Below are 115343 nucleotides of genomic sequence, written 5' to 3' on the forward strand. Positions count from 1 at the left end.
AAACCCCTTGAAGCCTTTCTCGACCAGGAATGCGGTCATCCCGCGCGGGCCGGCCGCCAGGTCGGTTTTCGCGTAGACCACCAGCGTATCGGCATCCGGGCCGTTGGTGATCCACATCTTGGTGCCGTTCAGCACGTAGCGGTCGCCCCGGCGGTCGGCACGCAGCTTCATGCTGACGACATCGGAACCCGCATTCGGCTCCGACATCGCCAGCGCGCCGACATGCTCGCCGGAGAGCAGCCTGGGCAGGTACTTGCGCTTCTGCTCTTCATTGCCGTTGCGCTTGATCTGGTTGACGCACAGGTTCGAGTGGGCGCCATACGACAGGCCCACGGACGCCGAGGCGCGCGAAATCTCTTCCATCGCCACGATATGGGCCAGGTAGCCCATGTTCGCGCCGCCGTACTCTTCGCTGACGGTAATGCCGAGCAAGCCCAGCTCGCCCATCTTGCGCCACAGGTCCATCGGAAACTGGTCGGTACGGTCGATTTCCGCCGCGCGGGGCGCGATTTCCGCCGTGGCGAACTGCTGCACGGCTTCGCGCAGCGCGGCGATATCCTCGCCATGGTCAAAGGTCAGGCCTGGGAGATGCAGCATGTCTTCCTCGTCTTCTCGTTGGGTTACGGATGGCGCCCGGTGACGTCGATCGTGTGCGGTAACGCGAATCCACGGTCATCGGCGCAAGTTACGCTTTTTATTCGTTTATTTACGTTAACGTAAACGTAAAGCGCCGCGCAGGCAAGGGCCTTGTGGCCCCGGCCGTTTACTTGGCGGTGGATTCCTGTGCCGCCAGCAAGCGCCGGCATTCTTCCTCGTGGGCGGCGATCTCGGCCAGCGACATCTCGATATCCTCGCGCTGCTGTTCCAGCGTTTCGCGGTGCTGCGCCAGCACGGTGAGGAAACGGTGCATCTGCGCCGCCGTGTCCTTCGGCGATTCATACATGTCGACCAGGCTCTTGATCTCGGAGAGCGACAGGCCGAGGCGCTTGCCCCGCAAGGTGAGTTTCAGCCGGGTGCGGTCGCGCGCGATGTACACGCGGTTGCGGCCGCCGGCGCCTTCGCGCGACGGCGACAGGATGCCCTGGTCTTCATAGAATCGGATGGCGCGGGGCGTGATGTCGAACTCGCGCGCCAGCTCGGTGATGGTATAGGTTGGCATGGCTTACGTTGGCATGGCTTACAATGGGTGACTTCCGTTTACGTTACGTAAACCCGGTGCTATCCATTGTAGCGCACCGCCATCCAGGAGAATCATGAACCCGCTCGAAGCCCAGTTGCAGTATCCGTTCGGCGACACCGTGCCCGCACCCGGCGATGCCATCGCCGTGGGGACCGGCATCCGCTGGCTGCGGATGCCGCTGCCGTTCGCGCTGGACCACGTCAACCTGTGGCTGCTCGACGACCTGGAAGACACCCTGGCCGTCGTCGATTGCGGCGCCGCCACCGATGACAGCCGCGCCGGCTGGGAAAAGGTGATGGACGGGCACTTTGGCGGCAAGCCGCTGGCCCGCGTGCTCGTCACGCATTGCCACCCCGATCACGTGGGGCTGGCCGACTGGCTGTGCACGCGGTGGGGGGCGCCACTGGCGATGACGGCTGGAGAATATGGCTTTGCGCGGATGATGGCGGCCGCGCTGCCCGGCGTCGACGGTACCGGTGCCGTCGCGCATTTCCGGCGCCACGGCCTGAGCGATCCGGACATGCTGGAAAAAATGCAGAGCCGCAAGAACTACTACCCGTCGCTGGTGCCGGCCGTGCCGCAGTCGTACTACCGGCTGGAAGATGGTCACGAGGTGGAAATCGGCGGCCGCCGGTGGCGCGTGATCACCGGTTTCGGCCATTCGCCCGAACATGCGTCGCTGTACTGCGCCGGGTTGAACGTGCTTATTTCCGGCGACATGGTGTTGCCGCGCATTTCCACCAATGTGTCGGTCTTCGCGATCGAGCCGGAAGGCAACCCGCTGCAGCAGTACCTCGACTCGCTCGAACGCTTTGCCGATCTCCCCGACGATGTGCTGGTCCTGCCGTCGCACGGCAAGCCGTTTCGCGGCCTGCACACACGCATCGGACAGCTGCGCGACCACCATGCCGCCCGGCTGGCGGAGGTGGTGGCGGCCTGTGCCGAGCCGCGTTCCGCGGCGGACATCGTACCCTTGATGTTCCGCCGCCCGCTCGATGCCCATATGCTCAGCTTTGCACTGGGCGAGGCCCTGGCGCACCTTCACAAATTGTGGCGGGATGGTATCGTGCGCCGTGAAACGGACAGTGGCGGCATCATACGTTTTCGTACCAAGTACTGACAAAGTAACGGTATCTACCAGGGATGCACGAGACGAGATAGTGGGCGTAGACACTTCTCGACTTCGGGGCGTCCCTTTTGTTGTATCCGTTATATTTCGTCGTGTCGCGTTCGTTGTTTATAAAATATCAGTTGTGTCTGTCACTTCAGGGAAGAGTTCCAGTTCATTTGCGCAACATATGTACTGAAAGGGCGCTTCGGGACTGGCCGCGGTGATTGATTGGAGGTTACAATGTTAATTGTGAACTCATCCAATTTGTCACAATTGGTCTGAGCACACTTGAGACTGACATTCAGGTCGTGACGTGAAATAGTGCAACTATGAATTCTTCGAACGAACGCGAAAGCTTCAGCCAGCGACTCCAGCAGGCTTTAAAAAATGCTCATTATTCCCCAGACAGTCCAACCAGGCTGGCGCGGGAATTCAACATCCGGTTCGAAGGGCGGCCGATCACCGTGCACGCGGCACGCAAATGGCTGGTAGGCGAGGCAATTCCCACCCAAGAGAAGTTGCGCATGATCGCCCAGTGGCTGGGCGTGCCGGCGGAATGGCTGCGCTTCGGTGGGCCGGAAGCGGCCGCGCCGGCCGGCGAGGGCGCCAATGGCTTGTCGCGATTTGAATCGGCGGATGTGAAGCTGATCGCGGACCTGCAGCGCCTCGACGAACATCACCGGCAGATCGCGCGCGAATTCATCCGCATGCTGGTACGGGTCAATTATCAGAAGTAATCCGGCGGGGTGATCCGGCCGTGTCGATACGGTGATAAGCCGACCTCGGCTGCTCATCGGCTGCTCATCGTCCACTGATCGGCCGCTGGCCGAACCTTCCGGTCAGCCGCCCAGGCCGTTCCAGCGCGGCGCCGCGCCGCTTTCCATTTCCACGCCGACCAGGTCGAGCACCCGTGCCACCGTGTGGTTCACGAGATCGTCGATCGTCTGCGGCCGGTGATAAAACGCCGGCAGCGGCGGGAACACGATGCCGCCCATCTCGGTCACGGCCGTCATGTTGCGCAGGTGCGCCAGGTTGAAGGGTGTTTCACGCACCATCAGCACCAGCCGGCGGCGCTCTTTCAGCATCACGTCCGCGGCGCGCGCGATCAGGTTGTCCGCCAGGCCATGGGCCACGGCAGCCAGTGTCTTCATCGAACAGGGAGCGATCACCATCGCGTCCGTCAGGTAGGAACCGCTGGCGATCGAGGCGCCCACGTTGTGGGCCTTGTGCACGATATGCGCGAGTGCTTCCACTTCGCGCCGGGCCAGGCCCGTTTCCTCATGCAGCGTCAATACCGCGGCGTCTGAAATCACGAGATGCGATTCGACGCCGGGCAGGCCTTGCAGCGTCTGCAGCAGGCGCACGCCATACACGGCGCCGGTGGCGCCCGTGATGGCGACGACGATCCGCCGTGGGCGCCCGCTCATGACTGCCCGGTCCGCTTCTAGTCAGCCTTGCTGTCCAGCAGCGTTTTCAGTTCGCCCGACTCGTACATCTCGTTCATGATGTCCGAACCGCCGATGAATTCGCCGCGCACATACAGCTGCGGAATGGTCGGCCAGTTCGAATATTCCTTGATGCCCTGGCGCACTTCCGGATCTTCCAGCACATTGACGGTAGCGATGTTGTCCACGCCGCATGCCTTCAGGATCTGGATCGCACGGCCGGAAAAACCGCACTGCGGGAATTGCGCGGTGCCTTTCATGAACAGCACCACCGGGGTGCCGGACACGGTTTCCTTGATCCACTGTTGTACATCACTCATAGCTGCCTCGAAAAAGAAATGTCGGAATAGCGGCATTTTACAGGCATTCATGCCCCTCCTGCAGGATGTGGCCGCGTGCGAAGCCGATGGGCCGAACCCATGCGCCAACACGTCCACACCACAGCTTTTGTGCTGCAGTGCACAGTTGCTGCCGTGCTACCATATTCCGCTGGTAGCGCTCTCCAATTCGGCATCGATATCGGCACAGGAGGAACTCGGATGGACGGGAACCGGGGAACCAGGCGGGTCAGGAAATTCAAGCTGGGCGCGGCCTGGCATCCGGAACGCATCGAACGGTGGCTGGAAACCCAGTCCGCCGAGGGATTGCACCTGGAATCGGTGGCGCCGTTCGGAATCTACACCTTCATTGCGGACTTGCCCGAGCCGCACGATTACCGGATCGACTTCGCTTCCACGCGGGAAGTCGAAGACCCGCATTACGCGGAAGCGCCCACCGCCGCCGGCTGGAAGCTGGCCGGCCATTCGATGAGCTGGATGCTGTGGCGGGCGCCGAAAGGCGAGGCGCGCGACATCTTCACCCATGCGCCGGCGCGCGTGTCCACCTACCGGCGCCAGGCCATCGCCATGCTGATCATCGCCGCCATCCAGGTGCCGCCGCTGGTCAGCGGCACGATGGCGTTGCGCCGGCACGACGAACTGGCCTGGGCCAGCGTATTGATCCTGTCTTCCGCCGTGATGTCGCTGGCGCTGTATGCGCTGGCCCGCGTGGCGGGCCGGCTGCTCAAGGTGAAGGATTCCTGATCAGCCGCGCAGCTTGGCGAACGCGGCCGCCATCGAACCGGCCACGGCCGGCTCGCGCGACGCGCTTTTCTGCTGCTGGCCCATGGCGCGGCGGTCGTTGCGGTCACCGCGTTGTTCCGGCTTCGAACCGGCCGCCGGCGCACTGTCCGTCAGGCGCATGGTGAGGGCGATGCGCTTGCGCTTCGGGTCCACCTCCAGCACCTTCACTTTCACGACCTGGCCGGCCTTCACCATGGTGTGCGGGTCCTTGACGAACGTGTTCGACAGCGCCGAAATGTGCACCAGGCCATCCTGGTGCACGCCGATGTCGACGAACGCGCCGAATGCCGCCACGTTGGTGACCACGCCTTCCAGGATCATGTCCGGCCGCAGGTCGGCGATCTCTTCCACGCCTTCCTTGAACGTGGCGGTGGTGAACTCGGGACGCGGATCGCGGCCGGGCTTTTCCAGTTCCTTCAGGATGTCCGTCACTGTCGGCACGCCGAACTTGTCATCGGCATACTTCGCCGGCGACAGCGTCTTGAGCACCGCCGCCGCGCCGATCACGGACTTGATGTCCTTCCTGATGTCGGCCAGGATCTTTTCCACCACCGGATACGATTCCGGGTGCACGGCGGACGCGTCCAGCGGATTGTCGCTGTTCATCACGCGCAGGAAGCCGGCGGCCTGCTCGAACGTCTTGTCGCCCAGTCGCGGCACCTTCTTCAAAGCCGCGCGCGACGTGAACGCACCCTTCAGGTCGCGGTAGCTGACGATGCTCTGCGCCACGCTGGCCGACAGGCCGGAAACCCGCGCCAGCAGCGGCGCGGAAGCCGTATTCACGTCCACCCCCACCGCGTTGACGCAATCCTCGACCACCGCATCGAGCGTGCGGGCCAGCTGCGTCTGGCTCACATCGTGCTGGTACTGGCCCACGCCGATCGATTTCGGGTCGATCTTCACCAGTTCGGCCAGCGGATCCTGCAGGCGGCGCGCGATCGATACGGCGCCGCGCAGCGACACGTCCATGTCCGGCAGTTCGCGCGACGCGAACTCGGAGGCCGAGTAGACCGACGCGCCGGCCTCGGAGACGACGATCTTCGTCAGTTTCAGGTCGGCATGGCGTTTGATCAGGTCCTGCGCCAGCTTGTCCGTCTCGCGGGAAGCGGTGCCGTTGCCGATCGAGATCAGCGACACGTTGTGCTTCGCGGCCAGCAGGCCCAGCGTGTGGAGCGTGCCTTCCCAGTCGTTGCGTGGCTGGTGCGGATACACGGTGGCGGTATCGGCCACCTTGCCGGTGGCATCGACAACGGCCACCTTCACGCCGGTGCGCAGTCCCGGGTCCAGGCCCATCGTCGCGCGCGGGCCGGCCGGCGCGGCCAGCAGCAGCGCCTTCAGGTTGGTGGCGAACACGCCGATCGCGTCGAGCTCGGCCTTGTCGCGCAGCGCTCCCATCAGTTCCGTTTCGAGGTGCATGAAGCTTTTCACGCGCCACGTCCAGCGCACGGTGTCCGTCAGCCACTTGTCGGCGGGGCGCCCGGCGGATTTGATGCCGAACCGTGCGGCGATGCGGCTCTCGCACGGGTTGTGCGGCGCATCCCACTTCGGTTTCTCGGCTTCGGTATCGAGGCGCAGCGTCACGTCCAGCACGCCTTCGCGGCGGCCGCGCATCAGCGCCAGCGCGCGGTGCGACGGCACCGTGGCCAGCGGCTCCGAATAATCGAAATAATCGGCGAATTTCTCGCCCGCCTCCTGTTTGCCTTCGACAACCTTCGATTCCACCACGCCATGATCCTGCACGTATTCGCGCAGCGACTGCACCAGGTTCGCGTCCTCGGCGAAGCGCTCCATCAGGATCTGGCGGGCACCGTCCAGCGCCGCCTTGGCGTCGGGCACGCCGGCGTTGTTGCCGTCCGGCGTCGCGAAGGCTTCGCGCAGGTAGCCGGCCGCCACGGTTTCCGGATTCAGGGACGGGTCGGCCAGCAGGCTGTCCGCCAGCGGCGCCAGGCCGGCCTCGATGGCGATCTGCGCCTTCGTGCGGCGCTTTTGCTTGTAGGGCAGGTACAGGTCTTCCAGCCGGGTTTTATCTTCGGCAAGCATGACGGCCTGCAGCAGTTCCGGCGTCATCTTGTTCTGTTCGGTAATCGATGCCACGATCGTGGCGCGGCGCTCTTCCAGCTCGCGCAGGTAGCGCAGGCGCTCTTCGAGCAGGCGCAGCTGGATGTCGTCGAGCCCGCCGGTGGCTTCCTTGCGGTAGCGGGCGATGAAGGGGACGGTGGCACCCTCGTCCAGCAGGGCGATCGCGGCGGCCACCTGGGCCGGCCGGGCGGCCAGCTCGGCGGCCAGGCGTTGTTCGATGGAAGGCAGCATGTGTTCAGTTCTCAACAGACAGGCCGTAAATCATACATGACGCCACACCGCCACGGGGCATGGGCCGATAAGTTAGAACATAAGCAAACACAGAAAGGCTGTTGGCGGATAATATTGCATGTTGCTGTTTTTGAACCGTCCTGAATACACCGATGCGACCAATGGATTTGACCCGCGACGAAGCTCCTGCAACTCCTGCTGCCCCTGCCACCGTTCCCGCCAGCCCGCCGGCGACCCAGTTGCCGTACGCGGTCGCCATCTGGCTGCAGCGCGTGGATGCGGCCGCGCACCCGAAAGCCAAGCTGGCCCCGGTCGATCCCGATCCGAAGCAGACGAGCTACAAGCTGATCTATGTGCTGGCCCCCACGTCCGGCGGCCGCCATGTGGCGCTGGCGCTGTACAAGGCGCGGCTGCGTCCGAGCGGCGACGTGGCCGCCGCCAGCCCCGTGAACGAAGTGTTTTCGCTGCTGTCCGCGCCGCCACCATTCCTGGAACCGGGCGATGAAGACCTGGTGCGCTTCTTCGTGGCGATGCGCAGCGGCCCGAATTCGCCGACCGGCAGCGCGACCGAGCCGCGCGGCAAGATCGGCGCGGCCCTGTTGCAGATGTTATCCGAGCAAGAGAAGCTGCTTTGGGCTAACTCATGGGCCGACGTCGGCAATGGCCTGGTCTACCCGATGAAGGCCGGCCAGGGGCGCACGGCCAACCTGGCATGGCGCGAAGAGGGCAAGGGACTGCGGCTGGGCTGGAAGGTGGAAGCCCCGGAAAATACCCGCCACGCGGGCGCCGACCAGATCGACTACATGTTGCCCACGGAACCGCCGTGGTATATCGACAACCTGTCCTGCGGCGTGCTGCACCTGAACCAGGGCGGCGCCGATATCCCGCTCGCCGAGCTGCAGGCATTGGTTGCCCAGGCTCCATTGTTGATGCCCAACGATAAGATGCGCGTGTCGCAACTGCTGCTGGCGCACGGCCTGCAGCAGCTGATGCCGTTGCCGCAGCCATTGCCCCAGCGCTTGCGCGAAGACGTCAAGCCGCGGCCGATCCTGGTGCTCGACTCGGCGCAGCTGGCGGATGGTTCGGCGCAGAAGTGGCACGATTACGCCGTGCTGTCGTACGACTACGACGGCGAGCGCGTGTCGTTCGACCCGTCGCAGCGCGTGGTGCGCCAGCGCGGCGAAGTCACAGAGATCATCGTGCGCAACGAGGCGCTGGAAACGGCGGCGCTGGAAACCCTGACCGACCTGGGCTTCCGCAAGCCGACCGCGCTGCCGCTGTCGAGCGTGCGCGGCGGCCTGCTGCTGGCCAGCCAGGCCGACTGGATCCGCTTTGCCGAATCGGGCATCGAAGCGTTGCTGGCGAACGGCTGGCAGGTCGAGAAAACCCCGAAATACCGCTACGACTTCACCGCGGTCGACGAGTGGTACGCCGAGATCGAGGAAGAGGGCCCGGAGACGGGCAATGCGTGGTTCGAGCTGGAACTGGGCATCACCGTGGGCGACGAGCGGGTGCCGCTGCTGCCGGTGCTGGTGCAGATGATCCGCAACATGCCGAACGATTTTTCCGCCAAGGCGCTGTCGGTGCACGGCGAAACCGACCAGATGCTGGCCACGCTGCCGGGCGGCACCCGCGTGGCGCTGCCATGGGCGCGCGTGAAGCCGATCCTTGGCACGCTGGGCGAGCTGTACTTCAACGACAAGATCCGCCATGCCGTGCGCATGAGCACGCTCGACGCGGCGCGGCTGGATGAACTGGCCCGTACGGGCGAGTTCAACTGGACGGGCGGCGAGGAAGTGCGCGACATGGGCCGCCGGCTGAACCAGTTCTCGTCGGTCAAGCGGGTGGCAACCCCGGCCAGCCTGCAGGCCACGCTGCGCGATTACCAGTCCGAAGGCCTGGCATGGATGCAGTTCCTGCGCGAATACGGCCTGGCCGGCATCCTGGCGGACGACATGGGCCTGGGTAAGACGGTGCAGACGCTGGCGCACATCCTCGTCGAGAAGGAATCGGGCCGGATGACGCATCCGACGCTCGTCATCGCGCCCACTTCGCTGATGGGCAACTGGCAGGACGAATCGGCCCGTTTCGCGCCCAGCCTGAAAGTGCTGCTGCTGCAGGGCAAGGACCGCGCCGAGATGTTCGACAAGATCCCGGAAGCGGACCTGGTGCTGACCACCTATGCGCTGCTGCCGCGCGACGAGGAAAAGCTGCGCGAGCACGACTTCCACCTGGTGATCCTGGACGAATCGCATTACATCAAGAACACCCGCTCGAAGGCTGCGCAAAGCGCCGGGCTGCTGCGCGCGAAACACCGGCTGTGCCTGTCCGGCACGCCGCTGGAAAACCACCTGGGCGAGCTGTGGTCGCAGTTCCACTTCCTGCTGCCGGGCCTGCTGGGCGACGAAAAGGCGTTCAACTCGCAGTTCCGCCACCCGATCGAGCGGCAGGACGACCCGCTGCGCCGGATGCTGCTGAATCGCCGGATCAAGCCGTTCCTGCTGCGCCGCACGAAGGACAGCGTGGCCAAGGAGCTGCCGCCGAAGACCGAAATGGTGCGCAAGGTCGAGCTGACCGGCGCCCAGCGCGACCTGTACGAAACCGTGCGGCTGGCCATGGACCAGAAGGTGCGCGAGGAAATCGACCGCAAGGGCGTGGCGCGCAGCCAGATCGTGATCCTCGAGGCGCTGCTGAAACTGCGGCAGGTATGCTGCGACCCGCGCCTGGTGAAATCGCTGTCCACGCGCAAGCAGCAGGCCGCCGGTTCGGCCAAGCTGGCCGACCTGATGCAGATGCTGGAAGACTTGCTGGAAGAAAATCGCAAGATCCTCGTCTTCTCGCAATTCACGTCGATGCTGGAACTGATCCAGGAAGAGCTGGACTCGCGCGACATTCCGTATGCGTTGCTGACCGGCGAAACACGCGACCGCGGCGCCCAGGTGGCCGCGTTCCAGCAGGGCGCGGTGCCGATCTTCCTGATCAGCCTGAAGGCCGGCGGCGTGGGCCTGAACCTGACCGCGGCGGACACGGTGATCCACTACGACCCGTGGTGGAACCCGGCCGCCGAACAGCAGGCCACCGACCGCGCCTGGCGCATCGGGCAGGACAAGCCGGTGTTCGTCTACAAGCTGATCGCCAAGGGCACGCTGGAAGAAAAGATCCAGGTGCTGCAGCAGAAGAAGGCCGACCTGGCGCAATCCGTGCTGGCCGAGGGCGAATCGCAGAAGATGGCGCTGACGCAGGAAGACCTGCAGCAGATCTTCGCGCCGCTGGCCGACTGATGCAGCAAGCCGATGGACGGGGCCGATGAAAAGAGCTGATGAATAAAGCCGATGAATAAAGCTGACTACGAGCTGCTGCTCGAGCATGGCACCGACATCCACTGGATGCTCGACTGCGCGACGGGGCAGCTGCTGTATGTGAGCCCGGCCGCCGCGCGGCGCTTCGGCTGGCCGCCGGAAGAAATGCAGGCACGCGCCCAGGCGCTGGCCGGGCCGTTGCTGCACGACCTGCCGGAGCGGCTGGCGCGCTTCCGGCAGGGCGACGGCAGCCGCCATACCGTGCTGCGCGAAGCGGAACTGGAAGGCATTCCCGTCGAGATCGAATCCACGCTGGTGGACCAGGGCAGGCTGGTCGGCGTGGTGCGCGATGTCAGCGCCCGGCGCGCGTTCGAGCAGCAGCAGAAAAAGTTCGCGTCGATGCTGTCGCATGAATTCCGCTCGCCGCTGGCAACGATCGACGGCGCGATCCAGCGCCTCGTGATGACCGACAAGGGGGCCGACGAAGGCGCCACGAAGCGTTATCACAAGATCCAGTCCGCGGTGGACCGACTGCTGGGCATGGTGGACGAATACCTGTCGCCGGACCGGCTGGCGTCGATCGGGCGCCGGCGGCGCGAGAACGGCATCGCGCCCGCCGCGTTGCTGGAAGCGGCCGCCGCGCAGGCGCGCACCCGGCGAGCCGGCATCACCGTGCTGGCCGGCGACGCGCCGCCATGGGTGCGTGCCGATCCGGACGGCATGCGGATGTGCCTCGATGTGCTGCTCGATAACGCGATCAGGTACACTCCGCCGGACGCGCCGATCGAACTATGGGCAGGCAAGGTCGCCACGGGAGGCATCGAATTCACGGTGACCGATCGTGGCCCGGCGATCCCGGAAGGGGAGGTCGGCCGGCTGTTCGACAAGGGTTACCGCGGCAGTGCGGCCGCCGGCATTCCCGGCTCGGGCATTGGCCTGTACATGGCAAAAGCGGTGATCGAAGTACATGGCGGCACGCTCAGCGCGCAAAACTTGCCTGAAAGCGGCAAGAAGTTCCGGATTTGGCTTCCTGTCGCCGTGTAACGCTTGCACCAGGACGTTACTCCCGTGATAATTCTTTGAGTAACGAAACAACACTTAATGGCCATCGATGACGCAGATATTGATCGTGGAAGACAACCTGGAATACGCCGAGGAAATGGCGGATTACCTGGGGGAAATGGGACACGATGTCAGCATTACCAACAACGCGGGCGAGATGTGGTCCGCGCTGAGCCAGGGTAACGTCGGCGTCGTCGTGCTGGACCTTGGTCTTCCCGACGAGGATGGTATCAATGTGATACCGAGGATGCGACAACTGTATCCCCAGATCGGACTGCTCGTGCTGACGGGGCGTGTCAATTTCGACAGCCGCATTCTCGGGCTGCGCCTGGGCGCCGATCATTACCTGACGAAACCCATCAAGTTCCCGGAGCTCGCGGCCCATATCGAGGCGCTGGACCGGCGCGTCGGTCCGCAGGAAGCGGCGCCCGTACTGAGCAAATGGACATTGCGGCTTTCGGCCCGCCAGCTCGAACTGCAGGGCCAGGCCATCACGCTGACGGAAAAGGAATGCAATTTCCTGCACTTGCTGACGATTAACACGCGGCCCGTTCCCCGGCAGGTGATCGTGGCCGGTATCGGCGGCGACGATCCGGATGCCGGCCGCCGCGTGGACATGCTGGTTTACCGGCTGCGCAAGAAGGCCCGTACCGGGCTGGGCCAGGATCTGCCGCTGCGCAGCGCGTATGGCGAGGGGTACAGCCTGTCCACCAGTTTCAACTTGTCCTGACCCCCGCTTCAATCGGGGACAGAGTCGCCGGGAAATTTTAATTTCCTGAAATAATTGGGGACAGGGTCGTTGCCGGCGGGGTATCATCGTTCCTTCGCCCTTTGCCGCATTGTCGACCGATCCAGCATGGCCCGCCTGCCCCGTCTCATCGTTCCTTCCCAGCCCCATTACATCATCCAGCGGGGCCTCAACGGCCAGCCGGTATTCCAGGACACGGACGACTACACCACGTTCCTCGGATGGCTGCGCACGGCCGCGCGCACGTACAAGGTGGCCATCCACGCCTACGCGCTGCTGCCGGACCAGCTGCACATGCTGGCCACGCCGTCCGACGAGGAGGGCCTGGGCCAGATGATGCAATGGCTGGGCCGCTGCTATGTGCCGTACTACAACCAGAAGTACGGCCGCGCCGGCACGCTGTGGCATGGCCGATTCAAGACATCGGTCGTCGATGCCGCCAACTTCCTGCTGGTATGCAGCCGCTACATCGAGCTGGCGGCCGTGCGCGCCGGGTTGTCCCCTGCGGTCGAGGAATATCCCTGGTCCAGCTACGCCCACCACGCCGGCATCCGTCCGGACGGGGTCGTGACCGACCACCCGGCGTATTGGTCACTGGGCAATACGCCATTCCAGCGCGAGGCCGCCTACATCGAACTGTCGGGCCAGCACCTCTCCGCCGCCCAGATCGCCACTGTCGAGGCCGCCGTGCTGAAAGGCTGGCCCTTGGGTACCGACCAATACAAGAAGGACCTCGAACAGAAAGCCAGGCGGCAGGTGCTGCCCGCCAAGCGCGGGCGGCCGTTCAAGCAGCCGTAACCTGTCCGGCTCGTCAACCAGCGTTGTATTACAACCAGCTCAGCCACGCCTGAAGCGACATAACCCCTTGATTCATCACGTATTGCCAAAAATCGGGGACTGTCCCCGATTTTTTACAACGTTTTTGATCAGCATCTGTCGGCTGCAAAGCTTGAGCAATTTCTGACTGCTTTTTGCGCAGGAACGGCGCTTTCGCGCAATCTTTTGCACCAGAATGACTCTGTCCCTATTTAAAATTTTGCGTAAAAAAGGTGCAATTAATTCGACTCCGACCCTAATTAATTAAGTTGAGTTTTCTGGTGCGATGCACTACTCTCACTTTTCAATTTGCAAAACCGGAGCCATGCGTACCCGCCACGGTAGGTGTTCAGGGCTCTTTGCTTCGGAGAAAGCCATGAACGCGCAAGGTTTGTACGACCCAGCCAACGAACACGACGCCTGCGGTGTCGGCTTCGTAGCCCACATCAAAGGCCAGAAAAGCCATTCCATCATCGAACAGGGTCTGCAGATCCTGAAGAATATCGATCACCGCGGCGCCGTTGGCGCCGACAAGCTGATGGGCGATGGCGCCGGCATCCTGATCCAGGTGCCCGACCAGTTCTACCGCGACGAGATGGGCAAGCAGGGCGTCGAACTGCCGCCGCCGGGCGAATATGGCGTGGGCATGGTCTTCCTGCCGAAGGAAAGCGCCTCGCGCATCGCCTGCGAACAGGAAATCGAGCGCGCCGTGCGCATCGAGGGCCAGGTCGTGCTGGGCTGGCGCAACGTGCCGGTGGACAGCGAAATGCCGATGTCGCCGCTGGTGCGCGCGAAAGAGCCGGTGATCCGCCAGATCTTCATCGGCCGCGGCGCCGACATCATGGTGACCGACGCACTCGAACGCAAGCTCTATGTGATCCGCAAGTCGTCCGGCCACGCGATCCAGGCATTGAAGCTGCAACACGGTAACGAATTCTTCGTGCCGTCGATGTCGGCCCGTACCGTGGTCTACAAGGGCCTGCTGCTGGCCGACCAGGTCGGCGTGTACTACCGCGACCTGCAGGATCCGCGCTGCATCTCCGCGCTGGCCCTGGTGCACCAGCGCTTCTCCACGAACACCTTCCCGGAATGGCCGCTGGCCCACCCGTACCGCCTGATCGCGCACAACGGCGAGATCAACACCGTCAAGGGCAACTTCAACTGGATGCGCGCCCGCGAAGGCGTGATGAAATCGGCCGTGCTGGGCGACGACCTGCAGAAACTGTTCCCGCTGATCTATGAAGGCCAGTCGGACACCGCCTGCTTCGACAACGCGCTGGAACTGCTGCTGATGGCGGGCTACCCGCTGGCCCAGGCGATGATGATGATGATTCCGGAAGCGTGGGAAAACCACACGCTGATGGACGACAACCGCAAGGCGTTCTATGAATACCACGCCGCGATGATGGAGCCGTGGGACGGCCCCGCCGCAATGGCGTTCACCGACGGCCGCTACATCGGCGGCACGCTGGACAGGAATGGATTGCGGCCTGCGCGTTATATCGTGACGGACGACGACCTGGTGGTGATGGCATCGGAATCGGGCGTGCTGCCGATCCCGGAATCGAAGATCATCCAGAAGTGGCGCCTGCAGCCGGGCAAGATGTTCCTGATCGACCTGGAAGCGGGCCGCATCATCGATGACAAGGAACTGAAGGATACGTACGCCAACGCCAAGCCGTACAAGGCATGGATCAACGCTGTCCGGATCAAGCTGAACAGCCTGAAACTGGCTGAAAGCCAGCTGCACCAGAACGTGAATAAATACGGTGCCGCCAAGCCGGGTCAGGCCACGGGCGAGAAATTGCCGGCATCGCTGCTGGACCGCCAGCAGGCGTTCGGCTACACGCAGGAAGACCTGCGCTTCCTGCTCGCGCCGATGGCGCTGGCCGGCGAGGAAGCCACCGGCTCGATGGGCAACGACTCGCCGCTGGCCGTCATGTCCAACAAGCTCAAGCCGCTGTACAACTACTTCAAGCAGCTGTTCGCCCAGGTCACGAACCCGCCGATCGACCCGATCCGCGAAGCGATGGTGATGTCGCTGGTGTCGTTCATCGGTCCGAAGCCGAACCTGCTCGATACCAACAACGTCAACCCGCCGATGCGCCTCGAAGTGTCGCAGCCGGTGCTGTCGTTCGACGACATGACGCGCCTGCGCCACATCAGCGGCCATACCGGCGGCAAGTTCAAGTCGTACGAGCTGTCGATCTGCTACCCGCTGACGTGGGGCAAGGAAGGCGTCGAAGCGTCGCTGGCCTCGCTGTGCGCGGAAGCGGTCGACGCGATCAAGTCCGGCCACAATATCCTCATCGTGTCCGACCGCGCCGTGTGCGCCGACCGCGTGGCGATTCCGGCGCTGCTGGCAACGTCCGCGATCCACCAGCACCTGGTCAGCAAGGGCCTGCGCGCTTCGGCCGGCCTCGTCGTCGAGACCGGTTCGGCGCGTGAAACGCACCACTTCGCGCTGCTGGCGGGCTATGGCGCCGAAGCCGTGCACCCGTACCTGGCGATGGAAACGCTGGCCGAACTGGCCCACGCGATGCCGGGCGACCTGACGCCGGAGCAGGCGCTGTACAACTACACCAAGGCCGTCGGCAAGGGCCTGATGAAGGTGATGTCGAAGATGGGCATCTCCACGTACATGTCGTACTGCGGCGCCCAGATCTTCGAAGCGATCGGCCTGAACAAGGCAGTGGTCAACAAGTACTTCAAGGGCACCGCGTCGAACGTCGAAGGCATCGGCCTGTTCGAGATCGCCGACGAAGCGCTGCGCCTGCACAACCTGGCATTCGGCAACGACCCGGTGCTGGCCGAGTCGCTCGATGCGGGCGGCGAATACGCCTACCGCGTGCGCGGCGAAGACCACCTGTGGACGCCGGACGCGATCGCCAAGCTGCAGCACTCGACCCGTGCGAACAACTTCAACACGTACAAGGAATACGCGCAGATCATCAACGACCAGAGCCGCCGTCACCTGACGCTGCGCGGCCTGTTCGAGTTCAAGATCGATCCGGCCAAGGCGATCCCGCTGGAAGAAGTGGAACCGGCCAAGGAAATCGTCAAGCGTTTCGCCACCGGCGCCATGTCGATGGGTTCGATCTCCACCGAGGCGCACGCCACGCTGGCCATCGCGATGAACCGCATCGGCGGCAAGTCGAACACCGGCGAGGGCGGCGAAGATCCGAACCGCTTCAGCAACGAGCTCAAAGGCATTCCGATCAAGGTCGGCCAGACGATGGCCGACGTGATCGGCAAGGACCAGGTCGTGGTCGACATCCCGCTGCAGGATGGCGATTCGCTGCGCTCGCGCATCAAGCAGGTCGCTTCCGGCCGCTTCGGCGTGACGGCGGAATACCTGAACTCCGCGGACCAGATTCAGATCAAGATGGCGCAGGGCGCCAAGCCGGGCGAAGGCGGCCAGCTGCCGGGCCACAAGGTTTCCGGCTACATCGCCACGCTGCGTTTCGCCGTGCCGGGCGTGGGCCTGATCTCGCCGCCGCCGCACCACGACATCTACTCGATCGAGGATCTGGCACAGCTGATCCACGACCTGAAGAACGTCAACCCGCGCGCTTCGATTTCCGTGAAGCTGGTGTCGGAAGTGGGGATCGGCACCGTGGCGGCCGGCGTCTCGAAAGCCAAGGCGGACCACGTGGTGGTGGCCGGCCATGACGGCGGCACCGGCGCCTCGCCACTGTCGTCGGTGAAGCATGCCGGCACGCCGTGGGAGCTGGGCCTCGCCGAAACGCAACAGACGCTGGTGCTGAACGGCCTGCGCAACCGGATCCGCGTGCAGGCCGACGGCCAGATGCGTACCGGCCGCGACGTGGTCATCGCCGCGATGCTGGGCGCCGACGAAATCGGCTTTGCCACGGCACCGCTGGTGGTCGAGGGCTGCATCATGATGCGCAAATGCCACCTGAACACCTGCCCGGTGGGCGTGGCCACGCAGGATCCCGTGCTGCGCGCCAAGTTCCAGGGCAAGCCGGAACACGTGGTGAACTACTTCTTCTTCGTGGCCGAGGAAGCGCGTCAACTGATGGCGCAGCTGGGCATCCGCACGTACGACGAACTGATCGGCCGTGCCGACCTGCTCGACAAGTCGAAGGCGATCACGCACTGGAAGGCGCAGGGCCTGGACTTCTCGGCGATCTTCTACCAGCCGAAGGTCGATGTCGGCCTGTGCATGTACCACAACGAGGAGCAGGAACACGGCCTGGAGAAGGCGCTCGATCACAAGCTGATCGCGCAGGCCAAGGCCGCACTGGAGAAGGGCGAACGCGTGTCGTTCATCTCGCCGGTGAAGAACCTGAACCGCACCGTGGGCGCGATGCTGTCCGGCGAAGTGGCGGCGCGCTACGGCCATGCCGGCCTGCCGGACGACACGATCCACATCCAGCTGCAGGGCACCGCCGGCCAGTCCGCCTGCGCGTTCCTGGCGCACGGCATCACGATCGACCTGGTGGGCGAGGGTAACGACTACGTGGGCAAGGGTCTGTCGGGCGGCCGTATCATCGTGCGTCCGAACACCGAATTCCGCGGCTGGGCCGTGAACAACATCATCATCGGCAACACCGTGCTGTATGGCGCGATCGCCGGCGAAGCGTTCTTCAACGGCGTGGCCGGCGAGCGTTTCGCGGTGCGTAACTCGGGTGCCACGGCGGTGGTCGAAGGCACCGGGGATCACGGCTGCGAATACATGACCGGCGGCACGGTTGTCGTGCTGGGCGGCACCGGCCGCAACTTCGCGGCGGGCATGTCGGGCGGCATCGCCTACGTGTACGACCCGGACGGCGATTTCGAGAAACGCTGCAACCTGTCGATGGTCAGCCTGGAAGAAGTGTTGCCGGCCTCCGAGCACGACGACAAGTCGACCTGGCACGCGCAACACCGCAACGGCACGCCGGAGTCGGACGAAACGATCCTGAAGCGCCTGATCGAGCGTCACTTCAAGCACACGGGCAGCACCCGTGCCCGCATGTTGCTGGACAACTGGGCGGAGAGCCGCGGCAAGTTCGTGAAAGTGTTCCCGAACGAATACAAGCGCGCTCTGATCGAGCTGTCCGACAATGCCGCGATCGAAGCGGAAACCCAGGCGATCGCCGCTTAAGGAAAGATAGAGAAAATGGGAAAAATCACCGGTTTCATGGAATTCCAGCGCCAGGACGAAAGCTACCTGGCCCCGGAATCGCGCCTGAAGAACTACAAAGAGTTCGTGCTCAAGCTCACGGACGACCAGGCCAAGGTGCAGGGCGCACGCTGCATGGATTGCGGCATCCCGTTCTGCAATACGGGCTGCCCGGTCAACAACATCATCCCGGACTGGAACGACCTGGTGTACCGCCACCACTACCGCCAGGCGCTGGATGTGCTGCACTCGACCAACAACTTCCCGGAATTCACTGGCCGCATCTGCCCGGCGCCGTGCGAAAGCGCCTGCACGCTGGGCATCAACGACGATCCGGTGGGCATCAAGTCGATCGAGCACAAGATCATCGACGAAGGCTGGGAACACGGCTGGGTCAAGCCGCAGCCGGCCGATCACAAGACGGGCAAGAAAGTGGCGATCATCGGTTCCGGCCCCGCCGGCCTGGCGGCCGCCCAGCAGCTGGCGCGCGCCGGCCATGACGTGACCGTGTTCGAGAAATCGGACCGTGCCGGCGGCCTGCTGCGCTACGGCATTCCCGACTTCAAGCTGGAAAAGTTCCACATCGACCGCCGCGTCGAGCAGATGGAAGCGGAAGGCGTGAAGTTCCGCATGTCGACGCTGGTGGGCAAGGACTTCCCGGCCAACGTCAACAACTGGGCCAAGGAAACCATCTTCCCGGAAGACCTGGAGAAGGAATTCGACGCCGTCGTCATCGCTGGCGGCGCGGAACAGCCGCGCGACCTGCCGGTGCCGGGCCGCGAGCTCAAGGGCGTGCATTTCGCGATGGACTTCCTGCCGCAGCAGAACAAGATCAACGCCGGCGACAAGGTCAAGGACCAGATCAAGGCCACCGGCAAGCACGTGGTGGTGATCGGCGGCGGCGATACGGGCTCCGACTGCGTGGGCACGTCGAACCGCCACGGGGCCGCGGCCATCACGCAGTTCGAACTGATGCCGATGCCGCCGGAGCAGGAAAACAAGCCGATGGTGTGGCCGTACTGGCCGACCAAGCTGCGCACCTCGTCGTCGCACGAAGAGGGCTGCGAGCGTGACTGGGCGGTTGCCACCAAGCGCCTGGAAGGCAAGAACGGCAAGGTCGAGAAGCTGATCGCCTGCCGCGTGGAGTGGAAAGACGGCAAGATGGCCGAAGTGCCGAACTCGGAATTCGAAATGAAGGCCGACCTGGTGCTGCTGGCGATGGGCTTTGTGTCGCCGGTACAACAGGTGCTGGAAGCTTTTGGCGTGGAAAAAGACGGCCGGGGCAATGCCCGTGCCGCCACCGAAGGCAGCAATGCCTACGTCACCAGCAAGCCCGGCGTCTTCGCCGCGGGCGACATCCGCCGCGGCCAGTCGCTGGTCGTGTGGGCCATCCGCGAAGGCCGCCAGTGCGCCCGCGCGGTCGACGAGTACCTGATGGGCCACTCCGTCCTGCCACGCTGATTCCCTGGCGCACCCTTAAAGCCCGCCCGGCCCGCCGCGGCGGGCTTTTTGTTGCCAAGTTGAACAAGATTTCCTGAAACCGGGGTCAGACCCCAAATTTAGGCAATATTTCTCGCCAGCCCCGGTTTTTTGGCGATGTTTTTGTTGCGCAAGTGAGAAATATTTCTTGGAACTGGGGTCTGACCCCGGTTTTTGGCGATGTTGCCTTGCACAAAATTAACACAGTTTGCCAAATGTAAATTACTGACTCGGCGGTTATTAGTGTTGTATTATTCACTACTTAACCTGAGCCATATAAGCCTCTCCAGAGTGGCTGCCAGCAGAGTATGGGATTTCTGCATTACAATATGGCATTAAAAAATAAAGACTCTCTGCCGTGGCAAACCTCGTAGAAATCCGTGACTTGCACTTCTCGTATGGGAAGCGCCCCATCCTGGCAGGGCTGAACATGGACTTTCCAAAGGGGAAAGTCATTGCGGTCATGGGCGGTTCGGGCAGCGGCAAGACGACGGTATTGCGCCTGATCGGCGGACAGATCCGCCCCAGCAAGGGCCAGGTCAGCGTCGACGGCCAGGTCGTGCACAAGCTGAAGACCAACGATCTGTACTTGTTGCGCCGCAAAATGGGCATGCTGTTCCAGCATGGCGCACTGTTCACCGACCTCACCGTGTTCGAGAACGTGGCGTTTCCCCTGCGCGAGCATACCGACCTGCCGGAAGAACTGATCCGCGACCTCGTGCTGATGAAGCTGAACGCGGTCGGCCTGCGCAATGCGGCGCCGCTGAAGCCGGGCGAGATTTCCGGCGGCATGGCGCGCCGGGTGGCGCTGGCGCGCAGCATCGCCCTCGACCCGCAACTGATCATGTACGACGAGCCGTTCGCCGGCCTCGACCCGATTTCGATGGGCGTCACCGCGAACCTGGTCCGCAACCTGAACGATGCGCTGGGTTCCACCAGCATCCTGGTGTCCCACGACGTCAAGGAGTCGTTCACGATCGCGGATTACGTGTATTTCCTGTCGCAGGGCAAGATCGTTGCCCACGGCACCCCGGCTGAAATGATGGTATCGACCGATCCTTACGTAAAACAATTCGTGCACGCCGAGGCGGACGGCCCGGTGCCGTTCCACTACCCCGGCAAATCGCTCGCCGACGACCTGGGCCTGGGAGCGCGGAAATGATCGGCCGCCGCGTTCTTGCCGGCGTCGGCAACACCGTACGGGACTATGTGGAAAGCGTCGGCTACGCCACCCGCACCTTCTTCACGATGATCGGCCTGTCGCCGGGCATGATGCGCCGTCCGCGCCTCGTCATCGAGCAGCTGCACTTCATCGGCAATTATTCGCTGCTGATCATCACGCTGTCCGGCCTGTTCGTCGGCATGGTGCTGGGCCTGCAGGGCTATTACACGCTGAGCAAATATGGTGCTTCCGAGTCGCTCGGCCTGCTGGTGGCGCTGGGCCTGACGCGCGAACTGGGCCCCGTCATTACCGGCCTGCTGTTCGCCGGCCGCGCCGGCACGTCGTTGACCGCCGAGATCGGCCTGATGAAGGCGGGCGAGCAACTGTCGGCGATGGAAATGATGGCCGTGAACCCGATCCAGCGCGTGCTGGCGCCGCGGTTCTGGGCCGGCGTGATCGCCGTGCCGCTGCTGGCGTCGATCTTTTCCGCGGTCGGCATCTTCGGCGGCTACCTGGTCGGTGTCGGCCTGATCGGCGTCGATGCCGGCGCGTTCTGGTCGCAGATGCAGTCCGGCGTGGACCTCTGGAAGGATGTGTTCAACGGCTTCGTCAAGAGCGTCGTGTTCGGCATAGCGATCACGTTCATCTCCCTGTACCAGGGCTACGAAACGCGGCCCACGCCGGAAGACGTGGCCGGCGCCACGACCCGCACGGTGGTCGTGTCGTCGCTGATGATCTGGTGGCTCGATTTCATGCTGACCGCCCTGATGTTCAGTAAATAATTCCTTGCGGGAACGCTTCGGCGTGCTTATAGAAAAACAGATAGGATAAGTAAAAATGCAACGCAAATCTCTGGATGTGTGGGTCGGCCTGTTCGTCGTGTTCGGCGTCGCGGCGCTGATGTTCCTGGCTTTGAAGGCCGGCAACAGCGGCACGTTCTCGCTCGCGAAGACGTACGAAATCACCGCCAAGTTCGACAATATCGGCAGCCTGCGGCCGCAGGCAGCCGTGAAGGCGTCGGGCGTGGTGGTGGGGCGCGTGGCGCGCATCGCGTTCGACGACAAGTCGTACAAGGCGGCCGTGACGCTGGAGATGGATGCGACGTACAAGTTTCCTAAAGACAGCTCGGCCAAGATCCTGACCGCCGGATTGCTGGGCGAGCAGTATGTGGGTATCGAAGCCGGTGGCGACGAGAACAACCTGGCGCAAGGCGACAAGATCGCCCGTACGCAATCCGCCGCGGTGCTGGAAGACCTGATCAATCAATTTATCTACAGCAAGGCTGCTGAAGGAAAGGACTCCAACTGATGCGCCGTTCTACCACCCCTGTTCTGCTGGCAATCGCTGCCGCAGCCACCCTGTCGGGCTGCGCCGTCGGTCCCGACAAGCGCGATCCGATGGAAAACTGGAACCGCGCCGTCTTCAATTTCAACGACAAGGTCGATACCTACGCGCTGAAACCCGTGGCGACCGGCTACAAGAATGTCACGCCGTCGTTCGTGCAGACGGGCGTCAACAATTTCTTCGGCAACCTGCAGGATCTCTGGACCGGCGGTAACAACCTGCTGCAAGGCAAAGGCGGCGATGGCGTGTCCGACCTGGGCCGCTTTGCGCTGAACTCCACCTTCGGCGTGCTGGGCCTGTTCGATATCGCTTCGGAAGCCGGCCTGCGCAAGCACAAGGAAGACTTCGGCCAGACGCTGGGCCGCTGGGGTGTGCAGTCGGGCCCGTACGTGATGCTGCCGCTGCTGGGCCCGTCCACGTTGCGCGACACCGTCGGCCTGCCGCTCGACATGGTGGCCGATCCATGGAGCTACAAGGATCCGATCAACGTGCGCAACATCGGTGCCGGCGTGCGCGTGATCGACCAGCGCGCCGCCCTGCTCGATGCGTCGTCGCTGCTGGAAGATGCCGCGCTGGACCGCTACGAATTCGTGCGCGACGGTTTCCTGCAGCGCCGCCAGAGCCAGGTCTATGACGGCGACGTGCCGCAAACGAAGGAAGAGGAAAACGTGCCGGAACAGCCGGCCGTGAAACCGACCGGCGATGGCGCCTTGCCGCCAGCCACCGCGCCGGCCACCTGAGTTACATCTCGGCACACAGTGGCCGGATTGGCGCTGCCGGTGACCGCTATAATGGGTTCACCGGCTGTGCATGCCGCCAGCCAGTGCCCGCAACGAATTCCGGTACAACCACACAGGGTAAAACCACATGAAACTGATTAAACAACTGATCGCCGTCGCCGCCATCGCGTTCGCCACCACCGGCTTCGCAGCGGCCCAGGGCACGAACGAAGCGCCGGACCAGCTGGTCAAGCGCATCAGCTCCGACGTGCTCAACGTCGCCAAGACCGACAAGGATATCCAGGCCGGCAATACCCGCAAGGTGATGGACCTGGTGGAAACCAAGATCCTGCCGTACGTGGACTTCGAGCGCATGACCGCGCTGGCCGCCGGCCGCTACTGGCGCGAAGCCACGCCGGAACAGAAGCGCGCGCTGTCGACCGAATTCCGCACGCTGCTGATCTACACGTATTCCGGCGCGCTGTCCCAGGTGCGCAACGAGACGATCGAATTCAAGCCGCTGCGCGCCGATGCCACCGACACCGAAGTGGAAGTGCGTTCCCAGGTCAACATGACCCGCGGCGAACCGGTGCTGCTGAACTATCGCGTCGCCAAGGGCGCCGATGGCTGGAAGATCTATGACATCAACGTGCTGGGCGCCTGGCTGGTGGAAACCTACAAGGGCACCTTCAACACCGAGATCAGCAAGGGCGGCATCGACGGCCTGATCAAGACGCTGGCGGCGAAGAACAAGCAGCTGGCAAGCAAGCCGCTGGCAACCGCCAAGAAGTAATCATCCCTGGGGCCGGGAGCACGCTTCCGGCCCATTGCACGCCTTCATCCTGCGAAAACATGTCCGATTCCCCGAACAACATGCTGTCCCTTACCGCGCTGACCGTCGATAACGCCACGGCGGCGCTGGAGCACGGCCTGGCCGCGCTGCGCGCGGGGCAGACGGAATTCGACATGCGCAATGTGGTGGCAGTCGATTCGGCCGCCGTGTCGGTGATGCTGGCGTGGCAGCGCGCCGCGCATGCGGAAGGCGTCAAGCTGCGCCTCGTGAACCTGCCGCCGATGCTGTTAAGCCTGACCAAGCTGTATGGTGTCTGTTCGCTCGTGTCGCCGGAAGTGGCCGATACCGAACTGCACCACCATTGACCCCCGCCTCGCCCCCTCGCACGCAGTAAATCCGCCGATCCGCCGCCCCCCGCGGCATGGCTGGACCGAAATTCCCCTATAATTGACCGTTGCTCCAGCCGGAATGGCGCGAGCGCCCGCAATAACAGGCCCGGTGCGGGTCCAGTGCGCCGGTCCGGCGCCAGTGCGGACCCCCGGCGCAACGGCCGGCGTTGCAAAGAACACATACAAGCCAAGCATGACAGCAATCCAAATCAGCAATGTCGAAAAGCGCTACCAATCGCTGCAGGCGCTGGGCGGCGTGTCGCTCTCGATCGAGGAAGGCGAGTTTTTCGGGCTGCTCGGGCCGAACGGCGCAGGCAAGACCACGCTCATTTCCATTATCGCGGGCCTGATCCGGCCGGATTCGGGCACCGTCTCCATCCATGGCCACGACGTGGTCTCCGATTTCCGCGCCGCCCGCAAGAAGCTCGGCGTGGTGCCGCAGGAACTGGTGTTCGACCCGTTCTTCACGGTGCGCGAGACGCTGCGCCTGCAGTCCGGCTACTTCGGCCTGCCGAACAACGACAAGTGGATCGACGAGGTGATGGACAACCTCGACCTGACGAACAAGGCCGATACCAACATGCGCGCGCTGTCCGGCGGCATGAAGCGCCGCGTGCTGGTGGCGCAGGCGCTGGTGCACAAGCCGCCCGTCATCGTGCTCGACGAACCCACCGCCGGCGTGGACGTCGAACTGCGCCAGACGCTGTGGAAGTTCATCTCGCGCCTGAACCGCGAAGGCCATACCATCGTGCTGACCACGCACTACCTCGAAGAGGCGCAGGCGATGTGCAAGCGCGTGGCCATGCTCAAGCTGGGCAAGGTGGTGGCGCTGGACACGATGTCGTCGCTGATCCGCCGCATTTCCGGCTCGCAGCTGATCGTGCACCTGAAAGCCGGCGAGCTGCCGCAGTCGCTGCGCCACCTGGTGCTGCACGACGAGCCGGTTGCGCAGTTGCCCAACGCCGGCCGCAAATACAGCCTGAAGGTCAACGAATACATGGAAGTGGAAACCATCCTGGCGCGGCTGCGCGAAAGCGGCGCCGTCATCGACGAGATGCAGCTGCAGCAGGCCGACCTGGAAGACATCTTCCTGGAGATCACGGGCAACGGAGGCCCGCAATGATGTCGATGGGCTTCCGCACGCTGGTCTACAAGGAAACGCTGCGCTTCTACAAGGTGGCCACGCAGACGGTCGCCGCGCCGATCCTGACCGCCATGCTGTACCTGCTGATCTTCGGCCATGTGCTCGAAGGCCGCGTGCAGGTCTACCCGGGCGTATCGTACACGGCGTTCCTGATTCCCGGCCTGGTGATGATGAGCGTGCTGCAGAATTCGTTCGCGAACTCGTCGTCGTCGCTGATCCAGTCGAAGATCGCCGGCAACCTGGTGTTCGTGCTGCTCACGCCCCTGTCGCACTGGGAAATCTTCTCGGCCTACACGATCGCCGCGATGGTACGCGGCCTCACGGTAGGGCTGGGCGTGTTCGTCGTCACCGCCTGGTTCGCGCACATGACGTTCGCGTGGCCGCTGTGGATCGCCGTGTTCGCGCTGCTGGGCGCCGCTATCCTCGGCACGATGGGCCTCATCGCCGGTATCTGGGCCGAGAAATTCGACCAGCTGGCCGCGTTCCAGAATTTCCTGATCATGCCGCTCACGTTCCTGTCCGGCGTGTTCTATTCGATCCACTCGCTGCCGCCGTTCTGGCTGACCGTCTCGCACCTGAACCCGTTCTTCTACATGATCGACGGCTTCCGCTACGGGTTCTTCGGCCAGTCCGACATCAATCCCTGGACCAGCCTGGCGATTGTCTCCGCCTTCCTGGTGGTGCTCGCATTGCTGGCCATCCGGCTGCTCAAGAGCGGCTACAGACTCAGACACTAAGAGGTACCCAACATGACCACGACTCCCGAAGCAATCCACGGCTACATCGCCGCCGGCCTCGAATGCACCCACCTCGAAGTGGAGGGCGACGGCCAGCACTTCACCGCCGTCATCGTCTCGCATGCGTTCGCGGGCAAGCGTCCGATCCAGCGCCACCAGATCGTGTACGCGGCACTGGGCGACCGCATGCGCGAGGAAATCCACGCGCTGTCGATGAAAACGCTGACTCCCGAAGAATTCGGCGCCAAGGCATAAGGAATAATCGCATGGACAAACTGCTCATCACCGGCGGCAAGCGCCTGGTCGGCGACATCCAGATCTCCGGCGCGAAGAACGCGGCACTGCCGATCCTGTGCGCCGGCCTGCTGACGGCGGGCGACCTGCAGCTGTCGAACGTGCCGAACCTGCACGATGTGTCGACGATGCTGAAACTGTTGCGCCAGACCGGCCTGTCGGTCGAGCAGAACGGCGACCAGGTCACGCTGAACGGCGCGAAGATCGACAAGCTCGAAGCGCCGTATGAAATGGTGAAGACGATGCGCGCGTCGATCCTCGTGCTCGGCCCGCTGCTGGCCCGCTTCGGCGAAGCCAAGGTGTCGCTGCCGGGCGGCTGCGCGATCGGTTCGCGCCCCGTCGACCAGCACATCAAGGGCTTGCGCGCACTGGGCGCCGAGATCTCGATCGATGCCGGCTACATCTACGCCAAGGCGAAAAAACTGCAAGGCACCCGCATCGTTACCGACATGATCACGGTGACCGGCACGGAAAACCTGCTGATGGCGGCCACGCTGGCCGAAGGCGAAACGGTGCTGGAAAACGCCGCGAGCGAGCCGGAAGTGACCGACCTGGCCAACCTCCTGGTGGCGATGGGCGCGAAGATCGACGGCATCGGCACCAGCCGCCTGGTGATCCAGGGCGTGCCGGCGCTGAACGGCGCCGCCCATGCCGTGATCTCGGACCGCATCGAAGCGGCCACGTTCCTGTGCGCCGTCGCGGCCGCCGGTGGCGACATCACGATCCGCAACACCCGTACCGACATCCTCGACGTGGCGCTGGACAAGCTGCGCGAGATGGGCGTGCGGCTGACCGTGGGCGATACGTGGATTCGCGCGCAGATGGATGCGCGGCCGGCGCCGGTGTCGTTCCGCACCACCGAATATCCCGGCTTCCCGACCGACATGCAGGCGCAGTTCATGGCCGTCAACACGGTTGCCAGCGGCCACAGCAGCGTGACGGAGACGATCTTCGAGAACCGCTTCATGCACGTGCAGGAAATGAACCGGCTGGGCGCGCAGATCCGCATCGATGGCAACACCGCGTGGATCGACGGCGTGCCCCAGCTGATCGGCGCGCCGGTGATGGCCACCGACCTGCGCGCCTCGGCATCGCTGGTCATCGCCGGCCTCGCCGCCAAGGGCGAAACGCTGGTCGACCGCATCTATCACCTGGACCGCGGCTACGACCGCATGGAAGTGAAGCTCTCCGCCGTCGGCGCCAACATCACCCGTATCAAGTAATCATGTCGACATTACCAAGCCAGGCCACCGACCGCTCGCAGCTGATCCTCGCCCTGTCGAAGGGCCGGATCTTCGAGGACACCTTGCCGCTGCTGGCCGCCGCCGGCATCACCGTCACGGAAAATCCGGAAACCTCGCGCAAGCTGATCCTGCCGACCAACGACCCGAACGTGCGCGTGCTGATCGTGCGCGCCACCGACGTGCCCACGTACGTGCAGCATGGCGCCGCCGACTTCGGCGTGGCCGGCAAGGACGTGCTGTTCGAGCACGGCGGCGAAGGCCTGTACCAGCCGATCGACCTGAACATCGCGCGCTGCCGCATGTCCGTCGCCGTCAAGGCCGGCTTCGATTACGAGACCGCGGTGCGCCAGGGCGCGCGCCTGCGCGTGGCCACCAAGTTCACCGAGATGGCGCGCCAGCACTTCGCCAAGAAGGGCGTGCACGTGGACCTGATCAAGCTGTACGGCTCGATGGAACTGGCGCCGCTGGTCGGCCTGTCCGATGCGATCGTCGACCTGGTCAGCACCGGCAGCACGCTGCGCGCCAACAACCTGGTGGAAGTGGAAGAGATCTGCGATATCTCGTCCCGCCTGGTCGTCAACCAGGCCGCGTTGAAGCTCAAGCGCGCCCGCCTGCAACCGATCCTCGAGGCGTTCGAACGCGCCTCCCAGTCAGCCTAGTCGGCAACAATCCCGCACAATCAGCATAGCAAGCCAGCCACCATGATCCAGATCCGCAAGCTCGACTCCACCGCCATCGACTTCCAGGAAACCCTCGACGCGCTGCTCGCGTTCGAAGCGGAAACCGATTTCGCCATCGAACAGGCCGTTACCGGGATCATCGCGCAGGTGCGCGCGCGCGGCGACGAAGCGGTGGTCGAGTACACCAACAAGTTCGACCGCATTCCCGATGGCGGCGCCGCCGATCTGGGGGCCTTCGAGATCGGCCAGGCCGAACTCGATGCCGCGCTGACGGCACTGCCGGACGCGCAGCGCGCCGCGTTGCAGACCGCGGCGGAGCGCATCCGCGTATTCCACGAGCGCCAGAAGCAGGAACTGCAAGGTTTTACCTACACGGAGGCGGATGGCACGGTCCTCGGCCAGCGCATCACGCCGCTGGACCGCGTGGGCATCTACGTGCCGGGCGGTAAAGCCGCGTATCCGTCGTCCGTGCTGATGAATGCGATCCCGGCGAAGGTGGCCGGCGTCGGCGAAATCGTGATGGTGGTGCCGACACCGGACGGTATCAAGAACCGGATGGTGCTGGCCGCCGCCGCGATCGCCGGCGTCGACCGCGTGATCGGCATCGGCGGCGCGCAGGCCGTGGCCGCGCTGGCCTACGGCACCGAGTCGATCCAGCCGGTCGACAAGATCGTCGGCCCCGGCAATGCCTACGTGGCGGCCGCCAAGCGCCGCGTGTTCGGCACGGTGGGCATCGACATGATCGCCGGCCCTTCCGAGATCCTCGTCGTATGCGACGGCACCACCGACCCGGACTGGGTGGCGATGGACCTGTTCTCGCAGGCCGAGCACGACGAGCTGGCGCAGGCCATCCTGCTGTGCCCGGACGCGGACTACATCGCCCGGGTGGAAGCATCCATTCAAAGACTGCTGCCGACGATGCCGCGGCAGGAAACGATCCGCACGTCGCTGACCCACCGCGGCGCGCTGATCAAGGTGCGCAGCATGGAAGAGGCCTGCGAGATCGCCAACGGCATCGCCGCCGAGCACCTGGAAATTTCCGCCGAGGAACCGCAGCAGTGGGCCGACAGGATCCGCCACGCCGGCGCGATGTTCCTGGGGCGCTTCTCGTCCGAATCGCTGGGCGACTATTGCTGCGGCCCGAACCACGTGCTGCCCACGTCGCGCACGGCGCGTTTTTCGTCGCCGCTGGGCGTGTACGATTTCCAGAAACGCTCGTCGGTGATCCAGGTCAGCGAAGCCGGTGCCCAGACGCTTGGTAAAATCGCGGCCGAGCTGGCGTATGGCGAAGGCTTGCAGGCGCACGCGCGCAGCGCGGAGCTGCGGCTGAAATCATGAGCGCCTGGCTCGATCAGGTGTTCTGCGAAGATGCGCTGGAAGGCTTGCGGCGCATCCCGGATGGCTCGATCGACCTGATCCTGACGGACCCGCCGTACAACCTGGGCAAGGATTACGGCAACGCCTCCGACCAGCAGCCGGCGGACGATTTCCTGGCGTGGACCGAACGATGGGTCGACGCGGCGCTGCCGAAGCTGAAGGAAAACGGCAGCCTGTATGTGTTCACGACGTGGCGCTCGGCGCCCGAGATCTTCGTGATGCTGAAACGGCGGATGACGATGATGAACGAGATCATCTGGGACCGCCGGGTGCCGTCGATGGGCGGCACCGTGCGCAGCTTTACGTCGGTGCACGACACCATCGGCTTTTTCGTGCGCCGCAAGGATTATTATTTCGACCTCGACGCCGTACGCATCCCGTACGACGCCGAAACCAAGAAGGCCCGCTCGCGCTCCATCTTCATCGGCGCGAAATGGCTGGAACAGGGCTACAACCCGAAGGACCTGTGGAGCGTATCGCGCCTGCACAGGCAGCATGCGGAGCGGGTCGATCACCCCACGCAAAAGCCGCTCGAGATCATCGAACGGATGGTGAAGGCATCGTGTCCGCCCGGCGGCGTGGTGCTCGACCTGTTCATGGGCAGCGGCACCACGGCCGTCGCGGCGCGCAACACGGGCCGCCACTTCACCGGCTTCGAACTCAATCCCGACTATTGCAGGCTCCTGGCGGAGCGCCTGGCACTGCCGTTGGCTCCCGGGCCAGAGGCCGATGCGTTGCAAGTGCCCGCAGCCAGGGCCCGTGCGAAGCGTCCGGCACCTCCGGCCGTCGAGCAGCAGGGGTCCGACCCCAAGGCCCGCGCCCGGAGCAAGGTCCGCGCCGCCGATCCGGGGACCGATCCCGGTTTTCTGGCAGCGCCGCCCAAGCCTGCCGGTGCCAAGGCTGCTGCCAGGAAGCGCACGGCCGGTAAAACGGTCGCCGCGGCAATGATCGACGGCCCCGAATAACGAACTGGAGTAACAATGTTGAGTAACAACGGCATATCCCTCGACAGCCTGGTCGCCAACACCATCCGCCCCGACGTGCGCAGCGATGCCAGCTACCACGTGCCGGATGCGGGCGGCTTCGTGAAGCTGGACGCGATGGAAAACCCGTACCAGCTGCCGGAAGCGCTGCGGCGCGAGCTGGCCGACCGGCTGGCCGAGGTGGCGCTGAACCGCTACCCGGCCGCGGCGTACCGCCCGCTGAAGGAGCGTATCCGTGCCAGACTGGGCATCCCGGCCGGCTACGATGTCCTGCTGGGCAACGGTTCCGACGAACTGATCGCCATCATGGCCGCCACCTGCGCCTGGCAGGACCGCCGCGCCGTGATGCTGGCGCCGGTACCCGCGTTCGTGATGTTCCAGCGTTCGGCGCAGGTGGCCGGCATGGACTTCGTCGGCGTGCCCCTGAAGGCGGACCTGGCGCTGGACCTGCCGGCCATGCTGGCGGCGATCGAACGGCACCGTCCGGCGCTCGTTTTCCTGGCTTACCCGAACAACCCGACCGGCAACCTGTTCGACACGGCCGACATCGAAGCGATCCTGCGCGCGCAGGGCGAGCGCGGCCTGGTCGTGGTGGACGAGGCGTACGAGCCCTTCGCACAGCAGAGCTTCATGCCGCGCCTGCCGGAATTCGGCAACCTGATCGTGATGCGCACGCTGTCCAAGCTGGGCCTGGCCGGAATCCGGCTCGGCTACATGTCGGCGGCCCCGGCATTGCTGGAGCAGTTCGAGAAGGTGCGGCCACCCTACAACATCAACGTGATGACGCAGGCCGCGGCCGAGTTCGCGCTCGACCATGTCGACGTGCTCAACGAACAGGCGCGCCTGCTGCGCGAGCAACGCGGTGTCCTGTCGGCGGCGCTGGCGGCCCTGCCGGGCGTGCAGGTGTTCCCGTCGGCGGCCAATTTCATCACGATCCGGGTGCCGGATGCCGACAGCATCCATGCCAAACTGGTAAGTCGTAAAATCCTGATTAAAAATTTGAGTAAAATGCACAGTGTGCTGACGAACTGCCTTCGCGTCACCGTCAGCACGCCGGACGAGAACGCAGCTTTCCTGGACGCACTGACAGCTTCCTTGCAAGCTTCATCGAGCGCTTCGTCGAGCGCACCGCCGGCTGCCTGACCTAACCCTGAGTTCCCCATGAATTTACCCGCATCGCGCACCGCAGAAGTCATCCGCAACACCAACGAGACGCAGATCCGCGTCGCCCTGAACCTGGACGGCACCGGCACGCAAAAGCTCGATACCGGCGTGCCCTTCCTGGACCACATGCTGGACCAGATCGCCCGCCACGGCCTGATCGACCTGGACATCCAGGCCACCGGCGACACGCATATCGACAACCACCACACCGTCGAGGACGTGGGCATCACGCTGGGCATGGCGGTGGCCAAGGCCATCGGCGATCGCAAGGGCATCCGCCGCTACGGCCATGCCTACGTGCCGCTCGACGAGGCGCTGTCGCGTGTGGTCATCGACTTTTCGGGCCGCCCGGGCATCGAGTACCATATTCCGTTCACCCGCGCGATGATCGGCACGTTCGACGTCGACCTGACGCTGGAATTCTTCCGCGGCTTCGTCAACCATGCCGGCATCACGCTGCATATCGATAACCTGCGCGGCACCAATGCGCACCACCAGTGCGAGACCGTGTTCAAGGCATTCGGCCGCGCGCTGCGCATGGCCGCCGAACGCGATGAACGCGCTGCCGGCACGATTCCTTCAACCAAGGGAAGCCTGTAAGGGACGAGATCAATCTCCAGCCGGCTTTCAAAAATCATGAAAAAAATTGTAGTAGTTGACTACGGCTCAGGCAACGTGCGTTCCGTTGCGCAGGCCCTGCGTGCCGCTGCCCCGGAAGCGGACGTGCGTATTTCAGGGGAACCGTCCGAGATCGATCATGCCGAGCGCATCGTGCTGCCGGGCCAGGGTTCGATGCTCGACTGCATGAGGAACCTGCGCGAGTCGGGGGTACAGGAAGCATTGCTGCGCGCCGCCGCCAGCAAGCCGCTGCTGGGCGTGTGCGTGGGCGAGCAGATGCTGTTCGAGGGCAGCGAGGAGCGCGATGCCCAGGGCCTGGGCCTGTTGCCGGGCAAGGTGGTGCGTTTCCAGCTCGACGGCATGCTGCAGCCGGACGGTTCCCGCTTCAAGGTGCCGCAGATGGGCTGGAACCGCGTGAAGCAGACCGCGCGCCACGCCATGTGGGAAGGCATTCCGGACGATGCGTGGTTCTACTTCGTCCACAGTTACTACGCACAGCCGGAGAACCCGGCGCACAGCGTGGGCGAAACCGTGTACGGCGCGCCGTTCTGCTGCGTTGCCGCGCGCGACAACATCTTCGCCACCCAGTTCCACCCGGAGAAAAGCGCGGGCATGGGCCTGCAGCTGTACAAGAACTTCGTTCACTGGAATCCCTGAGCCGCGCATCTTGCGTCCGTCTCACAGCGTCCACCTCTGGCACTCAACCATCCAACCTACTCGACAATAAAACCATGCTGCTCATCCCTGCCATCGACCTCAAGGACGGTCACTGCGTTCGCCTGAAACAGGGCGACATGGAACAGTCCACCGTGTTTTCCGACGATCCCGGCGCCATGGCCCGCCACTGGCTGGAGCAGGGCGCACGCCGCCTGCACCTGGTGGACCTGAACGGCGCCTTCGCCGGCAAGCCGAAGAACGAGGGCGCCGTGAAGGCGATCCTGAAAACGGTGCAGGAGTTCGCGCTGGAACACGATATCGACGAGATTCCCGTGCAGCTGGGCGGCGGCATCCGCGACCTGGACACGATCGAGCGCTACCTCGACGACGGCATCAGCTACATCATCATCGGCACCGCCGCCGTGAAGAGCCCTGGCTTCCTGCACGATGCGTGCGGCGCGTTCCCCGGCCACATCATCGTGGGCCTGGACGCCAAGGACGGCAAGGTGGCGACCGACGGCTGGAGCAAGATGTCCGGCCACGAAGTGATCGACCTGGCGCAGAAGTTCGAGCAGTATGGCGTGGAATCGATCGTCTACACCGACATCGGCCGCGACGGCATGATGGGCGGCGTGAACATCGAAGCCACCGTGCGCCTGGCGCAGGCCGTGCGCATCCCGGTCATCGCCTCCGGCGGCCTGCACAACCTGGCCGACGTGGAAGCGCTGTGCGCGGTGCAGGACGAAGGCATCGAAGGCGTAATCTGCGGCCGTTCGATCTATGAAGGCACCATCAACCTGGGCGAAGCCCAGCTGCGCGCCGATGAACTCACCGGCGAAACCGTCGGCGAACTCTCCGATTCGAACGAAGACTAAGACTATGCTGGCCAAACGCATCATCCCCTGCCTGGACGTGACCAACGGCCGCGTCGTCAAGGGCGTCAACTTCACCGAGCTGCGCGACGCCGGCGACCCTGTCGAGATCGCCCGCCGCTACGACGAGCAGGGTGCCGACGAACTCACGTTCCTCGACATCACCGCCTCGTCCGACAACCGCGACCTGATTCTCCACATCATCGAGGCTGTCGCGTCGCAGGTCTTCATTCCCCTGACGGTGGGCGGCGGCGTGCGCAAGGTGCAGGATGTGCAGCGGCTGCTGAACGCGGGTGCGGACAAGATCAGCCTGAACACCTCGGCCGTCAGCAATCCGGAACTGGTGTTCGAAGCCTCGCAAAAGCACGGTTCGCAATGCATCGTGGTGGCGATCGACGCCAAGCAGGTCGCGCCGGGCAAGTGGGAAGTGTTCACGCACGGCGGCCGCAACGCCACCGGCCTGGACGCGATCGAGTGGGCACAAAAAATGGCATCGCTGGGCGCCGGCGAACTGCTGCTGACCAGCATGGACCGCGACGGCACCAAGTCCGGCTTCGACCTGGCGCTCACCCGCGCGGTGTCCGATGCGGTCGGCATTCCCGTGATCGCCTCGGGCGGCGTGGGCGGCCTGCAGGACCTGGCCGACGGCGTGACCAAGGGCCGCGCCGATGCGGTGCTGGCGGCCAGCATCTTCCACTATGGCCAGCACACGGTACAGGAAGCCAAGCAGTTCATGGCCCGGCAAGGCATTCCGATGCGCGAGGTCTGAGAAAGCACAGATATGGGTATTCCAACGACGACGCCTAGCGTAGCCAAGGCTAAATGGCTGAACCGGGTCCGCTGGGACGAGCATGGCCTCGTGCCGGTGATCGTGCAGGAGAGCGGCAGCAACGATGTGCTGATGTTCGCGTGGATGAACCGCGACGCGCTGTACAAGACGGTGGAACTGCACGAAGCGGTGTACTGGAGCCGCTCGCGCAAGAAGCTGTGGCACAAGGGCGAGGAATCGGGCCACGTGCAGAAGGTGCTCGACATACGCCTCGACTGCGACGAGGACGTGGTGCTGCTGAAGGTGGAGCAGGCCGGCGGCATCGCCTGCCATACCGGGCGCCATTCGTGCTTCTTCCAGCAGTTCGACGGCGATGCCAAGGATGGCGACTGGCAGGACGTGGAACCGGTGCTGAAGGATCCGGATACCATCTATGCCGACAAGAATTCGGACAAGGGCGCCGGCAAGGGCGCCGGCAAGGGCGCCGACAACAGCGCGGGCAAGAAGAAATGAGCGGCGACATGACCCCCGAAATGACCTCCGAGGTGACCCCCGAGGTGACCCCTATTGCCAGCCCGATCCTGGACCGCGTGGCGGCCACCATCGAATCGCGCAAGGGCGCCGATCCCTCCACGTCGTACGTGGCCAAGCTGTTCTCGAAGGGCGACGACGCGATCCTGAAAAAGATCGGCGAGGAAGCCACCGAGACCGTGATGGCGGCCAAGGATGCCCGCGTCTCCGGCGACGGCTCGAAGGTGTTGTACGAGGTGGCCGACCTGTGGTTCCATTCGCTCGTGCTGCTGGCGCAGTTCGACCTGTCGCCGCAGCAGGTGCTCGACGAGCTGGCGCGCCGCGAAGGCGTGTCCGGCATCGATGAAAAAGCCGCCCGCAAGGACGCTTAACCGCAATCTGAAGGAAGACATTCGTGGATAACTGCCTGTTCTGCAAGATCGCCGCCAAACAGATTCCCGCATCCGTCGTCTATGAAGACGACGAACTGCTGGCGTTCAAGGACATCAACCCGGCCGCGCCGGTGCACCTGCTGGTGATCCCGAAAAAACATATCTCGACCCTGACCGAGGTACAGCCGGAAGACACGCTCTTGCTGGGCAAGATGCTGGCGCTGGCGCCCAGGCTGGCCGAGGAACATGGCGTGTCGGTCGTATACGGCAACGAAGGCGCGCCCACGCGCGGCTACAAGACGCTGATCAATAGCGGTCCGGACGGCGGCCAGGTGATCTATCACCTGCACATGCACATCTATGGCGGCCCGCGGCCATGGCGCGGCATGCACTGACATTGCCGCCTTGTCCGGCGCTTTGTCTGGCGATTTGATGAAATAAGCACGCGGAAGTGTTATTTCCCGCCGTTACCGTGACGGGAACATGACATGGTAAGAGTCGCGTATACTGGTCGTTCCACCGAATTTGGGCGTTTCCGCCCTGCAAGGAGAATACTATGGGTTCCATGAGCATCTGGCACTGGCTGATCGTCCTGGTTGTGATCATGCTGGTCTTCGGCACGAAAAAACTGGGCAACATCGGTTCGGACCTGGGCAAGGCCGTCAAGGGGTTCAAGGATGGCGTGAAGACGGACGAAAAGGAAGCGGCCGACCAGCCGGTGCCGCCGCCGGCCAAGGTTACCGACAAGGGCACGATCGAGGTCGATGCCAAGGAAAAGAACAAGCTCTGAGCGCCGGCCTCGTTAATCCATGATCGATCTCGGTCTCTCCAAGCTGGCCATCATCGGTGTCGTGGCATTGATCGTCATCGGTCCCGAAAAACTGCCGAAGGTGGCGCGCATGGCGGGCACGCTGTATGGCCGTGCGCAGCGCTACCTGCACGATGTGAAGAGCGAAGTCAGCCGCGAAATCGAGCTGGAAGAGCTGCGCACCCTGCAGAAGACCGTTCAGGAGCAGGCGCAGAACATCAAGGCCGATGTCGAGAATTCGATCCAGAAGAACATGTCCGAGGTCGAGGACGTCTTCCGGATCGACGATACCGGCTCGTCCGATACATACGCCGGCCATGCGCCCGATTTCCATTCGGTTTCCACGGAAGACCAGGCGCGCAAGGCCAAGGAATTCCGCCGCAAGCGGCTGGTGCGCACTTCGGCCGTGCCGCAGTGGTACAAGCAGCAGACCGGCGGCCGCATGCACGTGGTGTCCGGCGCTGCGCGCGTTGCGCGCTTCCGCCCGCGCAACGGTAAACCTCCCGCTTCCTTTTACTGATGAGTACTGAACAACCGGCCGAAGAAACTTTCATCAGCCACCTGGTAGAACTGCGTGACCGGCTGGTCAAGGCTTCCATCGGCGTCCTGATCACCACGGCCCTGCTGATGGCCTGGCCGGGCCCCACCTTGCTGTACGATTTCCTGGCCCAGCCGATGATCGATGCGCTGCCGACCGGCGCGAAGATCATCGCCACCGGCATTACCGCGCCGTTCCTGGTGCCGATGAAGGTCACGCTGGTGCTGGGCATTATCCTGGCGTTGCCGTGGGTGCTGTACCAGATGTGGGCGTTCGTCGCGCCCGGCCTGTACACGCATGAAAAGCGCCTCGTGGCGCCGCTGGTGATTTCGTCGTCGCTGCTGTTTGTTTCCGGCGTGGCCTTCTGCTATTTCTTCGTATTCGGCCGCGTCTTCCACTTCATCAACGAGTTCGCGCCGACCTCGATCGCCGTCACGCCGGATATCGAGAATTACCTCGATTTCGTGATGTCGATGTGCCTCGCATTCGGTGCCGCGTTCGAAGTGCCGATCGTCGTGGTGATCCTGGTGCGGATGGGCCTCGTGTCGCTGGCCAAGCTGAAGGAGTGGCGGCCTTATGTGATCGTGGGCGCGTTCGTCATCGCCGCGATCGTCACGCCGCCTGACGTGGTCAGCCAGTTCGCGCTGGCCATTCCGATGTGGATGCTGTTCGAGCTGGGGCTGCTGGTGTCGCCGATGTTCGTGAAGATGACGCAGGCGCCGGAACAGAAGGCCGAAGGCTGACAGGAACGGTATGCATGAAAACGGGAGCCGCGGCTCCCGTTTTTTATTGTGGCCGCCATCGAAGGCTGCTGGAACGGCCGGATCTTTCACGGCGGGGAACGTGGCTGCTTCCTGGGACAACCGGTGTCGGACACCTTTTCCCGCAAGGCCGGGAAAAAGTGTCCGACACCAGGCGCCCGCATGGCACGGGTACCCGCTTACTGCATCAATTCGCGGATCACCTTTACCGGCGCGCTGCCGTAGCCCAGGAATTCCTCGTTGAACCCCTTCTGCGTGAACTTGCTGCCCAGCGCGTTGCGGCGCTGTTCGCGCAGTTCCATGATCTCGCTGTAGCCGCTGAAGTACGACGTCAGCTGCACCGACGTCAGCGTGGCGCGGCGCCATTTCTCGGCCGCTTCCTGCTTCGTCTGGAACGCCTGCCGGGTCAGCAGGTCGAGCGCCTGTTCCTGATTCATGTCCAGCACGTGCACACTGTAGTCGAGGATCGTGTTCGTCACGCTGCGCAGGTTCCACTTCGAATACATCAGCCACATCTCCGGCGAGTTGTCGTAGCCCGATTCCAGCATCATCCGCTCGCTGAACACGGCCCAGCCTTCCACCATGGCGCCGTTGCCGAAGATGGATTTCACCAGCGACGGCGACTTGTTCGCATACACCAGCTGCGCATAGTGGCCGGGGATCGCTTCGTGCATGTTCAGGATCTGCAGGATCCAGTGGTTGTATTCGCGCAGGCTGCTTTCCGCCTGTTCCGGCGTGGCGCCCGTCAGCGGGGTCACGTTGTAGTAGGTGCGGTCCTGGGGGCGGTAAGGACCGGGTGCCTCGATGCTGGCACCGGCCACGCCGCGCTGGTAGGCCGGCGTTTCACGCACCACCAGCGGCTTGTTCGCATCGAGGCTCAGGAGGTCGTTTTTCACCACCCATTCCTGCAGCTTCGGGATCTGCGCCTTGATTTCCTCGACAAAGCGGTCCGGCGCCACGTGGTTGCCGGAAAGCTTGTCGATCATCATGCCGATCTTCGCGTAGCGGTCCGCGGGCTTCTTCACGTCGGCCAGGTATTTCGGCCACAGCTCGTCGCTGATGCGGTCCATGTTGGCCAGCAGTTCGTCGCGCGCCGCCAGCGCTTTCTGGTAAGTATGCTCGCCGCTGCTGGCCGACTGGATGTCGAAGGCGAACTTCTGCTCGTACATGGCCTTGCCGATGCGGAACGAGCGCGCGCCGGACACCGCCAGCAGCTTGTCCGTTTCGCCCAGCCAGGCGGCATACGCCTCGACGGCGGTTTTCGCGGCGGCGACGCGCTGGCCGAACAGGCCTTTCTCGTTCGCGGCCAGCGTGGAGCCCTGCGCTTCCTTGTCCAGCTCGTCGAGCAGCGCGATCACGCCGGGCGCCTGGGCGATCGCCAGCTGCGTGTGCTCGCGCGTGGGCGTGGTGAGGTTGGCACGCGCCGCGTCGTAATAGGCCGGCACGTTGGCGATCCGGCGCAGCAGCGTGCGCAGGCGCTGCGATTTCGCTGCGTATTCGGTGTGCAGGATGTAGTCGATCGGGCCGGCGATGTTGTACAGCGCCGGGTTCCATTCGAATTCGCGGAAGGTGGTCAGGTACCAGCGGTCGGAGTTCAGCTTGTTGACGAGCAGCGCCATGTCGGTGCGCTGGCGCGGCGACAGCTGGCGTGCATCGAGCTTGCCGAAGCGGCCCAGCCACTCGTCGATGAAGGCCAGCTGCAGCTGGCGGGTGGCGAGATCGGGTACCGTCAGCGTGGCGGCCGTGTCGTACTTGCCCACCGTGATCGCCGTTTCGGGATCCATGCGCCACAGCGCCGTCAGGAACCCGTTGGACAGCGCGTTGAACGAACGGTCGGCGCGGCTTTCGGATGGCAATGCGGCTGCGGCTGCGGCTGCGGTGGCGGCCGTGGCGGCGACTGCGCCCACGGCGGCCTTGCCTGCCGTGGACCTGGTTTTCGTGGATTTCTTGGCCGGGACGGACTTGCCGGACCTGGCCTTCTGCGGCTTTTTCGCCGCTTCGGCGGGCGCGAACGCCAGCGCCATCATCATGGCCGCCAGCGCGAGTTTTGTCTTGATCATCGTGTAACGTTTCCTTACCGGGATAGTGCAGCGGGCGAGATTATCATCAATCGGCCCGCCGGAAGCCCGGATGTTACACGACGCTACAATCAGGCCAGACGATCGTCCCGGATCATCTGCTGGTGCCGCTCGTTGATGATCGTCACCGCCTCGCGGCCGCGCGCCATGTCGGACAGCACGATCGTGTTCGCCTTCGTGAAGCGGTGGCCCACGCGGATCGTCCATGAGCGCGACAGCCAGCTGCGCAGCGACTGCACATAGACCGCTTCGTCCATGTCGCGCCATTTCACGCCGCGTACGCCGCGCGACCAGGGGAGTATGCCCGAATACAGCCACACGCCCACGTCGTCGTAATAGAGCTGCACGCTGCGGATCAGCAGCATGCGGTAGCCGATCAGCAGCGTGGCGGCGGCCAGCACGCCGGCGGCGGCCAGCTCCGAGTGCCTGAATGCCAGCCGCAGCACGAACACCGCCACCACGGCCAGCAGCAGGCAGCCGGTATAGGCGGTCCAGGCCTTGCCGCACAGGGGGATGCCGTGGGCGAACGCGGCGAGGTCTTTTTCCTTGTGTTGTTCCATGGCCGGATCATTGCATGGAATGGCCGTTCCGGGAAAGAGGCAGCCGACGAAAGGGGTTGAAGACAGAGCTGACGACGGGGCAGCGTGAACGCCCCGGCAGCCGTGGATCAAGCCGGGTCTTGCCGGCTGGTCATCCGTTCCGCCTCGTCGCCGCCGGCGTAGTGGTCAAGAATGCCGTTGGCGCGGGCGCCGTCGCGGTCGTTGTCGACTTCCACCTGCAGGATGCAGGTACTGCGCTGCACGGAGGCGCGGATCTCGGAATTGTCTCCGGCGCGGGTCGGATGACCCTTCGCCGGCGTGGGCTTTTCCGTCAGGTCGAGCGCGAAATTGCCTTCCACGGGCCCGGCCTCGTCGTTGCGGGAGTCGAGGGTAATGGCGGAAGCGGCGATGCCGGAGGCGATTAACGCCTCGCGGGCCCGCTCCGCCACGGTAAGGCTGTCGAATACTCGCAGCAAGGTGTCGGCCATGGTGTGCTCCTGATATGCATTGTCGGTGCGACCATCATAGCGAAGGCGGGCGGGCGGCAGCGTCTCGTTATCCACAGGAAATTTCCCAGGAAATTCAACGCCTCAGCCCTTCCTCCAGCATCTTCAGCATATCCTCCGCCTTCATCCGTGCCGCCATCTCGCTGCCATCGAGCAGGCTGTCGGCCAGCTCGCGCTTGTGTGCGTGCAGGTCGACGATGCCTTCCTCGATCGTATGCCGCGCCACCAGCCGGTAGATCGTCACGGGGCGCAGCTGGCCCATCCGGTGCGCCCGGTCCGAGGCCTGGTCTTCCACGGCCGGATTCCACCACGGGTCCATGTGGATCACGTAATCGGCCGCCGTCAGGTTGATGCCGACGCCGCCCGCCTTCAGGCTGATCAGGAAAACGTCGCCTTCGCCGGCCTGGAACGCATCCACGCGCGCCTTGCGCGCCGCCATCGGCGTCGCGCCATCGAGGTACTGGTACGCGACACCGTTGCGGTCCAGGTGCTCGCGGATCAGCGCCAGGTGGTCGACGAACTGGCTGAACACCAGCACCTTGTGGCGGTTTTCCAGCAGGCCGGCCAGCAGTTCGGCGAACGCGGCCAGCTTGCTGCTGTCGAGCTTGAGCTCGGGCGCCACCAGGTTCGGGTTGCAGCACGCCCGGCGCAGTTTCATGATCTCGGCCAGGATCTGCATCGACTTGCGGTCGGCCGGCGCCTCGATCGCCGCCAGCTTGTCCAGCGCCTCGCGGCGCAGCGATTCGTACAGCGCCGTTTCTTCGCCCGACAGGTCGACTTCCAGCACGATCTCGGTACGGGCCGGCAGCTCGGTGAGCACCTGCGCCTTGGTGCGGCGCAGGATGAAAGGCCCGATCAGCCGGCGCAGCCGGTTGCGCGCGCCCACTTCGGCCTTGCGGTCCTGCTGCCGCTCGATCGGGCCGGCGAAGCGCAGGTTGAACTGGTCCAGCGACCCGAGCAGGCCCGGGTTGACGAAGCGGAACAGGTTCCACAACTCGCCCAGGTGGTTTTCCAGCGGCGTGCCGGTACACGCCATGCGGAAGTCGCCCTGCAGCGCCATCACGGCCTGCGAGCGTTTCGTGGCCGCGTTCTTGATCGCCTGCGCCTCGTCGAGCACGATGGTATGCCAGCGCGGTTTCGTGAAACGTTCCGATTCCAGCTGCAGCAGGCCGTAGCTGACGATCACCAGGTCGAACGGGCCGGCGCTGTCGATCATTTCCGCACGGTCGCCCGCGCCGAACAGCTTCACGTTCAGCGTGGGAGCGAAGCGTGCCGCTTCGCTCGCCCAGTTCATGCATACCGACGTCGGCGCCACGACCAGCGCCGGCCCCCGCGGCGCGCGCAGCAGCAGCAGGGCCAGCGCCTGCACCGTCTTGCCCAGGCCCATGTCGTCCGCGAGGCAGGCGCCCACGCCCCAGTGCGCAAGGCGCGCCAGCCATTCGAAGCCTTCGCGCTGGTAGTCGCGCAGTTCGGCCTGCAAGGTGGAAGGCACCTGCGGCTGGTATTCGGCCCGGGCGGCGATGCGGCCGATGTGCTCGCGCCACAGCTTGTCCGCTTCGAGGCCGCCGACTTCGCCGGCCAGTTCTTCCAGCACGAACGCGGCCAGCTGGTGCACCTTCACGCCGCCGTCGTCGTCCTCGCCATAGGCATCCAGTTCCGCCAGGCGGCGGTACAGCTCGTCCGACAGCGCCAGGAACTGCCGGTCCTTCAACTCGATGAAGCGGCTCTTGCCGGCGCGGATCAGGTCCAGCAGCGAGCGCAGGTCGATCACGCGGTCTTCGTCGACCCGCAGCTGCCCGCTGGCGGCGAACCAGTCCTTTTTGCTCTTGATCGACAGTTTCAGCTGCGCGAGCTGCACCGGCTTCGTCACCTTGAACGGCTCTCCGTCCGGCCAGCCGATCACCACCCGTTCCGGTCCCAGTTCCTGCAACTCGGTCAGCAGTTGCAGGCACAGCACCGGCTGGCCGATCAGCCACTCGCCGTGTTCCTGTTCGGCCTGTTCCAGCGCCTCGCATCGCAGCACCATCTGGCGTTCGGCATCGCGCTCGCCGGCCAGGTTGCGGCGCACCTGCACCGGCTTGCCGCCCACGTCGGTGATCACCGTCTCGGCCCCCGCGCCGGGCGCGTAGTACGGTCCCGCGTCGCGCAGCGGCCGCACCTGCACCTGCATCCGCAAGCCTTGCTGGTAGGGCAGCAGGTGTACATGCAGGCGGATGTCCGGGTCGACCGCGCTGGCATGGGCGCTGCCGCCGCCGATGTCCGATTGCACGGTCACGCTGGTGGCCACCGTGCCGATCGCCTTCAGCACCTGTTCCTTCGCATGCAGCGGCACGGTGAGACCGTCGCCGACGATGGCGGCAATGCGGCGGTGCTCGTCGTTGATGGTGATCACGCGAATCCGGTTGGGCGCTTCGCGCAGCTCGACCGTCCTGGTGTCCGTCGCGCTCACGGCCGGGTGCAGCGACAGTTGCAGCTTGCCCTTGCGTTCCTGCACCAGCAGTTCCGGTTCGCCGCCCAGGATTTCCACCCGTGTTTCCGGCGCGTTCATCCAGAACACGAACGGGTGCCCGACCAGCGCCGGCACCGCATCGGCCGTTTCGATGTCGTAGCGCAGGCCGGACGAATACAGCTGCCGCGATGGCGCGATGTGGGTGCTCAGGCGGATATCCTGCGGCGTGGCGAAATCCATCAGCGCAGCATCCTCGGCGAGGCGCTTCAGCGCGATCGGCCGGCCGGTGCTCCACTGGCCCTTCGCGCTGCGCTTCTGCTCGCGCGGTTCCATGTCGGCGATGCCGGAACGGTCGCTCCAGGTGATCATCCATGCCAGCCGTGTTTCGCCGCTCGCGGCCGGCGCGTCCTGGTGCAGGTTGATCAGCGCTTCGAGCTGGCGCTGCCAGGCTTCCTGCCGCTCGAACCAGCCGCCCATGTCGGGCAGCCCAAGTGTGGAGAGCATGTCGGCGGCGCGGCCGGCGGCCGCCTCGTCGCCCAGGTGGCCCAGCAGGCTTTCGGCCTGCGCGGCGATCAGCATGAAGCCGCTGGCGCCGGCGCTTTGCGCCAGGTCTTGCAGCTCGGCGCGGCGTTTTTCCAGCTGCGGCAAGCCGAGCCACCAGTAGACCAGGGCCTGGAACAGCTGCGCCTGCAGCGGCGTTTCCCACGCGCGCGCCAGTACCACCTCGGCCTGCAGCGTGCCGGCGCGGACCTGGCGCAGCATCGACAGCAGGCTGTACGTGCTGCTGTCCGGGTTCTGCTGCGCGTGCACTGCCTGGTCGAGGTAGCTCTCGGCCGTTTTCAGCGTTTTCGGCTCGTTCGCCCTGAGCAGCGCGACCACGTACAGGTAGCCGCCGAAGCCCTGGAACAGCTGCTTGCGCTTGCCGGTCTCGCGGCGGACCGATTTCAGCGCGCCCTCGAAGCCGGCGACCGCGTCGGCCACGCGGTCGCGCAGCAGCATCAGCACGCTGGCGTAGAACGGCGCCAGCGGGCTTTTCACCACCTCGAGATAGTCGATCGCCTGCTGCAGCCGGCCGCACAGGATCGCATCCTCGCCCAGCGCCAGGCGCAGCGCATCCGACACGTCGTCGCCGGCCTGCCGGCGGCGCTCGAAGTGGCGCTCGGCGGCGGCGCGCACCTGCGGCGCCAGCGCCGGTTCGCGCTGCGCGTGCTGGAGCAGCAGCATCAGGATATCGTCCTGCATCGACGGGTGCACCAGCAGCAGCATGCCGGGCTCGAACGGCCGCGCGAAGATGTCGACGATCGGGTGCAGCTGCGCCGCTTCGTAGGAGCGCAGGCAGGAAGCCAGCAGCGGCGCGGCATCCTGCGGCGGCTGCCCGCGCAGCAGCGCCATGCGCAGGCGGGCCACGCCGTGCCGGTAGCTGCGCGGCTCCAGCGTGCCGTTCCAGCTGCGGTTCATCGGGTTCAGGTGATCGTACACGGCGCAGATATCGGCCAGCATGTGCGCGCTGATCGCCGCGCGGATGGCCGGCCAGCGCAGCCTGGCGTTGCAGACGAAGCCGCGGCCGACGACGAGGCTGGTGAAGGCCAGGCGTTCCAGGTGCGCCAGCAGCTCGTTGCTCCGCACGCTGTCGTAGGCGTGGCCTTCGTCGTCGCGCAGGTTCAGGTTGACGACGTGGTCGTGCACCGCCGACTTGCCCATCGGTTCGCCCACCAGCGCCAGCAGCGCCAGCAGCGTCTTCTCGTTCGGATGCAGCGCGTCGAACTGGTCCTGCAACGCCCGGTCGCTCATGCGCGACCGTCCAGATTATGGATCTCTACCGGTGCCGGAGCGGCAGCATCGTGCAGCCCGAACATCCGCTGGTAGAAATACAGCTCCGCTTCCAGCGTGCGCACGATGGTTTCCGCCTTGCGGAAGCCGTGGCCTTCGCCTTCCAGTTCCACGTAGGCGACCGGCACGCCGCGTTGCCGGAGGGCCTTTACCATCGATTCGGACTGCTGCGGCGGCACCACCTTGTCGTCCAGGCCCTGGAAGAAGATCATCGGGCACGCCAGCCTGTCGGCGTGATGGCTGGGCGAGCGTTCCAGGTACACCTGCCGCGCCAGTGGCTGCGGGGCGATCAGGTATTCGTTGTAATGCGACTCGAACTTGTGCGAATCGTCGTCTAGGCCCTGCAGGTCGGCCACGCCGTAATAGCTGGCGCCCAGCCTGAACACGTCGTGGAATGCCAGCGCGCACAGCGTGGTATAGCCGCCGGCGCTGCTGCCGCGGATGATCAGCCGGTCGCCGTCGGCCCGGCCCGCGTCGACGAGCCAGCGCGCGCCGGCCACGCAATCCTCGACGTCGACCACGCCCCACTGGCCCTTCAGCGCATCGCGGTAGGTGCGGCCGAAACCGGTGCTGCCGCCGTAGTTCACGTCCAGCACGCCGAAACCGCGGCTGGTCCAGAACTGCGTCGCCAGTTTCAGCGTACTGGCGGCCATGCCGGTCGGGCCGCCGTGCCCGATCACGATCACCGGCGGTTTTTCTCCGGCCGGCGCCCGCATGTCCCTGTTATGCGGCGGGTAGAAGAACGCATGCGCGGTGCGGCCGCCCGCACCCGGATAGCTGATGCTCTCCGGAACGGACAGGTAGCCCACGTCCGGCAGCGTGTCGATCGAGCGGGCCAGCACCTGCAGTTCGCCGTTGGAGAGATCGATGCGCGCGATCTCGGCCGGGATCGTCGGGCTGCCGCCCAGCAGCGCGATGAAGCCGGCGCCGGTGCGCAGTTCGCGGATTTCCTGGTATGGATTGGCGATCGGCTGCAGCTTCGCGCTGCCGATCACGAGGCGGCCAAGCCTGCTCACGCCCTGCTCGATCCAGGTGCAGGCAATTTCGCCGGCGGAAATGAAGCCATACATCGAATTTCCGAACGTCCAATGCGGGCCGGCGAACTCCGCCTCCAACGGACAGATCGCCTCGATGGCGCCATCCAGGCGGTACAGGTTCCACCAGCCGGTGCGGTCGGAAACGAAGTACAGCCGCCCGTCCGGCGACCATTCCGGCTGGCAGACCGATTCTTCCGGCCCGCCCGCCACCAGGACCGGCGCGGCCAGGGTGCCGTCCGCCGCGATGTCGGCCAGCCACAGTTCGGTGCCTTGCCACGGCATGCGCGGGTGGTCCCATGTCAGCCAGGCCAGCCTGCGGCCGTCCGGCGACAGCCGCGGCGACGAATAGAAATCGTGGCCGTGCGCCAGCACTGTTTCGCTGCCGTCGAAGCCCACCGCGCACAGCGTGTTCTCCGGCTGCGCATGCGAGGCCGGATCGTCGGGATGCTGCTCGCGCACGGCGACCAGCCGGCCGCGTGCGCGGTCGACGATGAAATCGGCGAAGCGCTGCCGGCCTTCGGCCGTGAACGGCACCGCTTGCGCATCGCCATCCTTGCGATACAGCCGGTTGTCGGCCGCATGGGAGAAAAACACCGTGTCGCCGTCCGCCACGTACGCGCCACCGCCGTATTCGTGCACGCGCGAGCGCACATTGAGGGGCAGGGGCGTCAACTCATCGGTGCGTTGGCCGACGAGCCGCAGCAGCGTGCTGCGACCCGCTTCGCTGGCGCGGCCGGCCAGCCACAGGATGTCAAGGCCCTGGACTGCCAGCGACGACAGCGGGGTGGCGCCTGCGGCGACCATGGCGGCACCGATCGGCGATGGCCAGGTACCGGAGGGAGCGGTTTGCAAGGGTGTCGGGTTGGTCATTTCCAGGGCAGGTGAAAAGAACGGGGGGATGCGATAATACCCTCTTTCGTCCCGCTTTTCATTGCCATCCATGCCACAATTCGCCCCGCTTCAGAACGACACCTTCCTGCGTGCGCTGCTGCGCCAGCCGACCGATTACACCCCCGTGTGGCTGATGCGCCAGGCGGGACGCTACCTGCCGGAATACAAGGCCACGCGTGAAAAGGCCGGCTCGTTCATGGGGCTGGCCACGAACCCGGACCTGGCCACCGAAGTCACGCTGCAGCCGATCGACCGCTATCCGCTGGATGCCGCCATCCTGTTTTCCGACATCCTGACGGTGCCGGACGCGATGGGCCTGGGCCTGTATTTCGTCGAAGGCGAAGGGCCGAAATTCGAACGCCCGCTGCGCACCGAGGCCGATGTGCAGGCGCTGCGCCTGCCCGAACCGGGCTCGCTCGACTATGTGTTCAAGGCCGTCACGCAGATCCGCACCACGCTGAACGGCCGGGTGCCGCTGATCGGTTTTTCCGGCAGCCCGTGGACGCTGGCGTGCTACATGGTGGAAGGACAGGGCTCGCGCGAGTTTCACACCATCAAGAAAATGCTGTACAGCCGGCCGGACCTGATGCACCACATCCTGGACCTCAACGCCCGCGCCGTGGCCGAATACCTGAACGCGCAGATCGACGCCGGCGCGCAGGCCGTGATGATCTTCGATTCGTGGGGCGGCGCGCTGGCCGACGGCGCTTACCAGCAGTTTTCGCTGCGCTACATGCAGCGCGTGGTGGCCCAGCTCAAGCGCGAGCATGACGGCGTGCGCATTCCCGCGATCGTGTTCACCAAGGGTGGCGCGCACTGGGCCGAAGAAATCGCCGCGATCGGTGCCGATGCCATCGGGCTGGACTGGACAGCCGACATCGGCAAGGTGCGCGCGGCGGTCGGCGACAAGGTCGCGCTGCAGGGCAACCTCGATCCCGCCATCCTGTTCGCCGGGCCGGAGCAGATCCGCGCCGAAGTGCGCCGCGTGCTGGACAACTACGGCCCGCATGACACCGGTCACGTTTTCAACCTGGGCCACGGCATCTCCCAGTTCACCCCGCCAGCATCCGTCGCGGTGATGGTGGAAACGGTTCATTCCCATAGCCGCAAGCTGCGGACCGGCGGATAACGGTCCAGGCAAACCCGACTTATGCACAATTTTTCTGGTTGCCAAAATAAAAGGCAACCAGGAAAGTGTTATCACGGGAATATTTGCAAGTACCTGATTTGCTTATGAAAATTTCGATTCATCGCGGTGCGCACTTTGTAATAAGTAAACGTTATCCCCGTGCCAGATAAATGTTGTGGAGTCATTCTCCACAAAGTTATCCACAAAAATTGTGGAAAAATGGCAAAAGTGCTTAGTAAACCGCGACTTACCCAAATTCTGCTGCGCTGCACGAATTTTAGGCAGGCAATAGTGCTCGCTATGGACGAGCCTGCTTGGTAAAATAGCCGGTTTCCCTCGCCGATTCCGCGCGATCTCCGAGTGATCAGGGGCGTGAGCAAAGCCGACTTATGCACAGCAAGAATAAAAAATCGCATATTCGTCCCTCTCCCGAGAGCTATTTTTAAGTCATTGATTTTAAAGATAAAAAATTGTGAAATTTGGTGTTTCCATGCCTCATCTTTGGCTTGGAAATGCGGGTTTCCAGGGATTACGGGTTTAATGTCCACAAAGTTATCCCCAGAATTTGTGGATAGTTCACAGGTAATCTGGGGTCTCATCTGATGTCTCACTGCATACTTCGCATCGCCCTGGATACGCCGCTGCACGCCGTGTTCGATTATCGCTGGCCGTGCGACGTGGCGGACCGGCCGGAGGTGGGCCAGCTTGCCCTCGTGCCGTTCGGCAGGCGTGAAGTCGTCGGCATCATCGTGGCCATTGCCGACGAGACGGATGTGCCCGAGGAAAAGCTCAAGGAGGCGCTGGCGGTGCGCTCGCAGCTGGCGCCGGTGGCGCTGCAATGGCTGGCACTGGCGGGCTTCGCGGCCGAGTACTACCAGCGGCCGCTGGGCGAGGTGGCGCTGCCGGGCCTGCCGAAGAACCTGCGCCTGTCCACCACCGTGGCGCTGGACCGCGCGATCAGGAAACTGGCGAAGATTGCCGACGGGCACGATCCCGCGCCGGTCGGCATGCCGGTGCTCAATCCGGAACAGCAGCACGCGGCCGATGCGATCGGCGGCGCGCAGGGTTTCGCGCCGATGCTGCTGTACGGCGTGACGGGCAGCGGCAAGACCGAGGTGTACCTGCAGGCCTGCGCCCAGGTACTGGCGCGCGAACCGGACGGGCAGATCCTCGTGCTGGTGCCCGAGATCAACCTGACGCCGCAGCTGGAATCGAATATCCGCGCGCGCTTCCCCGGCGTGATGATGGCCACCCTGCACAGCAGCCTTGCCGAGGGCGAGCGCATGCTGCACTGGCTGGCCGCGCACCAGGGCCAGGCCCGCATCGTGCTCGGCACGCGCCTGGCCATCCTCGCCTCGCTGCCGCACCTGAAGCTGATCGTGATCGACGAGGAACACGATCCCTCCTACAAGCAGCAGGAAGGGTTGCGCTACTCGGCACGCGACCTGGCCGTATGGCGCGCCTGGCAGCTGAAGATTCCCGTGGTGCTGGGATCGGCCACGCCATCGCTGGAAAGCTGGCACCATGCGCAATCGAAGCGCTACCGCAAGCTCGAGCTGCGCGAGCGTGCCGTCAAGCAGGCCACGCTGCCGGCCGTGAAGCTCATCAACATGGAGCACGACAAGCCGAAGGATGGCCTGACCGCGCCGCTGGTGGCGGCATTGAGGCTGCGGCTCGAGCGCGGCGAACAGTCGCTGCTGTTCCTGAACCGGCGCGGCTACTCGCCGGTGATCTGCTGCGATTCCTGCGGCTGGGTCAGCGACTGCCAGCGCTGCACGGCATTCATGGTGCTGCACAAGGGCGAGTTCAAGCTGCGTTGCCACCATTGCAGCCTGGAGATGCGCATACCGCGCCATTGCCCCACCTGCGGCAACGTCGACCTGCAGCCGCTGGGCCGCGGCACGCAGCGCATCGAGGAAGGCCTGCAGGCAATGTTCCCGGCGGCGCGCATCCTGCGCATCGATGCCGATTCGACGCGCCGCAAGGGCAGTGCGCAGGAAGCCTTCGATACGGTGCACCGCGGCGAGGTCGATATCCTGATCGGCACGCAGATGGTCGCCAAGGGCCACGATTTCAAGAAACTCACGCTGGTCGGCATCCTGAACCCGGATACGGCGCTGTTCTCGCAGGACTACCGGGCCAGCGAGCGCCTGTTCGCGCAGCTGATGCAGGTGGCGGGGCGCGCCGGCCGCACCGCGCAGACCGAGGGCGGCAGCCCCAGCGAAGTGCTGGTGCAGACGCGCTACCCGGAACATCCGCTGTATGGCGCGGTGGTCAGGCACGACTACGACCGCTTCGCCGGCGCGCTGCTGGCCGAACGCGCGCAGGCCGGCCTGCCGCCCTACCTGTACCAGGCAATGCTGCGGGCCGAGGCGCCGGAACTGGCGAAAGCGATCGATTTCCTGCAGGCCGCGCGCGACTGCGTGCAGGCCGAGGACATCGCGGAAGGCATCACGATCAACGACCCGATCCCGATGAGCATGACGCGCGTGCACAACGTCGACCGTGCGCAATTGCTGGTGGAAGCGGCATCGCGGCCCGCGCTGCAGGCATTCCTGAAGGAGTGGATGGCGCGGCTGCGGGACATGAAAGCGCGCGTGAAATGGTCGCTGGAAGTGGACCCGGTCGATATCTGATCATTCGCCCGCCCTGCCGCGTCCTGCGGCGCCCTGGTGTACGATGCCGACAGAATTCCTGGAGGAACCAATGAAGCATATTCGTTGCGACGTAGCGATCATCGGGGCCGGTACCGCCGGCCTGTCGGCCTACCGCGCGGCGCGCGCGGCCGGCAAGCACGCGGTACTGATCGAAGGCGGGCCCTACGGCACCACATGCGCCCGCGTGGGCTGCATGCCCAGCAAGCTGCTCATTTCCGCGGCCGAGGCCGCGCACGCGCTGCACACCGCGCCGGCCTTCGGCGTGCACCCCGGCGCCGCGCGGATCGACGGGCCGGCGGTGATGGACCGGGTGCGCCGCGAGCGCGACCGGTTTGCCGGCTTCGTCGTCGAGAATGTGGAGGGGTTGCCGGCCGCCGACAAGCTCCGCGGTTATGCCCGCTTCGCGGCGCCCGGTCGCCTGGTGGTGGACGAGCACACCGAGGTGCAGGCCGAGCGCATCGTCATCGCCACCGGTTCCGTGCCGGTCGTGCCCGAGGAATGGGCGCGGGCGGGGCCGCGCGTGATCCACAGCGACGCCGTGTTCGAATGGACCGACCTGCCGAAGTCGGTGGCCGTCATCGGTACCGGCGTGATCGGCCTGGAGCTGGGGCAGGCGCTGCACCGGCTCGGCGTGCGCGTGGCGCTGTATGCGCGCGGCAACAGCATCGCGCAGCTGAGCGATCCGGCCGTGCTGGCCGATGCGGCCGCCGTGCTGCAGGAAGAACTCGACGTGCGCTTCCAGACCCAGGTGGTATCCGTGCAGCCGGATGGCGAACAACTGGCGTTGACCACGCGCAATGCCGCCGGCGACGAGCGCCAGGAACATTACGAGCACGTGCTGGTGGCGATCGGCCGCGCGCCGAACGTGCAGGCGCTGCGGCTGGACCTGGCCGGTATCGAGCGCGATCGCCGCGGCATACCGCTGTACGACCGCACCACGATGCAATGCGGTACCAGTCCGATCTTCATCGCCGGCGACGCCAACGACGAATTGCCATTGCTGCCGGAAGCGGCCGACCAGGGCAGGATCGCCGGCCACAATGCCGCATGGTATCCGGACGTGCAGCCCGGCCTGCGCCGCACGCCGCTGGCGATCGCCTTTACCGAGCCGCAGATCGCCACCGCCGGCGCCGGCTGGCGCACGCTGTGCCAGAGCCATCACGGGGGCTTCGCGGTGGGTACCGTATCGTTCGCGAACCAGGGCCGCAGCCGGGTCATGCTGCAGAACAAGGGCACATTGCGCGTGTACGGCGAATACGGCAGCGGCCGTTTCCTGGGCGCCGAAATGGCCGGGCCGCGCGCCGAGCATATCGGCCACCTGCTGGCCTGGGCCGTGCAGGCGGGACTCACTGTCGCCGCGATGCTCGACATGCCGTTCTATCATCCGGTGGTGGAGGAGGGCGTGCGCACCGCGTTGCGCGACCTGGCCGAGGCATTGAAGCATCCACCACCGGAGCCGCGCCAGCCGTGTCCCGACTGCACGCCGGGAACGTAAGCGGAGATGTACTAAACGACAACCTGGCTTGATTTCCCCCAAAAACACTGCGGACGCATTTCCTTCTTGCTATAGACTGTTGATATAAAGCAAAAGCACGAAGGTGGATCTCTATAGATTCATACCTGCAGGCAATAAATTGGGGGCATCATGACGAAACGGCGATTGACCAGGAGCGACGTCCGCGTTGGCGAAACGCTCGCGTGGGACGTGTTTGGCGAAAACGGCGCGCTGCTCGTGCGCAGGGGATTCCTGCCGTCTTCCGACGTGCAGGTCGACAGCCTCGCGGAGCGCGGCTTCATCGACGACCAGATGCCGGCGGCGGGAATGTCCGCCGCCGAGCCGCCGTCGGTACTGCGCCTGCTGAACCACGCGGTGGCCGAGCTGGGTCCGCTGCTGCACCGTATCGCAGCCGGGGGCGGCAGCGTGCAGGCCGAGCTGGAACAGGTGGCGCTGCTGGTCGCGCAAGCCGTGGCGATCGACCCGGAAATCGCCGCCGCCTGCATCCTCCACAACCAGCGTGTTGCCGCCTACGCGGTGCGGCACTGCATCGACACCGCCGTGGTGGCGCAGATCCTCGCCCGCGCGGTCAAGCGGCCGGAAGCGGAAACGTTGTCGATGACGCTGGCGGCGCTGACGATGAACGTCGCCATGCTGCGCCTGCAGGATGCGCATCCCGGTTTGTCCGGCGAGGAAATGGCGCTGGTCCGCGCCCACCCGGAACGCGGCGCGGCGCTGCTGCGCCAGGCCGGCGTCACCGATCCGGTATGGCTCGACTGCGTGCTGTCCCACCATGAAAACGAAGACGGCAGCGGCTACCCGCGCGCGCTGGTGGGCGATGCGATCGCATTGCCGGCCAAGCTGATCGCGCTGGCCGACCGCTACTGCGCCCGCGTGTCGGACCGCCCCTTCCGCAAGCCGATGCTGCCGAACGCGGCGCTGCGCGACATCCTGCTCGATGCGCGGCATGCGCTGGATGCGCAACTGGGCGCCGTGCTGATCCGCGAACTGGGGGTGTACCCGGTCGGCACCTTCGTGCGGCTGCTCAATGGCGAAGTGGGCGTGGTATCGCGCAAGGGGCTGAACTCGACGACGCCCTACGTGCAATCGTTCATCGGCCCGCGCGGTGCGCCACTCGATGTATTCCTGCTGCGCGACACGCGCAGCGACCTGTCGGCGATCCGCGATGTGCTGGGCGCCGGCCAGGTCGAGACCCGGATCCGGATGGAACAGGTATGGGGCAGGGCGGCGCTGCCGTGAATCCGGTCGCGTTGTTCACCTGTCCGGCAAGATCAGCAGCGCGTTGAAGACTGCCCGGCGCTGTCGAAGACCAGCCAGGCCCGTGCCTGGCGTTTTCGGCCGATATGGCAGCCGGTCCTCCATGCCGCTTCAGTTCAGCGTCGCATCCAGGCGGCCCTGCTCGGCCAGCTCGCGCAGCACGCGGATCGTGTCGATATCCGATTCCTTGTAGGCCGAGCGGCGAAAATCGTCGTACATCGCGTTTTCCGCGTCTTCGCGGGCGTTGTGGGCATCCTCGTACTCGAAGCGCACGAACAGGTGGTCGGTGCCATGCGTTTCGATCGTCATCGTCAGGCTCGACTTGCTGATCTCGCCCTGCGCGGCCACTTCATAGCGGATGACGTGGGGGTATTCCAGCACCACGGTATCCTCGATCACCAGTTCGCCGTAGCGCTGCGTGCGCCGGAAACCCTTGTCGGTGCGCGCGCCGATGCGCACTTCGTCCAGGTGCGGCACGAACAGCTTGGGCGATTCGGCACGCAGCACGAGGCCGCGCCACAGCTGCTCGTGGGTGAGGGTATCGATCAGCGGGTTCAGCGGATCGTTGATTTCAATCAGATGTTCGAATTTCATGGTTGGCAAAAAGTGTCGTGAGCCGAATGCCACTATATTCCTCCCGCACCGGAAATATCAATGGCCGAGGCGGTACAATGGCAGACTGCGTGGCGGGCTCTGCCTGCCGCACCCCCCGCTTTCTCCTGCTTTTCTATTCTCCAACATGTCCAACGCCCCCCGATTCGGCCTGAATGGGCCGCAAAGCGAAGCTGTGCTGTATCTCGACGGTCCAGCCCTCGTGCTGGCCGGTGCCGGCTCGGGCAAGACGCGCGTCATCACGCAGAAAATCACCTACATGATCGAGGAGCGGGGCTACGATCCCCGCACCATCGCCGCGCTCACGTTCACCAACAAGGCCGCGCTGGAGATGCAGGAGCGGGTGGCCAAGCTGCTGAAACAGCCGCGCCAGGCCAAGCAGATCACCATCTCCACGTTCCACTCGCTGGGCGTGAAGATCCTGCGGCAGGAGGCGAACCACCTGGGGCTGAAGGACCGCTTTTCCATCATGGACAGCGACGATTGCTACTCGCTGGTGCAGGACCTGGCGCTCACCACCGACAAGAACCTGATCCGCCGCATCCAGAACGACATTTCGCTGTGGAAGAACGGCCTGGTGATACCGGAACTCGCGCTGCGCAACGCCAAGGACGAGGACGAGGCGCAGTCGGCGCGCATCTACGCCAGCTACGTGGGCACGCTGTCGGCCTACCAGGCGGTCGATTTCGACGACCTGATCCGGTTGCCGGTGGAACTGTTCCGCGACAACGGACCCGTGCGCGACAAGTGGCAGCGCCGCCTGCGCTACCTGCTGGTCGACGAGTACCAGGACACCAATACCTGCCAGTACGAGCTGCTCAAGCTGCTGGTCACCGGCATCGGCAAGAAGCCCATGTTCACCGCCGTGGGCGACGACGACCAGGCCATCTACGCGTGGCGCGGCGCCACCATCGAAAACCTGTCCAACCTGCAGGTCGATTTCCCGGACCTGCGGCTGATCAAGCTGGAGCAGAACTACCGCTCCACCACCCGCATCCTGCAGGCGGCCAATGCCGTCATCTCGAACAACCCGAAGCTGTTCGAAAAGTCGCTGTGGTCCGAGCACGGGCTGGGCGAGCCGATCAAGGTGCACGCGATGCCCACCGAGGAGGGGGAGGCGGACCAGGTGGCGATCATGATCTCGGCAGACCACTTCGAGCGCAAGAACAAGTGGTCGGATTACGCGATCCTGTACCGTGGCAACCACCAGGCCCGCATCATCGAGCAGTCATTGCGCAACCAGCGCATCCCGTACACGATCTCGGGCGGCCAGAGCTTCTTCGACAAGGCCGAGATCAAGGACATCATCGCCTACCTGCGCCTGCTGGCCAACCAGGACGACGATCCCGCCTTCATCCGCGCCGTGACCACGCCGCGCCGCGGCATCGGCCAGTCCACGCTGGAAGTGCTGGGCGCCTTCTCGGGCCAGTGGCAATGCTCGCTGTTCGAGGCCGTGTACAAGGGCGGCATCGAAGCCAAGCTGACCGACCGCCAGCTGCAGCCCCTGCGCGACTTCTGCAATTTCATCAACGACCTGGAAGCGCGCGCCAGCCGGCCCGGCCAGGCCGGCAGCGGCGACAACGCCGCGCAGGTGCTGGACGACATGATGGAAGCGATCCATTACGAGCACTACCTGTACGACACGCTCGAGGAGCGCGCCGCGCAGGGCAAGTGGCAGAACGTGCTGGACTTCGTCAGCTGGCTCAAGGAACGCGGCCGCGGCGGCAAGGACGGCGATGGCGAGGAAAAGAACGTACTGGAACTGACGCAGATGGTGGCGCTGATGTCGATGCTGGAAGGGAAGGATGAAAATCCCGATGCGATCCGCATGTCCACCCTGCACGCATCGAAGGGCCTGGAATACCCGCACGTGTTCCTGGTCGGCGTGGAAGAGGGCATCCTGCCGCACAAGGGCGATCCGGATGCGCCGGTGGAAACGCTGGCCCAGCGCATCGAGGAGGAACGCCGGCTGATGTACGTGGGCATCACGCGGGCGCAGCGCACGCTGCAGCTCACATGGTGCAAGAAGCGCAAGCGCGCCGGCGAGCAGGTACACTGCGACGTTTCGCGCTTCATCGCCGAGATGCAGCTGGACGTGGGCGACGCCGTGCCGAAGGAAACCGAAGTGATCTCGCCGCGCGAACGCCTGGCCCGCATGAAGGAACTGCTGGCCACCTCGAAACCAAAGGAAATTACGTGAACCCGGAAGAGCAGAACGAAGCGCGCTTCGTCGACATCGAAATCAAGCTGGCCCACCAGGAAGACCTGGTGGAATCGCTGAACGCGCGCATCTACGAGCAGCAGAAACAGATCGACGGGCTGGAAGGCATGGTGGCCCGGCTGATCGAGCACATGCGCACGCGCGACACCACGCAGGCGCCGCTCAACGAACGGCCGCCGCACTACTGATCCGGACGTCATGACCGCGCACCAGTGCCGTTCGTCATGGTCGCGAACCATGACGAACGGCACATGCGGTATCGAACCCTGTTTCCTACACTGGCGCAGCGATGCGGCCGGGCAGTCCGGCGGCACGCCAGTGAAAGGACAACATGAAACGTTCGATACTCGTTGCGCTGGTCTCCATGCTTTGCGCTAATTCCGTCTTTGCCCAATCCTACGCCGGCATCTCGCTCGGCAAGCGCGGCACGCAGCAGTGGCGCGAAGCTGCGGGCACCGTGCTGGAACCCACCGGCCGCGCCGTGCCGGTTACCGTCTACGGCGGCTACAGGTTCACCGACATGCTGGCGCTGGAGGCAGGCTTCGCACGGCTGTCGGACGCCGATTACGCCACCACCGGCGGTGAAACGTCGGCCCGGTCCGGCGCGCTGTACCTGGCCGGCAAGGCCACCTTCGCGATCAACGACAAGCTGGCGTGGTACCTGAAGGGCGGCGTCGCCCGCAATTTCCTGGTGCTGGAAACGCCCGGCGACCGCGAGGAAAAGGCGCACAACTTCCGGCCCATGGGCACCGCCGGCATCGAATACCGCTTCACGCCGCGGGTCGCCGCCGTGGCCGAGCTGGCCTCCTACGGCAAGATCGAAACGCCGAAGGCGCGCATGCGGCACAACGTGCTGCAGCTGGGTGCACGCTTCGATTTCTGAGCGGGCTCAGATCAGTTCCAGCTCGATGCCGCGCAGCACGGCGCGCACCCGGTCGCGTACCCCCAGCTTGGCGAGAATGCTCGACACGTGATTCTTCACGGTGCCTTCGCCGCACCCCAGGTTGCCGGCGATCTCGGCGTTGCCGAGGCCGCCGGCCATCAATGCCAGCACTTCCGTTTCCCGCGCGGTCAGGGATGCCGGGGCCGCCGCCGCGGGCCCGGCGCTGCGGCGGAACGATGCGCGCGTGCGCTCGGTCAGCGCCGGGCGGAACAGCGTCTCGCCCGCCTTCACGGCACGGATGCCGTCGGCCAGCCGCTCCAGCGATATATCCTTCAGCAGGAAGCCGCGTGCGCCCGCGCGCATCGCGTCGAACAGCGCATCGTCGTCATCGAACGTGGTCAGCATGATGGTCGGCGGCAGCGCCGCGGTCTCGCGCAGCAGCTCCACACCGCCGCGGCCGGGCATGCGCACGTCGAGCAGCAACACGTCCACCGCCGTCCGGGCCAGCATGCGGCCGGCCTCGATGCCATCGGCCGCCTCGGCCACCACGCGGATATCGTCCGTCAGGTCCAGCAGGCCGCGGATACCGCTGCGCACCAGCGTCTGGTCGTCGACCAGCGCCACGCGGATCATGCCGCGCTCCCCGGCAGGCGCATTTCCAGGGCCAGCCCGCCCGGGGCGCCGGCGGCGACATGCAGGTCGCCGCCCATGTCCGTCAACCGCTCGCGCATGCCGCGCAGGCCGTTGCCTTCGACGATTTCCGGCACGCCGCGGCCATTGTCCACCACGCGTGCAACTGTCATGCCGGCGCTGGTTTCAAGGTGGATCGTCAGCCGCGTTGCCTGCGCATGGCGCAGCGTGTTCGTCACCGCTTCCTGGATGCAGCAGAACAGCGTGTGCGCCACGTGCGGCGGATGGCGCGCCGCCTGGTCATCGATATTGAGCTCGGTGCGCAGCGCCGGCAAGCCGGCGCACAGCACGCGCAGGGCTTCGGCCAGGTCGATGGCGCGGTCCTGGCGCGCGTGGGTGACCACGCCGCGCACCTGCGCCAGCAGGTCCTTCCCCAGTCCGTGCGCGGTACCGAGTGCCGCCGGGGCGGCACCGCCGGCCTGGCGCAGCGCGAGATCGAGGTGCAGGTTCAGCGCCGTCAGGTGGTGTCCCAGCGTATCGTGCAGGTCGCGCGCGATGCGCATCCGCTCCGCACCCCGCACCGTTTCGCCGAGCAGGGTCTGGGTGGCCAGTACCTGCGCGTGGGCGGCGGCCAGGGCCACGCGCGACAGGCGTTCGCGCAGTACCAGGCGGGCCAGGTAGAAGGCGGCACCGATCAGCGTGCGTTCCAGGGACAGGTAGGCCAGCATCGACCAGCGCAGGTCATGCTGCATTCCGCTGGACGCCGTGGCGATCAGCGCGCCATCCGTCACGACACCCAGCAGGTATTGTGCGACCAGCCATTTCAGCCCGGTGCGGATCGGCAGCAGCATCGCCAGCTGCGCCGCGACGAGCAGGTGGAACACCAGCGAATCCATGGCCAGCGCGCAGGCCAGCTGGCCGGCCAGCAGCAGATGGCGCCGGCGTGGCGCGGCGGTGGTGCAGGCGCCATATGCCAGCGCGGCGCACAGGCCGACCACCGCTATCTTTGCAGCCGCGTACAGGACGAAGGCAAGTGGGGCCACCGCACCCTTTTCGGCAAGCAGCCCGGCGATCCGGTAGGCGAACAAGCCGATCGGATTATGCAGTTCCACGCGGCCCACGCCCTCCGTCATCACGGCGGCCACGTCGAGCGCCCCGAACATCAGCGGCCCGGCCATGGCGATCGCCCAGGGGGGCAGTTGAGGCAGCTTCAGGCCGGCGGGGAATTGGCGCATTGTCGAATCGGCAATCGAAAAGCGCATTGTAGAGTGCAAACGCGGGGCGGTGGCAATCGCGTCGCAGGTGCTCTCAGGTGCTTCCGGCTTCCATCATGCAGCGCTTCGGGCGGCCGGCACCGCGCCGGCCAGGTGCCGCCCCAGCCGCCGGCCCAGGCACAGCAGTGTCAGCGTGGGCGGCAGGCCCCACGGCGCCGGCAGCACGGCGGCGTCGCACACGTAAAGCCCCGGCGTGGCGGTTGCGAGATCGGCATCCACCACTTCACCGATCGGCGCCGTGCCGCCCGGGTGGGCGGCAAAGTGATGGCTGGCGAACACGTGCCGGGCGCCGGCCAGGCGCAGGACGTCGCGCGCGACCGCCACGCCGCGGCCGAATTTCGCCTTGTCCGCTTCCGTCAGCGTCTTGTCGGCCCAGCGCGGGCCCACGGCGCCCCCGGCCTCGTCGGCGATCTTCACCATGACCGACAGCGTGCGCGCATGGGCGGCCAGCCGGTCGAAGCGGCCCACCTGCGCGGCGAACGCGCCGTACATCGGCCGCGGCAAGGTGAGGTCGGCGAACGATATCCCTTCATCCGGCAGCGCCAGGCCGGCCGCCATCGGCACCTCGGCACCGCCGTCGAGATCGTCGACACTGCCCATCACCGCCACCACCGGATCGCTGAAAAACGGTACCGCCGCCGGCGCCAGCCCGGAGCTGTGCAACAGGCGCGGGCTGCCAATGCCGCCCGCCGCCAGCACCACGACCGGTGCGCGCACCATGTGCACCGCGCCGGCGGCCGTGACAGCGACACCCGCCGCGCGGCCCTGCTCCACGATCACTTGTTCCACGCGCGCATCGGGCACCAGTTGCGCACCATGGCGGCAGGCATCGTCCAGGAAATCGCGCGCGGTCCACTTGGCGCCGAACGGGCAGCCGTACATGCAGCGCCAGCAGCCGGTGCGGCAGATGGCGGGGCGGATCATCTTGTCCAGCTTGCGCCAGCCCAGGCCCAGGTCCTGCGCCGCCGCCATGATGCGTTGCGCCATCGGCCCCACCAGGCTGTCGGGCAGGGGGCCGAGCGGCAGCTCGGCGCGCAAGGCCTGTTCGTCGCCGGCCAGGTCGATGCCCAGGCGCGCGAACAGCGCCGCCGGCGGTGCGGCCGCCGTGGCGAAGTTGACGGTGGAACTGCCGCCGGCGGTGATGCCGCGCACCAGCAGCGAAGCATCGCGGTGAAAGAACGCGCCCTTGCCGGGTATCGCCGCCATCGCCGCCATCTGCGTCAGCGTACCCGCCAGCGGCGCGGCACCGCCGCGTTCGAGGATCAGCACGCGCGCGCCGGCCGCGGCCAGCGTGCGGGCCACACTGGCGCCGCCGGGGCCGCTGCCGACGACGATCGCACCGTAATGGGAACGGAAGAAAGACATGGCGCCATCGTACACCTCGCGCCGGGAATGACCGGGATGCATTGCTGAAACACCCCTGTTATTATCTTGCATTCATGCTTGCCACCGGGCAGGCGTCCCGTAAAACGGAGCCGGCGACGATCTCGGCGGCTGCGACTGGTTGATCGAAAGACGATATGACCCCACCACGAATGCTCGTTCTCACGGCCAGCCTGGCGCTGGCCTTCATCCCGGCGGCGCACGCGGCATCCGCCGCCACGCCCACCGCACAGGCCACCACCGCTTCCGCCCAGGCGACCACGATGAATCCCCTGCTCAAGCCCAGCCCGCTGCCGCTGCAGTATCCACTGTTCGACCAGATCCGCAACGAGCATTTCCTGCCCGCGTTCGCGGCCGGCATGGCCGGACAATTGCAGGAAATCGACCGCATCGCCAATGACCGCGCCGCGCCGACGTTCGAGAACACGATCGTGGCGATGGAGAAAAGCGGCCGGCTGCTGCACCGTGTCTCCAGCACGTTCTCCAACCTGCAGGGCGCCAACACGAACGACACGCTCGACGCGGTCGACCGCGAAATGTCGCCGAAGCTGGCCGCCCACAGCGATGCGATCCACCTGAACCCGAAGCTGTTCAAGCGCGTGGACACCCTGTATGCGCAGCGCGGCAAACTGGGCCTGGACGCCGAATCGAAATACCTGCTGGAGCGCTATCACGAGGACTTCGTGCGCGCCGGTGCGAAGCTGTCGGCGCAGGACAAGGAAAAGCTCAAACGCCTGAACGGCGAGATCGCCACGCTGCAGACGACCTTCACGCAAAACGTGCTCAAGGAAATCAATGCTTCGGCGCTGGTGGTCGATACGCGCGAAGAACTGGCCGGCATGCCGGAAGCGGCAATCAACGCCGCGGCAGCAGCGGCCAACGAAAAAGGCTTCAAGGGCAAATTCCTGGTCGCGCTTCAGAACACCACCGGCCAGCCGCCGCTGGGCGAGCTGACCAACCCGCAGGTGCGCGCGCGGCTGATGGCGGCCTCCCTGGCCCGCGGCAGCCGCGGCGGCGAGTTCGACAACCGCGAAGTGGTCCGGAAACTGGCGCGCCTGCGCGCCGAACAGGCCCGCCTGCTGGGCTACGAGAACTTCGCCGCGTATTCGCTGGAGAACCAGACGGCCAAGAACCCGGCCAACGTGAACAAGCTGCTGGGCGAACTGGCCAGGCCCGCCGTCGACAACGCGCGCCGCGAAGGTGCCGACCTGGCCGCGGTGGCCGGCGGCGCCGTCACCGCGGCGGACTGGGATTTTTATTCCGACAAGGTGCGCGCCCAGCGCTTCGCGTTCGACGAAAAACAGCTGAAACCCTACTTCGAGCTGAACAACGTGCTGGTCAACGGCGTGTTCCATGCCGCCACGAAGCTGTATGGCATCACGTTCCAGGAACGCAAGGACCTGCCCGTGTATGACCCGGACGTGCGCGTGTTCGACGTGATCGATGCCGACGGCAAGCCGCTGGCGATCTTCCTGGCCGACCTGTACGCCCGCCCGAACAAGCAGGGGGGCGCGTGGATGAACGAATACGTGTCGCAGTCGGCGCTGCTGGGCGAAAAATCCGTGGTGGGCAACCACCAGAGCATTCCCAAGCCGCCGGCCGGCGAGCCCACGCTGCTGACGTTCGATGAAGTAAAAACCATGTTCCACGAATTCGGCCATGCGCTGCACGGCATGTTCTCGAACGTGAAATACCCGCGCTTCTCCGGCACCAGCGTGCCGCGCGACTTCGTCGAATACCCGTCGCAGGTCAATGAAATGTGGGCCGTGTGGCCGGAAGTGCTGGCCAACTACGCGAAGCATTACCAGACCGGCAAGCCGATGCCGAAGGAACTGCTCGACAAGATCACCGCGTCGCGCAAGTTCAACCAGGGTTTCGCCACCACCGAGTACCTGGCCGCATCGCTGCTGGACCAGAAATGGCACCAGCTGGCGCCGGACGCGATTCCGGCCGACGTGCTGGCCTTCGAGGCGGCCGCGCTGAAGGAAGCCGGCGTCGACTACGCGCTGGTGCCGCCGCGCTACCGCACCACGTACTTCTCGCACAGCTTCTCCGGCGGTTACTCGGCCGGCTATTACGCCTACCTGTGGGCCGAGAAGCTCGATGCCGAAAGCGTGTTGTGGTTCAAGGAAAACGGCGGCCTGCTGCGCAAGAACGGCGACTGGTTCCGCAAGACGCTGCTGTCGCGCGGCGGTACCGCCGATGCGATGGAGCTGTTCCGCAATTTCCGCGGCCGCGATGCCGCCATCGAACCGCTGCTGGAACGCCGCGGCCTGAATGCCAAGTAAGGAATGCACTTGAAACATCTGAAACTGACAATGCTCGCGGCCGGCCTGGCCTTTGCCGGCGTGGCCCATGCCGCGCTGCCCGCGGCGAACCCGTTCGCCGCGCCCAGCACGCTGCCGCTGCAGTACCCCGCGTTCGACAGGATCGGCGACGCCGACTACGCGCCCGCGTTCGACGAAGGCATGAAGGAACAGGCCGCCGAGATCGCGAAGATCGCCAACAGCAAGGCCGCGCCCACGTTCGACAACACGATCGTGGCGATGGAGCGTTCCGGCCGCCTGCTGAACCGCGTGTCGACCGTGTTCTTCAGCCTGAACGGCGCCAATACCAACGACACGCTGCAGGCACTGGACCGCGTGCTGGCGCCGAAGCTGTCCGCGCACAGCGATGCGATACGCCTGAACGCGAAGCTGTATGCGCGCGTGAAAGCGCTGTATGACAAACGCGCAAAGCTGGGCCTCGACGCGGAGTCGGCCTACCTGCTGGAGCGGTATCACACCGACTTCGTGCGCGCCGGCGCCCGGCTGTCGGCGGCGGACAAGGACAAGCTGAAGGCATACAACGCGAAGCTGGCCGAATTGCAGACGGCGTTCGCCCAGAACGTGCTGAAGGAAATGAACGCTTCCGCGCTCGTCGTCGACACGAAGGAAGAGCTCGATGGCATGTCGGACGCGGCCATCGCCAAGGCGGCCGGCGATGCGAAGGCGCGCGGCCTGGAAGGCAAGTATGCGGTCCCGGTCGTCAACACCACCGGCCAGGCGCCGTTGTCGGTGCTGACGAACCGGGCCACGCGCGAGCGCCTGCTGGCCGCATCGATGGCGCGCGGCAGCCGCGGCGGCGAGTTCGACAACCGCGAACTGGTGCTGCAACTGGCGAAGCTGCGCGCCGAACGCGCCGCGCTGCTGGGTTACGCCAGCCATGCCGCCTACCAGCTGGAAGACCAGACGGCGAAGAACACGGACGCCGTCAATGCGCTGCTGGCCGACTTCGCGCAGCCGGCGGTGCGCAACGCGCGCCGCGAAGCGGCCGACATCCAGAAGGTGATCGATGCCGGCCAGGGAAGCAACGGCTTCCAGCTGGCCGCGCAGGACTGGCAGTTCTATGCCGACAAGGTCAGCAAGGAGCGCTATGCGTTCGACCAGAACGAGCTGAAGCCTTACTTCGAGCTGGACAGCGTGCTGGAGAACGGCGTGTTCTTCGCCGCGAACAAGGTGTTCGGGCTGACATTCAAGGAGCGCAAGGACTTGCCGGTGTACCAGGCCGACGTGCGCGTGTGGGATGTGTACGATGCCGACGGCAAGCAGCTGGCGATCTTCATCGGCGACTTCTACGCCCGCGGCAACAAGCGCGGCGGCGCCTGGATGAATGCCTATGTCAGCCAGACGAAATTGCTCGGCACGCAGCCGGTGATCGCCAACCACCTGAACATTCCCAAGCCGGCCAATGGCGAGCCCACGCTGCTCACCTACGACGAAGTGCGCACCGCGTTCCATGAATTCGGCCATGCGCTGCACGGCATGTTCTCGAACGTGCAATACCCGCGCTTCTCGGGCACCCGCGTGCCGCGCGATTTCGTCGAATTCCCGTCGCAGGTCAACGAGATGTGGGCCACGTGGCCGGAGATCCTGAACAACTACGCGAAGCACCACCAGACCGGCGCGCCGATGCCGAAGGCATTGCTGAACAAGGTACTGGCCGCGGCGAAGTTCAACGAAGGCCAGCGCACCACCGAGTACCTGGCCGCCGCGATCCTCGACCAGAAATGGCATCAGCTGAAAGCCGGCCAGGTGCCGGGCGACGTGCTGGCGTTCGAAGCCCAGGCATTGAAGGAAGCCGGCGTCGACTTCGCGCCGGTGCCGCCGCGCTACCGCACCACGTACTTCTCGCACGTGTTCTCCGGCGGCTATTCGGCCGGCTACTATGGCTACCTGTGGGCCGAGAAGCTCGATGCCGACACGGTCGACTGGTTCAAGGAAAATGGCGGCCTGTCGCGCAAGAACGGCGACTGGTTCCGGCAGAAGCTGCTGTCGAAGGGCGGCACGATGGACGCGATGCAGATGTTCCGCGAATTCCGCGGGCGCGACGCGAAGGTCGAGCCGCTGCTGGAGCGCCGCGGCCTCAACGACTGATCCGCCAAAAAAAACCGCGCCACGGCGCGGTTTTTTCTTGCTCCACCGCTCGACATCACAACAGCCGAGCTGGTCGTAAAACAACATCCGGGGCGCGGCAGGGGGTGACGCAGGGGTTTCCTGGAGCATGCTCCAAGCCTGCGGAACGATGTGGCCATGCATGGCCGGAGCTTCGCGGAGCATGCTCCGCGCCTGCCAAGCGGTAATGGCATGCATGCCATTGCGCCTTCCAGTCCCCGAATTTTTACAACACTCCAGAACAGCGGTCAGCCCGCCACGATCTTCCTGTTCGCCGACCCCGGCAGCGTGCGCAGCACCTTGCCGACGGACGCCGTGTACGTCTTCGACTGAATCGTGCTGACGTAGCGGTACTCGGCGCGGGTTTCGGTCGGCGTGACGGTCAGCACCACGAAACCGCGCGAGGCCGTTTCGGCGTACTGCAGCGGCCCGATCAGCTGTTCCAGGGCCCCGGCCACGGTGGCAGGGGGGAAGGTAGGGAAATAGGTCTCGAAGCCCGGCGACGTGACGGACGGCACGCCGAATTCCACGCCGACGGCCTGGCCGTTGACGTCCGCCAGGTCGCTGACCCAGGCATTGTGCGTGTCGCCGGCCAGCACGACCAGGTTCTTGTTCAGCGTGCGCGCCATGTTCAGCACCGTCTCGCGTGCGGCGCCGTAGCCGTCCCATGCATCGAGGTTGTACGGCACCGGCGCGGCGGCCAGCTGCTGCTGTTCCGTGGCGGTCAGCGCCTGGCCCGCCCGCACCTTCGCCGCGATGGCGAAGTAGGCCGGATAGCCCACGGTGCCCAGCACCATCGGCGCAGGCAACAGCATGCGCGCCATCAGCACCTGCTGGCCGAGGATCTGCCAGGTGGCGGTGGATTTCGTCATCTGGCCCTGCAGCCAGGTGGTCTGCTCCGCGCCCATCAGCTGGCGGGCCGGGTTCGACACGTCCGCCGTGAAGGCCGCGCTGTTGAAGCTGCGGTCCGCGCCCACGTAGCCGGCGTAGGCCAGCTGCTTGTCGCGGCCGATCACGCGCGTATCGAGCATGTGCAGCGACAGCAGGTTGCCGAAGTCGAACGAGCGGTAGATGCGGTCCGGCTTCGCCGCATCCGGCACGCGGATCGGCATCCATTCGTGATAGGCCTGGATCGCCATCTGGCGCCGCGCGGCCCACAGGCCCTCGGTGGCCGGATCGTGGTTTTCCGCCCCTTCGCGCCACGTGTCGTTGGTCAGCTCATGGTCGTCCCACACGGTGATGAACGGGATGCGCGCGTGCACGGCCTGCAGGTCCGGGTCGGTGCGGTATTGCTGGTAGCGGCGGCGGTAGTCCGTCAGCGTGATGATCTCGGTGGCCGGCTGCGATACGCGGCCGAGGGCGGCCGCGGTTTGCGACGCATAGCCGCCTGCCGCGTATTCATAGATGTAGTCGCCCAGGTGCAGGCCCACGTCGATGTCGTCGAACTTCGCCGCGTCGCCGTACACGTTGAAGTAGCCGGCCGGGTAGTTCGAGCAGCTGAACACGGCAAAGCGCGCCTGCGTGACGGCGCCGGTCGGCAGCGTCTTCGTGCGGCCCACCGGCGAATCGACACCCTGGCAGCGGAAGCGATAGTAATAAGCGCGGTTGGCCGCCAGGCCCGTCGCATCCACCTTCACCGTGAAATCGCTGGCCGCACCGGTACGGGTGGTGCCGGAAGCCACGGTCTTCGCAAAACCGCTGTCTTCGGCCACCGTCCAGCCCACCTCCAGGTCGCCCGCACCCGATGCCGCCGTGATGCGCGTCCACAGGATCACGCGGTCGCTCAGCGGGTCGCCGCTGGCCACGCCGTGCGCGTAGGTGATCGATTCGTACGACGGATCATCGTCGCCGCCGCAGGCCGTCAGCGGGATCGTGGATACGGCAACAGTGCCGAGGGAAAAGTTGCGGATGAACTTGCGACGCGAATTCGATTGGGTCATGGATGGGCCATTGCCGAAAGTGAAAGACGGCGCATCTTAAGCAGGGCAGGTTACGCTCTGATGACATCGACACAGGAAGCTGCCGCTCAACCGTGAGTGGCGTGGCCGCCGGCGGCCGATTCGGTGTATAAGTGGCATTATCGTTACTCGGGGAAGAATGCCATGGACAACAACCTGAAGGATTCGTTGCGCGAAGTGCATGCCGCCTTGGCAAGCGGCGCGCCAGTGGATGAGGAATTGCAGGACCTGCTGCGCCAGCTCGACGGCGATATCGAGCGTGTGCTCGAGCGGCGCGCGGCCGATGGTGCCGTCAGCGAAGAGGGCACGTCCACCTACGGCCTGGCCGAACGTACACAGGAAATTTCGGCAAAGTTCGCGGCAAAGCATCCGTCGCTCGAACCAACGTTGCGCGAACTGGGCCGTATTCTCGGCAATATGGGAATTTAGTGGAACCGGTGCGGACTCTGATGGAAATCCACGGCGGGAAGTAATATGGCTTGCCCGGTTCACGCCTTCAACAGTCGGGCGGAACCGGCAGCCGCGCCATTCGGAACATTCTAAGGAAACGCCACCATCGGCGGTTCTTCCCCGCCGAAGTTGAAGTCGGGATGCCGTTCTGCGATCATCGCCTCGATTTCCCGCACGCGCCGCACGGGCACGTCGACGATCATCAGCACCTGCCCCCGCCCTATGCGTTCCCCGAACTGTTCCAGCTTTTTATTCGGAATCGCGCTGCCGTTCATGCCGGAAGCCCAGGCGCCGAACAGCGCGCCACCCAGTGCCATCAGCAGGATCGTGGCGGTGCGCATCGTCAATCCTTCCGGCGGCATCAGCACGAGGATGATGCCGGCGACGAAGCCGACAATCCCGCCGATCAGCGTGCCCACCTGCGCACCGTGGATCAGATCGGTTTTCAGCACAAAACTGCAGCCGGGCATATCGTCCGGCAAGGTGCCCTCGCGGGCCAGGAAGCGGATATGCCGCTCCTCGATGCGCGCCAGCAGGAGTTCGTCCAGCATCGCGCGCGCGGATGGGATGTCGGGCAGCATGTAGTAGAGTCGTCGCCGCATCATTGTTCTCCTCTGATTCCTCCTCACTGCATGTTCGTTATAGGCCGCTGCCGGCGGAATGCAATGTTGGCCCGGATACTTTTTCCTGCATGGCCGCGATTTTCCACTCGCTGCAACACAAGTTATTGAATTATAAAAGCTTTTTCAAAGCGAAAAAGCGGCGGGATGCGCGCTGCGGCCTGCTTTTTGGTACAATTCCGCCTTATGAACGCCCCACTGAACCTCTTCGCGACCGTGCCCAAGCGGTCTGCCCGCGCCCCGGTCGCGCCTTTCCTGCCCATGTCCCGCGCCGAAATGGCGAAGCTGGGCTGGGACGAGTGCGACATCATCCTCGTCACGGGCGACGCCTATATCGACCACCCCAGCTTCGGCATGGCGCTGGTCGGCCGCCTGCTGGAAGCGCAGGGCTTCCGGGTGGGCATCATCAGCCAGCCGGACTGGCAATCGGCGGACGCGTTCCGCGCGCTGGGCAAGCCGCGCCTGTATTTCGGCATCACGGCCGGCAACATGGATTCGATGGTCAACCGCTACACGTCGGACCGCAAGATCCGCTCGGACGACGCGTACACGCCGAACGGCGAGCCGAACAAGCGCCCGGACCGTGCGGTGAGCGTGTATGCGCACCGCGCCCGCGAAGCCTTCCCCGGCACGCCGGTGATCATCGGCAGCATCGAGGCCTCGCTGCGCCGCATCGCCCACTACGACTACTGGTCCGACAAGGTGCGCAAGTCGGTGCTGATCGATTCGAAGGCCGACCTGCTGATCTTCGGTAACGCCGAGCGCGCGCTGGTGGACCTGACGCACCGCATGGCGAAGGGCGAGGACATCAAGTCGATCAAGGACCTGCGCGGCACCGCGTTCCTGGTGCCGCAAGGCTGGCTGCCGTCGGAAGAGTGGGGCGTGCACAACTCGACCCGCGTGGACGTGCCGGGCCGCATCGATGCGCATCCCGATCCGTATGCGATGGCCAAGGAAGACAAGGCAGCCTGCGCCACCGAGAACGCGGCACCGGAACCGACGGTCAAGCCGATCCGCATCATGTCGCGCGAGGAACGCCAGGCGATGGCGCGGGAAAAGCACAACCGCACCGTGGTGCGGCTGCCGTCGTACGATACCGTCAGCACCGATCCGGTGATGTATGCGCACGCCTCGCGCGTGTTCCACCTGGAATCGAACCCCGGCAATGCGCGCGCGCTGGTGCAGCAGCACGGCGACCGCGACGTGTGGATCAATCCGCCGCCGCTGCCGCTGGCGATGGACGAGATGGATGGCGTGTACGACATGAACTATGCCCGCGCCCCGCACCCGGCGTACGGCAATGCGCGCATCCCCGCCTGGGAAATGATCCGTTTCTCGGTGAACATCATGCGCGGCTGCTTCGGCGGCTGCACGTTCTGCTCGATCACGGAACACGAGGGCCGCATCATCCAGAGCCGCTCGGAGCCGTCGATCCTGCGCGAGATCGAGCACATCCGCGACAAGACCAAGGGCTTCACGGGCACCATTTCCGACCTGGGCGGCCCCACCGCCAACATGTACCGGCTGGCCTGCAAGGAAAAGACCATCGAGGATTCGTGCCGCCGCCTGTCGTGCGTGTACCCGTCGATCTGTTCCAACCTGGGCACCGACCACAGCAAGCTGATCCAGCTGTACCGCAAGGCCCGCGCGATTCCCGGCGTGAAGAAGATCCTGATCGGTTCCGGCCTGCGCTACGATCTCGCGGTGCGCTCGCCCGAATACGTGAAGGAGCTCGTCACCCACCACGTCGGCGGCTTGCTGAAGATCGCGCCGGAGCACACGGAAACGAATGTGCTGTCGAAGATGATGAAGCCGGGCATCGGCGCGTACGACGAATTCAAGGCGATGTTCGAGAAGTTCTCGCTCGAGGCCGGCAAGAAGCAGTACCTGATCCCGTACTTCATCGCCGCCCACCCGGGCACGTCGGACGAGGACATGCTGAACCTGGCGCTGTGGCTGAAGAAGAACAACTTCCGCCTCGACCAGGTGCAGACCTTCATGCCCACGCCGATGGCGATGGCCACCACGATGTACCACAGCCGCCGGAACCCGCTGAAGAAAGTGACGGACGACTCGGAAGTGGTGGAAACGCCGCGCACGGCCAAGGTGCGCAAGGCCCACAAGGCGTTCCTGCGCTACTACGATCCGGCCAACTGGCCGATCCTGCGCGAGACGCTGAAGGCGATGGGCCGCGGCGATTTGATCGGCAACGGCGAGAAGCACCTGATTCCGGCATGGACGCCGGGCGAGGAAAACATGACGGCGGCGCCGGAAGGCAAGCGTGCGATGCCCACGCTCGCGCCCGGCATGCAGCGCGGTGCACGGCCGGGCCAGCAGCCCGCCGCGGGCCGTGCCGTGCCGCCGGCACGCGGCGGCCGTCCGAACGCGCTGACCGGTTCGGTGACGGCGCGCGAAACGGTGGAAACCAGGGCCAGGCCATCGATCCTCGATACGATCAAGGTGAAACCGAAAACGGCGCCGAAACCGGCCGCCAAGGGCCGCCGCTAGGCCACGCGCCGGCACGGTGCCGGCGGATCCGGGCAACCCGGCAAGGGGTTGCCCGGCCGGCATGTCGGCCTGCCAGGTCATCGCCCGGTCAAGTTATCGTCTGGTCAAGTCGTTGTCCAATTCATCAGTCGCACCGCGCAAGTGCGGCGCGAAAACCACATCCGGGCCGGCGGCCATCGGCTCAGCCGTTGAACGGGCCGGGATCGGCGTTACAATCGGGCATCTCCGCGGCCACGGGCCGTCCCTTGAACGTGACTTCGCCCTCCCGTGCCTCCTGATTTTCACCTGCTGATTGCTACCCGCCGTACCGCCGCCCGCCTGGTGCTGGGGCTGGGTGCGGTGTTGTGTGTCGTCGCGGTGCCGGGGCACGCGCAGGACAGGGTGGTGCTGCAGCTGAAGCATACCCACCAGTTCCAGTTCGCCGGCTATTACGCGGCGGTGGAACAGGGGTATTACCGCGAAGCGGGCCTGGAAGTGAAGATCGCCGAAGGGACCGATGCCGAAGCGCCATTGCGCGAAGTGCTGACCGGGCGTGCCCAGTATGGCACCGGCAGCAGCTCGCTGTTGCTGGCCCGGCTGTCCGGCAAGCCCGTCGTGGCGCTGGGGGTGATCTTCCAGCACTCGCCCTACGCGCTGGCGATGCGGCAGGGGGGCGAAACGCCCGATATCCGCCGGCTGATCGGCAAGCGCGTGATGCTCGGGCCGCTCTCGGCACCGTTGAACCATGCCGACGAGCTGTCCGCCTACCTGAAGCGGGAAGGCGTCTCGCCCGAGCAGTTGCAGCGCATCGAGCACAGCTACGATCCCGCCGACCTGATCCAGGGGCGCGTGGATGCGATGTCGATCCACACCACCAACGAGACGGATTACCTCGACCGCGCCGGTTTCCCGTACGATATCCACAGCCCGCGCGCCGCCGGCGTCGATTTCTACGGCGACAACCTGTTCACCAGCGAGCACGAACTGCAGGGCAATCCGGAGCGCGTGAAGGCGTTCCGCGCCGCCTCCCTGCGTGGCTGGCAATATGCGATGGCCCACCAGGAAGAGATCGCCGACCTGATCCTGGCGAAGTATTCGCGCCGGCACGACCGCAAGCATCTGCTGTATGAAGCGCGCCAGATGGTGCCGCTGGTGCAGCCGGTGCTGGTGGAGATCGGCTACATGAACCCGGAGCGCTGGCGGCACATCGCCGACGTCTATACCGACCTCGGCCTGCTGCCGAAGGACGTCACGTTCAACGGCTTCCTGTACAACGCCGAGCCGGGCACCAACCTGGCCTGGCTGTACCGCGTCGGCGGTGGCGCCGCGGCGCTGCTGCTGCTCGGCGCCGCGATCCATTTCGCGCTGCTGGCGCGCGAACGCCGCCGCTCGGCGGACGTGATCCGGGCCGGCGAGGAACGCTTCCGCACGATGTTCGAAGCCTCGCCGATCGGCATCGCGCTGATCGACGGCGCCAGCGGCACCTTTTCCGATGTCAATCCGCGCTACCGTGAAATCGCCGGGCGCTCGGAAGACGCGTTTGCCCATCACACCTGGCTCGACTTCGTCCACCCGGAAGACGTGGCCGGGTGGACGCTGCAGATGGGGCGCCTGGCGGCCGGCGACGTGGCGGAATTCCGCAGCACGCTGCGGCTGATCCGCAGCGACGATTCGACCGTGTGGGTGGAGGCATCGGTAGTGCCGCTGCAGGCCGGCCCGCACCTGAAGCTGTGCATGGTCGAGGATGTGACGGACCAGAAGGAAACCGAGGCGCTGATCTGGCAGCAGGCCAACTTCGACACGCTGACGCAGCTGCCGAACCGCCGCATGTTCCTCGACCGGCTGCAGCACGACCTGGTGAAGAGCCGGCGCGACGGCAGCCGGATCGCCATCCTGTTCATCGACCTGGATCACTTCAAGGAAGTCAACGATACGCTGGGCCACCACCAGGGCGACGTGCTGCTGGTGGATGCGGCGCGGCGCATCGCCGACTGCGTGCGCGAATCCGATACCGTGGCGCGGCTGGGCGGCGACGAGTTCACCGTGATCCTGACCGAGCTGCAGCTGACCGACCGGGTCGATGCGATCGCGCAGAACATCATCGACAGCCTGCTGGCGCCGTTCCAGCTGGGGCAGGAACAGGCGTTCGTCTCGGCCAGCATCGGCATCACGCTGTATCCCGACGATGCCGCCAGCGTGGACGACCTGCTCAAGCATGCCGACCAGGCGATGTATGCGGCCAAGGGCGCCGGCCGTAACCGCTTCAGCTACTTCACGCCGGCGCTGCAGGTGGCGGCATTGAACCGCATGCGGCTGACGAACGACCTGCGCAGCGCCATCAAGGGCGAGCAGCTGAAACTGTATTTCCAGCCGATCGTGGACCTGAAGACAGGCCGCGTCCGCAAGGCCGAGGCGCTGCTGCGCTGGCAGCATCCGCAGCGCGGCCTGGTCAGCCCGCTCGAATTCATTCCGCTGGCGGAAAGCTCCGGCCTGATCGTCGATATCGGACAGTGGGTGTTCAACGAGTCGATCCGCTGGGTGCAGCGCTGGCGCGACGTGGTGGACCCGGATTTCCAGGTGAGCCTGAACCAGTCGCCGGTCGAATTCCAGCGCGAGGGCGGCAACTACGATGTGTGGCTGCGCGCGCTCCGGCAACTGGGCGTGCCGGGGCAGGCCATCGTGGTCGAGATCACCGAGGGCCTGCTGCTGGACGCCAGCACGATGGTCACCGACAAGCTGCTGCAGCTGCGCGACGGCGGCATCCAGGTGGCGCTGGACGATTTCGGCACCGGCTACTCGTCGCTGTCCTACCTGAACAAGTTCGACATCGATTACCTGAAGATCGACCGCAGCTTCGTCAGCAACCTGGCACCGGATTCGAGCGACATGGCGCTTTCCGAGGCGATCATCGTGATGGCCCACAAGCTGGGCCTGCACGTGATCGCCGAAGGCGTGGAAACGGCGCAGCAGCGCGACCTGCTGGCCGCCGCCGGCTGCGACTACGCCCAGGGCTACCTGTTCGACCGGCCGCTGCCGGTCGAGGAATTCGACGCACTGCTCACGGCGCAGGCCGGCGCCACCATCTGATCGCGCGCCTCGGCCGCGTACCCGGTCCAACCGGGGCCGCCACGCCATCGGTGCCCGGGGTTGCCGTCCCCTCAATCTTCACGATTTGACAGGAACAGGGATAATAGCCGTCTCGCTATCCCGTTCCGATAGTCAAAATCAATTGAAACTATTGGAACAATCAATTTTCCAAATAGCCGAGATCCCCCTAAACTGGCAACTCATTGATTCACAACACTCACGAGGAAAACACAAATGTCTCTGATCAACACTCAAGTCAAACCGTTCAAGGCAACCGCTTACCACAACGGCAAGTTCATCGATCTGAGCGAAGAGTCCCTGAAGGGCAAGTGGTCGGTCTTCGTGTTCTACCCGGCTGACTTCACCTTCGTCTGCCCGACGGAACTGGAAGACCTGGCCGACAACTACGCTGAATTCCAGCGCCTGGGCGTGGAAGTGTACGGTATCTCCACCGACACCCACTTCGCTCACAAGGCATGGCACGACACGTCGGACGCGATCAAGAAAGTGAACTACCCGCTGATCGGCGACCCGACCGGCCTGCTGTCCCGTAACTTCCAGGTCATGATCGAAGAAGAAGGCCTGGCACTGCGCGGCACCTTCGTGATCAATCCGGACGGCTTCATCAAAGTGCTGGAAGTCCATGACAACGGCATCGGCCGCGACGCATCGGAACTGCTGCGCAAAGTGAAAGCAGCACAATACGTTGCTTCCCACCCAGGCGAAGTGTGCCCGGCCAAGTGGTCCGAAGGCGCTGCTACGCTGACCCCATCGCTGGATCTGGTCGGCAAGATCTAAGCAAGCAAACAAGTATTGAGTGGTACCGCTGCCGGCATGTGTCGGCAGCAAATCAAAAAGGAAAATGTCATGCTGGATGCAAATCTCAAAACCCAACTGAAAGCCTATCTGGAAAAAGTGGTGCAGCCGATTGAGATCGTTGCATCGCTGGATGACTCCGCGAAAGCGCGGGAAATGAAGGAACTGCTCGCCGATATCGACGGCTTGAGCGACAAGATCACCCTGGTCGAGGACAACGCCGCCAACGTGCGCAAGCCGTCGTTCTCGATCAACCGTGCCGGCACCGACATTGGCGTACGTTTCGCCGGCATCCCGATGGGCCATGAATTCACCTCGCTGGTGCTGGCCCTGCTGCAGGTGGGCGGCCACACGATCAAGCTCGATGAAGCCGTGATCGAACAGATCCGCAACCTGGACGGCGATTTCGAATTCGAGACCTTCATCTCGCTGTCGTGCCATAACTGCCCGGAAGTGGTGCAGGCGCTGAACGCGATGTCGGTCATCAACCCGCGCATCAAGGTCACCACGATCGATGGGGGCGTGTTCCAGAAAGAAGTCGAAGAGCGCCAGATCATGGCGGTACCGATGATGTTCCTGAACGGCCAGCACTTCGGCCAGGGCCGCACGAATGTGGAAGAAATCCTCGCCAAGCTGGACACCAATGCCGGTGCCCGCCAGGCGGCCGAACTGAACAAGAAAGACGTGTTCGACGTGCTGATCGTCGGCGGCGGCCCCGCCGGCGCGGCGTCGGCGATCTACGCGGCCCGCAAGGGCATCCAGACCGGCGTGCTGGCGGAACGCTTCGGCGGCCAGGTGCTGGACACGCTGGCGATCGAGAACTTCGTGTCGATCCAGGAAACCGACGGCCCGAAATTCGCCGTGGCGCTGGAGCAGCACGTCAAGCAGTATGAAGTGGACATCATGAACACCCAGCGCGCCGTGAAGCTGGTGCCGGGCAGGATCGCCGAAGTGCATACGGCCACCGGCGCGGTGCTGCGCGCCAAGACCGTGATCCTGTCCACCGGTGCCCGGTGGCGCGAGATCAACGTGCCCGGCGAGAAGGAATACCGCAACCACGGCGTGGCGTACTGCCCGCACTGCGACGGCCCGCTGTTCAAGGGCAAGCGCGTGTCGGTGATCGGCGGCGGCAACTCCGGCGTGGAAGCGGCGATCGACCTGGCCGGCATCGTCCAGCACGTTACGCTGATCGAGTTCGGCAACGAACTGCGCGCCGATGCCGTGCTGCAGCGCAAGCTGCGCTCGCTGCCGAACGTGAAGATCATCCTGTCGGCGCAGACGACCGAGATCCACGGCGACGGCAAGAAGGTGAACGGCCTGTCGTACAAGGACCGCGTGTCCGGCGACGTGCACCGCGTGGACCTGGAAGGCGTGTTCGTGCAGATCGGCCTGGTGCCGAACACGGAGTGGCTGAAGGGTACCGTGGCGCTGTCGAAGCACGGCGAGATCGAGATCGATGCGAAGGGCCAGACCTCGGTGCCGGGCGTGTTCGCCGCCGGCGACGTGACCACCGTGCCGTACAAGCAGATCGTGATCGCCGTGGGCGCCGGCGCAACGGCCGCGCTGTCGGCCTTCGATCACCTGATCCGTTCGGGCGACGATGAAGTGGAAGCCGAGCAGGCTGCGATCGCCGCCGTGGCGTAACGCCGTACCGCAGTCTTGAAAAAGGGAGCCTCGCGCTCCCTTTTTTTTGCTCCGTGCCGCCAGCAGCCAGCGCCGGCGAGGCACTGGTGTCGGACATTATTTTCTGGGCGAATTACCCAGAAAATAGTGTCGGACACCGGTTTTCAGCATATTTCCGAGTGACAGGGGCTTGCCTTGCGCCCAAGAGTTTATTTGAGGTCGTTGCTGGCCTGCTTCACTCGCAGCGAGCGGGCATAGCGGTGCCGGGCCTGCAGCCTGGCATCGGTGATCAGCACGCCGATGGTTTCGCCGACCACCATTACCACGCCCAGCAGCGGCAGCACCAGCATCAGGCCGGTCACGCCGGCCAGCGCGCCGCCCACGAACAGCATCACCACCGTGACCAGCGGATGCATGCGCAGGCTGCGGCCCAGCGTCATCGGCATGAAGATGAAGTCGTCCAGCAGCCGGGCGATGACGAACACGACGATCGCGCTGTAGGCCACGAAATTGCTGTCCGGCGTATCGGCCGAAGCCACCAGCACCACGACCACGCAGCCGGCGATCGAGCCCACGTACGGTACCCACGCCAGCACGGCGGCGATGAAGCCGAGCAGCAGCGGCGAGGACAGGCCGATGGCCCACAGGCCCAGGGCCAGCACCACGGTGTCGATGATCGTCAGCGTCAGCATGCCATGGAAGTAGCGGCGCGCCGTCTGGTCGACCTCGTGCAGCAGGAACAGCGTCTTTTCGAAGAACGCGTTCGGCACCGCGCGCGCCAGGAAGCGCTTGAAGCGGCGGCCGTCGCGCAGGAAGAAGAATGCCAGGAACGGCGCCAGCAGCAGCGACGGCACCCAGGCGGCCGTGGTGACCAGCACATCGGTCAGGTGGCGCTGCACGAATTCGCGCGAGTACTGCGCCAGGTTCAGGTCGATCGAATCGCCCAGGCGCGCCGGCCGCAGGAATGGAAACTGCCTCTCCAGTGCGCCCAGCATGTTGCGCACGAAGCGCACGCCGGCATCCAGGTAGCGTGCCGGCATGTCCTGCCAGTCGGTGGCCGGCGCGGGAATCCACACCACCAGCACGAGTACCGTGAGCAGCGTGAACGATGCAAAACCGGCGCCGACCAGCATGGCGGACGTGTTGCGCGTGAAGCCCATGCGCAGCAGCCGCTGGAAGGGCGACAGCAGCACGTAATACAGGATGATCGCCAGCAGGAACGGCAACGACAGCCACAGCACCTTCTGCATCAGGTACAGCAGCACGCACGTGGCGGCGACAATGCCGCACCAGACGATGGGCCCGGACTGCTGCCGGTCCACCATCAAAGTACCTCGATGTGCGGCGAGTCGATCGACATCCGTTCGCGCAGCCGGGAGCCGATGTGGCGCGCCAGCGCCAGCGAGATCTTGTAGCCGATCACGGCATCGGTTTCCATCAGGCTCATGAAGTCGGCGCGGAAGAATACCGCCAGTTCGCAGTCGTCCCACGCGCGTGCCTGCGCGGTGCGGGGCGAGTTGTCCAGCAGCGCCAGGTCGCCGAAGAATGCGCCGGGCGACAGTTCGGTGATGATTTCCGCCATGCCGTTCACGTTGCGGTTGATCTGCACGTGGCCGGCCGTGATCAGGTACAGCGCCTGGCCTTCTTCCCCCTCGTCGAAGATGATTTCGCCGGCCAGGTAGCGCCGTTCGTGCATCAGGCCGTCAACGATCTTCAGTTCGAGTGGCGTCAGCGAGTTGAGGAGGACAGTCTCGCGCAGCCTGGCCAGGCGTGGCGACAGCGGGGGCGGCTTCAGAAAACCGAAAATCACGGAGGCTCCAGGATAGGGAAGGGATGGTTGCGCTGCCATTGTCGCCGGTTTGCGGTGATCGGGTGTTGTGGGACGCACACAGTGTGGGAGGGGCAGGGAGTGAGGCAGGGTTTCGCGAAGCGGTGCTTCGCGCCTGCCGAACGACGCAGCCATGCAGGGCTGCGGCTTCGCGAAGCAGATAATGAAAAGCCCGGCAAGCCGGGCTTTTGATGGCAAAGCAGATGGGGCTCGCCTACATTCTGCAGGCCGCGGATTCGCTTGCAAGCGAATCCCTTCGAGCCCCGCCGTGCTTCCCGCAGGGGAAGCACTCCGCTCGTCAGCATCAGACGCAAAAAAGCCCGGCAAGCCGGGCTTTTTTACTGATGCTGGCGGAGCGGACGGGGCTCGTCCACATTCTGCGGACCGCGGATTCGCTTGCAAGCGAATCCCTTCGAGCCCCGCCGTGCTTCCCGCAGGGGAAGCACTCCGCTGCGCTGCGCATCAGACGCAAAAAAGCCCGGCAAGCCGGGCTTTTTTACTGATGCTGGCGGAGCGGACGGGGCTCGAACCCGCGACCCCCGGCGTGACAGGCCGGTATTCTAACCAACTGAACTACCGCTCCAATCAGTTCTTGCACAAGCAGGAACTGAAAAACTGTGCGTCGCTGCTGCGACAAGAAAAAAGCCCGAAGTGACGGGCTCTTTTCAGAATCCTGGCGGAGCGGACGGGGCTCGAACCCGCGACCCCCGGCGTGACAGGCCGGTATTCTAACCAACTGAACTACCGCTCCAGGTCTTCAACATCGAGTATTTGGTGGGCGCTGAGAGGCTCGAACTCCCGACCTAATCCTTGTAAGGGATCCGCTCTACCAACTGAGCTAAGCGCCCCTTCATCACCTTTCGATGCTTCGAGCGTTTGTCACAACGCTCAGAAGAGGCCGTATTCTACTGCGTCATTTCGCGAATTTGCAAGGGCTTTCGCGAAAATCTTCCAGCCGGCCCCTGCAAGCGATGCTACGCTGCGGTTTTCAACCGGGAGGGTCGATGAGCGCCACCAAGGACGATGCCGGCACCGCCTCCATTGACCGCCTGTATGGCCGCGTCAGCCGCCGCCTGCTGCCGTTCCTGTTCCTCTGCTACGTGGCGGCCTACCTGGACCGCGTCAACGTCGGCTTCGCCAAGCTGCAGATGCAGGCCGATCTCGCCCTGTCGGACACCGTCTACGGCATCGGCGCCGGCATTTTCTTCGTCGGTTACTTCCTGTTCGAGGTGCCGTCGAACCTGCTGATGGAGCGGGTGGGCGCGCGGCGCTGGATCGCCCGCATCATGATCAGCTGGGGCCTCGTGTCGGCGGCCACGATGTTCGCCACCGGCCCGGCCAGCTTCTATGCGTTGCGTTTCCTGCTCGGCGTGGCCGAGGCGGCTTCTTTCCGGGCGTGGTGCTGTACCTCACCTACTGGTATCCGGCGCAGCGGCGCGCCCGTATCGTGGCACTGTTCATGAGCGGCGTGGCCGTGGCGGGCGTGGTCGGCGGCCCGTTGTCCGGCGCCATCATGAGCGGATTCGCCGGCCGGGCCGGGCTGCACGGCTGGCAGTGGCTGTTCCTGCTCGAAGGCATTCCGTCGATCGCGCTGGGTATCTGGACGCTGTCCTACCTCGATGACGATATCCGCGCCGCGCGCTGGCTGGACGACGCCGACAAGGCCGCGCTCGAGGCGGCGCTGGCGCCGGAAGCGGCGGCGAAACAGCATTTGCCATTGGCGCGCCTGTTCGCCAGCGGCACCGTGTGGCTGCTGGCGCTGGTGTACTTCCTGTGCGTGATGGGATTGTATGGCGTGAGCTTCTGGCTGCCGCAACTGCTGCGCAACAGCGGCGTGCAGGACGTGTTCCACATCGGCCTGCTGACCGCCATTCCGTATGGCGTGGCCGCCGTGGCCATGGTGCTGGCCGCGCGCCACTCGGACCGCAGCGGCGAGCGGCGCTGGCATATCGCCGTTGCCGCGTTTGCCGGTGCGGCGGGGTTGACGATGGCTACCGCTTACGCGCACGACACCGTGCTGGCGCTGGCCGCGCTGTCGCTCGCAACGGCCGGCATCCTGGCCACCTTCCCGATCTTCTGGAGCCTGCCGACGGCACTGCTGGGCGGCACCGCGGCGGCGGCCGGCATCGCGCTGGTCAACTCGGTCGGCAACCTCGCCGGCTTCGCCAGCCCTTACCTGGTGGGCGCCATCCGCGATGCGACGGGCAGCACGGCGGCCGGCATCATGGTGCTGTCCGCCAGCCTGGTGCTGGGCGGACTGCTCGTGCTGGCGGTGGGCCGGCGCGTGCCCTAGTTCAAAGCGGGATCAAAACTCTTCCCAGTCGTCGCCTTCCGGGGCCTTGGTGGCGGGGCGCGGCTTGGCCGCGGCCTTGCCGGCCGGTGCGCGTGGCGCCACAGGCGCCTTGCCCGTCAGCTTCGGCTGGGGCGGGCGAGCCACCGCGGAGGAGGGCGGCGAAATGGAGGCCGATGGGGCATGCGAGGGCGACGCAAACACCGGCGCGGCGGTGCGATCGTCGATGCGGAACACGGCGATCGCCGCCACCAGCCGTTGCGCCTGTTCGCGCATGCTGGCGGCAGCTGCCGCCGCTTCCTCGACCAGCGCGGCGTTCTGCTGCGTGGCCGTATCCATCGTCACGATCGTGGTGTTCACCTGGGCGATGCCGGAGCTCTGCTCCTGGCTGGCCGAGGCGATCTCGTTCATGATGTCCGCCACCTGCTGGACCGACGTCACGATGCGGTCCATCGTCGAGCCGGCCTGGTCCACCAGCCGGCTGCCGGCATCCACCTTCTCGACCGAATCGCTGATCAGTTCCTTGATTTCACGCGCCGCGCTGGCCGAGCGCTGCGCCAGGTTGCGCACTTCCGACGCCACCACCGCGAAGCCGCGGCCCTGCTCGCCGGCGCGTGCCGCCTCCACCGCGGCGTTCAGCGCCAGGATGTTGGTCTGGAATGCGATGCCGTCGATGACGCCGATGATGTCGACGATCTTCGACGAGCTTTCCTTGATCGAGCCCATCGTTTCCACCACCTGGCTGACGACCTGCCCGCCTTCGTTCGCATGGCTGGCGGCCGAGACCACCAGCTGGTTCGCCTGGCGCGCGTTTTCCGCGTTGGCCTGCACGGTGGAGGTCAGTTCCTCCATCGACGATGCCGTCTCTTCCAGGCTGGCGGCCTGCTGTTCGGTGCGGTTGGACAGGTCCATGTTGCCCGATGCGATCTCGGCGGCCGCGGTATTGATCGTGTCGGTGCTGTCGCGCACGGTGCGCACGGTGCCCGTCAGCGATGCCGTCATGTCGCGCAGCGCGCCCAGCAGGCGGCCCATCTCGTCCTTGCGGGTGATCACGATCTGCGCCGTCAGGTCGCCGGCGGCCACCGTTTCCGCGATCTGCACCGCTTCGCCGATCGGGCCCGTGACCGAGCGCGTGATCAGCCAGCCGATCACGACCGATATGATGGTGGCCAGCACCAGCAGCACGATCATCAGCGTGGTGGCCGCCTTGGCCGATGCCGTGGCGGCCTCGGCGTCGCGCGTCATCAGCTCGCGCTGTACTTTCAGGAGTTCGTCGAGATGGCGGAAGTACACCGTCTGCGCCGGGATCACCGTGTTGAACATCGCCTGCACGGCGCCTTCGCGGTCGCCGCCGCGGTATTGCGCGATGGCCTTGTCGAGCAGCTCCTTGTAGGCGAAGTAGGCGGTGTTCTGCTGGTCGAACACGGCGCGTACGTCGGGCGTCAGGTCCGATTTATGCATTTTTGCCGCCGATTCGCCGCCGGCCCGGTCGGCGTCGGCCATCTGGCGCAGGAATTCCTGGGTCTGCGCGGCATCCGGCGTCAGCATCGCGTTGCGCACCGCCTGCGCGCCGCGGTTGACCTGGCTGCGCATGTCGTTGAGCAGCGTGACCTTGACATAGCGGTCGTTGACGAGCTTGTCGGTACGGCCCGCCACTTCCTGGATGCGGCTGATGCCGACCAGCGACATGATCAGCATGATGATGATGGCCACCGCGAAGCCGAAGGCGAGGCGGGTGCCGATACGCAGGTTGGATAGGTTCACGATTGGGTTTTCCTTCGGTCAGAATGAGTGGCGCATGCCGGTGTCGCGGCACATGGCGGACGGCAGCATGGGGATCCGGCCGCGCATGGCGACCGTGTACAGGACGGGGCGTTTCGGCATGCGGTTGTCATCGCCGGGGGAGGAGAGAACACAGCAATAAAGACGGCAATCCGGCGTCATGTTGGCGTTATTGGTTGAAAGTTCCGATGGTACGCGTGTTCGTGTTGCACACGGTACTTTCGCGACGCTACTGTTGCGTAAATACGATGGATAAAATTGCACTAAGTAATTGAAAAATATAAAGAATAATGCAACTTTCCAGCGTGCTGGCGGGCACGGCCGCATACTGGATATAATCCCAGTACCAGTGTTCCAGCCCGCACCCGATCAGTCATGGTTCCGCCACGCCGTATTGCCCATCTCGACATGGATGCGTTTTTCGCGTCGGTGGAACTGCTGCGCTATCCGGAGTTGCGGGGCTTGCCGGTGGTGGTCGGCGGCGGCTCGCGGCACCAGCCCGTGCTGCAGCCGGACGGCACGCGCCGCTTTTCCAGGCTGCGCGACTATGCCGGCCGCGGCGTCGTCACCACGTCCACCTATGAAGCCCGGGCGCTGGGCGTGTTTTCGGCAATGGGCACGATGAAGGCGGCGGCGCTGGCGCCCGAGGCGATCCTGCTGCCGACCGACTTCGAATCGTACAAGCGTTATTCGCGGCTGTTCAAGGCGGCCGTGGCCGCCATCGTGCCGGAGATCGAAGACCGTGGCATCGACGAGATCTACCTCGACCTCACGGACCAGCCCGAAGAAACGCGCGCACTGGGCATGCGGCTGAAGGCGGCCGTGCACGAAGCGACCGGGCTGACATGCTCGATCGGCATCGCGCCGAACAAGCTGCTGGCCAAGATCTGCTCGGACCTGGACAAGCCGGACGGGCTGACGGTCGTGTCGTTCGACGACGTGCCCACGCGGATCTGGCCGCTCTCCGCGAAGAAGATCAACGGCATCGGCCCGAAGGCTTATGCAAAGCTGACGTCGCTGGGGATCGAGACCGTCGGCCAGCTGGCGCAGGCCGATCCGAAGCTGCTGCAGGAACACTTCGGCCTCAATTCCGCCGAGTGGCTGCACCGCGTGGCGCACGGTCACGACGAGCGCGAAGTCGTCACCCGCTCCGACCCGAAGGGCGTGAGCCGCGAGACGACGTTCGAACGCGACCTGCATGCGAAGCACGACCGCGACGCCTTGTCCGAGATCTTCACCCGCCTGTGCACGCGGCTGTCGGAAGACCTGCACCGCAAGCGTTTCGCCGGCCGCACCGTGGGCATCAAGCTGCGCTATGCCGATTTCCGCACCGTGACGCGGGATGTGACGCTGCCGTCGCCCACGGCCGATGCCGCCGCCATCCGGCGCGCCGCCGGCGAGTGCCTGCGGCGCGTGCCGCTCGACCAGCGGCTACGCCTGCTGGGCGTGCGGGTCAGCGCGCTGGTACCGCTCGACGAGGCCGCGCAACACCGGGTGGGGAAGCAGGGGGAGCTGTTCCCAACGTGAGCATGCGGTCAGGGGATCGGTGCGATACGCAGGTGGGACAACACGGCGTCGTACCACTGCGGGGTAACGTCCCCCGCCAGCGTATAGATCGTATTGCTGCCGTCGACGACGATCTGCACATATTGCGTATCGCCTGTGGCAGCTTCGATCCAGTACACATGCAGCTTGCCTTTCGATGCCTTTGTGTACCGTATGGCACGCTCGATGCCTTCCGCCTTGTAGGCCGGAATATACGGCTCTTCGCTGCCCAGCGTGTCGAAGAACTGCCGGGCGCTGGTCGCGTGATCGATGGCGGGGTATTTGCCAATGACTTTCTCACGGCTGGTCGCGAACAGCAGCAGCGCCCGCCGTGGTCCTCCCGGCGGCAGGAAATGCAGTCCGGGTGCATTGGCAAAAGTAAACAGTCGCCCCATCATGGCAACGGGCAAACGCAGCTCCAGTTCTTCAAACTGAACGGTCATGCATTCCGGACAATCGGTCACTCGCGGCCATGTACGGGGTTCGAGCATGGTGGCCGCGGCCGAAGAAAGGGCGAAGCCCCATGCTATCGCCAGTAAGGCTGTTCTGGTTCCGTTCATGCGCGCATCCTCATCCGTGACGATGCAAGGCCCTGCGAGGCCAGCTCCAGTGTCGTACGCCAGTTGAGAATCACCTTTCGTGCGCATGTTTGAGATAGTTTTGCACGGGAGGTGGCGAATGCCGCTCGACCGACGTTCATGGCCAGCCATAGTACCGAGGCTCTTCCGGTTGGAGGTTTCGGAACCCAAACGAAAGCCTGTGAGCAATTGCGTGTCTCTAACAGCATTTTTTCAACGACTTCAGCTACCGCGTCGTTAACCTGTCCATCCCATACGGGGTAGATTCCAGCCAATCGATAAAGCGACTGGATCATCTCTTTCACTACCCGTTCATTCTGCTCTCGTGCCATGTCATATCTCCGTCATTGGATTGAAAGGTCAAGCGTAGTTGCTCGACATTAATAGACGGGTTCGACTCGGCATTGGCGGTAATCAAACTCCACAGTCGATTTATTCGATTGCGTGCGGATCCATGCGCATGAACAGGCTCCGCCATGCCGCGATTTTACGAAGATCGCGATGGCTCGCCTGCTGGGCCGGGTGTAGAATGATGGGCTTTGCAACGCGTCAGAACAAGGTCATTTGAGCATGTGGTTCAAGAATCTACAGATCTACCGACTGCCCGCTCCGTGGGCGTTTTCCCCTGAAAAACTCGAAGAAGCGCTGCGCCCCGCGGCGTTCACGCCGGCCAGCAGCAACGAGATGCTGCGCCAGGGCTGGGACTCGCCGCGCGGCAACGAGTCGCTCGTGCACGTTGTGAACCAGCAGATGCTGCTGCTGCTGGGCACGGAGAAGAAACTGCTGCCGTCCACGGTGGTGAACCAGGTGGCCAAGGCCCGTGCCGCCGAGATGGAAGAACAGCAAGGTTTCGCTCCCGGCAAGAAGGCGATGAAGGAACTGAAGGAGCGCGTGCACGACGAACTGCTGCCGCGCGCCTTCACGATCCGCAGCAATGTGTGGACGTGGATCGATCCCGTCAACGGCTGGCTGGTCGTCGATGCGGCGAGCCCGGCCAAGGCCGATGAGGTCATCAAGCTGCTGCTGAAGGCGGTCGACCGCATGCCGCTGGAAAGCCTGCGCGTGCAGCGCTCGCCGGTGGGCGTGATGACGGCCTGGCTGCAGGATGACGAGGCACCGGCCGGCTTCACCGTCGACATGGATACCGAGCTGCGCGCCACCGGCGAAAGCAAGGCCGCCGTGCGCTACGTGCGCCACACGCTGGAGCCGGAAGAAGTGCGCCGCCACATCGCCGCCGGCAAGCAGTGCACGCGCCTGGCAATGACGTGGGAAAGCAAGATTTCGTTCGTGCTGACCGAGTCGCTGGCGATCAAGAGCGTCAAGCCGCTCGACGTGCTGAAGGAAAACGATGCCGTCACCCGCAACGACGACGAGCGTTTCGATGGCGACTTCATGCTGATGACGGGCGAACTGTCGCTGCTGCTGCGCGACGTGGTCGAAGCCCTGGGCGGCGAAGCCGTCGCCTGAGCGCGGTAGCGGCTGTGCCGGATCGCGGTTTGCCCGATTATCCGGCGAACCGCGGTTTTTACTGCGGCCCCGATCGCCTATCGAAAATGCCCGGCAAGGTTACCGCCTTGCCGGGCATTTTTACGTCAGGCAACTGCGCGATTACATTGGCTGGAACACGCCCGCCGCGCGGTTCTTCTGCACGTTGTCCCACGCGAAGATGCGCCCGTTCATCGCCACGTACACGCCGGGCGGCAGGGCCTGGGCCACGCCGCAGGCAAAGCCCAGGTTGAACAGGGCGTCCGAGTTGTCGATCTCGTAGGGAATCATCGCGCCGGTGAAGACGATCGTCTTGTCGAGCACGGCGGGGCCCAGCACGGCGGCCGTTTCCTTCATCGTATCGGTACCGTGCACGATCACGATCGCCCGTTCCGGCGCGGCCTGGCACGCAGTCAGCACCCGCTCGCGGTCGGCATCGCCCATGTCCAGCGAGTCGAGCAGCGGCAGCAGTTCCAGCTCGACAGGCGCGGTGATGCGGGCGCGGGCGATGGCGGCGGGCAAGTGGCTGTCGGCGAAGCCCAGCGTGCCGTCCAGTTCGTTGTAGTGCTTGTCGAAGGTGCCGCCCGTGGCGATGATGCGCAAGGTCATGATGTTTCGGTAAGAATGGCAAAAGGGTTCAATGATAGCCCGCACTTGCGCCGGCCCGTCAACTAAAAAGTTTGTTTGCGCCTGTCTGGCAAGAAGGCACGTCGTTGAGTACACTTGGTTTTTTGCCTGCCAAGTGATGTCCGTGAAAGCGCTTGCACCCGGGACTGTCATCTTCCATCGCCACCGCGGCTATGGCGTGATCACGGCTGTCAACCTGCTGACGGGCTGGATCGCGGCCCGCTTCGGCAGCGAGTCGCGCACGCTCGACCTGAACCTTTCCACCGATGCCGTACAGTTCGCCGACGGCGAAGCGATCCTGTTCCGGCGCGCGCCGCCGGACCGCATGCCGCATGCGAGGCTGATGGCGGTGGTGCGTGCATTGCACGAAGCGGGCTACCAGAAGCTGTACCTGTATTCGTGGCCGAAGCCTTCGGGGCTGCACTGGCGCTGGCACCTGTTCACGGGCGCGCGCGACTGGATGCAGCGCTCGTGGCGCGAAGGCTGGTATGGCTCCGGCGCCGATTACAACGTCAATCCCGTGATGGGCTGGGGCGATTCGCCCGGTGCCACCACCGAAGAGCTGGTCCATGCGCTGGCCAGGTTCGATCCGCATGGCCTGGCGCAGGCGCTGGGCCGGGACGAAGACCACACCGCGTGGTTCGCCGGCGTCTGCGATGCGCTGCTGCCGGGCTACATGTACAGCCTGGACATGCAGCGGCCGCAAGGCGCGCCGCTGACGGACATGCCGCCGGTGCCCGTCGTGCCCGTGCGCGCCGGGCTGGCACCATACGAGGGCCCCGTCATCGGCTGGCCGCCCGGCTGGGCCGGGCTGTGGTCGAAGGTGCACGCGCTGCCCGCGCCGCGCATCAATCTCACCGGCATCCCCGAGGCCTGATCGCCCGCGGCTTTACGGCTCAGCCGTTACGCAGGTGGTTGCGGTAGTCCGGATTCAGGATCGTCCGGCACTCGCCATCGAAGAAGTCGACCAGGTTGCGGAACGCGTGGCTGAAGTACAGCTCGTAGCTGTCCTTCTCGACGTAGCCCAGGTGTGGCGTGGCCAGCACGTGCGGCATGCGCAGCAGCACGGACTCGGCCGGCAGCGGTTCGCTTTCAAACACGTCCAGCGCGGCGCCGCCGGGGCGGCCGGCGCGCAACGCCGCTTCCAGCGCGCCCTCGGCCACGAGTTCGGCGCGGCTGGTGTTGACGAACAGCGCGTTCGGTTTCATCCGCGCCAGGTCGTCCGCGGTGACGATGCCGCGCGTGGCGTCCGCCAGCCGCAGGTGCAATGTCAGCACGTCCGCCTCCTCGAAGAACGCCTCGCGCGACGCGGCCACGCCGTAGCCGTCGGCCACGGCGGCGGCGCGGCTGCCGTCGCTGCCCCATACCAGCACATTCATGCCGAATGCCCGGGCATAGCCGGCAACGAGCCTGCCGATCCTGCCGTAACCCCAGATCGCCAGCGTGCGCCCCTTCACGATCGTGCCGAGCGTGTTGAATGGCTGGCTGGTGGACACGGTCTGCCACGTGCCGCCCTTCAGGTTGGCCGCATACGGCACGATCTTGCGCCGCGCCGCCATGATCAGCGCCCACGTGAGCTCGGCCGGTGCGGTGGGGGAGCCCACGCCTTCCGCAATGGCGATCCCCAGCTCCGTGGCGGCGGCCACGTCGATGTGGCCGCTCACCTTGCCGGTCTGCGAAATCAGCTTCAGGTTCGGCAGCCTGGCCAGCAGCGCGCGGCTGAGCGTCGTGCGCTCGCGGATCAGCACGAGGGCATCGAATGGCGCCAGCCGGGCCACCATCTGTCCCAGGCCGCGCGCCGGGTGATTGAATACTTTTACGTCATGACTGTCGAGAAGCGCAAAGCAGTCCAGTTCGCGTATGGCATCCTGGTAATCGTCGAGAATGGCAATTTTCATGGGAGTTAGATGAAATTCCTTTTGAATTAGTAGCTAGTTAACGGGATTGTGAATATCTCGAATAGCTTACTACTTTGGTCAAGCTTTTTTCCTACATTTTTGTCGGAAAGGTTTGGGGGCAGGTGTACAATCGGTCAAGCCGTTGAGCGAAAGTGATGAGCTCCGGAAACAAATAGTTCCATCTCCTGTTGTAGCGCTCACAACTGCGCCGGGAGCGCGCCCTCGAGCCATCGAATTTCCATGCTCGGGCGCACCGACAGACCGCCGTGTAACGCCGAAGCATTCAAGATGCCTTTCCGAGCGCAAGCCAAAAGCTGACGACGATCCTGCCGTGCCAGGGACCAAGACAGAATTCTTAATTGGCATTGGAGGTAGTACCCATGAACCAACCTGTGATGGAGGGCGTTGCTGCGATGAACGCACCAGCTTACATCAAACATCAAAAACTGATCAATTGGGTGGCCGAAGTGGCCGCGTTGACCCGGCCCGACCGTATTTACTGGTGCGACGGCTCGCAGGAAGAGTATGACCGCCTGTGCGCCGAGATGGTGGCCGCCGGCACGATGAAGAAGCTGAACGAGGCGAAGCGCCCGAACTCCTACCTGGCCTGTTCCGATCCCACCGACGTGGCGCGCGTCGAAGACCGTACCTTCATCTGCTCGGCGAAGAAGGAAGAAGCCGGCCCGACCAACAACTGGATCGACCCGAACGAAATGCGCGGCACGCTGAACGGCCTGTTCGACGGCGCCATGGTCGGCCGCACGCTGTACGTGGTGCCATTCTCGATGGGCCCGCTAGGCTCGCCCATCGCGCACATCGGCGTGGAACTGTCCGACTCGCCTTACGTGGCGGTCAACATGCGCATCATGACGCGCATGGGCAAGGCCGTGTACGACGTGCTGGGCACGGACGGCGATTTCGTTCCGTGCGTGCACACCGTGGGCGCGCCGCTGGCCGCCGGCCAGCAGGATGTGGCATGGCCATGCAACAAGACCAAGTACATCGTGCATTTCCCGGAAACCCGCGAAATCTGGTCGTACGGTTCCGGCTACGGCGGCAATGCGCTGCTGGGCAAGAAGTGCTTTGCGCTGCGCATCGCCTCGAACATGGGTTACCAGGAAGCGCAGCAGGGCGGCAAGGGCTGGCTGGCCGAACACATGCTGATCCTGGGCGTGGAATCGCCGCAGGGTCAAAAGCACTACGTGGCCGCGGCGTTCCCGTCCGCATGCGGCAAGACCAACTTCGCCATGCTGATCCCGCCGGCAAGCTTCAAGGGCTGGAAGATCACCACGATCGGCGACGACATCGCCTGGATCAAGCCGGGCGCCGACGGCCGCCTGTATGCGATCAATCCTGAAGCCGGCTACTTCGGCGTGGCCCCGGGCACGAACGAAAAAACCAACTTCAACTGCATGGCTTCGCTGAAGGAAAACGTCATCTTCACCAACGTGGCGCTGACGGACGACGGCGACGTGTGGTGGGAAGGCATGACCAAGGAAGCGCCGGCGCACCTGATCGACTGGCAGGGCAACGACTGGACGCCCGCTTCCGGCACCAAGGCCGCCCACCCGAACGCGCGCTTCACGGTCTCGGCCGTGCAGAACCCGGTGATCGATCCGGCATGGGACGATCCGGCCGGCGTGCCGATCTCGGCCTTCATCTTCGGCGGCCGCCGTTCCACCACGGTGCCGCTGGCAACCGAGGCGCGCGACTGGGTCGAAGGCGTGTACATGGCCGCCACGATGGGCTCGGAAACCACCGCCGCCGCCGCCGGCCAGATGGGCGTCGTGCGCCGCGATCCGTTCGCGATGCTGCCGTTCATCGGCTACAACATGAGCGAATATTTCCAGCACTGGCTCGATCTTGGCAAGAAAGTGTCCGCGACCAACCCGGCCGCGCTGCCGAAGATCTTCTGCGTCAACTGGTTCCGCACCGACGAGCACGGCCACTTCGTCTGGCCTGGTTTCGGCGACAACATGCGCGTGCTGAAGTGGATGCTGGAACGCATCGAAGGCACCGCGGGCGGTATCGAAACGCTGTTCGGCACCACGCCGCGCTACGGCGACCTGCACTGGGACGGTATCCCGTTCTCGCCGGAAGAATTCGAGACGATCACGTCGATCGACAAGGATGCCTGGCGCGAAGAGCTGAAGCTGCATAGCGAACTGTTCGACAAGCTGGCTTACCGCCTGCCGCAGGAACTGCTGGACAACAAGGCCAAGCTGGAACAACGCCTGGCCGTGTAACCGCGGGCCGGTTTCAAAAGTCGGCACATTGAAGCGCGCACCGTTGGTGCGCGCTTTTTCGTTGGTGCGCGCTGGTTGCCTGGTGCGCGCGATGCGGGAAAACTCTGCCATCCGAACGAATCGGACGCGCACCCGCGCGGTGTAAGATGCCGCCAGCATTCAACCCTTTGGAGATCAGCATGCAAGGTCATGAACCCGGCCGTCCACCCGCGGACGCCAGCCAGCTCGACGACGATACCCTCGCGTTCGCCCGCAAGGTGTTCCAGATGGCCCGCGGTGGCGAAACAGAAGCGTTGACCACGCTGCTGGAGCAGGGCATGCCGGCGAACCTGCGCAACGAACGGGGCGACAGTTTGCTGATGCTGGCCAGTTACAACGGGCATCCCGACACGACCACGGCGCTGCTCGAACGGGGCGCCGATCCGGAGCTGCAGAACGACGCCGGCCAGAGCCCGCTGATGGGCGCCGCGTTCAAGGGCGACCTGGCGATCGCCACGCTGCTGCTCGACCATGGCGCGCAGCCCGACGGTCCGGGCCGCGACGGCAAGACACCGCTGATGTTCGCCGCCATGTTCAACCGGGTGGACATCGTGCGCCTGCTGCTCGCGCGGGGTGCCGATCCGTTCGCGGTCGACGCCGCCGGCGTGTCGGCCCTGGATGCGGCGCAAAAAATGGGCGCCGCCGACACCCATGCGCTGCTGGCGGCGCTGCCACGACAATAAGCCGTGCAGCCGGGCACATGGCCAGCCACCGGCGGGCCATTCACCAGGCAGCTCAGGCGCCGCCCAGCTTGCTCAGCGCAAACGCTGCCAGGAAGCCGGCCACGGTGATCAGCCCGGCGAAATCGTGCGCTTCCTCGAACGCTTCGGGAATCATCGTGTCGGCAAGCATCGCCAGGATCGCCCCGGCCGCCACGGCGGTCGTGGCCGCGATGACTTCCGGCGAAAAATGCTGGAACACGGTGTAGCCGACCAGCGCCGCCGCGCCCGATGACAGCGCGATGCCGCCCCAGATAATGAAGATATATCGTGCCGAATGGCCGGCCCGCTTCATGCCGGCGGCGCTGGACAGCCCCTCGGGAATATTCGACAGGAAAATCGCCGCCACGGTGACAATGCTGACCGCGCCGCCCTTCAGCAACGACAGGCCGATGACGATCGATTCCGGTATGCCGTCCATCAGCGCACCCACCGCCAGCGCCATGCCGCTGCCTTCATCCGGCTTGCGCCCGGTCGAGCGCTTGCGGTGCTTGGCGCCGAACGACGTCAATATCCGGTTGGCCGCCGTGTAGACAATGGCGCCGCCGAGGAAACCGGCCGCGGTGGCGTTGAAGCCGCCGTGGCGGAACGCTTCGTCCATCAGGTCGAACGACAATGCCGAGATCAGCACGCCGCTGCCGAACGCCATGATGGCGGCGATCAGCCGTTGCGGCACCGCGATGTAATAGCCCGCGCCGGCACCCAGCAATAGCGCGGCGCCCGCCACGCATCCCCAGAAGCCCGCCTGGGCCCACAGTGCGATACCGTCCATTCGTCTCCCATGTTGTTTGCCGATTTTCCCGGCTTTACCGGTTTTACCATAGGCCAATTGTCCGGCTATTCAGGGGATGATGCCGTTCGCTGGGCCACCCTGGCAATTTTTCTTGAGGTTTCGCACGCGTGTGCTAAAGTTGACGCATGACGAAAAGCGAATCGACCTACGCCACCATCATCGACGCGGCAATGGACATGGCCGCCGCCGAAGGGATCGGCAAGCTGTCGCTGGGCGAACTGGCCAAGCGTACCGGCATCAGCAAGAGTGGCGTGTTTTCGCGGGTCGGCTCGCTGGAGGCGCTGCAGGGCGCGGTACTGGACGAATACGACCGCCGCTTTGCCGAAGAGGTCTTCCTGCCGTCGCTGCAGGCGGCGAAGGGGTTGCCCCGCCTCGTCATGCAGGTAAACCTGTGGCTGAAGAAGGGCAGCAGCGAGGCGCCGCGCGGTGCGTGCCTCTACATGGCGGGCGCCTTCGAGTTCGACGACCTCGACGGGCCGCTGCGCGACCGGGTGGAGGAGGGCGTGGCGCGCTGGCGCGCATCGCTGCGCAAGACCGTGCTGCAGGCGATGGAGGCGGGCCATTTGCGGCCCGATACCGATCCCGAACAGCTGGTGTTCGAGATCTACAGCCTGATCATCGGCGTGATGCACGACGTGCGCTTCCTGCGCGACGAGGCCGCGCCGCGGCGGATGCATAGGGCTTTCAACCGCCTGATTTCGACGTACAGGAGTTTCAACGAAGTGGAATAGCCGCACCACGCGGACGGGCCGTGCCCGCCCTTTTTTTGATGCTGTTTCGCACAGGTGTGCGAAAAGTCGGATTGAACGAGGAGGCTGTCATGGTCGCTCTGTGGTTGCTGGTGCTGCCCGTCGCCGGGCTGGGGTGGTATGTGGTGGCCGATGCCGTGCGCGCTGTCCCGAAGTGCAACGAGGATTTCACCTTTTACTGAAGGGCAGGCGAAAAAAAGCCGGCTTCAGTGAAGCCGGCTCCCGGGGTATCGGCCGAAGATTATTTCTGCTTCAGCAGCGGCACCAGGTACTTGCCCGTCACGCTGTCCGGATTCTTCGCCACCTCTTCCGGGGTGCCGGTCGCGATGATGCGCCCGCCGCCGGCGCCGCCCTCGGGGCCCAGGTCGACGAGCCAGTCGGCGGTCTTGATCACATCGAGGTTGTGTTCGATGATCACGAGCGTGTTGCCCTGGTCGCGCAGCCGGTGGATCACCTTCAGCAGCAGGTCGATGTCGTGGAAGTGCAGGCCGGTCGTCGGTTCGTCGAGGATGTACAGCGTGCGGCCCGTATCGCGCTTGGACAGTTCCAGCGACAGTTTCACGCGCTGCGCCTCGCCGCCCGACAGCGTGGTGGCACTCTGCCCCAGCTTGATGTAGCCCAGGCCCACGTCCAGCAGCGTGTGCAGCTTGCGCGCGATGGTCGGCACGGGCTTGAAGAACTCGTGCGCGTCTTCCACCGTCATGTCCAGCACCTGGGTGATGTTCTTGCCCTTGTAGTGGACTTCGAGCGTTTCGCGGTTGTAGCGCTTGCCGTGGCACACGTCGCACGGCACGTACACGTCCGGCAGGAAGTGCATTTCCACCTTCAGCACACCGTCGCCCTGGCACGCCTCGCAGCGGCCGCCCTTCACGTTGAACGAGAAGCGGCCGGCGCTGTAGCCCCGTTCCTTCGCTGTCGGCACCGTGGAGAACAGGTCGCGGATCGGCGTGAACAGGCCCGTGTACGTGGCGGGATTGGAGCGCGGCGTGCGGCCGATCGGCGCCTGGTCGACGGAAATCACCTTGTCGAAATGTTCCAGGCCGCTGATCGACTCGTGTTCCGCCGGCTCCGTCTGCGAACCGTACAGGTGGCGCGACAGGGCCGGATACAGCGTATCGTTCACCAGCGTCGATTTGCCGGAACCGGAAACGCCGGTCACGCACGTGAGCAGGCCGACCGGCACCGACAGGGTCTGGTTCTTCAGGTTGTTGCCCTTGGCGCCGGTGATCACCAGCTGGCGGTTCGGGTCCGCCACATGGCGCTTCTTCGGCACCTCGATGCGCATGGTGCCGTTCAGGTACTGCGCCGTCAGCGATTCCTTGTTCTTCAGGATATCCTTCAGCGAACCGGACGCGATCACGTCGCCGCCGTGCACGCCGGCACCCTTGCCCATGTCGACGATGTAGTCGGCGGTGCGGATCGCATCCTCGTCATGCTCCACCACCAGCACGCTGTTGCCGATGTCGCGCAGGTGCTTCAGCGTTTCGATCAGGCGGTCGTTGTCGCGCTGGTGCAGGCCGATCGACGGTTCGTCGAGCACGTACATCACGCCCGTCAGGCCGGAACCGATCTGCGAGGCCAGGCGGATACGCTGCGCCTCGCCGCCGGACAGCGTGTCGGCAGAACGGTCCAGCGACAGGTAATCCAGGCCCACGTTGTTCAGGAACGAGAGGCGCGAGATGATTTCCTTGACGATACGGTCGGCGATGTCGCGCTTGGCGCCCTTCAGCTTCAGCTGCTCGAAGAACGACAGCGTGTCGCGCAGCGGCTTCTCGGCGATCTCGTAGATCGCCTTTTCCTGCTTGCCGGTGCCCACTTTCACGTGGCGCGCTTCCACGCGCAGGCGCGCGCCTTCGCAGGTGGGGCACTTTTTCTCATTGATGAACTTGGCCAGTTCTTCCTTGACGGCCATCGAGTCGGTTTCGCGGTAACGGCGCGACAGGTTGTTGACCACGCCTTCGAACGCGTGCTCCTTGACGACCGCGCGGCCGCGCTCGTTCACGTACGAGAACGGGATCGATTTGTTGCCGGAACCGTGCAGCACGGCGTTCTGCGCGGTGTTGGACAATTTCTCGAACGGCGCATCGAGGTCGAAACCGTAATGCGTCGCCAGGCTCTGCAGCATCGAGAAGTAGAACTGGTTGCGGCGGTCCCAGCCTTTCACGGCGCCGGAGGCGAGCGACAGGTTCGGGAACGCCACGATGCGCTTCGGATCGAAGAACTCGATATGGCCCAGGCCATCGCATTCCGGGCAGGCGCCCATCGGGTTATTGAACGAGAACAGCCGCGGCTCCAGCTCCTGCAGCGAATAGCCGCAGCTGGTGCAGGCGAACTTGTTCGAGTACACGTGTTCGGTGCCGGCATCCATGTCGTAGGCCACCGCGCGGCCGTCGGCCAGGCGCAGCGCCGTCTCGAAGCTTTCCGCCAGGCGCTGCTTGATCTCCGGATTCACTTTCACACGGTCGATGACCACGTCGATCGTGTGCTTTTCCGTTTTCTTCAGCTTCGGCAAATCGTCCACTTCGTAGATCTTCGCCTCGTGCGTGCCGCTCTGCACGCGGAAGCGCACGAAGCCATGCGCCTGCATCTGCTCGAACAGGTCCACGTGCTCGCCCTTGCGGTTGGCCACCACGGGCGCCATGATCATCAGCTTGGTGCCTTCCGGCATGGCCAGCACGGCATCGACCATCTGCGACACCGATTGCGCCGACAGCGCATGGTCCGGGTGGTTGATGCAGTACGGCGTGCCCACGCGGGCATACAGCAGGCGCAGGTAATCGTGGATTTCCGTCACGGTGCCGACAGTGGAGCGCGGGTTGTGCGACGTGGCCTTCTGCTCGATCGAGATGGCCGGCGACAGGCCTTCGATCAGGTCCACGTCCGGCTTTTCCATCAGCTGCAGGAACTGGCGCGCATACGCCGACAGCGATTCGACGTAGCGGCGCTGGCCTTCGGCGTACAGCGTATCGAACGCCAGCGACGACTTGCCGGACCCGGACAACCCGGTGATCACGATCAGCTTGTTGCGGGGCAGGTCGAGGTTGATGTTCTTCAGGTTGTGCGTACGCGCGCCGCGAATGCGGATTTCTTCCATGAATGTATGTGCCTTGAATGCGAGGAAACGACAGGGACGGCCAGCCTGGAGCGATCGCCCGCTCCCGCTTCATGCCACGATGGCAAGGGGCGGGGGCGGCTTTCCGGAGACCCAAGTTAGCCACAATGCTGGCGTTCGATTCGATTTCAAGGTCTCGTGACAGTTTTGATCAAGTCAGGACAAGAACGAGCCGTGGCCGGCAAATACTGTATATAATACCAGTATTCAAAATCTGCTGCTCGCACGCTTGTACATACCGTGTGCGGTGTGGTGCATAGTGTGAGCCCGGCGTGTACACAACAGCACGCATGCCATGCGAAATTCGTCCATCGCATGGTAACGTGTCCGTCTTATAATGTTCGTTTGGTAAAAATCTACGCAGGAGTACTACATGGCATCTGTCAATAAAGTCATTATCGTCGGCAACCTGGGCCGCGACCCGGAAATCCGCTACATGCCGAGCGGCGATGCCATCGCGAACATTGCCGTGGCCACTTCCTTCAAGTCGAAGGACCGTAACACCGGCGAACAGAAGGAAATCACCGAGTGGCATCGCATCTCGTTCTTCGGCCGCCTGGCCGAGATCGTTGGCCAGTACCTGAAGAAAGGTTCGTCCGTCTACGTCGAGGGCCGCCTGCAGACCCGCAAGTACACCGACAAGGATGGCGTTGAAAAATACGCAACCGACATCGTCGCGCAGGAAATGCAGATGCTCGGCGGCCGCGGTGGCGCGGGCGACGCGATGGGTGGCGGTGACGACATGGGTGGCTACGATGCGCCGCCGAGCCGCCCGGCACCGCGTCCGCAGCAGGCCGCCGCGCCGGCACCACGCCCGGCACCGAAGCCGGCACCGAACTTCTCGGATATGGATGACGATATTCCCTTCTAAGACCCAATAGGTAGTAGTCGTAAACAACGCCCTCCAAGTCTTTGATTTGGAGGGCGTTTTCTTTTTTACAATTTTTCTGCTTGGTAAGGTATATCGTGGCAAGGCCATCTTCTGAACAAGCTCCCCCAGTCTGTAGGGCTCGCGGCCATCAAACAGCTTTGGAAGAAATCGATTCGCTCAGGGACGCCGGAAGTAGGTGCCCCGAGCAGGGGCGCCTTGACGTGCTCGCTACTCTTGTTGCGGTGTACAAGGCTCGCCGGCGCCGCTCACGTGATTGAGTTCTTGCTCTACACGCCCGCTCCGTAGTGGCGCAGATGCCCATAACTGCTAGCCGCTGGCCGGTGACGTGCCGTCATTGCGCGCAATCCACGCTGGGGCCAACAGATACCTGCTCGAAAGCGCTCTGCGCGCGGTGCTACCCAAAGCAGTCATCGCTGGCATGCGCGAGCGCCCCGACCCGATCGGCGCATCGCTGAGGATAGCGGGGCGCCCTGAAAGTAGTACAGAGATAGCATTCCAGCTTGCCGTCCGTGGCCACGGGCAATAGCTACGACGACCTGGGGCACGCCGGGTGAGCCCCCGCATGACCAATCAAGCACCCCATCGCCATAACGCTTCACGCGGCAAGCGCCGGATAGTCCACATAGCCTCGGGAACCCCCGCCATAGAACGTGAACGGATCGGGCTCGTTGTAGGGTCCGCCCTGCGCGATGCGGCGCACCAGGTCGGGGTTGGCGATGAATTGCCGGCCGAAAGACACCATATCCGCCCGGCCGTCGCGAATCAGCCCGTCGGCCGCCTCGGGGCTCAAGCCACCGTTGGCGATCACGAAGCCGCCGTAGTTTGCGCGGACAAGCGACAGTAGTTCATCCATGTCCGGCACGCCGCCCCAGGCATTCGTGTCGGCCGCGTGGACGTAGCCGACCCCGTACTCTTCGAGCATGCGCAGCAGGTAGCCATAGGTATCGGCCAGCGCAGGGTCGCCGGCATTGTTGTACAACGCGAACGGCGAGATGCGCACGCCGATGCGCGAGGCAGGGAACGACAGCATCACCGACTCGATCACCAGACGCAGGAACCTTGCGCGGTTCTCGACGCCGCCGCCGAAGTCGTCGGTGCGCCGGTTCACAAGAGACGACAGGAACTGCTGCGGCAGGTAGCCGTTGGCCGCGTGGATCTCCACGCCATCGAGCCCCGTATCGAGCGCGTTGGCTGCCCCGATGCCGAATGCGCGGACGGCACTGAAGATCTCTTCCCGCTCCATGGCGCGCGACGGCGAGGCAGCGATGCGCGTGTACTGGCCGTTGCGCAGCATGCCGTACACCTGCAGCAGGTGCAGGTCGTCGTTGACGCCCGATGGCGACAGTGGCGCCGCGCCGCCGAGCAGGGCATAAGAGCTGACGCGCCCGCTGTGCCACAGTTGCATAAACAGCTTGCCACCATCCCGGTGAACGGCCGCCGCGACGCGCCGCCATCCTGCCACCTGTTCCGGTGTGTAGATGCCCGGCGCCAGCTCGAACGCCGCCGACATGGTGGAGACATTGGTGGCCTCCGAAATGAGGAGGCCGGCCGATGCGCGTTGTTGATAGTATTGTGCGGCGAGGTCATCGGGTACCCCGTCCCTGCCCGCACGGCTGCGCGTCACCGGCGCCATGGCGACGCGGTTGCCAAGGGCGAGGCCGCCGAGCATCGCGGGTTGCAAAATGGCTTTCATGGTTTGCTCCTTTGGTGTCTGCTGTCGATGAGGCATCGTAGCCGCAGCACGGGGTGGTGATAATCCATCCCGGCCGCAAAGGGGCTTTGCCCAATTCGCAAAGGAATCGATGGACCGCTTTTCGGAACTTAATGCCTTCTGCGCCGTTGCCACGAGCAGCGGCTTTTCCGCCGCGGGCAGGCTGCTCGGGCTGGTACCGTCCACGGTCGCGCGCCTCGTTGACGGCCTCGAGGCGCGGCTGGGCGCTCCGTTGCTGAACCGGTCGACGCGCCAGGTCACGCTGACCGAGGCCGGCACCGAATATTTCGTGAGGGCGCAGGCCATCCTGGCCAGCCTCGAAGAGGCCGACGCCGCCGCGGGTTCTGCACACTCGGGGCCGCAAGGACTGCTGAGGGTGAGCGCGCCGGTCGCCTTTACCCGGCTGTACATCGCGCCGCACCTAGCCGAGCTCCAGCTACGCCATCCGCGGCTGGAACTGGAACTGATGGTGTCCGACGCGCTGTCGGACATGGTGGGAGAGGCGATCGACGTGGCGATCCGCATCGGCGCCGCGAACAGCCAGCCGGACCTGGTGGCCAGGCCGCTCGCCGGCCACCGGCGCATCGTATGCGCCAGTCCTGCCTATCTCGAACGCTGTGGCACCCCGCAAGTGCCCGCGGACCTGCTCCGGCACGAATGCCTTCGCTTCGCGTACACCAGCCTGTTGCGCCGACCGGGATGGCGCTTCCTGAAGGATGGCGAGACCCTCGAGATCGCGGTGCGGGGCAGGCTCATTGCCAACAGTTCGGACGTGCTGCGCCAGGCGGCGCTCGATGGCGCGGGCGTCGCGCTGCTGCCCGACTGGCTGGTCAGCGCGGATGTGGAGGACGGCAGGCTGGCCGCCTTGCTGGCGGACTTCGAGAGCAACCCGGGCCCGATGGACGTGGGCGTGTTCGCCGTCTACCAGCCGAGCCGGCGCGGCTCCGGCAAGGTGCGGGCATTCGTTGACTTCATCGCCGAGCGTCTCAAGGATTCGTGTGGGATCGGCTGCCCATGATGCCGGCGCCGAGTTCCACACCCCACTGCCCCAGCTCGCGGGCCGCCGCCAGGCGCACGCGTTCCCAGGCGCCCAGCCGGCTGTCTGAGTAACCCTCGCGCAGCGCATGGGCCAACGCCATCGCATCCGCCGCCGCCTTGCCGGTACCGCTGGCGGTATGCGGCCGGATGACGGCCGCGGCGTCGCCCAGAAGCAGCACGCGCCCATCCCGCAATACCGGTGCCTGCAAATCGACGATCGCCTGGACGAACGGCTGCGCAGTCGCCTCGACCAGCGCCCGCAGCGAAGGCGCCAGGATGGAGCCTGCTTCCGCGCGTAATCCATGCGCCGTTTCGCGCGTCATGGCGCCGGGCGGCAGCGATGCCTCGTGTCGCTGGCCATCCCTGTCGGTCAGGATGGCATGGAGCATCGCGCCGGCAGCCACCGGGCGGTACCATACCCAGTTCCAGCGCCGTTGGCCAAAGCCGGTGGCGCCGTCCGTGCCCGGTACGGGATAGGTAAGGAACATGTGCCGCTCCCCTTCCTGGAACACGAACGTGTGGTCGAGCCGGTCCCGCAACGCTTCCGGCAGTTCCGTTTCCGGAATTAAGCCGCGCCACGCCACGTAGCCCGCATAGCGCGGCAGGAGATCGGGGAACATCTGCCTGCGCACCTTCGAGCGGGCGCCGTCGGCGCCAACCAGCAGATCGGCACGCACTTCCCGTCCATCCGTCAGTTGCGCGATCACCATGTCGGACCGCTGTTCGTATACCGTCAATGCTAGACCGGCGTGCACTGCCGGCTGGGCATCCCACAGCACGCCGTATAGCGCATTCCACGAGGTCTGCGTCTGCGGCATGTGCAGCCGCCGGATCACGTTGTCGTCCTGGTCGAGGAAGATGCGGTCGACCGTCGTTACACCAGGTGTGCCGTGCCAGCCGATATCGGCCTGGTGAAGGGCACGCAGCATGTCGCCCTGCAGCACCAGCCCGCCGCCGCGGCCGGACAGGTCCGAAGGCGAGCGCTCGAAGACTTCCACGTCCCATCCTTCGCGGCGCAGCAGTGCCGCAGTGGTCAGCCCGCCGATGGAACCCCCGATGACGACGGCCTTGCGGCCATCCGTTTTAGCTTCCTTGTTCATCGCACTTCCTTTCATTGTTGGCGTCAAGGTAGGGCGGGCGGCCGCCTTCGGCAAGGCGGCGCGGCGCAAAAGGCCTTTGCCGATCCTGCAAAGCCGGAGCGGCCGTCCGCTGCCAGAATCCACATCGCCTAACGCAGTTTAGGCGCCGGGGCACGCGTCCGGTTCCCTGTATAGCCTAGTCGCGCGCTGGCCAAAGGGCGGAGGCCAGGCGCTGCGCGTTATCCCATAATTTTTCGGACAGCCATAACCTTCGGAACGACGGTATCCGCCACCACCAGGAAGACGCATGAAGACCAAACTGATTGTCACCGGGCTGCTGGGCGCGGGCGCGATCCTCGCACTGTTATATGGCTGGAGCCGCGAGCCGGCGATGCCCGCCGCGGCCGCGCAAATGCCCGCGGCATCCGCCCAAGTGCTGGAGGAAGGACGGCGCATCGTCGCGCTCGGCGACTGCATGGTTTGCCACACCTCGACCACCGGCAGGGCCTATGCGGGCGGGCTGCCGCTGAAGACGCCGTTCGGCACCATCTACAGCACCAACATCACGCCGGATGCCGAAACGGGCATCGGGCGCTGGACCCAGGCTGCCTTCACGCGAGCACTGCGCCGCGGCATCGCCAGCGATGGCCACCTGCTTTACCCGGCCTTCCCGTATACGCACTACACGCGCATGAGCGACCGCGACATCGGTCTGGCGTACGCATACCTGATGAGCCGGCCGGCCGTGCACTACACCCCGCCGCAGAACGACCTCGTCTTTCCGTTGAACTTCCGGCCGCTGCTGGCGTTCTGGAACGTGCTGTTCCTCACGCCCGGCACCGGCTCGGAAGCGCCGCGGGATGGCACGACGATCAAGCGCGGCAGCTACCTCGTCGACACCCTCGGGCACTGCGCTTCCTGCCACAGCGGCCTGAATCCGCTGGGCGGGGAGCGCAAGCCGGCGTTCGGCGGCGGCGAGATCGACGGCTGGCATGCGCCGGCACTGACGCGGCTCGCGCGGGGGCGCAACCCCTGGTCCGAGCAGCAGCTTGCCGACTACCTGCACAGCGGCCTGGCCCTCGGGCACGGCGCGGCCAAAGGGCCGATGCGGCCCGTGGCCGAGCGGCTTGCCGAAGTGCCGCGCGCGGATGCTGTGGCTATGGCCAGGTACCTGATTAGCATCCAGGAAACCCCACCAACAGGATCGACCGGGACGTCGATCGCCGCGGCATCGGCAGCAAGCACCATCGCCCAAGGCAGAATTATCTTCGCCGCCGCCTGCGCAAACTGCCACGCCCCGCCCGCCGCGATGATGCGGATCGGCGGCCGCCCCGCGCTTGCCCGCAGCAGCGCCCTGCTGTCCGATACGCCGGTCAATTTCGTGCAGACCGTCCTCGCGGGCATCCCGTGGAACAGCGGCTCCGCCGTGTATATGCCGCCATTCGCGCCGGCCTTGACCGACGAGCAGATCGCCAGCCTGGCGGTCTACCTGCGCCAGGACTTGGGCGGACAGGCAGCATGGCAAGACGTCGCCAGGCAAAGCGCAGCCATTCGCAAGGAACTTCGACCATGACCACCAACCTGAAGCTGAACGGCCGCGCAACGCGGTTTTCCTCCGACCCCGACACGCCCCTGCTCTACGTGCTGCGCAACGAAGGGAGACTGAACGGCGCGAAGTTCGGTTGCGGCATGGGCCAGTGCGGCGCCTGTACCGTGATCGTCGATGGCGAAGCCGTGTTCTCGTGCCTCGCGCCGCTGGCTACGCTGGAGGGGCGCTCCGTGCGCACCGTGGAGAGCCTGGGAACGGCCACCGCGCCGGGGCCGCTCCAGGCGGCCTTCATCCGGCACCAGGCGGCGCAATGCGGCTACTGCATCGCCGGGATGCTGATGCGCGCGCAGGCCCTGCTTGACCGGATTCCGCAACCGACCGACCAGCAGATCCGCGAGCACATGGAGCCGAACCTGTGCCGCTGCGGCACGCACACGCGTATCTTCGCGGCCATCAAGGACGTGGCCAATGGAGGCAACCCATGAGCATCGACAACCAGGTCAATACAGGGCGCCGGGCATTCCTCGGGGGCGGCGCGTTGGTCGTCGCGTTCTCCTTGCTGCCATCGCTGGCTCGCGCGGAATTCAACGGCATGGGCGTGCCGCCGGTCGCCAACCCGAAGCTGGCGGGCAGCCTGCAGCGCACACCCATGCTGGATGCCTGGATCCGCATCGCGCCTGATGGCCGCGTGACCGTCTGCAGCGGCAAGGTGGAACTCGGCACGGGCGTGCGCACGGCGCTGATGCAGGTCGCCTGCGAGCAGCTCGCGCTGCCCCTGCAGGAAATCCAGTTCATCGCCGGCGACACGGATTTGACGCCGAACGAGGGCTTCACCGCCGGTAGCCACACGATGGCAGACAGCGGCACGGCGCTGCTGCACGCAAGCGCCCAGGTGGCCACGCTGTTGCGCGAGGGTGCCGCACGCCGCTGGGGCGTGGCACCGCGCCAGGTGCGGCTCCGCGAAGGCCGGGCCGTCGGGCCGGGTGGCCGTTCGATGCACTTTGGCGAGGCGATTGCCGGCATCACGCTGCGGCGCGCCGCGTCCGAAGTGTCGGAACTGAAGCCGCCGGTGACGTATTCGGTCATCGGCAAGGCGGTGCCGCGCGTGGATATCCCGGCCAAGGTGACCGGCGGCCAGGCCTATGTGCAGGACCTGCGGCTGCCGGGCATGCTGCATGCGCGTGTCGTGCGACCGCCGCGGCCCGGCGCGAAGCTGGCCGGCGTGGATGTGGACGCAGTGAGGAAAATGAAGGGCGCGCACTCCGTGGTCCGCAATGGCGACTACCTGGCCGTCATCGCGGCGGAAGAATGGCATGCGATCCAGGCGATGTACGCACTGACAGCCACTGCGAAATGGGAGGGGGGAGCAACGCTGCCCGGCCCGGGGACGATCCATGACTACCTGCAGCGCGTTCCGTCGCAGGACGAGGCGATCCTGCAGCGCGGCGGTGCGCTGCGCCCCGGGTTGCGCACGGTTCGCAACCGGTACACCCGGCAGTACGTGCTGCACGGCTCGATCGGGCCATCGTGCGCCGTGGCGCACCTGGACGTTGCGCGCATGACAGTCTGGACGCATAGCCAGGGCGTGTTCCCCCTGCGCCAGGCCCTTGCCGAAATGCTGGCGATGAAGCCTGACGCCGTGCACTGCATCCATGCCGAGGGTTCCGGCTGCTACGGGCAGAACGGTGCCGACGATGTCGCGGCCGATGCGGCACTGCTGGCCCGCGAGGTACCCGGCCGGCCGATCCGGGTGCAGCTGATGCGGGAGCAGGAAAACCTGTGGGAGCCGTTCGCCCCCGCCATGGTGAGCACGGTCGTCGCCGCCCTGGGCCCGGACAATCGGATCGACTACTGGCAGTACGAAGTGTGGAGCGGCTCGCACAACGAAAGGCCCGGGAACGCAGGCAAGCTGCTGCCTGCGCAAATGCTGGCCAGGCCGTTCGTGCCGTCGCCCTCCCTTCCCATGCCACAACCGGAGGGCGGCGGCGACCGGAATGCGCTGCCGCTGTACGAAGTGCCGAACATCCGCGTGGTGAACCACTTCCTGCCGGTCACACCGCTGCGCACGTCGGCGATGCGCTCGCTGGGGGCGCATCTCAATATCCTTGCAATCGAAAGCACGATGGACCAGCTGGCCGCGCTGGCACGCGTCGATACGGTGCAGTTTCGTCTTGCGCACCTTGCTGCGCAGCCACGCGCGCAGGCCGTGATACGCAGTGCGGCACATCGGTTCGGCTGGTCGGGCCAACAGTCCGCGCGGCCCGGGCACGGAATCGGTTTCGGCTTCGGCCAGTACAAGAACACGATGGCTTACGTAGCGATCGCCATCGAGATCTTCTTTGATGAGGACAAGCATGAGGTCCACGTGCTCAAGGTATCGGCGGCTGCGGATTGCGGGCAGGTCGTCAATCCGGACGGGGCCAGGAATCAGCTGGAGGGCGGCATCATCCAGTCCACCAGCTGGACGCTGCTCGAAGCGCTGCGCTACGGCGAGGATGGCGTGAAGAGCTTCGACTGGGCAACCTATCCGATCCTGCGCTTTTCCGGTGTGCCGCGCAGGATCGATATTGCATTGCTGGACCAGCCGGGGCAGCCCTTTCTCGGGGTCGCCGAGGCGGCGCAGGGACCGATGGCGGCCGCGCTGGCCAATGCGTTCGCGCACGCTGCCGGGAAGCGGGCATTGCACTTCCCCCTCTTGGCGGCCAGTTGATCCGGATGCAAAAACGGCGGCCATTCGGACGCCATTGGAAATGCTCTATTGCCGAGCAAGTGTAACTGTTGAGTGGTGCCTGAGCGAAGTAGATATCCCGCTCGGCGCGGTCTCGTGAGTCAACCGAACGGGTCGCGCATGGATGCTTGGAACGACCGAGGCGTATTCATCGATGCTGGGAGATGAAAATCCCCCAGTCGAGTAGGCCCCCCGGATTCAGCGGCGAGAACAGGTATGCCGCGTGTAAGATGCCAGTCATCGCTGTGGACAATGGCAATCGCTACATCCCAGCGCAGGTCACTGCTGATCTTGCCGAGTACATCGAAACAGAAGCACTATCGGCACGGGAAGCAGAAGTGCTGTCCATCGTGGCGGCCGGGAATTCGAACAAGCACGTGGCAAAGATCCTTGGTATCTCCGAGGACACCGTGAAGGTGCACATGCGCGCCGTTCTGGCCAAGTTGGGCGCACGTGACCGAACGCATGCTGTGGCAATCGCTTTCCGACGCGGCATACTTACTTCCAAGACCTGACCAAACCCATAGCTACAGAGAGCCCAAAGGGTCTTTGCATCAGGATGTTTACCCCATATTGGGTACTTCTTCGTGACATTCCTGAACTAGCAGGAACTCAGCCCAACTGGTGTTCCTTCGACAGGGGGCGGTGCCTCATTATGGGCTTTTTCTAAGCCGAGATGTCATGCCATCTGATCGCTCCCTGATTTACGTGACGCACATCGACCAGGTCATGGCGGCGGGAATCTCCGCGATCCTTGGATCGTCGCCGAATTTTGCGGTCGGCACTATCCATAGCAGCCCGACTATACCTGCAAACGTCAGCGCCATCGTCGCCGACTATCTCGAAGGGATGCGCCTTGCACGGGACGCTTCCTGGCCCGACGCCTGTCGTCCACCGGTCCTCGTGATTATGAACTTCGCCAAGGAAGTTCAGGTGCGCGACGCCCTCGATGCAGGCGTGCATGGCTATCTGCTCCAGGATTGTTTCACGGATGAGTTGATCGACGCGGTGAGCCAGTTGACCAAGGGAATGCGCTACGTATCGGCCAAAGTAGCCATGTCCATCGCCGCTAGCGTGACAGGCACATCATTGACGCCCCGGGAATCGGACGTCCTCCAATTTCTAGGCAACGGTTACTGCAACAAGGTAATCGCGCGGGAACTTGATATTGGCGTGGGGACCGTAAAAAGCCATATCAAGGGAGTGATGACAAGGCTCAATGCCAAGGCTCGTACTGAGGCCGTCGTCATAGCGTCCCAGCGCGGACCAATTGCTGCAAATGTCGATTCCTGTCCGGCTCATCGCCAGTTAAATTCGGGTCCCTAACAGGGTGACTCGGCGTCGGACTCTTTTACTCATACGCGTGTCGAAAACTCATAACCTACTCATCTCCGAATATGTCATCCATTACCGAAATCCTTCATTCGGGCACAGCACGGTCAATCGGCGCAGCGATCGCAGCGGGCAAGATCACCTCAACCGAAGCAACGAACTGGTATTTGGCGCGTATAGAACGCTTGAGCTTTGGCGAGGGTGGACTCAACTGTGTCCGCAGCATCTCCCCTTTGGCTCTTGAGGCTGCCCAGCGTGCTGATGCCGAGCTCGCAGCGGGCCGCTCGCGTGGCCCGCTGCACGGAGTACCCTACCTTATCAAGGACAACTTTTTTACCGCCGACGGCACGTACGCCTCCGCGGGATCAAAGGCACTTGAACACTTCATCCCGCCGTACCAAGCGACCGTTGTGCAGCGGTTGCATGACGCCGGCGCTGTGCTGCTCGGGAAGACCAATCTCACCGAGTTTGCAGATTTTGTCTCCGATAACATGCCCGCCGAGTTCAGCGGTGTAGCCGGCGTCGTTCGGCATCCCTTGGGCTTGCAGTTCGGCCGGGGCCAGGGATCCAGCGTGGGCTCTGCAGCAGCCGTCGCGGCGAGGCTGTGCGCCTTTGCGATCGGTTCCGAAACACAGAATTCGATCCAGGCTCCTGCCGTTTCCAGTTCGATCGTTGGCTTCAAACCGTCAGTAGGCTCCGTGAGCCGACATGGAATCATCCCCTTGGTTCCAAGCCAGGATTCACCTGGTCCTTTGACACTCAACGTCGACGATGCGGCTCTCGTCTTCGAAGTGCTGCAAGGTGCGGATATGCATGACACGGCGACCTTGGGCTCACATTTGACTGCGAGCCAAGGCGGTACGCTGCACGGTCTTCGCATTGGTGTGCCGCGTCGCTTTATAGCCGATGCAGTGATGAACGAGGACAGAAAACCCGCGTTCGACGATGTCCTCCGCATGCTGGCGGAAGCCGGCGCCGTCATCGTCGATCCATGCGATCTTCCAAGCGCCGAGCAGCTTGCCGACGTGCGCTCATGCGTGTTCCGTACCGAATTTAAAGCAAGCCTCGACGCAATGCTCCAGGCGCTGGTGCCATGCGGCATGTCATCAATGGCAGACATCATCGCCTGGAATCGTGAGCACCCGGAAGCAATTCCTTACGGCCAGTCGCTCCTCGAAGCGGCAAATGCTTCAACCGGCGTTCTATCGCCACAATACATCGATGATCGACGTCGCGATGTTGCCTTGAGTCTGGACGCTGGCATTCGGTCAGCATTGCTCGCTGGGCGCGCTGACCTACTGTTATCACCCATGACGGCCGCAGCCAAGTGCACCGGTAAGGCAGGCGCGCCAGTCGTGGCCATCCCGGTCGGAGCGGACCAGGCGGGAAATCCGTTTGGTGTGACTGTTCTTGCGCAACCAGGTCAAGATTTTGCATTACTCAGGGCAGCGCTTGAAATCGAGCAAGTGATCGGACAGCGCACCGAGCCCAACCTGGACTGAACATTCATAGGTTACCTGTTGGATGATGGGCCGCCCCGCGCCGGCCACAGCTAGAGGCCGGTGAAGACCCGTGGCAACCGATCACCAGGCCCCGATCAGGGGAGCGGATCGCTGCCATACGAGATAAGCATCGCCGGCAGCGCCAGGGTTATCCTTCAGGTACCAATTATTGGCAGCTTCTCGCCATTCCTTTTATCCAAAACCTTGAAAAGAGAAAAAATGTCAGTTGATAAAAAAGTCGAGAATCTTGGCGTTGCATGGGAAAAGCTCTTCGGTTATGTGCAGGCCGTTCAGGTGAAGGACACGATTTATATCTCTGGACAGCTGAGCCATGATGGAGAAGGCCAGCTGATAGCGCCGGCGGATGTCGACACCAACGGGAAGCCCGTTGATTTCTCGCAGATGGAAGCGCAATTGCGCCAGACCTATGTCAATGCGATCGCTTTGCTCGCCCGCTACGGTGCTACCCTTGAAGACGTCGTGGAAGAGACGCTCTATGTTCTCGATGTCGATGCCGCCTTCATTGCTGGCGGCAAAGTGAGGAAAGAAGTGTATGGGGTCGAGCAGCCGCAATGCGCGAGCAATCTCATTGGCGTTTCGCGCCTCGCGTTTCCTGCACAGCTGGTTGAAGTCACGTTCCGGGCCGTCTTGCCAGACCGCGGCTAAGCAATTCGTCCGCTACTCGCGCTTTGCGGTGCAAACGGCGCGAGCAAGCTGGCCACCATCATTTTTCCTCTGCTTGTCGGCGTAAGACGGCGCACAGCCGACGCTTACTTGTGCGCCGGCATCATTTCGTTTCCTGTTTTTCGACTCAAGGCGCAGGAACGACGCCTGCGACAGGTTCATATGTCTGGTAACGCACGTTATCGTCCGTCAAATGCTTGTATGCTTCAGTAATAAACATTTTAGAGATGGTTGAAGCTGGTAACCAGTCACCGACTTCTCCGTCCTCGACCTGACACGCACCATGTCTCCGCCGTCATGTCACCGGACTCGCCATCTCCAGAAAGGATCAGCATTTGACAGCCTCTGCTCCACCTGCCACCGCGGCGATGCCGCCGCCCGCCGATACCAGGGAAAGCCGCTTCGTTTTCAAGGTCGCCATCGCGGCCACGATGGGCGCGCTGGCGTTCGGTTACGACACCGGCGTCATCTCGGGTGCGCTGCCCTTCATGAGCACGCCGCAATCGGGCGGTGGTCTCGGCCTGACGCCGGTTACCGAGGGCATCGTCACCTCGGCGCTGGTATTCGGCGCCGCCTTCGGCTCGCTGATGGCGGGCACGCTGTCGGACCGGTATGGCCGCCGCACCACGCTGATGGGCCTGTCGCTGGTCTTCCTGATCGGCGTGCTCGGCACGACACTCGCTCCATCGGTGGCGATCATGGTCGCGATGCGCTTCGTGCTCGGCCTGGCCGTCGGCGGCGCCTCGGCCACGGTGCCGGTGTTCATCGCCGAAATGGCCGGGCCCAGCCGGCGTGCCAGGCTCGTCAGCCAGAATGAACTGATGATCGTCAGCGGCCAGTTGATCGCCTATGTGCTCAACGCGTTGCTGGCCCATTATTCGCAGTCGCCGCACGTGTGGCGCTACATGCTCGGTATTGCCGCGGTGCCCGCCGTATTGCTGGGACTGGGCATGCTGTTCGTGCCCGCGTCGCCGCGCTGGCTGGCCAGCAAGAACCGGATGAAGGAGGCGCGCGCCGTCCTCGAACAGATCCGTTCGAGCAACCGGCAGATCGAGACCGAGATGGCGGAAATGATCAAGCTGAACGGAATCGACCGCGAACAGGGCGGCTGGTCGGCGGTGCTCGGCACGCCATGGATCAGGAAACTGCTGTGGATCGGTATCGGGCTGGGTTTCATGGCCCAGTTCACGGGCGTGAACGCGTTCATGTATTTCACCCCGATCATCCTGAAGTCGACCGGGCTCGGTACCAATGCGGCGCTGACCGCCACCATCGGCAACGGCGTGGTGGCGCTGATCGCCACCTTCATCGGCATCTGGCTGATCGGCCGGCATGGGCGCCGGCCGATGCTGCTGACCGGCCTCGGTTTCGTCATCGCCACCCAGGCCGCGCTCGGCGCCGTACTGCTGTGGATGCCCGACGGACCCCTGAAAAGCTACGCCGCGCTGGCCTGCATCCTGTGCTTCCTGCTGTTCATGCAGATGCTGATCGCCCCGGTGTACTGGCTGCTGATGTCGGAACTGTTCCCGATGCACGTGCGCGGCGTGCTCACCGGTACCGCGGTGGCCTGCCAGTGGGTGTTCAACGGCCTTGTTGCCCTGCTGTTCCCGATCGCCATGGCCCAGTTCGGCAGCGCCACGTTCTTCGTGTTCGCCGCCATCAACGTGGCATCGCTGGTGTTCGTCGCGCTCTGCCTGCCGGAAACCAGGGGCAAGTCGCTGGAAGGGCTGGAAAAACACCTGGAGAAGGAACTGGCAGTGCGCGCCTGAGCTAGGTGATCGAAACCGTCGGATGAAAGCCCGCTTTTCCTTGTGAAAAGCGGGCTTTTTATTTGTGCCATCGGCGGCAGCCCTGCCTATTGGCGCCTTCTGGAGCGGTGCGCGGGGTGGAATCGTAGGGCAGGTGATAGCTGTCGAGCACCGCTCAGCCGGATATTTGCCGGCTCGCCTGGCGGTGCGGCCTGCATTTATATAGTCCTGTAATTGCCCGGCGATGCTCTCGCGGCACCTCGATGTCATTTCTTCCATCTTCCTTGTTCCAGCCTTGTACGGCTGCCAACAACCGCGCGTAGAGTCGCTCTTCGGCACGAAAAACATGTTGTGCATGCGCACTTTTTTTAATCGGCTCAGTGCCTTACGGAAACTTATAGGGCTATACTTCTGTTGGTGTAGAGCATTTAATGAAGTACGGAAACACGTCGCCTTGATTCAATACGATGACTAAAGCTCGACGGTAAAGAGTTTCCCTACCTAAAGTTGGCGCTAAATTTGCCGTTAGGCAATGAAGCAGCAGGTTGCCGCCCCCTAGATTCCGCTGGTCATTCAGCCCATCACACGTTTTATATCCGAAGTTTTCAGGAGAAAATCATGAGTAGCATCATCCCAGGTCTGACCAGTTCGGAAGATATCCGGTCAATCAGTACTGCCAATATTGCAACGTTGACGACGGAAGACGTCGCCGCACTGACGTCGAACCAGTTTTCGTGGCTGACCACGTCGCAGATCGGTGCCTTCACGACGGCCAGTATCGCCGCGGCCACGACTATCCAGCTGGCCGGCCTCACGACCTCCCAGGCTGCCGCTCTGTCGAGCAGCCAGCTTTCCGCGATTTCCACCGAAGACCTGGGCGCACTGGGCACGGACGACGTGCGCGCACTGAACACGCGTGCGGTTGCCGTCCTGTCGTCGACGCAGCTGGGCGCGCTGAGTTCCAATCAGGTGGGTGCATTGTCCAGCCGCCAGCTGGCCGCGCTGACCACCGCCACCCTGAGCGCAGGCCTGACGAGCACGCAGAGCGCCGCGCTGACGTCCGCCCAGTTGTCCGCATTCACTTCGGTCCAGGCCTCCGCACTGTCGACCGGCGTGATCGCCAACCTCACCACGAATTCGCTCGCGGCATTGAAAACCAATGCCTTCGCCAGCCTGAACTCGGCCCAGATCGGTGCCCTGAGCACGACCCAGCTGGTGGCGCTGACCACCGCGCAAGCCGGTGCCCTGAATTCCACGCACGCTGCCGCGCTGACCAGCGACGACCTGAAAGCGATGGAAACGTCGGACGTGCGTGCCCTGAAGACGTCCGTGATCGCCCAGCTGAACAGCCTGCAGATCAGCGGCCTGACGACGGCGGAAGTCGCCGCACTGTCCACGTCGCAAGTCGGCGCACTGAGCACGTCCCTGTTCGCTTCCGGCCTGACGTCGGTGCAGATCGCGGCCCTGACCACCGCCCAGGCCGCCGGCCTGACCAGCGCGCAAGTGAAGGCACTGTCGACCAATAACCTGGCAGCCCTGGAAACGGCCGACCTGCGCGCCATGAAGTCCAACGCGATCGCCGCGTTGAGCTCGGACCAGATCAAATCCCTGAACTCGACCCAACTTGGCGCGCTGAGCAGCAGCCAGCTGGGCGCACTGAGCAGCGCGGTCCTGACGGGCGGCCTGACGTCGTCGCAGATCACCGGCATGTCGTCGGCCCAGATCGCCGGCCTGAGCACTTCCCAGATTTCCGCCTTGTCGACCGACGTGCTGGCCGCGCTGGGCACGTCCTCCATCGCCGCACTGAAGACCAACGCAATCGCCAGCCTGAACTCGGCCCAGTTCGGTGCGCTGAGCACCACCCAGCTGGTGGCGCTGACCACCGCGCAAGCCGCCGCCCTGAATTCCACGCACATTGGCGCGCTGACCAGCGACGACCTGAAAGCGATGGAAACGGCGGATGTGCGTGCCCTGAAAACGTCGGTGATCGCCCAGCTGAACAGCCTGCAGATCAGCGGCCTGACGACGGCGGAAGTCGCCGCGCTGACCACGTCGCAAGTCGCCGCGCTGGGCACGTCCCTGTTCGCCTCCGGCCTGACGTCGGTGCAGATCGCCGCCCTGACCACGGCCCAGGCCGCTGGCCTGAACAGCGCGCAAGTCAAGGCGCTGTCGACCAATAATGTGGCAGCCCTGGAAACGGCTGACCTGCGCGCCATGAAGACCAACGCGATCGCCGCGTTGAGCTCGGACCAGATCAAGGCCCTGAATTCGACCCAACTGGGCGCGCTGAGCAGCACCCAGCTGGGCGCACTGAGCAGCGCAGTCCTGACGGGCGGTCTGACCTCGACCCAGATCACCGGCATGACGTCGGCCCAGATCGCCGGCCTGAGCACTGCCCAGGTTTCCGCGCTGTCGACCGACGTGCTGGCCGCGCTGGGCACGTCCGCCATCGCCGCACTGAAGACCAACGCGATCGCCGGCCTGAATTCGCTGCAGATCGGTGCACTGAGCACGACCCAGCTGGTGGCACTGACCACCGCGCAAGCCGCCGCCCTGAATTCCACGCACATTGGCGCGCTGACCAGCGACGACCTGAAAGCGATGGAAACGTCGGACGTGCGCGCCCTGAAGACGGCCGTGATCGCCCAGCTGAACAGCCTGCAGATCAGCGGCCTGACGACCGCCGAAATCGCCGCGCTGACCACGTCGCAAATCGGCGCACTGGGCACGACCCTGTTCGCCTCCGGCCTGACGTCGGTGCAGATCGCCGCCCTGACCACGGCCCAGGCCGCCAGCCTGAACAGCACGCAAGTCAAGGCGCTGTCGACCAACAATGTGGCCGCCCTGGAAACGGCTGACCTGCGCGCCATGAAGACCAACGCGATCGCCGCGTTGAACTCGGACCAGGTCAAGGCTCTCAATTCGACCCAACTGGGCGCACTGAGCAGCAGCCAGCTGGGTGCACTGAGCAGCGCAGTCCTGACGGGCGGCCTGACCTCGACCCAGATCACCGGCATGACGTCGGCCCAGATCGCCGGCCTGAGCACTGCCCAGGTTTCCGCGCTGTCGACCGACGTGCTGGCCGCACTGGGTACGGCCGCCGTTGCCGCACTGAAGACCAACGCGATCGCCGGCCTGAACTCGCTGCAGATCGGTGCCCTGAGCACGACGCAGCTGGTGGCGCTAACCACCGCGCAAGCCGCCGCGCTGAACTCCACGCATATCGGCGCGCTGACCAGCGACGACCTGAAAGCGATGGAAACGGCGGATGTGCGTGCCCTGAAAACGTCCGTGATCGCCCAGCTGAACAGCCTGCAGATCAGCGGCCTGACGACGGCGGAAATCGCCGCGCTGTCCACGTCGCAAGTCGGCGCGCTGGGCACGTCCCTGTTCGCCTCCGGCCTGACGTCGGTGCAGATCGCCGCCCTGACCACGGCCCAGGCCGCCAGCCTGAACAGCACGCAAGTCAAGGCGCTGTCGACCAACAATGTGGCAGCTCTGGAAACGGCCGACCTGCGCGCCATGAAGACCAACGCGATCGCCGCGCTGAGCTCGGACCAGGTCAAGGCCCTCAATTCGACCCAACTGGGCGCACTGAGCAGCAGCCAGCTGGGTGCACTGAGCAGCGCAGTCCTGACGGGCGGCCTGACCTCGACCCAGATCACCGGCATGACGTCGGCCCAGATCGCCGGCCTGAGCACTGCCCAGGTTTCCGCGCTGTCGACCGACGTGCTGGCCGCACTGGGTACGGCCGCCGTTGCCGCACTGAAGACCAACGCGATCGCCGGCCTGAACTCGCTCCAGATCGGTGCCCTGAGCACCAGCCAGCTGGTGGCGCTGACCACCGCGCAAGCCGCCTCGTTGAACTCCACGCATATCGGCGCGCTGACCAGCGACGACCTGAAGGCGATGGAAACGTCGGACGTGCGTGCCCTGAAGACGGCCGTGATCGCCCAGCTGAACAGCCTGCAGATCAGCGGCCTAACCACGGCGGAAATCGCCGCGCTGACCACGTCGCAAGTGGGCGCGCTGGGCACGACGCTGTTCGCCTCCGGCCTGACGTCGGTGCAGATCGCCGCCCTGACCACGGCCCAGGCCGCCGGCCTGAACAGCACGCAAGTCAAGGCGCTGTCGACCAACAATGTGGCGGCCCTGGAAACGGCCGACCTGCGCGCCATGAAGACCAACGCGATCGCCGCGCTGAGCTCGGACCAGGTCAAGGCCCTCAATTCCACGCAGCTGAGTGCACTGAGCAGCAGCCAGCTGGGCGCACTGAGCAGCGCGGTCCTGACGGGCGGCCTGACCTCGACCCAGATTACCGGGCTGTCCTCGGCCCAGATCGCCGGCCTGAGCACTTCCCAGGTCACCGCGCTGTCGAGCGATGTACTGGGCGCACTCGCCACGTCGGCCATCGCGGCACTGAAGACCAACGCGATTGCCAGCCTGAACTCACTGCAGATCGGTGCCCTGAGCACGACGCAGCTGGTGGCGCTGACCACCGCGCAAGCCGCCGCCCTGAACTCCACGCACATCGGCGCGCTGACCAGCGACGACCTGAAGGCGATGGAAACGTCGGACGTGCGCGCCCTGAAAACGGCCGTGATCGCCCAGCTGAACAGCCTGCAGATCAGCGGCCTGACGACGGCGGAAGTCGCCGCGCTGACCACGTCGCAAGTCGGCGCACTGGGCACGACCCTGTTCGGCTCCGGCCTGACGTCGGTGCAGATCGCCGCACTGACCACGGCCCAGGCCGCCGGCCTGAACAGCACGCAAGTCAAGGCGCTGTCGACCAATAATGTGGCGGCACTGGAAACGGCCGACCTGCGCGCACTGAAGACCAGCGCGATCGCTGCGCTGAGCTCCGACCAGGTGAAGGGGCTGACGTCCTCCCAGCTGGGCGCACTGAGCAGCAGCCAGCTGAGTGCATTGAGCACCTCGGCCCTGGCGAACGGCCTGACCTCGGCCCAGATCGTCGGCCTGTCGTCGGCCCAGATCGCCGGCCTGAACACGACCCAGGTCACCGCGCTGTCGAGCGATGTACTGGGTGCACTGGGCACCTCGGCCATCGCGGCACTGAAGACCAACGCGATCGCCGGCCTGAGCTCGGCACAGATCAGCGCGCTGACCACGATCCAGCTGGTGGCGCTGACCACCGCGCAAGCTGGTGCGTTGACCACGGTCCACCTGGCCGGCCTGACGAGCGATGACATCAAGGTGCTGGAAACGGCCGACCTGCGTGCCCTGAAGACGGCCGTGATCGCCCAGCTGTCCACGTCGCAAGTGGCGGCGCTGACCACGGCGCAGCTGCCAAGCCTCACCACGGCACAGATCGGTGCAATCAGCTCGGCGCAGCTGCATGCATGGAACAC

At 64.7% G+C, this 115343-nt stretch carries 91 protein-coding genes, 3 tRNA genes and 2 pseudogenes (2 of these 96 cut by a window edge); 65 read left to right on the forward strand and 31 right to left on the reverse strand.

The genetic code is table 11. The features are described 5' to 3' along the window. Positions 1 to 597: the 5' portion of an isovaleryl-CoA dehydrogenase gene (locus GJV26_RS14350; RefSeq protein ID WP_155709401.1), read on the reverse strand. Its footprint begins 588 nt before the window's first position; 597 of the gene's 1185 nt are visible here — the first part of the coding sequence; its start codon is at positions 595 to 597; the stop codon falls past the left edge of the window. Positions 598 to 763: 166 nt separating this feature from the next. Then, a complete protein-coding gene (locus GJV26_RS14355; protein ID WP_155709402.1) occupies positions 764 to 1159 on the reverse strand; it encodes a MerR family transcriptional regulator in 396 nt (131 codons plus the stop codon). A 94-nt stretch (positions 1160 to 1253) separates the two neighbouring features. Here GJV26_RS14355 and GJV26_RS14360 point away from each other — a divergent pair, with 94 nt between their 5' ends. Together GJV26_RS14360 and GJV26_RS14365 are read left to right on the forward strand one after the other, a co-directional pair. After that, positions 1254 to 2300: an MBL fold metallo-hydrolase gene (locus tag GJV26_RS14360; RefSeq protein WP_155709403.1), complete on the forward strand. Its 1047-nt coding sequence runs from the start codon at positions 1254 to 1256 to the stop codon at positions 2298 to 2300. 320 nt (positions 2301 to 2620) lie between these two features. Then, the gene (locus tag GJV26_RS14365) at positions 2621 to 3028 is read left to right on the forward strand and encodes a hypothetical protein (RefSeq protein WP_155709404.1); all 408 of its coding nucleotides are present in this window, start codon (positions 2621 to 2623) and stop codon (positions 3026 to 3028) included. 102 nt (positions 3029 to 3130) lie between these two features. Here GJV26_RS14365 and GJV26_RS14370 read toward each other — a convergent pair whose 3' ends face one another. Together GJV26_RS14370 and grxD are read right to left on the reverse strand one after the other, a co-directional pair. Further along, entirely contained in the window at positions 3131 to 3718 is a 588-nt protein-coding gene (locus GJV26_RS14370) for a UbiX family flavin prenyltransferase (protein ID WP_155709405.1), read from the reverse strand. Positions 3719 to 3735: 17 nt separating this feature from the next. Next, positions 3736 to 4056 carry a Grx4 family monothiol glutaredoxin gene (gene grxD, locus GJV26_RS14375; protein ID WP_155709406.1) on the reverse strand — a complete coding sequence of 107 codons (321 nt, stop codon included), beginning with the start codon at positions 4054 to 4056 and terminating at the stop codon, positions 3736 to 3738. 219 nt (positions 4057 to 4275) lie between these two features. On the opposite strand from grxD, the gene GJV26_RS14380 reads away from it, so the two are divergent. Beyond that, on the forward strand, positions 4276 to 4818 hold the full coding sequence (locus tag GJV26_RS14380) for a DUF2812 domain-containing protein (RefSeq protein WP_173346208.1): 543 nt from the start codon (positions 4276 to 4278) through the stop codon (positions 4816 to 4818). Here GJV26_RS14380 and GJV26_RS14385 read toward each other — a convergent pair whose 3' ends face one another. Next, on the reverse strand, positions 4819 to 7167 hold the full coding sequence (locus GJV26_RS14385) for a Tex family protein (RefSeq protein WP_155709408.1): 2349 nt from the start codon (positions 7165 to 7167) through the stop codon (positions 4819 to 4821). It abuts the gene before it with no gap. Between the two features lie 161 nt (positions 7168 to 7328). Between GJV26_RS14385 and GJV26_RS14390 the strand changes: the two genes are divergently transcribed. From GJV26_RS14390 to tatC, 30 genes and pseudogenes are all read left to right on the forward strand, one after another. Further along, on the forward strand, positions 7329 to 10448 hold the full coding sequence (locus GJV26_RS14390; RefSeq protein WP_155709409.1) for a DEAD/DEAH box helicase: 3120 nt from the start codon (positions 7329 to 7331) through the stop codon (positions 10446 to 10448). A 51-nt stretch (positions 10449 to 10499) separates the two neighbouring features. Then, positions 10500 to 11510, forward strand: coding sequence for a PAS domain-containing sensor histidine kinase (locus GJV26_RS14395; RefSeq protein WP_155709410.1), 1011 nt, complete (start codon positions 10500 to 10502; stop codon positions 11508 to 11510). A gap of 67 nt (positions 11511 to 11577) precedes the next feature. Beyond that, positions 11578 to 12258, forward strand: a complete 681-nt coding sequence (locus GJV26_RS14400; protein ID WP_155709411.1) for a response regulator transcription factor — start codon at positions 11578 to 11580, stop codon at positions 12256 to 12258. Between the two features lie 126 nt (positions 12259 to 12384). Further along, the gene (locus tag GJV26_RS14405; protein ID WP_155709412.1) at positions 12385 to 13074 is read left to right on the forward strand and encodes a transposase; all 690 of its coding nucleotides are present in this window, start codon (positions 12385 to 12387) and stop codon (positions 13072 to 13074) included. A gap of 394 nt (positions 13075 to 13468) precedes the next feature. Then, entirely contained in the window at positions 13469 to 18202 is a 4734-nt protein-coding gene (locus GJV26_RS14410; RefSeq protein WP_155709413.1) for a glutamate synthase-related protein, read from the forward strand. A 15-nt stretch (positions 18203 to 18217) separates the two neighbouring features. Then, the gene (locus GJV26_RS14415; protein ID WP_155709414.1) at positions 18218 to 19681 is read left to right on the forward strand and encodes a glutamate synthase subunit beta; all 1464 of its coding nucleotides are present in this window, start codon (positions 18218 to 18220) and stop codon (positions 19679 to 19681) included. 376 nt (positions 19682 to 20057) lie between these two features. Then, a complete protein-coding gene (locus GJV26_RS14420) occupies positions 20058 to 20861 on the forward strand; it encodes an ABC transporter ATP-binding protein (protein WP_189441607.1) in 804 nt (267 codons plus the stop codon). Beyond that, complete coding sequence (gene mlaE / locus GJV26_RS14425; RefSeq protein WP_155709415.1) at positions 20858 to 21643, forward strand: lipid asymmetry maintenance ABC transporter permease subunit MlaE; 786 nt, start codon at positions 20858 to 20860, stop codon at positions 21641 to 21643. The genes GJV26_RS14420 and mlaE overlap by 4 nt, the downstream gene beginning before the upstream one ends. Before the next feature lie 55 nt (positions 21644 to 21698). Continuing rightward, the gene (mlaD, locus tag GJV26_RS14430) at positions 21699 to 22169 is read left to right on the forward strand and encodes an outer membrane lipid asymmetry maintenance protein MlaD (protein ID WP_155709416.1); all 471 of its coding nucleotides are present in this window, start codon (positions 21699 to 21701) and stop codon (positions 22167 to 22169) included. Next, positions 22169 to 22945 carry an MlaA family lipoprotein gene (locus GJV26_RS14435; protein ID WP_155709417.1) on the forward strand — a complete coding sequence of 259 codons (777 nt, stop codon included), beginning with the start codon at positions 22169 to 22171 and terminating at the stop codon, positions 22943 to 22945. Before mlaD ends, GJV26_RS14435 begins: the two co-directional genes overlap by 1 nt. 127 nt (positions 22946 to 23072) lie before the next feature. Continuing rightward, the gene (locus GJV26_RS14440; RefSeq protein WP_155709418.1) at positions 23073 to 23717 is read left to right on the forward strand and encodes an MlaC/ttg2D family ABC transporter substrate-binding protein; all 645 of its coding nucleotides are present in this window, start codon (positions 23073 to 23075) and stop codon (positions 23715 to 23717) included. 59 nt (positions 23718 to 23776) lie between these two features. Then, entirely contained in the window at positions 23777 to 24082 is a 306-nt protein-coding gene (locus GJV26_RS14445) for an STAS domain-containing protein (protein ID WP_155709419.1), read from the forward strand. Positions 24083 to 24299: 217 nt separating this feature from the next. Then, positions 24300 to 25229, forward strand: a complete 930-nt coding sequence (locus GJV26_RS14450; protein ID WP_155709420.1) for an ABC transporter ATP-binding protein — start codon at positions 24300 to 24302, stop codon at positions 25227 to 25229. Next, positions 25226 to 25987 carry an ABC transporter permease gene (locus GJV26_RS14455; RefSeq protein WP_155709421.1) on the forward strand — a complete coding sequence of 254 codons (762 nt, stop codon included), beginning with the start codon at positions 25226 to 25228 and terminating at the stop codon, positions 25985 to 25987. The genes GJV26_RS14450 and GJV26_RS14455 overlap by 4 nt, the downstream gene beginning before the upstream one ends. Positions 25988 to 25999: 12 nt before the next feature. After that, positions 26000 to 26242, forward strand: coding sequence for a BolA family protein (locus GJV26_RS14460; protein ID WP_155709422.1), 243 nt, complete (start codon positions 26000 to 26002; stop codon positions 26240 to 26242). Between the two features lie 11 nt (positions 26243 to 26253). Beyond that, positions 26254 to 27504 carry a UDP-N-acetylglucosamine 1-carboxyvinyltransferase gene (gene murA, locus GJV26_RS14465; RefSeq protein ID WP_155709423.1) on the forward strand — a complete coding sequence of 417 codons (1251 nt, stop codon included), beginning with the start codon at positions 26254 to 26256 and terminating at the stop codon, positions 27502 to 27504. A gap of 2 nt (positions 27505 to 27506) precedes the next feature. Beyond that, positions 27507 to 28184, forward strand: coding sequence for an ATP phosphoribosyltransferase (gene hisG / locus GJV26_RS14470; protein ID WP_155709424.1), 678 nt, complete (start codon positions 27507 to 27509; stop codon positions 28182 to 28184). A gap of 42 nt (positions 28185 to 28226) precedes the next feature. Then, positions 28227 to 29543 carry a histidinol dehydrogenase gene (gene hisD / locus GJV26_RS14475; protein WP_155709425.1) on the forward strand — a complete coding sequence of 439 codons (1317 nt, stop codon included), beginning with the start codon at positions 28227 to 28229 and terminating at the stop codon, positions 29541 to 29543. Continuing rightward, a pseudogene (locus GJV26_RS14480) lies at positions 29540 to 30304 on the forward strand (DNA-methyltransferase); the annotation flags it as partial. The gene hisD and the pseudogene GJV26_RS14480, both read left to right, overlap by 4 nt. Positions 30305 to 30562: 258 nt before the next feature. Then, complete coding sequence (hisC, locus tag GJV26_RS14485; protein WP_155709427.1) at positions 30563 to 31708, forward strand: histidinol-phosphate transaminase; 1146 nt, start codon at positions 30563 to 30565, stop codon at positions 31706 to 31708. 18 nt (positions 31709 to 31726) lie between these two features. Continuing rightward, positions 31727 to 32329: an imidazoleglycerol-phosphate dehydratase HisB gene (hisB, locus tag GJV26_RS14490; protein ID WP_155709428.1), complete on the forward strand. Its 603-nt coding sequence runs from the start codon at positions 31727 to 31729 to the stop codon at positions 32327 to 32329. A gap of 36 nt (positions 32330 to 32365) precedes the next feature. Continuing rightward, positions 32366 to 33004: an imidazole glycerol phosphate synthase subunit HisH gene (gene hisH, locus GJV26_RS14495; RefSeq protein WP_155709429.1), complete on the forward strand. Its 639-nt coding sequence runs from the start codon at positions 32366 to 32368 to the stop codon at positions 33002 to 33004. 74 nt (positions 33005 to 33078) lie between these two features. Next, a complete protein-coding gene (hisA, locus tag GJV26_RS14500; RefSeq protein WP_155709430.1) occupies positions 33079 to 33879 on the forward strand; it encodes a 1-(5-phosphoribosyl)-5-[(5-phosphoribosylamino)methylideneamino]imidazole-4-carboxamide isomerase in 801 nt (266 codons plus the stop codon). Positions 33880 to 33883: 4 nt separating this feature from the next. Beyond that, entirely contained in the window at positions 33884 to 34645 is a 762-nt protein-coding gene (gene hisF / locus GJV26_RS14505; RefSeq protein ID WP_155709431.1) for an imidazole glycerol phosphate synthase subunit HisF, read from the forward strand. Positions 34646 to 34657: 12 nt separating this feature from the next. Next, positions 34658 to 35158 carry a phosphoribosyl-AMP cyclohydrolase gene (gene hisI, locus GJV26_RS14510; protein WP_155709432.1) on the forward strand — a complete coding sequence of 167 codons (501 nt, stop codon included), beginning with the start codon at positions 34658 to 34660 and terminating at the stop codon, positions 35156 to 35158. 8 nt (positions 35159 to 35166) lie between these two features. Continuing rightward, positions 35167 to 35547, forward strand: a complete 381-nt coding sequence (locus GJV26_RS14515) for a phosphoribosyl-ATP diphosphatase (RefSeq protein WP_371866473.1) — start codon at positions 35167 to 35169, stop codon at positions 35545 to 35547. A gap of 23 nt (positions 35548 to 35570) precedes the next feature. Further along, positions 35571 to 35942, forward strand: a complete 372-nt coding sequence (locus tag GJV26_RS14520) for a histidine triad nucleotide-binding protein (RefSeq protein WP_189441609.1) — start codon at positions 35571 to 35573, stop codon at positions 35940 to 35942. 161 nt (positions 35943 to 36103) lie between these two features. Continuing rightward, positions 36104 to 36337, forward strand: a complete 234-nt coding sequence (tatA, locus tag GJV26_RS14525) for a Sec-independent protein translocase subunit TatA (RefSeq protein WP_155709433.1) — start codon at positions 36104 to 36106, stop codon at positions 36335 to 36337. A 19-nt stretch (positions 36338 to 36356) separates the two neighbouring features. Next, a complete protein-coding gene (tatB, locus tag GJV26_RS14530) occupies positions 36357 to 36875 on the forward strand; it encodes a Sec-independent protein translocase protein TatB (RefSeq protein WP_155709434.1) in 519 nt (172 codons plus the stop codon). Then, a complete protein-coding gene (tatC, locus tag GJV26_RS14535; RefSeq protein WP_155709435.1) occupies positions 36875 to 37636 on the forward strand; it encodes a twin-arginine translocase subunit TatC in 762 nt (253 codons plus the stop codon). Before tatB ends, tatC begins: the two co-directional genes overlap by 1 nt. 197 nt (positions 37637 to 37833) lie before the next feature. On the opposite strand, the gene GJV26_RS14540 is transcribed toward tatC, so the two are convergent. The 5 genes from GJV26_RS14540 to GJV26_RS14560 form a co-directional block, all read right to left on the reverse strand. Next, complete coding sequence (locus GJV26_RS14540) at positions 37834 to 39714, reverse strand: DUF885 domain-containing protein (RefSeq protein WP_155709436.1); 1881 nt, start codon at positions 39712 to 39714, stop codon at positions 37834 to 37836. Between the two features lie 89 nt (positions 39715 to 39803). After that, positions 39804 to 40292 (reverse strand): hypothetical protein, encoded by a 489-nt coding sequence (locus GJV26_RS14545; RefSeq protein ID WP_155709437.1) that lies wholly within the window; start codon positions 40290 to 40292, stop codon positions 39804 to 39806. A 107-nt stretch (positions 40293 to 40399) separates the two neighbouring features. Then, the gene (locus GJV26_RS14550; protein WP_155709438.1) at positions 40400 to 40759 is read right to left on the reverse strand and encodes a hypothetical protein; all 360 of its coding nucleotides are present in this window, start codon (positions 40757 to 40759) and stop codon (positions 40400 to 40402) included. A 94-nt stretch (positions 40760 to 40853) separates the two neighbouring features. Next, on the reverse strand, positions 40854 to 45017 hold the full coding sequence (locus GJV26_RS14555) for a DEAD/DEAH box helicase (RefSeq protein WP_155709439.1): 4164 nt from the start codon (positions 45015 to 45017) through the stop codon (positions 40854 to 40856). Further along, the gene (locus GJV26_RS14560; protein WP_155709440.1) at positions 45014 to 46963 is read right to left on the reverse strand and encodes a S9 family peptidase; all 1950 of its coding nucleotides are present in this window, start codon (positions 46961 to 46963) and stop codon (positions 45014 to 45016) included. Before GJV26_RS14560 ends, GJV26_RS14555 begins: the two co-directional genes overlap by 4 nt. A 70-nt stretch (positions 46964 to 47033) precedes the next feature. On the opposite strand from GJV26_RS14560, the gene hemE reads away from it, so the two are divergent. The 4 genes from hemE to GJV26_RS14580 all read left to right on the forward strand — a co-directional run bounded on the left by hemE (position 47034) and on the right by GJV26_RS14580 (position 53525). Beyond that, entirely contained in the window at positions 47034 to 48113 is a 1080-nt protein-coding gene (gene hemE / locus GJV26_RS14565; protein WP_155709441.1) for a uroporphyrinogen decarboxylase, read from the forward strand. 602 nt (positions 48114 to 48715) lie between these two features. Continuing rightward, on the forward strand, positions 48716 to 50749 hold the full coding sequence (locus GJV26_RS14570; RefSeq protein WP_155709442.1) for a primosomal protein N': 2034 nt from the start codon (positions 48716 to 48718) through the stop codon (positions 50747 to 50749). 70 nt (positions 50750 to 50819) lie between these two features. Next, positions 50820 to 52265 (forward strand): dihydrolipoyl dehydrogenase, encoded by a 1446-nt coding sequence (locus GJV26_RS14575; protein ID WP_155709443.1) that lies wholly within the window; start codon positions 50820 to 50822, stop codon positions 52263 to 52265. Between the two features lie 150 nt (positions 52266 to 52415). Beyond that, entirely contained in the window at positions 52416 to 53525 is a 1110-nt protein-coding gene (locus GJV26_RS14580; RefSeq protein ID WP_155709444.1) for an HD-GYP domain-containing protein, read from the forward strand. A gap of 129 nt (positions 53526 to 53654) precedes the next feature. Here the strand turns inward: GJV26_RS14580 and GJV26_RS14585 are convergent, their stop codons facing one another. Beyond that, positions 53655 to 54137 (reverse strand): SRPBCC family protein, encoded by a 483-nt coding sequence (locus GJV26_RS14585; RefSeq protein WP_155709445.1) that lies wholly within the window; start codon positions 54135 to 54137, stop codon positions 53655 to 53657. A 145-nt stretch (positions 54138 to 54282) separates the two neighbouring features. On the opposite strand from GJV26_RS14585, the gene GJV26_RS14590 reads away from it, so the two are divergent. From GJV26_RS14590 to GJV26_RS14600, 3 genes are all read left to right on the forward strand, one after another. Then, positions 54283 to 56355 (forward strand): UvrD-helicase domain-containing protein, encoded by a 2073-nt coding sequence (locus GJV26_RS14590; RefSeq protein ID WP_155709446.1) that lies wholly within the window; start codon positions 54283 to 54285, stop codon positions 56353 to 56355. Further along, the gene (locus GJV26_RS14595; RefSeq protein WP_189441611.1) at positions 56352 to 56564 is read left to right on the forward strand and encodes a SlyX family protein; all 213 of its coding nucleotides are present in this window, start codon (positions 56352 to 56354) and stop codon (positions 56562 to 56564) included. The genes GJV26_RS14590 and GJV26_RS14595 overlap by 4 nt, the downstream gene beginning before the upstream one ends. A gap of 143 nt (positions 56565 to 56707) precedes the next feature. Then, on the forward strand, positions 56708 to 57259 hold the full coding sequence (locus GJV26_RS14600; protein ID WP_155709447.1) for an outer membrane beta-barrel protein: 552 nt from the start codon (positions 56708 to 56710) through the stop codon (positions 57257 to 57259). Between the two features lie 6 nt (positions 57260 to 57265). Here GJV26_RS14600 and GJV26_RS14605 read toward each other — a convergent pair whose 3' ends face one another. From GJV26_RS14605 to GJV26_RS14615, 3 genes are all read right to left on the reverse strand, one after another. Continuing rightward, on the reverse strand, positions 57266 to 57892 hold the full coding sequence (locus tag GJV26_RS14605; RefSeq protein WP_155709448.1) for a response regulator: 627 nt from the start codon (positions 57890 to 57892) through the stop codon (positions 57266 to 57268). Beyond that, positions 57889 to 59124 (reverse strand): sensor histidine kinase, encoded by a 1236-nt coding sequence (locus tag GJV26_RS14610; protein WP_173346209.1) that lies wholly within the window; start codon positions 59122 to 59124, stop codon positions 57889 to 57891. The genes GJV26_RS14605 and GJV26_RS14610 overlap by 4 nt, the downstream gene beginning before the upstream one ends. A gap of 93 nt (positions 59125 to 59217) precedes the next feature. Next, the gene (locus tag GJV26_RS14615) at positions 59218 to 60528 is read right to left on the reverse strand and encodes a GMC family oxidoreductase N-terminal domain-containing protein (RefSeq protein ID WP_155709450.1); all 1311 of its coding nucleotides are present in this window, start codon (positions 60526 to 60528) and stop codon (positions 59218 to 59220) included. 155 nt (positions 60529 to 60683) lie between these two features. Here GJV26_RS14615 and GJV26_RS14620 point away from each other — a divergent pair, with 155 nt between their 5' ends. Together GJV26_RS14620 and GJV26_RS14625 are read left to right on the forward strand one after the other, a co-directional pair. After that, positions 60684 to 62834, forward strand: a complete 2151-nt coding sequence (locus tag GJV26_RS14620) for a M3 family metallopeptidase (RefSeq protein ID WP_229419302.1) — start codon at positions 60684 to 60686, stop codon at positions 62832 to 62834. A gap of 30 nt (positions 62835 to 62864) precedes the next feature. Further along, complete coding sequence (locus GJV26_RS14625) at positions 62865 to 64961, forward strand: M3 family metallopeptidase (RefSeq protein WP_229419598.1); 2097 nt, start codon at positions 62865 to 62867, stop codon at positions 64959 to 64961. Between the two features lie 266 nt (positions 64962 to 65227). Here the strand turns inward: GJV26_RS14625 and GJV26_RS14630 are convergent, their stop codons facing one another. Continuing rightward, positions 65228 to 66919 (reverse strand): alkaline phosphatase D family protein, encoded by a 1692-nt coding sequence (locus GJV26_RS14630; protein ID WP_155709452.1) that lies wholly within the window; start codon positions 66917 to 66919, stop codon positions 65228 to 65230. Between the two features lie 162 nt (positions 66920 to 67081). Here GJV26_RS14630 and GJV26_RS14635 point away from each other — a divergent pair, with 162 nt between their 5' ends. Beyond that, positions 67082 to 67366: a DUF4404 family protein gene (locus GJV26_RS14635; protein WP_155709453.1), complete on the forward strand. Its 285-nt coding sequence runs from the start codon at positions 67082 to 67084 to the stop codon at positions 67364 to 67366. Between the two features lie 110 nt (positions 67367 to 67476). On the opposite strand, the gene GJV26_RS14640 is transcribed toward GJV26_RS14635, so the two are convergent. Next, entirely contained in the window at positions 67477 to 67992 is a 516-nt protein-coding gene (locus GJV26_RS14640; RefSeq protein ID WP_229419303.1) for a DUF1269 domain-containing protein, read from the reverse strand. A gap of 201 nt (positions 67993 to 68193) precedes the next feature. On the opposite strand from GJV26_RS14640, the gene GJV26_RS14645 reads away from it, so the two are divergent. The 4 genes from GJV26_RS14645 to ahpF all read left to right on the forward strand — a co-directional run bounded on the left by GJV26_RS14645 (position 68194) and on the right by ahpF (position 76041). Beyond that, positions 68194 to 70515 (forward strand): YgiQ family radical SAM protein, encoded by a 2322-nt coding sequence (locus tag GJV26_RS14645; protein ID WP_155709454.1) that lies wholly within the window; start codon positions 68194 to 68196, stop codon positions 70513 to 70515. Between the two features lie 267 nt (positions 70516 to 70782). Next, complete coding sequence (locus GJV26_RS14650; protein ID WP_189441613.1) at positions 70783 to 73581, forward strand: EAL domain-containing protein; 2799 nt, start codon at positions 70783 to 70785, stop codon at positions 73579 to 73581. 234 nt (positions 73582 to 73815) lie between these two features. Beyond that, positions 73816 to 74379, forward strand: a complete 564-nt coding sequence (ahpC, locus tag GJV26_RS14655; RefSeq protein WP_155709455.1) for an alkyl hydroperoxide reductase subunit C — start codon at positions 73816 to 73818, stop codon at positions 74377 to 74379. Between the two features lie 69 nt (positions 74380 to 74448). Then, a complete protein-coding gene (ahpF, locus tag GJV26_RS14660; protein ID WP_155709456.1) occupies positions 74449 to 76041 on the forward strand; it encodes an alkyl hydroperoxide reductase subunit F in 1593 nt (530 codons plus the stop codon). 188 nt (positions 76042 to 76229) lie between these two features. On the opposite strand, the gene GJV26_RS14665 is transcribed toward ahpF, so the two are convergent. From GJV26_RS14665 to GJV26_RS14685, 5 genes are all read right to left on the reverse strand, one after another. Next, positions 76230 to 77345, reverse strand: coding sequence for an AI-2E family transporter (locus GJV26_RS14665; protein ID WP_155709457.1), 1116 nt, complete (start codon positions 77343 to 77345; stop codon positions 76230 to 76232). Next, positions 77345 to 77830, reverse strand: coding sequence for a cyclic nucleotide-binding domain-containing protein (locus GJV26_RS14670; protein ID WP_229427889.1), 486 nt, complete (start codon positions 77828 to 77830; stop codon positions 77345 to 77347). The genes GJV26_RS14665 and GJV26_RS14670 overlap by 1 nt, the downstream gene beginning before the upstream one ends. 524 nt (positions 77831 to 78354) lie before the next feature. After that, a tRNA-Asp gene (locus GJV26_RS14675) sits at positions 78355 to 78431 on the reverse strand. 91 nt (positions 78432 to 78522) lie between these two features. Further along, positions 78523 to 78599 (reverse strand) — tRNA-Asp (locus tag GJV26_RS14680). Between the two features lie 21 nt (positions 78600 to 78620). Further along, positions 78621 to 78696 (reverse strand) — tRNA-Val (locus GJV26_RS14685). Positions 78697 to 78852: 156 nt separating this feature from the next. Here GJV26_RS14685 and GJV26_RS14690 point away from each other — a divergent pair. Then, positions 78853 to 80141, forward strand: a pseudogene (locus GJV26_RS14690) (MFS transporter). Positions 80142 to 80153: 12 nt separating this feature from the next. Here GJV26_RS14690 and GJV26_RS30555 read toward each other — a convergent pair. Next, a complete protein-coding gene (locus tag GJV26_RS30555) occupies positions 80154 to 81902 on the reverse strand; it encodes a methyl-accepting chemotaxis protein (RefSeq protein ID WP_155709459.1) in 1749 nt (582 codons plus the stop codon). A 393-nt stretch (positions 81903 to 82295) separates the two neighbouring features. On the opposite strand from GJV26_RS30555, the gene dinB reads away from it, so the two are divergent. Next, positions 82296 to 83447: a DNA polymerase IV gene (gene dinB / locus GJV26_RS14700; protein ID WP_155709460.1), complete on the forward strand. Its 1152-nt coding sequence runs from the start codon at positions 82296 to 82298 to the stop codon at positions 83445 to 83447. A gap of 8 nt (positions 83448 to 83455) precedes the next feature. Here dinB and GJV26_RS14705 read toward each other — a convergent pair whose 3' ends face one another. Together GJV26_RS14705 and GJV26_RS14710 are read right to left on the reverse strand one after the other, a co-directional pair. Beyond that, positions 83456 to 84025 carry a hypothetical protein gene (locus GJV26_RS14705; protein ID WP_155709461.1) on the reverse strand — a complete coding sequence of 190 codons (570 nt, stop codon included), beginning with the start codon at positions 84023 to 84025 and terminating at the stop codon, positions 83456 to 83458. Continuing rightward, positions 84022 to 84375, reverse strand: a complete 354-nt coding sequence (locus GJV26_RS14710) for a hypothetical protein (RefSeq protein WP_155709462.1) — start codon at positions 84373 to 84375, stop codon at positions 84022 to 84024. Before GJV26_RS14710 ends, GJV26_RS14705 begins: the two co-directional genes overlap by 4 nt. 238 nt (positions 84376 to 84613) lie before the next feature. Between GJV26_RS14710 and GJV26_RS14715 the strand changes: the two genes are divergently transcribed. Continuing rightward, positions 84614 to 85510 (forward strand): recombination-associated protein RdgC, encoded by an 897-nt coding sequence (locus GJV26_RS14715; RefSeq protein ID WP_155709463.1) that lies wholly within the window; start codon positions 84614 to 84616, stop codon positions 85508 to 85510. 141 nt (positions 85511 to 85651) lie between these two features. Here GJV26_RS14715 and GJV26_RS14720 read toward each other — a convergent pair whose 3' ends face one another. Then, entirely contained in the window at positions 85652 to 86137 is a 486-nt protein-coding gene (locus GJV26_RS14720) for an asparaginase domain-containing protein (protein ID WP_155709464.1), read from the reverse strand. 142 nt (positions 86138 to 86279) lie between these two features. On the opposite strand from GJV26_RS14720, the gene GJV26_RS14725 reads away from it, so the two are divergent. Beyond that, on the forward strand, positions 86280 to 87032 hold the full coding sequence (locus GJV26_RS14725; RefSeq protein WP_189441615.1) for an L-asparaginase: 753 nt from the start codon (positions 86280 to 86282) through the stop codon (positions 87030 to 87032). Between the two features lie 19 nt (positions 87033 to 87051). Here GJV26_RS14725 and GJV26_RS14730 read toward each other — a convergent pair whose 3' ends face one another. Next, entirely contained in the window at positions 87052 to 88053 is a 1002-nt protein-coding gene (locus tag GJV26_RS14730) for a D-2-hydroxyacid dehydrogenase family protein (RefSeq protein WP_155709466.1), read from the reverse strand. A gap of 380 nt (positions 88054 to 88433) precedes the next feature. Here GJV26_RS14730 and GJV26_RS14735 point away from each other — a divergent pair, with 380 nt between their 5' ends. Both GJV26_RS14735 and GJV26_RS14740 read left to right on the forward strand, forming a co-directional pair. Continuing rightward, positions 88434 to 90299: a phosphoenolpyruvate carboxykinase (GTP) gene (locus GJV26_RS14735; protein WP_155709467.1), complete on the forward strand. Its 1866-nt coding sequence runs from the start codon at positions 88434 to 88436 to the stop codon at positions 90297 to 90299. Between the two features lie 179 nt (positions 90300 to 90478). Further along, positions 90479 to 91021 carry an ankyrin repeat domain-containing protein gene (locus GJV26_RS14740; RefSeq protein ID WP_155709468.1) on the forward strand — a complete coding sequence of 181 codons (543 nt, stop codon included), beginning with the start codon at positions 90479 to 90481 and terminating at the stop codon, positions 91019 to 91021. Positions 91022 to 91073: 52 nt separating this feature from the next. On the opposite strand, the gene GJV26_RS14745 is transcribed toward GJV26_RS14740, so the two are convergent. Next, positions 91074 to 91829, reverse strand: coding sequence for a ZIP family metal transporter (locus tag GJV26_RS14745; protein WP_155709469.1), 756 nt, complete (start codon positions 91827 to 91829; stop codon positions 91074 to 91076). Positions 91830 to 91975: 146 nt separating this feature from the next. Here GJV26_RS14745 and GJV26_RS14750 point away from each other — a divergent pair, with 146 nt between their 5' ends. Further along, a complete protein-coding gene (locus tag GJV26_RS14750; protein ID WP_155709470.1) occupies positions 91976 to 92581 on the forward strand; it encodes a TetR/AcrR family transcriptional regulator in 606 nt (201 codons plus the stop codon). A gap of 259 nt (positions 92582 to 92840) precedes the next feature. Here GJV26_RS14750 and uvrA read toward each other — a convergent pair whose 3' ends face one another. Continuing rightward, positions 92841 to 95693, reverse strand: coding sequence for an excinuclease ABC subunit UvrA (gene uvrA, locus GJV26_RS14755; RefSeq protein WP_155709471.1), 2853 nt, complete (start codon positions 95691 to 95693; stop codon positions 92841 to 92843). 391 nt (positions 95694 to 96084) lie between these two features. Between uvrA and ssb the strand changes: the two genes are divergently transcribed. Next, positions 96085 to 96582 carry a single-stranded DNA-binding protein gene (gene ssb, locus GJV26_RS14760; protein WP_155709472.1) on the forward strand — a complete coding sequence of 166 codons (498 nt, stop codon included), beginning with the start codon at positions 96085 to 96087 and terminating at the stop codon, positions 96580 to 96582. A gap of 616 nt (positions 96583 to 97198) precedes the next feature. On the opposite strand, the gene GJV26_RS14765 is transcribed toward ssb, so the two are convergent. Next, positions 97199 to 98296: an alkene reductase gene (locus tag GJV26_RS14765; protein ID WP_155709473.1), complete on the reverse strand. Its 1098-nt coding sequence runs from the start codon at positions 98294 to 98296 to the stop codon at positions 97199 to 97201. A 109-nt stretch (positions 98297 to 98405) separates the two neighbouring features. Between GJV26_RS14765 and GJV26_RS14770 the strand changes: the two genes are divergently transcribed. Beyond that, positions 98406 to 99332, forward strand: coding sequence for a LysR family transcriptional regulator (locus GJV26_RS14770; protein ID WP_155709474.1), 927 nt, complete (start codon positions 98406 to 98408; stop codon positions 99330 to 99332). On the opposite strand, the gene GJV26_RS14775 is transcribed toward GJV26_RS14770, so the two are convergent. Next, positions 99301 to 100452, reverse strand: a complete 1152-nt coding sequence (locus GJV26_RS14775) for an FAD binding domain-containing protein (protein ID WP_155709475.1) — start codon at positions 100450 to 100452, stop codon at positions 99301 to 99303. The genes GJV26_RS14770 and GJV26_RS14775 overlap by 32 nt on opposite strands. Positions 100453 to 100738: 286 nt before the next feature. On the opposite strand from GJV26_RS14775, the gene GJV26_RS14780 reads away from it, so the two are divergent. The 7 genes from GJV26_RS14780 (at position 100739) to GJV26_RS14810 (ending at position 108208) form a co-directional block, all read left to right on the forward strand. Beyond that, positions 100739 to 102004, forward strand: coding sequence for a c-type cytochrome (locus tag GJV26_RS14780; protein WP_155709476.1), 1266 nt, complete (start codon positions 100739 to 100741; stop codon positions 102002 to 102004). After that, on the forward strand, positions 102001 to 102465 hold the full coding sequence (locus tag GJV26_RS14785; RefSeq protein WP_155709477.1) for a (2Fe-2S)-binding protein: 465 nt from the start codon (positions 102001 to 102003) through the stop codon (positions 102463 to 102465). The genes GJV26_RS14780 and GJV26_RS14785 overlap by 4 nt, the downstream gene beginning before the upstream one ends. Beyond that, the gene (locus tag GJV26_RS14790; protein WP_155709478.1) at positions 102462 to 104690 is read left to right on the forward strand and encodes a xanthine dehydrogenase family protein molybdopterin-binding subunit; all 2229 of its coding nucleotides are present in this window, start codon (positions 102462 to 102464) and stop codon (positions 104688 to 104690) included. Before GJV26_RS14785 ends, GJV26_RS14790 begins: the two co-directional genes overlap by 4 nt. A 248-nt stretch (positions 104691 to 104938) precedes the next feature. Beyond that, positions 104939 to 105223 (forward strand): response regulator transcription factor, encoded by a 285-nt coding sequence (locus GJV26_RS14795; RefSeq protein WP_173346210.1) that lies wholly within the window; start codon positions 104939 to 104941, stop codon positions 105221 to 105223. Between the two features lie 166 nt (positions 105224 to 105389). Continuing rightward, positions 105390 to 106034, forward strand: coding sequence for a response regulator transcription factor (locus tag GJV26_RS14800; protein ID WP_155709480.1), 645 nt, complete (start codon positions 105390 to 105392; stop codon positions 106032 to 106034). 71 nt (positions 106035 to 106105) lie between these two features. Then, positions 106106 to 107542 carry an amidase family protein gene (locus GJV26_RS14805; protein ID WP_155709481.1) on the forward strand — a complete coding sequence of 479 codons (1437 nt, stop codon included), beginning with the start codon at positions 106106 to 106108 and terminating at the stop codon, positions 107540 to 107542. Between the two features lie 60 nt (positions 107543 to 107602). After that, positions 107603 to 108208: a RidA family protein gene (locus tag GJV26_RS14810; protein ID WP_229427890.1), complete on the forward strand. Its 606-nt coding sequence runs from the start codon at positions 107603 to 107605 to the stop codon at positions 108206 to 108208. A 12-nt stretch (positions 108209 to 108220) separates the two neighbouring features. Here the strand turns inward: GJV26_RS14810 and GJV26_RS14815 are convergent, their stop codons facing one another. Continuing rightward, positions 108221 to 108388, reverse strand: a complete 168-nt coding sequence (locus GJV26_RS14815; protein WP_155709482.1) for a hypothetical protein — start codon at positions 108386 to 108388, stop codon at positions 108221 to 108223. Positions 108389 to 108561: 173 nt separating this feature from the next. On the opposite strand from GJV26_RS14815, the gene GJV26_RS14820 reads away from it, so the two are divergent. Then, the gene (locus tag GJV26_RS14820) at positions 108562 to 109995 is read left to right on the forward strand and encodes a sugar porter family MFS transporter (RefSeq protein ID WP_229419304.1); all 1434 of its coding nucleotides are present in this window, start codon (positions 108562 to 108564) and stop codon (positions 109993 to 109995) included. A 597-nt stretch (positions 109996 to 110592) separates the two neighbouring features. Continuing rightward, positions 110593 to 115343 carry the 5' portion of a beta strand repeat-containing protein gene (locus GJV26_RS14825; RefSeq protein ID WP_155709483.1) on the forward strand. The gene runs 835 nt beyond the window's last position, so only the first 4751 of its 5586 coding nucleotides appear in the window; it begins with the start codon at positions 110593 to 110595; its stop codon lies beyond the right edge, outside the window.

This window comes from Pseudoduganella dura (genome assembly GCF_009727155.1).
GTDB classification, from domain to species: domain Bacteria; phylum Pseudomonadota; class Gammaproteobacteria; order Burkholderiales; family Burkholderiaceae_D; genus Rugamonas; species Rugamonas dura.

Bases quoted from the DNA above. Each gene is read 5' to 3' on its own strand.
- GJV26_RS14415 (WP_155709414.1), top strand. From the start codon at position 18,218: ATGGGAAAAATCACCGGTTTCATGGAATTCCAGCGCCAGGACGAAAGC.
- ssb (WP_155709472.1), top strand. From the start codon at position 96,085: ATGGCATCTGTCAATAAAGTCATTATCGTCGGCAACCTGGGCCGCGAC.
- GJV26_RS14405 (WP_155709412.1), top strand. From the start codon at position 12,385: ATGGCCCGCCTGCCCCGTCTCATCGTTCCTTCCCAGCCCCATTACATC.
- GJV26_RS14615 (WP_155709450.1), bottom strand. From the start codon at position 60,528: ATGTCTTTCTTCCGTTCCCATTACGGTGCGATCGTCGTCGGCAGCGGC.
- ahpF (WP_155709456.1), top strand. From the start codon at position 74,449: ATGCTGGATGCAAATCTCAAAACCCAACTGAAAGCCTATCTGGAAAAA.
- hisG (WP_155709424.1), top strand. From the start codon at position 27,507: ATGTCGACATTACCAAGCCAGGCCACCGACCGCTCGCAGCTGATCCTC.
- tatB (WP_155709434.1), top strand. From the start codon at position 36,357: ATGATCGATCTCGGTCTCTCCAAGCTGGCCATCATCGGTGTCGTGGCA.
- GJV26_RS14455 (WP_155709421.1), top strand. From the start codon at position 25,226: ATGATGTCGATGGGCTTCCGCACGCTGGTCTACAAGGAAACGCTGCGC.
- GJV26_RS14450 (WP_155709420.1), top strand. From the start codon at position 24,300: ATGACAGCAATCCAAATCAGCAATGTCGAAAAGCGCTACCAATCGCTG.
- hisI (WP_155709432.1), top strand. From the start codon at position 34,658: ATGGGTATTCCAACGACGACGCCTAGCGTAGCCAAGGCTAAATGGCTG.
- GJV26_RS14730 (WP_155709466.1), bottom strand. From the start codon at position 88,053: ATGAAAATTGCCATTCTCGACGATTACCAGGATGCCATACGCGAACTG.
- GJV26_RS14550 (WP_155709438.1), bottom strand. From the start codon at position 40,759: ATGGCCGACACCTTGCTGCGAGTATTCGACAGCCTTACCGTGGCGGAG.
- GJV26_RS14390 (WP_155709409.1), top strand. From the start codon at position 7,329: ATGGATTTGACCCGCGACGAAGCTCCTGCAACTCCTGCTGCCCCTGCC.
- GJV26_RS14715 (WP_155709463.1), top strand. From the start codon at position 84,614: ATGTGGTTCAAGAATCTACAGATCTACCGACTGCCCGCTCCGTGGGCG.
- GJV26_RS14635 (WP_155709453.1), top strand. From the start codon at position 67,082: ATGGACAACAACCTGAAGGATTCGTTGCGCGAAGTGCATGCCGCCTTG.
- GJV26_RS14815 (WP_155709482.1), bottom strand. From the start codon at position 108,388: ATGAACCTGTCGCAGGCGTCGTTCCTGCGCCTTGAGTCGAAAAACAGG.
- GJV26_RS14790 (WP_155709478.1), top strand. From the start codon at position 102,462: ATGAGCATCGACAACCAGGTCAATACAGGGCGCCGGGCATTCCTCGGG.
- GJV26_RS14800 (WP_155709480.1), top strand. From the start codon at position 105,390: ATGCCATCTGATCGCTCCCTGATTTACGTGACGCACATCGACCAGGTC.
- GJV26_RS14515 (WP_371866473.1), top strand. From the start codon at position 35,167: ATGACCCCCGAAATGACCTCCGAGGTGACCCCCGAGGTGACCCCTATT.
- GJV26_RS14590 (WP_155709446.1), top strand. From the start codon at position 54,283: ATGTCCAACGCCCCCCGATTCGGCCTGAATGGGCCGCAAAGCGAAGCT.
- GJV26_RS14440 (WP_155709418.1), top strand. From the start codon at position 23,073: ATGAAACTGATTAAACAACTGATCGCCGTCGCCGCCATCGCGTTCGCC.
- GJV26_RS14720 (WP_155709464.1), bottom strand. From the start codon at position 86,137: ATGACCTTGCGCATCATCGCCACGGGCGGCACCTTCGACAAGCACTAC.
- GJV26_RS14580 (WP_155709444.1), top strand. From the start codon at position 52,416: ATGACGAAACGGCGATTGACCAGGAGCGACGTCCGCGTTGGCGAAACG.
- GJV26_RS14705 (WP_155709461.1), bottom strand. From the start codon at position 84,025: ATGAACGGAACCAGAACAGCCTTACTGGCGATAGCATGGGGCTTCGCC.
- uvrA (WP_155709471.1), bottom strand. From the start codon at position 95,693: ATGGAAGAAATCCGCATTCGCGGCGCGCGTACGCACAACCTGAAGAAC.
- GJV26_RS14665 (WP_155709457.1), bottom strand. From the start codon at position 77,345: ATGGTGGACCGGCAGCAGTCCGGGCCCATCGTCTGGTGCGGCATTGTC.
- GJV26_RS14560 (WP_155709440.1), bottom strand. From the start codon at position 46,963: ATGACCAACCCGACACCCTTGCAAACCGCTCCCTCCGGTACCTGGCCA.
- GJV26_RS14445 (WP_155709419.1), top strand. From the start codon at position 23,777: ATGTCCGATTCCCCGAACAACATGCTGTCCCTTACCGCGCTGACCGTC.
- ahpC (WP_155709455.1), top strand. From the start codon at position 73,816: ATGTCTCTGATCAACACTCAAGTCAAACCGTTCAAGGCAACCGCTTAC.
- GJV26_RS14745 (WP_155709469.1), bottom strand. From the start codon at position 91,829: ATGGACGGTATCGCACTGTGGGCCCAGGCGGGCTTCTGGGGATGCGTG.
- GJV26_RS14770 (WP_155709474.1), top strand. From the start codon at position 98,406: ATGGACCGCTTTTCGGAACTTAATGCCTTCTGCGCCGTTGCCACGAGC.
- GJV26_RS14605 (WP_155709448.1), bottom strand. From the start codon at position 57,892: ATGATCCGCGTGGCGCTGGTCGACGACCAGACGCTGGTGCGCAGCGGT.
- GJV26_RS14435 (WP_155709417.1), top strand. From the start codon at position 22,169: ATGCGCCGTTCTACCACCCCTGTTCTGCTGGCAATCGCTGCCGCAGCC.
- GJV26_RS14400 (WP_155709411.1), top strand. From the start codon at position 11,578: ATGACGCAGATATTGATCGTGGAAGACAACCTGGAATACGCCGAGGAA.
- GJV26_RS14395 (WP_155709410.1), top strand. From the start codon at position 10,500: ATGAATAAAGCTGACTACGAGCTGCTGCTCGAGCATGGCACCGACATC.
- GJV26_RS14545 (WP_155709437.1), bottom strand. From the start codon at position 40,292: ATGGAACAACACAAGGAAAAAGACCTCGCCGCGTTCGCCCACGGCATC.
- GJV26_RS14740 (WP_155709468.1), top strand. From the start codon at position 90,479: ATGCAAGGTCATGAACCCGGCCGTCCACCCGCGGACGCCAGCCAGCTC.
- hisB (WP_155709428.1), top strand. From the start codon at position 31,727: ATGAATTTACCCGCATCGCGCACCGCAGAAGTCATCCGCAACACCAAC.
- GJV26_RS14600 (WP_155709447.1), top strand. From the start codon at position 56,708: ATGAAACGTTCGATACTCGTTGCGCTGGTCTCCATGCTTTGCGCTAAT.
- GJV26_RS14795 (WP_173346210.1), top strand. From the start codon at position 104,939: ATGCCAGTCATCGCTGTGGACAATGGCAATCGCTACATCCCAGCGCAG.
- GJV26_RS14570 (WP_155709442.1), top strand. From the start codon at position 48,716: ATGTCTCACTGCATACTTCGCATCGCCCTGGATACGCCGCTGCACGCC.
- GJV26_RS14640 (WP_229419303.1), bottom strand. From the start codon at position 67,992: ATGATGCGGCGACGACTCTACTACATGCTGCCCGACATCCCATCCGCG.
- hemE (WP_155709441.1), top strand. From the start codon at position 47,034: ATGCCACAATTCGCCCCGCTTCAGAACGACACCTTCCTGCGTGCGCTG.
- mlaD (WP_155709416.1), top strand. From the start codon at position 21,699: ATGCAACGCAAATCTCTGGATGTGTGGGTCGGCCTGTTCGTCGTGTTC.
- GJV26_RS14805 (WP_155709481.1), top strand. From the start codon at position 106,106: ATGTCATCCATTACCGAAATCCTTCATTCGGGCACAGCACGGTCAATC.
- GJV26_RS14610 (WP_173346209.1), bottom strand. From the start codon at position 59,124: ATGCGCCAATTCCCCGCCGGCCTGAAGCTGCCTCAACTGCCCCCCTGG.
- GJV26_RS14410 (WP_155709413.1), top strand. From the start codon at position 13,469: ATGAACGCGCAAGGTTTGTACGACCCAGCCAACGAACACGACGCCTGC.
- grxD (WP_155709406.1), bottom strand. From the start codon at position 4,056: ATGAGTGATGTACAACAGTGGATCAAGGAAACCGTGTCCGGCACCCCG.
- GJV26_RS14370 (WP_155709405.1), bottom strand. From the start codon at position 3,718: ATGAGCGGGCGCCCACGGCGGATCGTCGTCGCCATCACGGGCGCCACC.
- GJV26_RS14380 (WP_173346208.1), top strand. From the start codon at position 4,276: ATGGACGGGAACCGGGGAACCAGGCGGGTCAGGAAATTCAAGCTGGGC.
- GJV26_RS14775 (WP_155709475.1), bottom strand. From the start codon at position 100,452: ATGAACAAGGAAGCTAAAACGGATGGCCGCAAGGCCGTCGTCATCGGG.
- GJV26_RS14460 (WP_155709422.1), top strand. From the start codon at position 26,000: ATGACCACGACTCCCGAAGCAATCCACGGCTACATCGCCGCCGGCCTC.
- mlaE (WP_155709415.1), top strand. From the start codon at position 20,858: ATGATCGGCCGCCGCGTTCTTGCCGGCGTCGGCAACACCGTACGGGAC.
- GJV26_RS14555 (WP_155709439.1), bottom strand. From the start codon at position 45,017: ATGAGCGACCGGGCGTTGCAGGACCAGTTCGACGCGCTGCATCCGAAC.
- GJV26_RS14630 (WP_155709452.1), bottom strand. From the start codon at position 66,919: ATGACCCAATCGAATTCGCGTCGCAAGTTCATCCGCAACTTTTCCCTC.
- GJV26_RS14360 (WP_155709403.1), top strand. From the start codon at position 1,254: ATGAACCCGCTCGAAGCCCAGTTGCAGTATCCGTTCGGCGACACCGTG.
- GJV26_RS14540 (WP_155709436.1), bottom strand. From the start codon at position 39,714: ATGATCAAGACAAAACTCGCGCTGGCGGCCATGATGATGGCGCTGGCG.
- GJV26_RS14575 (WP_155709443.1), top strand. From the start codon at position 50,820: ATGAAGCATATTCGTTGCGACGTAGCGATCATCGGGGCCGGTACCGCC.
- dinB (WP_155709460.1), top strand. From the start codon at position 82,296: ATGGTTCCGCCACGCCGTATTGCCCATCTCGACATGGATGCGTTTTTC.
- GJV26_RS14585 (WP_155709445.1), bottom strand. From the start codon at position 54,137: ATGAAATTCGAACATCTGATTGAAATCAACGATCCGCTGAACCCGCTG.
- murA (WP_155709423.1), top strand. From the start codon at position 26,254: ATGGACAAACTGCTCATCACCGGCGGCAAGCGCCTGGTCGGCGACATC.
- GJV26_RS14750 (WP_155709470.1), top strand. From the start codon at position 91,976: ATGACGAAAAGCGAATCGACCTACGCCACCATCATCGACGCGGCAATG.
- GJV26_RS14385 (WP_155709408.1), bottom strand. From the start codon at position 7,167: ATGCTGCCTTCCATCGAACAACGCCTGGCCGCCGAGCTGGCCGCCCGG.
- GJV26_RS14355 (WP_155709402.1), bottom strand. From the start codon at position 1,159: ATGCCAACCTATACCATCACCGAGCTGGCGCGCGAGTTCGACATCACG.
- GJV26_RS14645 (WP_155709454.1), top strand. From the start codon at position 68,194: ATGAACGCCCCACTGAACCTCTTCGCGACCGTGCCCAAGCGGTCTGCC.
- GJV26_RS14365 (WP_155709404.1), top strand. From the start codon at position 2,621: ATGAATTCTTCGAACGAACGCGAAAGCTTCAGCCAGCGACTCCAGCAG.
- GJV26_RS14620 (WP_229419302.1), top strand. From the start codon at position 60,684: ATGACCCCACCACGAATGCTCGTTCTCACGGCCAGCCTGGCGCTGGCC.
- GJV26_RS14710 (WP_155709462.1), bottom strand. From the start codon at position 84,375: ATGGCACGAGAGCAGAATGAACGGGTAGTGAAAGAGATGATCCAGTCG.
- hisA (WP_155709430.1), top strand. From the start codon at position 33,079: ATGCTGCTCATCCCTGCCATCGACCTCAAGGACGGTCACTGCGTTCGC.
- GJV26_RS14785 (WP_155709477.1), top strand. From the start codon at position 102,001: ATGACCACCAACCTGAAGCTGAACGGCCGCGCAACGCGGTTTTCCTCC.
- GJV26_RS14735 (WP_155709467.1), top strand. From the start codon at position 88,434: ATGAACCAACCTGTGATGGAGGGCGTTGCTGCGATGAACGCACCAGCT.
- tatC (WP_155709435.1), top strand. From the start codon at position 36,875: ATGAGTACTGAACAACCGGCCGAAGAAACTTTCATCAGCCACCTGGTA.
- hisH (WP_155709429.1), top strand. From the start codon at position 32,366: ATGAAAAAAATTGTAGTAGTTGACTACGGCTCAGGCAACGTGCGTTCC.
- tatA (WP_155709433.1), top strand. From the start codon at position 36,104: ATGGGTTCCATGAGCATCTGGCACTGGCTGATCGTCCTGGTTGTGATC.
- GJV26_RS14780 (WP_155709476.1), top strand. From the start codon at position 100,739: ATGAAGACCAAACTGATTGTCACCGGGCTGCTGGGCGCGGGCGCGATC.
- GJV26_RS14765 (WP_155709473.1), bottom strand. From the start codon at position 98,296: ATGAAAGCCATTTTGCAACCCGCGATGCTCGGCGGCCTCGCCCTTGGC.
- GJV26_RS14625 (WP_229419598.1), top strand. From the start codon at position 62,865: ATGCTCGCGGCCGGCCTGGCCTTTGCCGGCGTGGCCCATGCCGCGCTG.
- hisC (WP_155709427.1), top strand. From the start codon at position 30,563: ATGTTGAGTAACAACGGCATATCCCTCGACAGCCTGGTCGCCAACACC.
- hisF (WP_155709431.1), top strand. From the start codon at position 33,884: ATGCTGGCCAAACGCATCATCCCCTGCCTGGACGTGACCAACGGCCGC.
- hisD (WP_155709425.1), top strand. From the start codon at position 28,227: ATGATCCAGATCCGCAAGCTCGACTCCACCGCCATCGACTTCCAGGAA.